This window comes from Dyella sp. BiH032 (genome assembly GCF_031954525.1).
In the GTDB taxonomy this organism is placed as follows: Bacteria; Pseudomonadota; Gammaproteobacteria; order Xanthomonadales; family Rhodanobacteraceae; genus Dyella_D.
Genome location: NZ_CP134867.1, coordinates 400,882 through 516,224 on the forward strand (window position 1 = coordinate 400,882; position 115,343 = coordinate 516,224).

The window sequence follows — 115,343 nt, forward strand, 5'->3', positions numbered from 1 at the left end:
TCTGATCGAGCCATGCATGGCGGCCAACCATGAACCCCACCTCCCTGTCTCCTTTCGTACCCACCCACATGTCGCCCATCATGTTCATCGGCAAGCCTTCGCAGGCCATCCATGTGCCTTTGCTTGCCACGACTCTGCTCATCCTCGTCGCCTGCCTCGCGGCCGCCTTCATGTGGCGGATGCCGTGGTGGCTTTCGACCCTGCCGGGTCTGGTCGCTTCGCTCATGCTCGGCCTCAGGGCGTTGGCCACCGCGTGCACGGTCGTTGCCATCGATGCGGAGCGACTGACGCTGCGCGAAGGCGTGCTGACGAAGACCACGTCCAGCGTCGAGCTATTCCGCATGCTGGACGTGACGCTGGTGCAGCCCTGGTGGCAGCGCCTTCTCGGCATCGGCAGGCTGGTGATCCATACCGGTGACGCCAGCCATCCCCAGCTCGTGCTCGAAGGCATGCAAAGCGCGGAGTGGCTGCGCGACACGCTCAATCGTGCGGTCATCGATATTCGCGAACGCAAGGGCATGCGGGAAATCACCATGGGATACGCCTGAGCGGCGAATCCGCGACCGTCCCTTCATGACATGATCGACGTGCCGCCGGCGCTTTCGATCGGCGGCCTGTGTCGTAAAGCCGCCTCGCTCACCCGATGTGCCAATGCCTGCAGCGCCACGCGCAGACCTTCCGGCGCGCGCACGGTGAAATCGAAGGGTTGCCGGGCGAGTTGGCGGGCGAACCAGTCCAGCTCGTCCACCTGAGCGCGCAACAACACGCCTTCGTCCATCGGCTCGAACAGGCCCATGGTTCCGCCCATGCGTTCCAGCGCGTCCTGCAAGTCGGTGTGGAGAAATACTTCTGCCGCATAGGCGCGCGGTAGCGTGGCGATGCTCGCGGTCAAGTGCGCGACGGCATCGAAATGGGGCGGCCGAACGAACCGCTCGTCCCGGGCGGAGACGTCCACTACGCGGTCGAGCCGGAACGACCTCAGTCCCCGCCTTAGATGGCAATGTCCCGCCACGTACCAATAGCCGCCACTGTGCGCCAGTCCGTAGGGATCCAGGTCGCGTTCGGTTTCGCCGCCGTCCGCGGCGCGGTAGCGCAATCGCACCCGCTGGCACTGCTGCGCGGCGGCACTCAAGGCGAACAGTGTGTGGCTAGCGCTGGCAGCGGCCGAATGCGCCATGTCGAGCATGACGTGGTCTGCCACCGCGCGCGTGCGCGCCATCAACCGCTCCGGCATCACGCGTTCGAGCTTGGCCTGCGCACTGGCCACCGCTGCGGACGCCTCCGTCAGGCCCAGGCTGCGCGCGGCAAGCAGGCCGACCGACAGCGCCAGTGCCTCGTCGTCAGTGAACATCATCGGCGGCAACTTGTAGCCGGCCACCAGCAGGTAGGCCCCGTAGCGGCCGCGCTCGGCCATGATGGGAATGCCCAATTCCTCCAGCGCAGCGATGTAGCGCCGCACCGTACGCCCATCCACACCCAGCCGCTGCGCGATCTCCGCGCCGCTGATGCGGCGGTGTGTCTGGAGCAGCTCCAGCACGGCCAGGGCACGGGTGGCGGGGCGGTACATGGCGCGCAGCGTAGCGGATAAACAGGGCCAAAGCTGTCCTGATTGAACCCTAGGCTGGCGCCATCCCATCCACGAGTCGCCGCCATGATTCCTTCCATCCAGCTGGGCCTGTTCTTCCTCCTGGTGCTGGGCATCGTCGCCCTGCCCGGCCTCGACATGGCTTACGTACTGGGCAGCGCGTTGGGCAGCGGACGCCGCGGCGGCATGGCGGCAGTGGCCGGCATCGTGGCGGGCGGCATGTGCCATGTGGTGATGGCGGTGCTTGGTATAGGCGTTGCCTTGCAGTGGTTTCCCGGCCTGTTCCAGGCCGTGCTCTGGATCGGCGCCGGCTACGTCGCCTGGATCGGCTACGGCATGTGGCGCAGCGAAGGTGCGGCGCTGCCGGTTGCGGAAGCCGAAAGGCGGTCCCGCTGGACCACCTTTCGTCGCGGCGCCCTGACTTGCCTGCTCAATCCGAAGGCCTACCTTTTCATGCTCGCGGTATTCCCGCAGTTCATCCGCCAAGAAAACGGGCCGCTATGGTCCCAGGCGCTGGCGCTCGGTGTGGTCATCGCCGTTACGCAGCTGGCCATTTACGGCGCACTGGCCTGCGCCGCGGGCGGCGCCCAGGCCTGGCTGGCGGAGCGGCCCGCGTATGCGCGCACAGCGTTGCGCATGGTGGGCGCGTTGCTCATCGTCATCGCCTTGCTGACGGTGGCCGAAGGTCTCCGGCGCCTCTGATCTCGCGCAAGCGCCGAAGCGCACGGCTTCAGGACGAAGGCAGGCTGTAATCGAACGTATATGCATGCCCGCCCTTGGCATCGATATGGATGACCAAGGTCCCGCTCAATCCCGTGAGCTCCTCCGTGCCAGAGTCGGGCACCACCGTCACCGACATGGCCGGCGCGCCCCTCGTCATCGTCGCACTGTGCATCAGCACGAAACTCCCTCGCTTCCCGCCGAGTGTGCCGGTCACCCGCTCCAGCGCGACATAGGCGCCGGAACCATGCACCGCGGACATGACGGCCAGCATTTCCCCCAGGCTGCTGCCCTCCAGATCGCCGTGGAAATGCTTGTCGATGGTCTGCCGACCCAGCGCCGCCGCCTCGACGCCGGGTGTCGCGGGCTGCGGGACAAGCTTCACTTCGAACGTACCGTTGGCGTGCATCATGATCTTCTCCGGCGTCTCGGGGGTGGAGTGCGCGGCCAGCGCGACCGCCAGGGCGAAGGCGGCGACGGGCACACGCAAGGCAATCCGGGGGAACATAGCGTCTTCCATGGTCATCGCGGCCTTGCCGCTCCGACGCCATTGCAGCAGGACCGCCATCCTCATGATTGGAAAAACGCGACAGCCGTGAGCACACCCGCGCCAAAGCCCCGGGGCGTCCTGCACCCGCGCCTTCCGCAAGGCGAGTTCCAACATGAACGCCGCCTGCCCGGTGCGGCGCTGGCGGGATTCGTTGAGCACTACTGGTTCGTCGCCTGGGATCTGCGCGGGCTGCCGCCGCAGGTCCAGGAAACCTTGCCGCACCCGAGCGTGCACCTTGTGGTCGAGCCGCCCGCTGCGCGCATCTACGGCGTGCACCAGGGCCGCTTCACACGCACCCTCGAAGAGCAGGGCCGCGTGTTCGGCATCAAGTTCCGCCCCGGCGGATTTCGCCCCTTCTACGGCCATGATGTGGCGACCCTGCTGGACCGCTCCTGCGATCCGCGCGACGTATTCGGACCGGCTGCCGCCGACTTCGAAGCCGAAGTCCTCGCCACGGCGGACATCGATCGCCTCGCCGAATCCGCCGAACGCCTGCTGCTCGGCCGCTTGCCAGCGCCCGATCCGTTGGCGGAGCGCGTCGCGAACATCGTTGCCGACATCGCGGCCGATCGGAGCCTCACCGCCGTCGACCGGCTCTGCGAACGCACGGGCCTCAACCCGCGCACCCTGCAGCGGCTGTTCAAGGGCTACGTGGGCGTCGGCCCCAAATGGGTGATCAACCGGTATCGGCTGCACGAGGCCATCGCGCAGCTGCAGGCCGGGCAGGCGCCGTCCTGGGTGGACCTGGCGCTATCGCTCGGCTACTTCGACCAGGCCCACTTCATTCGCGATTTCCGCGCCCTGGTCGGCTGCGCGCCGGCCGAGTACGCACGGCGCCTCGCCGCTCAATCCACTGGATAAGGCATCTCGCCGAACGCCGTCGCGTGATATCCCTTGGCTCCGATCGCCAGCGCCAGCGGACTGCGGAAGTCCCGGCCTGCGGCCAGGCAGGCCAGCACCTGCGCGAAGTGATGCCGCGGATGCCAGCCGAGATCCCGCCGCGCCAGCGCGTTGACGTAGACGCGGTCCACGCGCGGGAACATCCGCCAATGGCGACTGCCATACAGCGCCTCGAACGCCGGAAACAACCGCCGCAGCACCGCCGGCGCATCGCGGTGCAGGAGCGGAAGGTCTTCCGGCGCGAACGGCGTCGTGGCCGACACGATGTAGCGCCCGAAGCCCAGCGCCGGCGCACGTTCCACCGCCAGCAAATGCGCCTCAGCCACGTCGGCGATATCCGCGCGCCGATACAGCAGCTCGTTCGCCTGTGCGTTGGCCAGTTCGTACGCCGCGCGCTTGGCCGCGTCGTCGTCCGCTTCGGGAAAGAAGCGCGCGGCGCGCAGAATCAGCACCGGCAATCTGTGCCGCCGGTGGAACAGCTCGCACAGCTGCTCCGCCGCGAGCTTGGTGGTGCCGTAGATGTTCTTCGGCACCGGCGCGACCTCCTCGGTGATCCATGCCGCGGGCGCGTCGGGCGCGGGTGTCAGCGCCGCGCCGAACACGCTGGTGGTGCTGGTGAACACGAAGGCTTCCACGCCCGCGGACACGGCCTCTTCCAGCAGCGCCAGCGTGCCGCTGATGTTGGTGTCGACGAAGGCCTGCGCGGGATGCGTGGCCACGTGCGGCTTGTGCAGGGTGGCGGCATGGATGACGGCACGCACGCCGCGCATCGCCGAGCGCACGAAGGCGCGGTCGCTAATATCGCCGACGCGATGGGTGAACGGCGAAGCCTTCAGGTCGATGCCGATGCAGTCGCGCGATGCAGCCTGCAGGCTGCGTATCAGGGCTTCGCCGAGATGGCCGGCGCTACCGGTCACCAGAATGGTCATGGCTCGATCCCTCGTGGTGCGGGAACGCCAGCGTAGCGGCGCGGGCCGTTCGCCGGCCACGCATAAATTATGCGCGGCGCTCAGCTGAGCGCGGTCACCAGCCGTCCCGCACTGCCATCGGCCAGGGGAATGCGTTCCCACAGCGCTGTGCCCGGACGGATCGGCAGCTCGGTGTTGGTGCCGGTATCGATGCGCAGCGAACTCTGCCGGTCGTCGTACCAGCCGCGCGCTTGCAGCGAGGCCTCGGCCGCGAGGATCTCCGGCGTGGCGTAGACCAGCATCGACGTGCCGAGCAAGTCGGCGGCCGGGCGGCGCCAGTCCGCCAGGCGCGCGGGCGATACCGCGAGCAGGCGATGCGTGCGGTCGCACACCAGATGGACCTTCTGCATCGAGGTCTCGACCAGCCGCTTCAGCGCCGCGTCCTGCGCCGGCGCCGGCCGTGCTTCCAGCAACCGCTGCACGGCCAGGCGTTGTGCCGTGGAAAGTTCGAGATCGCCACGCTCCCAACGCGATACGGTGGATTGTGTGACGCCGAGCAAACCCGCCAGATGGCTCTGCTTCATGCCGCGGAGCTGGCGCAGCCGCCGCAGCGTTTGTCCAAAAGCTGTCATGCCCATGGCTCCGCTGGTGCGTCGCCCGCGGGGTTCGCCGGCGACTCATTCCAACCTACGGTTGGCAGGATAACGCCAGCAGCCGCTCCAGCGTGCCCGGTCGCTGCGCCCGCTCGATCCACCAGCGCAGCGCGGCACCTTCTTCGCCGGCGCGCCAGGCCACGTAGAACGTCTCGGCGGGCTTGGGCTCTTCCACCTCTTTCACCACGAGCTCGCCGGCGCGGATCGCGGCACGCGCATAGGGTTCGGGCAGGAAGCCGAAGCCCAGGCCAGCGCGCTGGAAATCGTGCTTGCTGCGGATGTCCGGTACGGTCAGCGCATCCTGGCCGAAGGCCAGGCCCACGGTACGCGAGACCAGCTTGCGCGCACTATCTGCCACCGCCACGGCGCGATGCTGCTGCAGGTCGAGCTTGCCCAGCGGGCGGTCGATCGCCGCCAGCGGATGCCCCGGCGCCACCGCGAATACGAACGGCATCGAGCCCATCGGCTCGGCCACGTAGCCGCCGCCCGACGGCCCTTCGCCCGCGGCGCCGATCAGCAGGTCCGCGCGCCGTTCCAGCAATGCTTCCCAGGTGCCGGACAAGGCTTCCTGGCCGATGCGCAGGCGCGTGCGATCGGCCACGCCGTAGAAGGCCTCGATGTCCTCGCACAGTGCGACCGGCGCGAACAGCGAATCGATGCCGATCGCGAACTCGGTTTCCCAGCCGGATGCCACGCGGCGCACACGCGCTTCCAGGTCCTGCGCGGCGCGCAACAAATGGCGGCCTTCCTTCAGCAGCTCCCGTCCGGCGGGCGTCAGGTCTGCGCGCGGACCGGCGCGCTCGAACAGCTGCACGCCCAGTTCCTCCTCCAGCTTCGCCACCGTATAGGAGATGGTGGACGGCACCTTGTGCAATTCCTTGCCGGCCGCGGCGAAGGAACCGCGCCGGTCGATGGCATCCATGATCTGCAGGGCATCCAGGCTCAGTCGAAGCATTCGATTTTCTCGATGGTAGGCCGGCAATCTTTCCGCTTTTTACGGCCGGCGAGGGCGCTCATACTGTGCCCATCGGAAAGCGGTGGCAAGCAAAACAAGGTGTTTGGGGCCGGTCGGTCCTTCGCCCGCAAGCCATCGAATCCATCGCACATGTTACGGAGGCATCCCATGTTGGAAGTCCGCAAGAGCCAGGAACGCGGCCATGCCGAGCACGGCTGGCTGTCCTCTCGCCACACCTTTTCCTTTGCCGAGTACTACGACCCGCGCCACATGGGCTTCGGCCCGCTGCGCGTGATCAACGAGGACCGCGTCACCGGCGGACAGGGCTTCGGCACGCACGGCCATCGGGACATGGAAATCATCTCCTACGTCCTCGGCGGCGCGCTGGAGCACAAGGACAGCCTGGGCACCGGGTCGGTACTTCGCTACGGCGACGTCCAGCGCATGAGCGCGGGCACCGGCGTGCGCCACAGCGAGTTCAACCACGACGCGAAGGAGCCGGTGCATTTCCTGCAGATCTGGATCATGCCGGAGCGCCAGGGTATCGAGCCCAGCTATGAAGAAAAGCACTTCGACGCAGCCTCCAAGCGCGGCCAGCTGCGCCTGGTCGTCTCCCCCGATGGCCGCGACGGCTCGCTGCGCATGAATCAGGACGCGTACCTGTACGCCTCGATCCTCGCCGCCGGCGACAAGCTCGCCCATCCGCTGGCGCCGGGCCGGCTCGGCTACGTGCACGTGGCGCGCGGCAGCGTCACCGTCAACGGCACCACCTTGCAGGCCGGCGACGCGGTGAAGCTGGCGGATGCCGCCTCGGTGGAACTGGAAGGCACCGGCGACGCGGAAGTCTTGCTGTTCGACCTGCCGCGCTGATCGTGAGCCGCAGATGCGCGCGCTTCCCTCGGGAAGCGCGCGCATCGATATCCTGCAAGCAGCGGTGCCACTTCATGTCCCGGAGCGGCGCCGGGTCTTCCCATGCCGCGTCGACGCGGGATCGAACGCCACGTGCCCAGGCACGCTGAGCACCACTTCGGTACCGCGCGGCTCCATGCGCCGCATGGTCAGCTGCGCGCCCAGGCGCTTGGCGCGCTCGTGCATGCCCACCAGTCCCCAGTGCCCGACGAGACGGCCGCGCCGCAGCACGTCCGGCGGCAGTCCGACGCCATCGTCCGTCACGCTCAGGCGCAACGCTTGCGGCTGGTAGGTGACCCGTACCTCGATACGGTCGGCCTGTGCATGGAGGAAGGCATTGCGGATCGCTTCCCGCGCGATGTCGAGCACTTCATTCGCGGCCGGTGCGCACAGCGGACGCTCTTCGCCTTCGACCGCGACCTGGAACACCGTGTCGCATTCCTGACCCACCTCCTCGCCGACCGCGCGCAGCGACTGCACCAATCGCATGCCTTCGCCCGTTTCGCCGCGCAGCGCCACGATGCGGTCGCGGCCTTCCACCAGCATCTCGCGCGCCCGATCGACGGCGGTATCGAGCGCCTGCCGTCCCGGGGCGTCCCGGCCGAGGCCGGCGGCCAGCGCCTGCAGGCGCAGCAGCAGGCCCTGCACGCCCTGCAGCAGCGTGTCGTGCAGTTCGCGCGCAATGCGTTCGCGCTCGCGCGTGCGCTCCTCCAGCCGCAGATGGATGCGCTCCGCCATCAGGCGCAGGCGCCACAGATAGAGCCCGCCGGCCAGCAGCGCGCCGATCGCCAGGCACAGCGCGCGAAACCAGCCGGTCTGGAAGAACTGCGGCTCGATCGAAAAGGCGAGGCTGGCGCCTTGCTCGTTCCAGACGCCGTCTTCGTTCGCGGCACTCACATGGAAGCGATAAGAACCCGGCCCGAGATTGGCATACGAGGCCTCGCGCCGCGTGCCGGCTTCCTGCCAATCCTCGTCGACGCCGTCCAGGCGATAGCGGAAACGCACGCGGTCGGGCATGGCCAGGCTGGTCGCGGTGTACGCCAGCCGCACCGAGCTGGTCCGGCGCGGCAGCGTCACCGCGCCGGCCGCCGGGTAGCGCCGGTCGCCGGCGATCAGGGCTTGCACGAACGTGGCCGGCGGCGCCGTATTGCGGCGCACCTGCGCCGGATCGATCCACGCCGCGCCCTGGTTGGTGTTGAACCATGCGCGGCCGGTGCCGTCCACCGCCGCGGTCGATACCGGCGTGGCCTGCAGCGCGATCCCGGGCAGGCCGTCGTGGTAGTCGAACAGATCGAACGCGGCGGGCGATCCGCCGAAACCGCGCGCGAGTTCCGCCGCACGAACGCGCAGCACGCCGCGGCTGCCATTGATCCAGGCGTCGCCCTCGCGGGTCAGCACGATGCCGGACACGCCCACCAGCATGGATGGATCGGCGCTGGCGAGGACCTCGAAGCGCTCGCCCCGCAGCCGCGCCACGCCGTGGTCGCCGCCCACCATCAGCTCGTCGCCGCGCAGCGCGAACGTGGCGATGCCGCCGACGCGCAAGCCATCCGCAGTGCGGTAGATGCGCCGATTCGCGCCATCGATGCTCATCACGCGGCCGTCGGGGTAGCCCGCCCACAGCCGGCCGGTGCGATCCACCGCCAGCGCCGTCGGCGCGCTTCCGCTGCGTCCTGTGCTGCCCTCCACGTGTTTCCACGCGCCGTCGCGCAAATGGAACAGGCCGCCATCGAGGAAGCTCGCCCACAGGCCGCCGGCGCCATCGGCGGCCACGGCTTCGAGGCTCCAGCGCGGCCCCGTCACCGGCACGGCGATGCGCGCCAGCCGGCCGTGTTCCAGGCGGCCGAGATAAGACGACCCCATCAGCCATAGCGTGCCGTCCGCATGGAGCATCGCGTTGACGTCGGGCAGGCCGGTGGCCTCCACGCTGGTGTCCGCGCCGCTGTGCCGGCGCAGCACGCCGCCGTTGGCCAGCCAGGTCGCGCCTTCGGCATCGACGGCCAGCGCCGTGTTGATGCCCGGACCCACCCGGGTATCCGGCGGCGTGCGGACGTTGTTCGCGTGGTAGCTCGCCAGGCCCAGATTGGTGCCCACCCACAGCGTGCCTTCGCGGTCTTCCAGCAGCGGCACCGCCACGTTGGACGGCAGGCCGTGGCCGCGATCGTGCAGGGCGTCGAAAGCGCTCGCGCGCAGCGCCGTACCGTCTGCGAGCGGCGACGGCGCATCGATCCGGTAGACGCCGCCATGCATCGCCTCGGTACCCCACAGATGTCCCTGGCGATCGAACAGCAGCCGCTTGGAATGCACTGGCGCGCTGTCCTCGCCGGTGACCGCGCCATCGATCGTGCGCGGGTGCGCCGCCGACAGGCCGGGCAGGGCCCGGGTACCCTGGGGCCCGTCCGACAGCCACAGAGTTCCGTCCGGCGCCTGCGCGACCGCCGTGTCGCGCACGGTGCCCACGCCGGTGCGCGCGAAACGCCGGGCGCCACGGGCCAGATACAGCAGCTCCTCGCCGGTGGCGACCCACAGCGTGCCGTCGCGGTCGGTCATGACCCAATCCGCGCGTTCGGCGGGATAACCCCAGTCGGCACCGACGATCTGCCAGCGCTTGCCGTCGAAGCGTGCCAGACCGCCGCGGCTGGCCGCCCACAGCGTGCCGCCCCCGTCCCGTGCGAAGGCGAGCACCATGCTGGTGGGGAAGCCGTCGCGCGCCGAGTAGTTCGTGAGATGTCCGTCGCGCAGCGCGCTCGCGCCGCCGTGGAACAGGCCGATCCACAACGTGCCGTCCGGCTGCATCGACAGCGCGGTGATGTTGTTGGTGCGGAAGCTCTCGCCCTGCGCCGGCTCGAAGCGCTCGAAGGCGACGCCGTCGAAGCGGTACAGGCCCGAGCCCGTGCCCAGCCACAGGAAGCCGTCGGGATCCTGCGCCAGCGCCCAGATATCCGCTGGCGCACCGCGTTCCACGCTCCACACCGTCTGGCGGAACTGCTCGCGCGCCCACGCACCGGCCCCCGCGTCCGCGGGCTGCCCATGGATTCCCGTGCACAGCAGGCAGACGCTCAGCCGTACCAGCCAGGGCGCGATGCGCGCGCGTCGTTTCATGCCCGTCGTTCCCGCGGCGAAAGCATGCCCCCCTGTTGGCCCACGCCTTCCGCGCGTGGGCTGAGCCTGCAAGCAATGGATAGGCGCCAGTCTAGCGATCGACGCTGAGTCCTGGCTTGCGCCCTGCGGCGCCGATCACCCATTCGGGCATTGCCCGTACCTGGACGATCGCCGATAGTGCCGAGCGGCCGCGCCGCGACAGCGCAGGAAAGGCTCGGAGGCCCGGCAGCGTGAACAGTCATTCCCGAACGCTCAGTGTCTTCATCGCGGACGACCATCCGGTCATGCGCGACGGCTTGCGCGCGGCCATCGAAAGCGCGCCGGACATGACCGTGGTCGGCGAGGCCTCCGATGGCCTCGAGAGCGTCGAAGGCTTCCGCGCGCACCGGCCCGACGTCGCTCTGCTTGACCTGCAGATGCCGCGCATGGACGGCCTGCAGGCCATCGCCGAGATCCGCCGCGAGTTTCCCGACGCGCGCCTGGTCATCCTCACCACCTATCCCGGCGACGCCCGCGTGAAGCAGGCGCTGGCGCTGGGCGCGATGGCCTACCTGCTCAAGACCTCCACGCGCGACGACATCCTGCAGGCCATCCGCGGCGCCGCGCTCGGCCGCCGCGTGGTGGTGGGCGAGATCGCGCGCGAGGTCGCCTCGCACGTCGACGCCGACATGCTTACCGCCAAGGAACTGGCCGTGCTGCGCCTGGTCGCCACCGGCCACGGCAACCGCCGCATCGCGGAGATACTGTGCGTGTCCGAGGACACCGTGAAGGCGCGGCTGAAGAACATCACCGCCAAGCTCGGCGCCTCCGACCGCACGCATGCGGTGACCATCGCAATCCGCCGCGGCTTCCTCGATTCCTGATCCCACGCATACCCCGAACTGCCCAAAACCGTGGCCGGCGCCGGTCCGACGCGACGGAAAAGCCCTGCATTCTCGACCCGCGTACACGCCACGCGCCATGCCCGATCGGGTAGGCGCGACATGCCCAAACCGGGCTGTGCCGCGACGCCGCGACGCGCGACATTGTGTTTCCGGCGCGCTGTCCGCCGGCCAGGTTCTCCATTCCCTCACTTGTCCCCCGCATGACCTGCAGGTCCGCGTTCCGCCGCGTTTCGAGGCGGGACATTTCCATCCATCGCTCCGCACGAGGAATTCCGCCATGTCCCAGCCGAAGACCACTCCCGACGTCAGCCATAGCCGCCGCGCCCTGCTCGGCCAGGCCGCGCTTGCCTCCACCGCCATGATGGCGATGCCCGCGGTCGCCGCGGTCACCCAGGCGTCCAAGGGCGCCGCCGCTTCTAACCATCCGGGCAAGACGCCCGGCTCGCGTTTCGTCACCAAGGACGGCACCGAGATCTTCTACAAGGACGGCGGCACCGGCCAGCCGGTGGTGTTCTCGCACGGCTGGCCGCTGTCGGCCGACGCGTGGGACGGTCAGATGCTGTTCCTGGGCCAGCACGGCTTCCGCGTGATCGCGCACGACCGCCGCAGCCATGGCCGTTCCGCCCAGACCTGGGACGGCAACCACATGGACCAGTACGCCGACGATCTGGCGGAGCTGATCGAGAAGCTGGACCTGCACGACGTCGTGCTCGTGGGCCACTCCACCGGCGGCGGCGAAATCACGCGCTACGTGGGCCGCCACGGCACCAAGCGCGTCGCCAAGATGGTGCTGATCGGCGCCGTGCCGCCGATCATGCTCAAGACTGCGAGCCATCCAAACGGCCTGCCGATGGAAGTGTTCGACGGCATCCGCAAGGGCGTGTTCGACGACCGCTCGCAGTTCTACAAGGACCTGACCATGCCGTTCTTCGGCTACAACCGCCCGGGCGCGAAGGTCTCGCAGGGTGCGCGCGATTCGTTCTGGCTGCAGGGCATGCTGGGCGGCATCAAGGGTCAGTACGACTGCGTCAAGCAGTTCTCGGAAACCGACTTCACCGAAGACCTCAAGAAGATCGACGTGCCCACGCTCGTCGTGCACGGCGACGACGACCAGATCGTGCCGATCGACGGCGCCGCGCGCCTCACCGTCAAGCTGGTGAAGAACGCCACGCTCAAGGTGTATCCGGGCGCGCCGCACGGCCTGGCCGTGACGCACCAGGACCAGCTCAACAGCGACCTGCTCGCCTTCATCAAGAGCTGAGTCGTGGCCTTGGCCGCTGCCGCCCCTCGTCGGGGCGGGGCGGCGGCATCGGCGGAGCGTGTCCTTGCGCTCCGCCGGTACCTGCCGGCACGGCATTCGATTTTCTCGATGCTAGAGCGGCAATCTTTTCGCTTTTTTGCGAGGAAGCATCGCTCCGATACTGCGTCCACTACGGCGCTTCCTGCACCGTACAACCGTTTCGACGATGGGTGGCCACCATTCGATGCAATCGAACCTTACGCGCCGCACATCTGCTTTCTGACGCGCGATCCGCATCGCGCATCCCGACACACCGCGAGGAACTCCCATGGCCATCACCGCTACCCCCACGCCCGGCAAGCTGCTGCTGACGCCCAACGACCACACCCTGGTCATGATCGACTTCCAGTCGCAGATGGCCTTCGCCACCCATTCCATCGATGCGGTCAACCTGCGCAACAACGCAGGCCTCGTGGCCAAGGCCGCCGCCAGCTTCAAGGTGCCGACCATCCTCACCACCGTGGCGGAGAAGAGCTTCTCCGGCCCGATGTTCAGCGAAGTGACCGAGCCCTTCCCCGGCCAGGCACTGCTGGACCGCACCTCCATGAACACCTGGGAAGACGCCGCGGTGATCGCCCGCGTCAACGAGATCGGCAAGGGCCGCATCGTGCTCGCCGGCCTGTGGACCTCGGTGTGCATCGTCGGGCCTGCGTTGTCGGCGCTCGACCAGGGCTTCGAGGTCTACGTGATCGCCGACGCCTGCGGCGACGTCTCGGCCGAAGCGCACAACCGCGCGATGGACCGCATGGTGCAGGCCGGCGCGCGTCCGATGACCTCGTTGCAATACCTGCTGGAACTGCAGCGCGACTGGGCACGCGGCGAGACCTACGAGAGCACCACGGGTATCGCCAAGACCAACGGCGGTTCGTATGGGCTGGGCGTGACCTACGCCAAGACCATGTTCGGCGCGCACGAAGGCTGATTCCGCGTCTTAGGGCGGGAGCCTCTCGAGCGCCGGCGACCGGCGGGAAAAGGGGCTCCGCTATCGCTCACCTGACTCCGTCAGGCCAGTCACCAAGGAGGCTCCGATGAAGCCCTACATCCTCTCCCTCGCCGCCGGCCTGCTGGTGGGCATCGTCTACGCCCTGCTCAAGGTGCGTTCGCCCGCGCCGCCGGTGATCGCGCTGGTCGGCCTGCTGGGCATCCTGGTCGGCGAGCAGATCCCGCCGCTGGTCAAGCAGCTGCTGCATCGCGACGCCACGCCAACCACCTGGCTGCGCGGACAAGTGAGCCCGCATGTGTTCGGCCAGCTGCCGCAGGGCCCGCACACCGCTCGCGACAAGAACACCTCGGAGCCGAACGCATGAGTGCCGCGACGCAGACGCCCGACCTGATCCTGCACCACGGCCTGATCACCACGCTGGATCGTGCACGGCCCACCGCCAGCGCAGTGGCCATCGCGGGCGGCCGCTTCGTGGCCGTCGGCAACGACGCCGAGATCATGGCTCTCGCCGGCCCAGCCACCCGCGTGATCGACCTGCAAGGGCGCCGCGTGCTGCCGGGCCTGATCGACAACCACCTGCATATCATCCGCGGCGGCCTGAACTACAACATGGAGTTGCGCTGGGACGGCGTGCGCTCGCTGGCCGACGCCATGGCGATGCTCAAGGCGCAGGTGGCGATCACGCCGCCGCCGCAGTGGGTGCGCGTGGTCGGCGGCTTCACCGAGCACCAGTTCGCCGAGAAGCGCCTGCCCACCATCGACGAGCTCAACGCCGTCGCACCGGATACGCCGGTATTCCTTCTCCACCTGTACGACCGCGCCCTGCTCAACGCCGCCGCCCTGCGCGCCGTGGGCTACACGCGCGACACGCCGGAACCGCCCGGCGGTCAGATCGTGCGCGATGGCGACGGCAATCCCACCGGGCTGCTGCTGGCCAAGCCGAACGCGTCGATTCTCTACGCCACGCTTGGGAAGGGCCCGAAATTGCCGTTCGACTACCAGCTCAACTCCACGCGCCACTTCATGCGCGAGTTGAACCGCCTCGGCGTCACCGGTGCGATCGACGCTGGCGGCGGTTCGCAGAACTACCCCGACGACTACGCCGTCATCCAGAAGCTCGCCGACGACGGCCAGCTCACCATCCGCCTGGCCTACAACCTGTTCACGCAGAAGCCCAAGGCGGAGAAGGACGATTTCCTCCACTGGACGAAGACGTCCAAGTACAAGCAGGGCGATGACTATTTCCGCCACAACGGCGCCGGCGAAATGCTGGTGTTCTCCGCGGCGGACTTCGAGGACTTCCGCCAGCCCCGCCCCGACATGCCGGCCGAGATGGAAGGCGATCTCGAAGGCGTGGTGCGCATCCTGGCCGAGAACCGCTGGCCGTGGCGCATGCACGCCACCTACGACGAGACGATCAGCCGCGCGCTGGACGTGTTCGAGCGGGTGAATCAGGACATCCCGCTGCAGGGCCTGAACTGGTTCTTCGACCACGCCGAAACCATCTCCGAGCAATCGATCGACCGCATCGCTGCGCTGGGCGGCGGCATCGCCGTGCAGCACCGCATGGCCTACCAGGGCGAGTACTTCGTCGAGCGTTACGGTCTCGGCGCCGCGGAGGCCACGCCACCCGTGGCACGCATGCTGGAGAAAGGCGCACGCGTCTCCGCCGGTACCGACGCCACCCGCGTCGCTTCGTACAACCCGTGGGTCTCGCTGGCGTGGCTGGTCACGGGCCGCACGGTCGGCGGCATGCGGCTCTATCCGCAGCGCAACTGCCTGGACCGCGAGACGGCGCTGCGCATGTGGACCGAGCACGTCACCTGGTTCTCCAACGAAGAAGGCAAGAAGGGGCGTATCCAGGCCGGCCAGCTGGCCGACCTGATCGTGCCGGACCGGGATTTCTTCGCCTGCGCTGAGAGCGAGATCGCCGACATCAGCTCGGAACTCACCATGGTCGGCGGCAAGATCGTCTACGGCGCCGGCCGCTTCGCCAGCCTGGACGAAGGCTCGCTGCCGCCGGCGATGCCGGATTGGTCGCCGGTGAATCGCTACGGCGGCTATGGCGCCTGGGCCGCGAACGGTCAGTCGCAGCCGCGCGTGGCGGCGCCGGCGGCGTGCGGTTGTACGCATGCCTGCGGCATCCACGGGCATGACCACGCGACTGCGTGGTCCAGCAAGCTGCCGATCGCCGACCTGAAATCCTTCTGGGGCGCGCTCGGTTGCGCGTGCTGGGCGCTATGAGCACCGCGCCTTCCACTGGCTGGCGCGTGGCACGCTGGTTCGCGCTGCTGCTGCTCTGCGCGGCCTATCTCCAGGGCGGCATCGACAAGGCGCTGGATTTCCAGGGCGCCATCGGCGAGATGACGCACTTCGGGCTGGCGCCGCCGGCCCTGTTCGCGGCCTTGGTGATCGCGCTGGAGCTGGGCGCGTCGCTGGCCATCCTCAGCGGCGTGCTGCGCTGGGCGGGTGCCGCGGCGCTGGCGCTGTTCACGCTCGGCGCGACCTTTCTCGCCGCGCGCTTCTGGGAGTTGCCGCCTCCGCAACGCCTGCCGGCCGCCAACACCTTTTTTGAGCACCTCGGACTCACCGGCGGCTTCCTGCTGGTGGCCTGGCACGACTGGCGCGAACGCCGCGCGACGCCGTGACGCGATCCCTTTCTCAAACCGGAGCTTTCCCCATGCGCATGGTTTCCTTCCTTTCCACTCTTGCCTTGTCCGTCGGCCTGCTGGCCGCCTCGCCGTCCGGCGCGCGCAATGCGCCCGCTCTGCCGCAGGTGGCCGTCGCGCCGCAGTACGACACAACGCACGTCTACGTCGACCCGGCCGATGTCGACCGCTTCGTGCAGAGCTTCACCGCCACTTTCGGCGGACAGAGCACCAAGCAGGTGGTTGCGCAGGTGACACCCACACCTAGCCAGACCAGCTCGCAGCTGCTGCAGACGTCATCCGGCACCGTCTCGCTGTTCGGCTTCCGCACACCGGTGCCGTATCCCTTCGGCGCCGAGCGCACGGGTTACCTGGTGAAGGACCTGGACGCGGCGATCCGCGCCGCGCGCGCGGCGGGCGCCGACGTGCTGGTGGCGCCGTTCCCGGACCCGATCGGCCGCGACGCCATCATCCAGTGGCCCGGCGGCGTGAACATGCAGCTGTACTGGCACACCACTGCGCCGAACTACAAGGCATTCGACACCGTGCCGGAGAATCGCGTGTACGTATCGCCGGATCGCGCCGATGCCTTCGTGCATGCGTTCCTCGCGTTCTCCCACGGCAAAGTGGTTTCCGATGACAAGCAGGCGCCGGGCGTGGAAATCGGCCGTGCCAACGATCATTTCCGCCGTATCCGCATCGAATCCGACTTCGGCAAGATGTCCGTCCAGGTCACCGACGGCCTGCTGCCCTGGCCCTACGGCCGCGAGCTGACCGGCTACGAAGTGAAGGACCTGGCCGCCACGCTCGCCAAGGCCACGGCCAGTGGCGCGAAGGTGCTGGTCGAGCCTTACGAAGCCGGCGGCCGCCGCATCGCGATGGTGTCGTTCCCCGGCGGCTACGTGGCGGAAATCCACGCCAAGTCGGGCGGCTGAGCATGCGCTGGACGTCCTTCGCGGCGATCGCGCTCGCGCTGGCGCGCGTGGCCGCCGCGCAGGAGCCCGATGCGCCTGCCCGCCCGGCGTTCGCGTCGAACCGTTGGCAGGAGGACTGGTCGCCGCTGGCCGATCCCGCGCGGCGCACCGAGTCCGGGGACGCGCTCAAGTACATCGCGCTGGATGCGGACGACCCTTCCAGCTATCTCTCGCTCGGCGCCAATCTGCGCGAGCGCTTCGAAAGCAACGACGCCGCCGGCTTTGGCACCGGCGGCGCGCGTGGCGACAGCTACGTGATCCAGCGCGCCCAGGTCCATGCCGACCTGCGCTTGGGCGGGCACTGGCAGGCATTCGTGCAACTGGAGGATGCGCGCGCCTACGGCAAGCGCAACCTCGGCCCGGCGGACCGCAATCCGGTGGACCTGCGCCTGGCCTTCCTCGCCTATGTGCGCTCGTTCGACGGGAGCACCTTCAAGGCGCGCGTGGGGCGGCAGGAATTTGCCTTCGACCTGCAGCGCTTCGTCTCGCTGCGCGACGGCCCCAACGTGCGCCAGGCGTTCGATGCGGTATGGGCGGACTGGGAAACCGGCCGCTGGCGCTTCATCGGCCTGCTGACCCAGCCGGTGCAATATCGGGACGACCGTCATTTCGACGATACGTCCGACCGCCACCTGCGCTTCCACATGCTGCGCGCCGAGCGGCTGATCGACGGCAGGCATGAGTTGTCCGCCTATGCGGCTCTCTATCAGCGCGACAACGCACGCTTCGTCGATGCCGCCGGCCGCGAGTCGCGCAGTGTGTTCGACACGCGCTATGCGGGCGCCTCCAACGGCCTGGACTGGGACCTGGAAGCCATGGCGCAGCGCGGTTCGGTCGGCGGCAAGCGGATCCGTGCCTGGGCCGTCGGCAGCCGCGGCGGTTATACCTTCGCCGCCTGGCCTTGGGCGCCGCGTGTGGGCCTGCAAATGGACGCCGCTTCAGGCGACCGGCATCGCGGCGACGGCACGCTAGGCACCTTCAATCCGCTGTTTCCCAATGGCTACTACGTCACCCTGGCCGGCTATACGGGCTACGCCAACTTCGTGCACGTCAAGCCTTCGGTCACGGTGAAGCCCGCCGCCGGCCTTTCGCTGACCGCCGCAATTGGCCTGCAGTGGCGCCAGACCACCGGCGACGCCATCTACGCGCAGCCGAACGTGCCCGTGCCGAACACCGCCGGCCGCGGTGGCCGCCGCACCGGCACCTATGGGCAGCTGCGCGCCGACTACGCAATCGGCCGCCACGTTGCGACGGCACTGGAACTGGTGCGCTTCGAGGTGGCCGACACGGTGCGCCGCGCCGGCGGGCGCGATAGCGACTATCTTGGCGCGGAACTGAAGTTCACGTGGTAGCCCGCGCCCCGTCCCCTATGTACCGATTCCCGGAAAGCCCCGCATGAAACTGTCTGTCCCCACACTGCTGAGCTTTGCCGCCGGCTACATCGACACCGCCGGCTTCATGGCCCTGCATGGGCTGTTCACCGCACACGTGACGGGCAACTTCGTCACCATCGGCGCCGCGCTGGTGCTGGGTACCTCGGGCATTGCCACCAAGCTGCTGGCGCTGCCCACCTTCTGCATCGTGGTGATCCTGGCGCGCCTGCTGCGTTATCGCTTGGTCGCCGCCGGCAAGCCGGTCTTCCGCACGCTGCTGGCGATCCAGTTGGCCCTGTTGGTGCTCGGCGGGGCGGTGGCGATCGCGGCCGGCCCGTTCGGGCGCAACGACCCGCCGCTGGAGATGCTCGCCGGCCTGGCGCTGGTGGCCGGCATGGCGGTGCAGAACGCCTTGCAGCGCGTGCATCTGGGCAGCGCGCCGCCCACCACCATGATGACCGGCACCACCACCCAGCTGATGCTCGACGTAGCCGACGTGCTGCATGGCCTGCCGGGCGATCAGCGCGCCGCGACGCGCAGCCGCATGGCGCGGATGGGCGGCGCCGTGCTTACCTTCGCGCTGGGCTGCGCGGTGGCCGCCGTGCTTTACCGCTTCGCGGGCATGTGGTGTTTCGCGGTGCCGCCGCTATTGGTGCTGGCCGCGCTGTGCCACAGCGACACCGCGGCCGATGCCTGACGGTAACTCTCTCTTCGCACGTCCCGTGCCAGCATTGCTGGACGGCCGTTTCCCACCCGGAGGATGCAGACCATGAAAGACAAGAACAAAGCCAAGAAACTCCGCCAGGCGCCCCTGACCACGCCCACCGCCCTGGGCGAGGACGCACGCCGCGACATCGGCGCCGAATTGAACGTGCTGCTGGCGGATTTCTTTGCGCTGTACCTGAAGACCAAGAACTTCCACTGGCACATGTCCGGTCCGCACTTCCGCGATTACCACCTGCTGCTGGACGAGCAGGCGGACGGCATCTACGAGACGCTCGACCCCATCGCCGAACGCGTGCGCAAGCTCGGCGGCGGCACCCTGCGTTCGATCGGCCACATCGCGCGCCTGCAGCGCATCCCCGACAACGATGCGGACTTCGTAACCCCGCAGGACATGCTCGCCGAGCTGCGCGAGGACAACGCCAAGGTGGCGGCAGTGATGCGCGAAGTGCACGAGGTCTGCGACAAGTACGGCGACGTCGCCACGGCCAGCCTGCTGGAGAACTGGATCGACGAGGCGGAACGGCGCGTGTGGTTCTTGTTCGAGAGCGGGCGTTCGGTCTGACGTATTGCTAAACGTACGAAGCTAGGCCAGCTCCGGCCTTCCTGCTTCTACGCTCCGCACGGTCCTCACCCCAGCCCTCTCCCCGAAGGGGAGAGGGAGCCATGCTCAGGGAGAGGGAGTAGCGCCCGGGGGACGCGTGCAATTACTCCTCCACCGGCACCAGCAATCCACGCTTCAACGTGCCCAGCGCCACGCGCGTGGTGAACTTCCGTACGTTGGCGTTCTCCGCCACCATTCGCTGCATCAGCGCGTCGTAGTCCTCGACGTCGCGCGCGCTCACCACGAGCACGTAGTCGCCGGCACCGGTCACGTACCACGCTTCCTGTACCGCCGGCTCCGCCGCGATCCATTGCTTCAGGCTCGCGAGCAATTCCGGGCGCTCGCGTTCCACTTCCACGTCGACGATCAGGGTAAGCGGCCGGCCGGCGCGCTTGGGGTCGACGATCGCCACCTCCGCCACGATCGCCCCTTCCTCGCGCAGCCGCGCGATGCGCCGCTGCACGGCGGAGGCCGACAGGCCGATTTCGGCGCCGATCGTTTCCGCCGGACGACGCGCGTCCTTCTGCAGGGTGGCGAGGATACGGCGGTCGAATTTGTCCAGGTCGGTCGGCATGTCCGCGGATTCCGGCGCAACAATAGGGAGAAAACCCGCCGCTTCCACGGCGGACGCGGCCCTGCCGCGCGGCGCCACCCTAGCATGGTCCGCCATCGCCATCGCAGCCACGTACGACATGACCACGCCACTGGACCTCGCCGGCATTCTGGCCGCGCCGTCGCTGATCGATCCTGTCTTTCTCGACTCCCCATTGCGGACCCATGCCGCGCTGGACGCCGACCTCGGTTGCCGCCTCCTTGCCAAGGACGAAACCGGCAACCCGATTGGATCCTTCAAGGGCCGCGGCGCGGAACTGTTCGCGGCTACGGCGCTGCGCCCGGGCGAGACCGTGGTGTGCGCATCGGCCGGCAACTTCGGGCAAGGTCTGGCGTGGGCAGCCAGACGGCGCGGTCACGCCTGCATCGTATTCGCCGCCGAGAACGCCAACCCGGTCAAGCTGGATGCCATGCGCGCGCTGGGCGCCGAAGTTCGCCTGGCCGGCGCCGATTTCGATGCCGCCAAAGACGCCGCGCGTCGCCACGCAGACGAACATAGCCTGCGCTTCGTCGAGGACGGTGCCGAACCGGCCATTGCCCAGGGCGCCGGCACCATAGCGTTGGAACTGCTCGCCTCGGCCCGGCCTGACATCGTGCTGGTGCCGCTTGGCAACGGCGCGCTGCTCGAAGGCATCGGCTCGGTCATTCGCGCCCGCGCGCCTTCCACGGAGATCGTGGCGGTCGTCGCCGCCAATGCTCTCGCAATGAAGCTGTCGCTCGACGCCGGGCGAGCGATCCGGACCGCCGCCGCCGATACCCTTGCCGACGGCATCGCCGTGCGCGTGCCGATCGCCTCGCGCCTGCCCCGGCTGCGCCACTGCTGCGACCGTGTCGTGGCCGTGGACGAAACCCGGCTGACGGAAGCCATGCGTCTGCTGCATCGCCATCTCGGCCTGGTGGTCGAGCCGGCGGGCGCCGCCGGCGTCGCTGCGCTGCTCGTCGAGCCTGACCGCTACGCCGGCCGGCTTGTCGCGACCGTGCTGTGCGGCCGCAACGTTCATCCCGCCCTGCGCGAACGCCTGTTCGCCTGACCGCCCTCATGCCATTGCCGACGCCGACGCCATGAAGCTGCTCTACCAGACCCACTCGCCGTATGCCCGCAAGGTGCTCGTGGCCGTTCACGAAATCGGTCTCGCCGATCGATGCGAGGTCGTGCATCACGAAACCAGCCCCACGCTACGCAACGAGGACGTTTATGCCCTCAACCCCTTGGGCAAGGTCCCGGTGCTGGTACTCGACGATGGCACCGCGCTGTTCGACTCCTGCGTGATCTGCGAATACCTCGACAGCCTGCACGACGGACCGAAACTGATTCCCGCGGAGCCCGCCGCGCGCTTCCGCGTGCTGCGCATGCAGGCGCTCGCGCAAGGCATCGCCGATGCAGGCATCGCGGCGCGCTGGGATATCGAGCGCCGCCCCGAGGCCTTGCGCTGGCCGGCGCTGCGCGATGCGTATCTGCAGAAGGTCGCCGCTTCCTGCGATTACGCGGAACGCGAGCTGGATCCCGGCGCGCCAGCCGATCTCGGCAGCATCGCGCTGGCCACCGCGCTGAGCTGGATCGAGTTCCGCGAGGTGTACGACTTCCGCGCCGGACATCCCCGCCTCGCTGCGTGGTACGAAAGCTTCGCCGACCGCCCGTCGATGCGCGCCACGGCACTGAGCGGTGCCACTCACGACTGATCCGTCCTTGCCCGAGCCTGGAGACGCCATGCCTTCGATCTGGAATTCCCTGTTGTTCCTGCACGGCCACGTCGCCGACCCGCAACTGGCGCGGCGGCTGGCGGAGCATCCATCGGACGAAGCGCTCATTTCTTCCGCCCCCGCGCCGCTGACTCATGGCGAAGCCATGCGCCGCCTGATCGACCGTGGCCGGCGCCTTTCGCTGCGCCTGTGCCAGGGCATCGGCGGCGGACTGATCCATATGCAGTAGGGCATGGCCGACACGCGATTCGGCGAGGCAACTATGCGACACTCGGCGCCTTCCATCGTCGGCGTTAAGGGGCGGCGCGATGCAGTTCTTCGCTTTGGAACATTTCGCAGGACACGTGGGCGAGACCTTCACCGTCGCCCTGGACCACGACGGCAACGCGCCATTTGCGCTGGTGGAGGCGCGGCCGCTCCCGGTGCAGGCATTCCACGGCATGGTGCGCGAGCCGTTCTCGCTGCTGTTCCGCCATGAGGCGGCGATCGTGTTCCCGCAGAAGATCTACCAGATGAAGCACGCCGCCATCGGCGAGTTCGGCATCTTCCTGGTGCCGATCGCGCGCGACCAGACCGGCTTCATCTACCAGGCGCTGTTCAACTGAGCGTCGCCGCGGTGGCCATCCAGCGCATGCGTAGGTGGCTGCCGATGTCTTCCTCGACGACAAAGCCCATCCGCTGGTAAAGCCGGCGCGCGCTGGCGTTGCGCTGTTCGACGTGCAGCATCACGCTGGCCAGGCCGTCGCGCTGCGCGGTCTGCTGGACCAGGCGCAGCAGCGCCGAGCCGATGCCAAGCCCGCGCGCGGCCGAGAGCAGCGCGATATCGATCACGTTCGCCGCATGCCCGTCCTGGTGCAGGTACAGGCGGCCGACGGGCTCGCCCCTGTCCTCGATCACGAGGTAATCCGCTGGCTGGAAGTGCGCGGTGTAGTGCTGGTGCTGCAGCACGAACTGGCTGTCGAGAAAGTTCTGGCGCAGGGCCTCGGGCCATGGCACTGCGGCGAGTTCGGCGGCGCGCACGTCGGCATAGAGGTGGCGGAAGAACGGCAGGTCTGCGTTCCGCGCTTCGCGCCAGCTCAGGTCCGGCGGAAGGTCTTTCCCGGTTGCGGGCAGCCAGGCTGCCCGCAACGTGGGAAAGCTCAGTGCATCGATGGCGCTCACGGACGCTGGGGGAAGACGCCCGCCAGCGAGATGCAGAAGTTCAGCGTGAGGTAGGGCTGCTGGTTTTCGTGGGCCTGGCCGCCGCCGGCCACGCCGATCGTCTGCACCGGAAACGCGCTGTTGACCGCATTGGTCGTGGTGAACGGGGCAACCGACTGCGGCAGGATGACGGCATCGCCCGCCGCCGGTATGCCCGTGCGCTTGGCGGCAACGGTCTGGTTATAGACACGCGCCGCATGGCTGTGCGCCGGCATCTCGTTGTACAGCAGCGTGACCGTGTCGGAGCCGAAGGTTTCGCCCATGACGCGCGGTGTCAGCCCCAGCCCCTGACCTTGTCCGCAAGCGGCATTGCCGACGAAGTTCGGCAACTGGTAGTTGCTTGTACCGTTGCCCCCGAACGTCGTGCCGAGCAGAGAGAACAACGCCGTGTTCTGCTGGATGGGCATCAGCTGCCCCTGGCACATGGCCCAGTTGTTGGGCGCGAAATTGAAGCCGTAGATCTGGATCTCGCCGATGAAGGGATCGCTCATGATGAATGTCCTTGTAGTCGATCGACGGCTGTCAGGTTTGCGACGGGAACACGCCCGCCCAGGCGATGCAGAAGCGCGCGGTCAGCGTGGGCATGGTGTTGTCGTGGGGTTGCGTGTTTCCCGCGGAGCCCACCGCCGTCCCCGCCATGATGGCGCTGGACATGCCGCTGACGTCACTCGAATAAAGCACGTCGCCGCTGACGGAACCCAGCTGAAGCGTGCTGGCGGGCGTGGCGGAGCTACCCGCAGAGTCCACGGCATAGAACGCATGGTTATGGGACGGCATCTGATTGGGCAGCAGGGTGACCGATTCGGTACCGGCGGCCTGGCCCAACACGTAGCTCGATAGACCTAGCCCCGTGCCCTGATGGATTGGCACGCGTCCGCACAGATTAGGCAGGCCGAAGGTGTTGACGCCGTCGCCGCCATAAGTGGTGCCGAGCAAGGTATAGAGCACCTCATATTCCGAGATGGACAGCAGACGGCCGTCGCAGTCGAACCAGCCATTTGGCGCAAAGTTGTAGGGGAACAAGCGGATCTCGCCAACGAAAGGTTGAGTCATGGCAGGAGCTCCGGTCAGCCGCGTGAGGGGTAGACGCCATTGAGTGCGATGCAGAAATTCAGCACCGCGTATGGCTGAAGGTTCGGATGCGGCGCGGTCTGGCCTGCGGTATCGAGGACGTTGATGGGAACCTGCGGACCGCCGGTCGAACTCGCATAGATATTCAATGTGCCGGTGGTGCCCAACACGCCGTTGACAGGATTGCGCGCGCTGCCCGCGGTCGAATTGTTCGCATTGAACGTATGGTTGTGCGAAGGCAGCTGAGTCGGAAGCAGCGTGACGTTCTCCACGCCGCCGCTCTGGCCGATATCGCTGCCGTTGGTGGAGCCCACCGGCGTACGGCCGCGCAGGTCAGGCAGCTGGAAATTCGTCGTGCCATTGCCGCCGTAGTACGTGCCCAGCAGCGAGAACAGTGCCTGGTTCTGCGCAATGGGCAGCAGCTGTCCATTGCAGAAAGCGTAGTTCTTGGGCGCGAAGTTGAACGCCACGGGCTTCACCTGCCCGAGAAAAGGGTCTGACATGGATTCCCCCTTGGTTGTGCCGGCAAAAGAGCCCCTGGCCGGATCGCCTAACTTTCGCGCGGGGCCGGCATCTTGACAAGCACTTCGTGCGCAAGGTCACAATAATGCGTTGCTTGCCCAAGGAGGGTAAGCACCTAGGGGGTAGGTGCAGGACCGCCAGGCAAGGCGCTCATTGCCGGTCGGCGGAGGGGTCCGGTACCGCGGCTGCTCGTTCACGAGCCACGGCAGCTTTCACTTATGCGCCGCCAGGCGTGCCGCCCGTTGGGAAGACGGGTCAGCAGGGGACAAGTCATGTGGCATCCGGAGTCGAAGCATCGCGACGCGATGCGCCATGGGCTCGGCCGTAGCGTATTCGGCCGTTGGAAAGTATTCCTGCTGCTGTGCGTCATATTGTTCTTGCCTGGCATGTCGCGCGCGGCCTGTCCCGATTTCGTGGCGCCTGGCGCAACCTCCGGATCGCCCATGCCATCGGGCGGGCAGCTCACCATCAATGCCAGTGGATGCGATTCCGGATTCGGTGGCATCGGAAGCATCACTATCCAAGCCGCGCATGGCACGGCTGTCATCACCGATGCCTCCACCAGCACCATCGTCTATACGAACAATGGTGACGGCGCCACGATGGACACGTTTCAGTTCGACGATGGATCCGGCGGGAGCAATCCTCCGAAGGTCAACGTGACGATGTATATCGCCGCGCCGACCTCTTCCATCTCCATTTCGCCGTCGAGCATGCCTTCGGGCACTGTGGCTGCCGCTTATACCCCGACCACGCTAAGCGCTACCGGCGGCACCGGGCCCTACAGTTTTGCGATCACCAGCGGCAACTTGCCCAACGGCCTGGCGCTCAGCGGAGCCACCATCTCCGGCACGCCGACTGCGTACGGCACCTTCTCCTTCACGGTGACGGCGACTGACAGCGCCGCCACCCCGGCCTCCGGCAACCACAGCTATTCGATCACCATCGCGCCGGCGACCATCAGCGAGGTCGGCACGCCGCCGAACGCGACCCTCAATGCGCCTTACAGCTTTACCTTGGGCGCCACCGGCGGCACCGCGCCGTACACCTATGCATTGCATGCCGGCTCGTTGCCGGCTGGCCTGTCTTTGAGTTCGTCCGGCGTGATCAGCGGCACACCGGCAGCGACGGGAACATCGAACTTCACGGTACGTATCTCCGACAGCACGGCGCCCACTGCACTGCTCACCGACGCCAGCCTATCGATCAATGTCGTGCTGCTGCCACCCCCGGTCGCCAACCCGGTCAGCGCCACCGTCGCCTACAACAGCACCAACAATCCGATCACGCTCAACATCACCGGCGGTGCGCCATCCTCCGTCGCCGTCGGCACCCAGGCGGCGCACGGCACGGCCACCGCCAGCGGCACGTCGATCACCTACACGCCGACTGCGGGCTACGCCGGCCTGGACAGCTTCACCTATACGGCCACCAATGCCGGCGGCACCTCCTCGCCCGCCACCGCGACGATCACCGTCTCCCCGCCGACCATCACCTACACGCCGTCCAGCCCGGCCGCGGGTACCGTCGGCACGGCCTATAGCCAGTCGCTCGCCGGTGCCACCGGTGGCGCCTCGCCATACAGCTACACCATCGCTTCCGGCGCGCTGCCGGCCGGCATCACGCTGGCCGCCAACGGCACACTGTCCGGCACGCCGACCGCGAACGGCACGTTCAACTTCACCGTGCGCGCCACCGACAGCAGCACCGGCACCGGTCCGTTCAGCGCCGTCAGCGGCACGCTGACGCTGACCATCGCCGCGCCGACGATCAGCTACGCGCCGACCGATCCGCTGCCGGCCACCGTCGGCACCGCCTACAGCCGCTCGCTGGCCAGCGCTACCGGCGGCACCGCACCGTATAGCTACACGATTGCTTCCGGCAGCCTGCCGGCGGGCATCACGCTGGCCAGCAACGGCACGCTGGCAGGTACGCCCACCGCGGGCGGCACGTTCAACTTCACGGTCACCGCCACCGACAGCAGCGGCGGCACCGGCCCGTTCAGCGCCACCAGCGGTGCGCTGATGCTGACCGTGAACGCACCGACCATCACGCTTTCGCCCACCACGTTGCCCAATGCCAGCGTGGCCACGGCGTACTCGCAGAACGTCACGGCCTCCGGCGGTACCAGCACATACAGCTACGCGGTCACCGCCGGTTCGCTGCCGCCGGGGCTGAGCGTGAGCAGCAGCGGCGCGATCACCGGCACGCCGACCGGCGCCGGTACCTACAACTTCACCATCACCGCCACCGACAGCAGCACCGGCACCGGTCCGTACACCGGCAGCCGCTCCTACACCCTGCTGGTGAATGCGCCGACGCTGACGCTGTCACCGGCTTCCGGCGGAACCGCCAACGGCACGGCCGGCGTGCCGATAAGCGGTAGCTTCACCGCCGCCAACGGCACCGCGCCGTACACCTACGCCATCACCGCGGGCGCGTTGCCGCCGGGGGTGGCGCTGTCGTCCGCGGGCACGCTGTCGGGGACGCCGACGGCCGTGGGCAATTTCAACTTCACCGTTACCGCGACCGACAGTTCGACCGGTACCAGCGCGCCCTTTACGGTGTCGGGCAGCTACACGCTCGCCATCGCCGCGCCGACCATCACGCTGTCGCCGGGCAGCCTGCCGGCGCCGTCGGTCGGTACCGCCTATAGCCAGACGATCACTGCGTCCGAAGGCCATCCGACCACCTTCACTTACAGCCTCAGTGCCGGCGTGTTGCCGGCGGGCCTGAGCCTGGACGCCAACTCGGGCGTGCTCAGCGGCACGCCGACGGCGGCGGGCGCCTACAGCTTCACTATCACCGCCACCGACAGCGGTGGCTTCACCGGCAGCCAGGCTTACAGTGGGACCGTGGGCGCCGGCACCGTGGTGTTCACCTCCGGCGCGCTGGCCAACGGTGCGGCGGAAACCGCTTACACCCACAGCTTCACCGCCAGCGGCGGCACCGGGCCGTACACCTATTCGCTCACCACCGGCAGCTTGCCCGCGGGCCTGGCGCTGTCGTCCGCCGGCGTGCTGTCCGGCACGCCGACCGTGGCCGGCAGCTTCAACTTCACGGTGCGGGCGACCGACAGCAGCACCGGCACCGGCGCGCCGTTCTCGGCGACCCAGCCGGTGACGCTCACCATCGCCGCGCCGACGATCACGCTTGCGCCGTCCACGCTGCCGGCAGGCTCGGGCGGCGTTGCCTACAGCCAGACGCTCAGCGCCAGCGGCGGCAGCGGCGGCTACACCTACAGCCTCTCGGCCGGCGCACTGCCGCCGGGGATCGCGCTGAGCAGCGCGGGTGTCGTGTCCGGCACGCCGACTACGCCCGGTTCCTACAACTTCACCGTCACCGCGACCGATGGCTTCGGCTTCACCGGCAGCCAGGCCTACACCTTCACGGTGAACGCGCCGACCATCACCATCTCGCCGGCCACGCTGCCGGCGGCTACCGGCAGCACGCCGTATAGCCAGACGCTGACCGCGACCGGCGGCAATGGCGGCTACACCTTCAGCCTGCTGTCGGGCGCGCTGCCGCCCGGTATCGCGCTGAGCAGCGCCGGCGTCGTCAGCGGCACGCCGACCACCACCGGCAGCTACAGCTTCACCGTCAAGGCGACCGACGGCTTCGGCTTCAGCGGCAGCCAGGCCTACACCGTGACGGTGGGCGCTCCGGCCATCGTGTTCACTCGCACCACCCTGCCGGGTGGCCAGGTGGCGGTTGCCTACAGCCAGACGGTCGGTGCCACCGGTGGCAGCGGCAGCTACACCTACAGCCTAACCTCCGGCGCGCTGCCGCCCGGCATTGCGCTGAGCAGCGCCGGCGCGATCAGCGGCACGCCGACGGCGGCGGGCAACTACAGCTTCACCATCACGGCGACCGATACCAACAGCTTCACCGGCAGCCAGGCCTACACGATCGGCGTCAACCAGCCGGTGCCGGTGGTGGTGAACGACACCGCCAGCACGCCGGCGAACTCGCCCGTCACCGTCAACGTCACCGCCAACGACACCGGCCCGATCACCAGCATCGCGGTGGCGCAGGCGCCGGCGCACGGCACGGCGACAGTGAGCGGCCTGAATGCGCTGTACACGCCGTCGAGCAACTTCTTCGGCACCGACACCTTCACCTACACGGCCACCGGCCCCGGCGGCACCTCTGCGCCGGCCACGGTGACGGTCACGGTGACGCCGCTGGCCGTGCCGGTCGCGGCGGCGCAGAACGCCACGGTGCTGGCCGGCCAGTCGGTCACCATCCACGCGATCGCTGGTGCCACCGGCGCGCCGTTTACCGGAGTGGCGATTTCGGCGCCGCCGGCGAAGGGCACCGCGACGGTGAGCGGCACCGACATCGTGTACACGGCGCCGGTCGATGCCTCCGGCACGGTGGGCATCGATTACACGCTGTCCAACCCGTTCGGCACCTCGCAGCCGGCGCACATCACTGTCACCGTGAACCCGGTGCCGCTGCCGGCGGTGCTGACCGCCAACGTAGTCGCCGGCCGTACCGTGCAGGTGGATCTGACCACCGCGGCACGTGGCGGTCCGTTCACCGGCGCCACGCTGATCGCGGTGTCTCCGGCCGCGGCGGGCAACGCCAACATCCACAACAGCGGCACCTCGGGTTACACGCTCGAGTTCACCGCCGCCAACACCTACAGCGGCCAGGCGCAGGTCAGCTATACGCTGAGCAATGCCTACGCCACGTCCGCCACGGCCACGGTGACGATCACCGTGACGGGTCGCAGCGATCCGTCGAAGGACGCCGAGGTGCTGGGCATCCTGCAAGCGCAGGCGGATTCGGCGCGTCGCCTGGCGCAGGGCCAGATCGACAACTTCCAGCGTCGCCTGGAGACGCTGCACACCGGCGCGGCCGGCGGCGGCTTCACCAACGGCATCAGCTTCAGCTCGGCCAGCGCGCGGCAGAACCGCGATCCGATGGCGGGCCTGCGCGGGCGCGACGACGACTGGAGCCGGCGCTTCCTGGTGCAGCCGGACGAACCCTCGCCGGGCCAGGGCCAGCGCAGCGACGGCACCGGCCAGCCGGGCGAGTGGGCGGTGTGGACCGGCGGTGCGGTGAACTTCGGCAAGACGCAGCCGGGCACCAGCGACAACGGCATCGACTTCACCACCTCGGGCGTCAGCGTGGGCGCGGATCGGGCCTTCGGCGAGAAGTTCGCGCTGGGTGCGGGCGTGGGCTACGGCCACGACGCCTCGGACATCGGCAAGCACGGCAGCCGCAGCACGGTGGACAGCTACAGTGCCGCGGTCTATGGCAGTTATCGGCCGGCGCCGCTGGTGTACGTGGATGCACTGGTCGGCTACCAGTGGCTGTCGTTCGATTCGCGCCGCTACGTCACCGACAACGGCAACACGGTGACCGGCAGCCGCGACGGCAAGCAGCTGTTCGCCTCGCTGTCGGTCGGGTACGAGCACCGCACGCAGGACGGCATGCTGGTGTCGCCGTACGGCCGCTTCGACTTCGCCCGCGCCAGCCTGGACAGCTACACCGAGCGCGGCGACGACACCTACGCCCTGCGCTACGAGCGCCAGACGGTGAAGACCAGCACCGGCGTGCTGGGCCTGCGCGCGCAATGGGTGGCCAAGCGCGATTACGGCGTGTGGATGCCGCAGCTGCGCGTGGAATTCCGCCATGACTTCCAGGGCGCGGGCGTGGCCGCGATGCGCTATGCCGACCTGCTGGGCGGCCCGCTGTACGAAGCGCAGCTGAGCAACACCTCGCGCAACCACACCTTGGTGGGTGCAGGCGTGATGCTGCAGACGCTGAGCGGCTGGTCGCTGCGGATGGAGTACCAGAACCTGCTGGACAACAGCACGCGCGACAACCAGTCGATCCAGCTGGGTGTGGAGAAGAAGTTCGATCCATGACGAGCAAGGCCGCGGGCGCCACGTGCCCGCGGCCTCTTCCTGTCATCCGCCCCAAGAGCCGTCATTCGGGCCTGCGCCGGAATGACGGCTTTTGGTTGGGCCGCCGTCATCGGCATCCCATGCCGCACTGCGGCGAATCAATAGCATCCCTATCGTCTGAACAAGCCGGCGCTGTACCGATCGCGCGGGATCGCTGCCTCACACTACGAGGCATGCCGAATCCGTCGATCCCTTTCCATGCGTAGCAAGCTGTTCGTTCCCGGCGCGCGGCCGGAGCTGTTCGCCAAGGCCATGGCGGGCGAGGCCGATGCGCTGTCGTTCGATCTCGAGGATTCGGTCACACCGGAGCTGAAGAGCGCGGCCCGCAGCTCGGTCGCGGCCTTCCTCGCCAGCGAAGCCGTGCGGCAGTCGCCGAAGGCGATGATCGTGCGCACCAACGCGCCATCCACGCCGTACTTCGCCGAAGACGTCGAGGCCGTGGTGGGTGACGGCGTCGCCCTGCTCAATCTGCCCAAGATCGAATCCGCCGAAGAAGTGCGCGCCGCCGTCGACGTCATCGCGCGGGCCGAAGCCTCGCGCGGATTGCAGCGGCGGACCCGGCTGTTGCTCAATATCGAGACGCCGCGGGCGCTGGCCAGAGCGGCCTCCATCGCCGGCGCGCATCCGCGCGTGGCGGGCCTGCAATTGGGGCTGGCGGACCTGTTCGAGCCGTACGGTATCGAGCGCCACGACCTCGCCAACGTCCATTCGGTGTTGTTCACGATGCGCATGGCTGCCGCCCAGGCCGACGTGTTCGCGCTCGATGGCGCCTACGCCGACATCGCCGACAGCGAAGGCTATCGCGAGGAAGCGGCGATGGCGCGGCGCCTCGGCTATCTCGGCAAGAGCTGCGTGCATCCGCGCCAGGTCGCGCTCGCCAACGAGGCGTTCGCCGCTTCCGATGAGGAGCTCGCGCGGGCGCGGCGCATCGTGGAGGCCGCGCGCGCGCCGGACAACCTGGGTCGCGGCGCCTTCATGGTCGATGGCAAGATGGTCGACCTGCCCTTCCTGAAACGCGCGCAGGCGCTGCTCGCCGCGGCGCACAAGCCGTGACGGCGCCGCACGCGGCGAGGGCGGGCCTTCCGCGACAATATCGAGAGGACCGGCTCCGCGTGTTACGCCTGTGGTTATTCTGTTTCGCCTGGCTGGTGCTGGCGCTTCCTCTGCACGCCGAAAGCCTGACTCCCTTGCGCGGCGTCGAGCTGCCGGCACTTCCCGGCGTCACCGCCCTGAACGGATTGGCTGTGATCGACGGCCAGACCGTTGCGGTGGCGCACGGTCAGGCCTGGCGCCTCGACGGCGACCGCAAGGTATGGGCCGCGCTGACCTGGCCGGCCGCCGTACCGGCCGACGTCGGCGTCATCCAGGACGGCACGCGCGCTTATCTGTCGTGGACGGCGCAGGGCGGGGCCGCCGTCGCAGAAATACGCCTGCGCGACGACCGCCTCGATGCGACGGCACTGCCCGCACTGCCGACCGCCATCACCGACGCGCGTGGCGCCGTATCCGGCGATACCCTGTTCCTCGCCGGCATGGCGGCGGACGGCAAGCCGCGCCTCTGGCAGGCCAACCCCGCCGATCCGCGCGCAGGGTGGAAAGACGTACCCGCGTGGCCCGGCGGTGCGCCGGCGTCGTCGCTGGTGGCGCAAGGACCGAACCTGTTCGTCGCCGTGGCGCGCGGCGGCGCGCAGGTAGTGCTGCGCTGGTCGGCCGCGAAAGGCTGGACCGAAGCCGGCACCGTGCCGGGCACGCTGGCGCCGGCCGCCGGCCGCGCGCTGGGGCAGGCGCATCTGCTCTACCTCGTGCGGACGCCGGAAGGCGAGAAGCCGATGACCTTCCACACCATCACCGGCTCGTGGGCCGCCCTGCCGGGCACGACGATCGCCGGCGACGCGGTGGTGGCGTCGTGGCCGGACGGATTGGCGTGGGCGCAGCCCGACGGCAGCGGCATGGCCGTGCACGCCGCCCAGCTCCAGTCCGGCAAGCTGTTGCTGAAATGGCTGGACTGGATCGTGATCCTGGTCTACCTGGTCGCGATGTTCGGCATCGGCCTGTACTTCTACATCCGCGAGAAGCGCAACAACACCGCGAGCTTCTTCGTCGGCGGTCGCAGCATTCCGTTCTGGGCGGCGGGCGTCAGCCTGTATGCGGCCAATACCAGCTCGATCAGCTTCATCGCCATTCCGGCGAAATCGTTCGAGAGCAACTGGACGTACCTCACCAACAACCTCATCGCCGTGCTCGGCCTGGCCTTCGTCGCGGTGTGGATCGTGCCGCTGCTGCGCCGGCTGGACCTGATGTCCGTGTTCTCGTACCTGGAGACGCGTTTCCATCCGGCCATCCGCATGCTGGCCAGCGCGCTGTGCATCGTCACTCAGATCGGCAGCCGCATGAGCGTGATCCTGTTCCTGCCGGCCCTGGCCATCGCCACCATCACGGGCATCAGCGTGACGGCGAGCGTGGTGATGATGGGCGTGTTCACCATCGTCTACACGGCGATGGGCGGCATGAAGGCGGTGATCTGGACCGACTTCGTGCAGGTGCTGGTGAAGATGGGCGGCGCGTTGTTCGTCATCGGCTTCATCATCTGGCACATCCATGGCGGGCTCGGCGAGTTCATGTCCACGGCCACGGCCAATCACAAGATGCACCTGCTGGATTTCAGCTTCGACCTGACCAAGGCGACGGTATGGGGCTTCCTGTTCCTGGTGCTGTTCGACGTGGTGCTGACCTTCCCCAAAGACCAGGTGCTGATGCAGCGCACGCTGTCGACCGAGTCGGACAAGGAAGCCGGCCGCTCGATCTGGATGTTCGCCGCGATCATGATTCCCGGCGGCTTCGTGTTCTATCTGATCGGCACGGCGCTGTTCGTGTTCTACAAGGACAATCCCGAGCGGCTCAACCCCCTGCTGCCGATCGACGCGACCTTCCCGCTGTTCATCGCTGCGGAGCTGCCGATGGGCGTGACCGGCCTGATCATCGCGGGTATCTTCGCGGCGGCGATGGCGACCCTGTCGGGCATCATGAACAGCGTGGCGACGCTGATCTCGGTCGATTTCTACGAAAAGCTGGTCAAGAACCCTTCGCCGAAGAAGAGCGTCTTCATCGCGGAGATCATGACGGTGGCGGTGGGGCTGGTGGGCATCGGCACGGCGCTGCTGCTATCGCGCTTCGATATCCATTCGCTGTTCGACGTGTCGATCGAGCTGGCAGGCCTGCTGGGTGGCGGTTTCGCCGGCGCGTATACGCTGGGGATGTTCACGCGGCGGGCGAATTCGCCGGGGGTGGCGATCGGGATCGGGTCGAGCATCGTGCTGACGTTGATCGCGTGGTCGTTCCATTTGGTGCATCCGTATTTTTATCTGGCGATTTCGATTCTGCTTTGTATCGTGATCGGGTATCTGGCGAGTTTGTTTTTCCCGGCGCCGGAGAGGTCGCTGGAGGGGTTGACGATTTATTCGCGGAGGAAGGGGTGATTGGGGAGCGCCCGTAGGGGTGCGGCGTAGGCCGGAATCAGCGGCGGTATCGCTCGGTTGTCGCGGGTGTGCGCCAGCTTTGTCTCGCCCTCTCGGGCGAGGGTTTCGCTCTCCTGCCGGAGAGCGAGTTACTTCTTCTTTGCTTGCCCAATCCCCTCAAGGGGGACCTCGAGAAGAAGTAACCAAGAAGAAAGGGCCCCCTGCGCGGCGCCCTCCGCAGCCTTCGCTGCTGCGGGTGCGTTGAGGGCTGGCCGGGCTTTTCGACAGGGCATCCCTGCCCTGATCGAAAAGGCGGGGGCGTCCTGCCCCCGCCCGCCTGCGGCGGCCTGATCGTCCAGCCCTCACCGCCGCGAAGGGAACCCGGCAGATCAAAAGCGCGCACGTTGAGCGTCGCGGTTATTTCTTCTTCCCTCAGTACCGCACTTCTCCCTCTCCCCTCCGGGGAGAGGGAGGGGTGAGGGGCCCTACGGAGCGAAACACCCAACCTCGCCAGAACGCCCCTCCCGCAGAAGGAAGAGAGCGGTGCAGCAAGCGATCGGAATTCCAAGAAAACCACCCCTTCCAGCCCTTGACGCCCACTCCCCCCTCTTCCATCGTCCTCACGGGGGCAAGACCGGTGAGGGTAGCAAGTGGAGACGCAATTCTTGAATACGTTTGTCACCGTCGTCGATCAGGGATCGATGGCGGCGGCGGCGCGTGTGTTGAATGTGACGCCGGCGGCGGTGGCGCAGCAGATTCGGACGTTGGAGCGCGAGCTTGGCGCGACGCTGATCGCGCGGGTCGGGCGCACGGTGAGCGTCACCGAGCAGGGGTCGCGCATTCTGGAGCGTTCGCGCGAGTTGCTGCGCAGCGTGTCCGACCTGCGCAGCGTCGCCAACGACAGCGCGGTTTCCGGCGAGCTGCGCCTGGGCGCGTGTCCGACGGCGCTGGCGGGCATGCTGCCGGACGTGCTGGCGCGAATGGTCGACGCGTTTCCGCAGATCAACGTTTTCATCAAGCCGGGCTATTCGGTCGATCTCTACCGCGCCGTGGAAGCCGGCGATCTCGATGCGGCGGTGGTATTGCAAGCGCCGTTCCCGCTGCCGAAGACCTGCGAGTGGCTGCTGCTGCGCGAGGAGCCGCTGATCGTGCTGGCGCCGAAGAGCATGGCAGGGCGCGATCCGCACGAACTGCTGTCGACCGAGCCGCTGATCCGCTACGACCGCAACCAGTGGGGCGGCCGCCAAGCCGATGACTATCTGCGCGCTAACGGCATCGTGCCGCGCGAGCGCTTCGAGTTGAACGCACTCAACGCGATCGCGGTGATGGTCGACCGCGGCCTCGGCGTCTCACTGGTACCGGACTGGGCGCAGCCGTGGCCCGAAGGCCTGCAGCTGGTCCGCATTCCTTTGCCTCATCCCGCCGTGCCGCGACGCATCGGCATCGTGTGGTCGCGCTCCAGCGTGCGCGTGCGGCTGGTCACCGTGTTGCTGCAGGAATGCAAGAAAGCGATCCAGGCCAAGCCGCGTTGAGGCGCGGCGGAAGCGTTTCCATGCACGCTTCGCGTGCTGCATTGCCGCATACATTCGCTTCCTTCGTAAGCAACAAAAACTAGCCTCTGAACATAGGTCGCGGCGGTTCTACGTCGATAGCGAAGCGCATAGGCTCGCTCGCAATCCAAAGTGGTTGCAGTACAGCCGCATCACGCGGTTCGCATAAGAAGACATGGGCCGTCGGGACGCCGGGGGGAGGGCGTCGCCAGCAAGCAGACGAAGCACCGTCCCCGGCGCGCGATGCGCCGACCCGCCGCCTGGCGGTACCGAACAAGAGACAACACATGATCAAGCCACTCACCGTCGCCATCAGCGGCATCCTGCTGGCCTATGCCGTCGGCGCGCAGGCGCAGGACGCGGCGGCCACCACGGGCGCCGGGCAGACCGATGCCAATCCGAAGAAGGACGGCAAGGAAAAAGAGGCCGTCAACCTGCAGCAGGTGATCGTCACCGGCACGCGCAGCCCCAAGGCGATCGACGAGATACCGGGCGCGATCACCGTGGTGTCGAAGGAAGAGATCCAGCACACCCTGCTCGTCACCGAGGACGCGACCGCCGTGCTGGCGCGTTCCGTGCCCGGCTATGCCGAATCCTCGCAGGCGATGAGCAACACCGGCGAGACGCTGCGCGGCCGCATCCCGCTGCGCCTGTTCGACGGCGTGCCGCAAGGTTCGCCGCTGCGCGAAGGCACGCGCAACGGCACCTTCACCGACATGGGCATCATCGGCCGCGTCGAAGTGATCAATGGCCCGTCGGCCTCCGAAGGCATCGGCGCGGCGGGCGGCATCATCAACTACATCTCCAAGACGCCGACCAAGGACGGCGACGAGGTCACGCTGACCACGCGCTACCAGACCCAGGGCCACAGCGACAGCGAAGGCTGGAAGGTGGGCGCCACGTACACGCACAAGCAGAAGGAATTCGACGCGCTGCTGTCTGCCTCGTACATCGACCGCGGCATCTCCTACGACGGCAACGGCCGCCGCATCGGCCTGAACACCAGCGGTTCGCTGGCCGATTCCGAATCGAAGAACCTGTACGCCAAGGTCGGCTTCAACTTCGGCGCGGAAGACGAACAGCGCCTGCAGGCGAGCGTCAGCCGCTTCCGCATCGAGGGCAAGGGCGAATACGTGCAGGTGCTCGGCTGCCGCGGGCCCACCGACACTCCGCCGTGCGATGTGCCGCGCACCAATACCTCGGAGAAGGGCCACATCTTCGGCGCGAAGGACGCCTTCAACGACTTCAAGCAGTACCAGTTGCAGTACACCAACGACAAGTTCTTCGGCGGCTACCTGGACATCAACGCCTACAAGGCGGACCAGTCCATGCGCTACCTGCCGGAGAACACGGAGGACAAGCAGGACCCGCTGATCGCCCCGCTCGGCACGCTGTACGACCAGTCGGAGATCGTGGTGCACAAGAAGGGCCTGCGCACCTCGTGGACGCGCCCGGACATCTTCAACGTCACCGGGCTGGAACTGCACACCGGCATCGACTTCGGCAAGGACCAGGCCCAGCAGCGCCTGGCCCTCACCAACCGCCTGTGGGTGCCGCCGATGGACTACAAGAGCGTGGCCCCGTACGCGCAGCTCTCGTGGGACATCGGTCCGGTCACCCTCAGCGCAGGCTACCGCCGCGAAGACGACAAACTCACCGTCAACAGCTACACCACCACGTACTACCGCAACCGCGTGTTCGTGCAGGGCGGCGGCCTGAAGTACAAGGAAGGGCTGAAGAACTTCGGCGCGATCTGGCGCGTGAACGACCAGTGGTCGACCTTCCTGTCCTACAGCGAAGGCTTCACGCTGCCCAACATCGGCATTCCGCTGCGCAACATCAACAAGCCCGGGCAATCGGTGGACAAGATCCGCGACCTGAACGCCATCGTCTTCAAGAACTATGAGGGCGGCTTCAACTGGCACGGTGACCACGGCGCGTTCGGTGCCACGCATTACGTATCGAAGTCGCCGTTCGGTTCCTCGCTGGCCGTGGACCCGCATACCACCGACTTCATCCTCACCCGTGCGCCGGTGCGCATCGAAGGCACGGAGCTCACCGGCGAATGGCGTTTCGACAAGAGTTTCAAGGTCACCGGCCTGTATTCGCGCATCCGCGGCAAGACCGCGTTCTGGTCGGCGGACCCGGCCGGACGCTACGGCGCAGGCGGGCTGAACAAGCCGATGGGCGTGCTCGACATCAATCCCGACAAGTTCGCTGCCGCAGCCACCTGGAACTTCCTGCCGAACGCCGACGCCACGCTGGGCTTCACCACGCTGTTCAGCCGCCACATCTCGGGCAGCGACACGCGTGCGTATGACGGCGCCCAGTTCAGCTACGAGGAGCAGACCAAGGGCTACACACTGTTCGACCTGGGCGTGAACTACGACCTCGGCAAGCACGGCAAGCTGTCACTGGGCGTGGAGAACCTGTTCAACCGGCAGTACATCCTGAGCTGGTCGCAGCTGGCGGGCTACCAGAACTACTGGGCAGGCCGCGGCCGCATGACCTCGCTGACCTACACCATCACGCTGTGACGGCGTGGCTGGCGCCACTGCGGCGTGCCGTCCTATTGGCGGCCGTCGCGTCGTGCGCGGTTCCGGCCATGGCGACCGAATCGCCGCTGCCGGCGGCGGCGCCGGCCGCGGAAGGCTTTTCGGCCGAACGGCTGGAGCGGCTGCACGCTTACCTGCGCGGAGCCACCGGCGCCGACGGCTACCTCGGCGCCGTGGCGCTGATCGCGCGGCACGGCCGGATCGTCGACTGGCAGGCTTACGGTTACCGGGATCTCGCGCGGCGCGAGCCGCTGCACCGGGATGCCATCTTCCGCATCTACTCCATGACCAAGACGGTCACCACCGTCGCCGTGCTGATGCTCATGGAGGAAGGCAAGCTATCGCTGGACGCTCCGCTGTCGCGGTACCTGCCGGGCTTCGACCATCCGCAGGTCATGACCGCTGGCGATGCCGATGCGCCGGTGCTTCGTCCTGCCGACAAGCCCATCACCCTGCACGCCCTGCTGACGCATACGGCCGGCTATCCGGCCGCGATGAAGGGCGACGAAGCGGCGGTGAAGGCCATGGAGCGCGTCGATCCCCATGGCGCCAGGGATCTGCGCGGCTTCGCCGAGCGCATGAGCCGCGTGCCGCTCGCAGCCGATCCGCAGACGCGTTTCGCCTATGACGGCGCGGCGCTGGAATTGCTGGCGCGCGTAGTGGAAGCGGCCTCGGGCCAGCCGTTCGAACGCTTCCTTCAGCAACGCATCTTCGATCCGCTGGGCATGAGCGACACCGGTTTCTCAGTACCGGCCGCCAAGCGCACCCGCGTGGTGGACATCACGACCATGAGCGAGGACGGCCACCTGCGCCGCGCCGACGGTCCCAGTGCCAAGCATCCCGGCGAACCGCTGAATGCCTATGCCAGCGGTGCGGGCGGCCTGTACTCGACCGCGGGCGACTACGCACGCTTCGCGCAGATGCTGCTCGACGGCGGCACGCTGGACGGACACGTGCTGCTCGGCCGCAAAACGGTGGAGCTGATGCTGCGCAACCACCTGACCATGCTTCCCCCGCCCAGGAACGAGGCCGCCGCGGGCGAAGGCTTCGGACTCGGCGGCTATGTGGTGCTGGACCCCGCGCGGCGCGGGCAGCCCGGTTCCGTCGGCCAGTTCGGCTGGTCGGGCGCAGCCTCTACCTACTACATGATCGATCCGCAGGAGGACCTGCTGGCCATCCTCTTGCTGCAACACCTGCCGCGCGGCGATGGCGGCAAGGACCTGCCGCGCCTCAGCCGCGGCTTCTACGCCCTCGTCTATCAGGCTCTGCAGTGAACCGCGCGAACTCCACCGTGCTCGTGGCCGGCTCGGCCAACCTCGACTTCGTGGTGCGCGCCGCGCACGTGCCGGCTCCCGGCGAGACCGTGCTGGGCCGCGATTTCTCGACCTTCCCCGGCGGCAAGGGCGCCAACCAGGCGGTGGCCTGCGCGCGCGCCGGCGGCGCGCCCACGCGCATGCTGCTGGCCCTGGGCGACGACCCCTATGCCGTGCCGTTGGAAGCTTCGCTGCGCGCAGCCGGCGTGGGCCTCGACGTCGTGCGCGCCCGTGGCGAGCCGACGGGCGTCGCCTTCGTCTGCCTTGCCGACGGCGCGGAGAACGCCATCACCGTCGCGCCCGGCGCCAACGCCACGCTGCGGCCCGAACATCTGCCGCCGCTGAATGGCGTGAGCCACCTGCTGATGCAGCTGGAAACCCCGCTGCCTACCGTCGAAGCCTGGGCGCGTGCGGCCAGGCGCGCCGGGGTCTACGTGGCGCTCAACGCGGCGCCCGCGCAAGCGCTGCCCCGCGGTCTCCAGGGCGACTGCCGCCTGCTGATCGTCAACGAGGGCGAGCTGGCGGCGATCGCCGGAACGCATGGCGTGGCGGCCGGCCTGGACGCGCTGGACGTCGAGGCCGTCGTGGTCACCCTCGGCGCGCGCGGCTGCTGTGCCCGGGTGGGTGGCGAATACCTGCTGCAACCCGGCTTCGTGGTCGAGGCCATCGACACCACCGGTGCCGGCGACACCTTCTGCGGCACGCTGGTGGCCGCCCTCAGCCTGGGCCTGCCGTTCCCGGCGGCGCTTCGCCGCGCCTGCGCGGCATCTGCGCTAGCCTGCACCCGGCTGGGCGCGCAGGCCGGCGTGCCGATGCATGGCGAGGTGCAGCGGCTGCTCGCTTCGCGCAAGGGCGAAGCCGCCGAGGAACTCGCCGCCTACGCCGGTCTCGCCTGACGTTCTTCTTCTTCACGACAGTGCTTCCATGAATCCTTCCGACCATCCGCACGACGTGGACACCGGCGACGCCAACCCGCCGCCCGTGAAAACCGAATACAAGTTCTCCCACGTCACCACCGGCCGCTACCTGCCCACGCCGGGCAAGGCACCCGGCTGGCCGTTCGCCGAGATCGGCCACTGGAAGATGGACGTGGATGGCACGGCCGACGACTGGATCGCCGAGCTGAAGGACTGGCGCCGCGAGCACCTCACGCGCATCGGCTACGACGACGCCAACTATCGCCGCCCGGAACTGCAATGGGCGCAGCGCAACTTCGTGCACGCTCAGATGATGGTGGAGGACCGCTACTTCTTCGATCCGGCAACCGGGCGCTATACGGTCGACCGCTACCTGGACGATCTGGAGCGGCGCTATGGCGGCATCGACAGCGTGCTGCTCTGGTATGTCTATCCCAACATCGGCATCGATGACCGCAACCAGTTCGACCTGGCACGCGACCTGCCCGGGGGGCTCGACGGCTTGCGCGGCGCGGTGGAGGATTTCCACCGCCGCGGCGTGCGCGTGTTCCTGCCCACCATGCCCTGGGATAACGGCACGCGGCCACAGGGCCAGCGCGACTGGGACGCTGCCGCCGAACTGGTGAAAGCCGTCGGCGCCGACGGGCTCAACGGCGATACCTACAACGGCGTGCCGCGCGCGTTCTTCGACGCCTGCGACGCCGCCGGGCGTCCCGTGGTGCTGCAGCCCGAATCCACCATCAGCGCGGAAGAACAGCTCATCTGGAACGTGCAGAGCTGGGGCAAGAAGGCGCCGAACGAGGTCATCCCGCCAGTGGCCAAGTTCAAGTGGCTCGAACCGCGCCACATGATCAACTACGAGAACCGCTGGGGCCGCGAGCGCAACCACGACCTGCAGTACATGTTCTTCAACGGCGTCGGCTACAACGCGTGGGAGAACGTGTGGGGCATCTGGAACCAGCTCACGCCGCGCGATGCGGAGTCGTTGCGCCGCATCGCGGCGATCGAGCGGCAGTTCGCGCCGGCGATGGTGAGCATGGAGTGGCGGCCCTACGAGCGCACCCTGCAGCACGGCGTGTTCGCCAGCCGCTTTCCGCTTGCCGATTACACGGTGTGGACGCTGGTCAACCGGCACGAGTACGACATCGAGGGCGAACAGCTCGCGGTGCCGCACCGCGAAGGCGTGCGCTACGTCGACGCATGGCACGGCACGCCGCTGGAGCCACGCATCGAGCAAGGCCGCGCCGTGCTTTCCTTCGCCATGGAGGCGCGCGGCTTCGGCGCCGTGCTCGCGCTGGCGCCGAAGGCGTCGATCGATGGCCTGGACGCTTTCCTGGCGCGCATGCGTGAACTGACGGCGACGCCGCTGCGTTCCTTCTCCGCCGAGTGGAAGGCCTTGCCGCAGCAGCTGCGTCCCATCGCATCCACCGCGCCGGTCGCCCGCGCTCCCGAAGGCATGGTGGCGATCCCCGGCGGCGACTTCGACTTCGCCGTGGGCGGCATCGAGATCGAAGGGCAGACCTGGGCGGGCAACGACGTGCAGTACCCGTGGGAAAGCGCGCCGCGCCGCGGCCATCGCCATCGCATGCAGCTGAAGCCCTATTACATCGACCGCACGCCGGTGACCAACGGGATGTTCCACGCCTTCCTCCGCGACAGCGGCTGGAAGCCGGCCGACCCGCACAACTTTCTGCGCCATTGGCGCGACGGCGCGCCGCCGCCGGGATGGGAGAACAAGCCGGTGACCTGGGTGTCGATCGAGGATGCCCGCGCCTACGCCGCCTGGGCCGGCAAGCGCCTGCCGCACGAGTGGGAATGGCAGTACGCCGCGCAGGGCGCGGACGGGCGGCTCTATCCGTGGGGCAATGCCTGGGACGAACGCAAGGTGCCCGCGGTGAACCGCGGCCGCACGCTGCGCGCACCGGACGATGTGGACGCTCACCCCGATGCGGCCAGCCCGTTCGGCGTGCTCGACCTGGTCGGCAACGTGTGGCAGTGGACCGACGAATATCTCGACGAGCACACGCGCGCCGCCGTGCTGCGCGGCGGCAGCAGCTACCAGCCGCGCACCTCGCACTGGTATTTCCCGCAGGCCTATCGCCTGGACCAGCACGGCAAGTACCTGCTGATGGCGCCGTGCAAGGACCGCTCCGGCAGCGTGGGCTTCCGCTGCGTGGTGGACGCGGCGTGAGCGCGAACGTGCAGTTCGAGGCACTGGCGCCGGCTTCGGTGCGCCTGGACGGTCCGCTGGGCGAGGCGCTGGCGGCTAACGCGCGGGGACGCCTTTCCCACTTCGTCGAGGACGAACGCAGCCCGGCCATCGCGCTTTTTGCGCCGGAACGGCGTGCAGGCAACACCGAAGGCGACTGGTACGGCGAGCACGCCGGCAAGTGGCTGTATGCCGCCGCCAAGGCCGCGGCACGCACGCGCGGCGAGACGCTGCTTTCGCGCGTGCGCCGCGTGGCCGACTACCTCGCCTCGGTGCAGGAACCGGACGGCTATCTCGGCACTTACGCGCCGGAGCGCCGCTTCATGCGACCGCAGCCGTCCAAGCCGGCGAGCTGGAACGGCGAACCCAGCGTGCGCACCTGGGACATCTGGACGCATGCCTACCTGATCCTCGGCCTGCTGGAAGCGCACCGGCACTTCCCCCAGACGCGCTGGCTGGCGGCGGCGCGCGCCATCGGCGACCTGTGCTGGCGCACGCTCACCGACGGCGGTATCGACATCACGGAGCTGGGCAACCACTTCGGCCTATCCGCCACCGTGTTGCTGGACCCCGCGATGGAGCTGTACTTCGCCACCGGCGAAGCACGCTACCTCGCCCTGGCCAAACTCGTGCTGGATCAGGCGAACGCGCATCGCGACCTGGCGCTGCTGCCGCGCATCGAAGCCGGTGCCGACGCCGCCGAGATCGCCACCGGCAAGGCGTATCAGCTGGCGTGGAACCTGGTCGGCCTGGCGAAGCTGTACAAGGCGACCGGCGAAACGGTGTATCGCGACGCCCTGCACCGCATGTGGGACAGCATCCGCACCCATCACCTCACGCTCGGCGGCGGGCCGTGGGGCGGTGTGATGCATCGTTCGCGCGAAGTCTTCAACGCGCCCCATACCTTCAGCCCGTACGGCTATGTCGAGACCTGTTCCAGCCTCGCGTGGATGCAGCTCAACCGCGAGCTGCTGCTGATCGAGGGCGATCCGAGATATGCCGAGGAGATCGAGCGCACCGCCTACAACGACCTGCTCGGCGCGCAGGCGCCGGACGGCGAGGACTGGTGCTACTACGTCTTCCCCAACGGCCGTCGCGTGCACACCACCTACTGGCGCTGCTGCAAATCCAGCGGCGCGATGGCCTTGGAAGAACTCCCGGGCGTCGCCTACTTGCGCGATGCGCGTGGGCTGGCAGTGAATCTCTACGGTGCCGGCAGCGTCACGTTCACGTGGCCCGACGCCGGCGAAGTCACGCTGGAACAGCGCACGGGCTATCCCTTCGCCGGCGGCGTGCTGTTGCGGTTGCGCGTGCAGCAGCCGGCGCGCTTCGTCCTGAAGCTGCGCATCCCGTCATGGGCGGAAGGAGCCAGCGTGCGCGTTGGCGGCGAGGACGTGCCCGCCGTGCCGCGCCGCTATGTCGCGATCGAGCGCGAATGGCAGGACGGCGACGAGATCGCGCTGCACTTCCCCATGGCCGTGCGGCTGCATCGCGCGGTGAACCGCAATGTGCAGGAATCGCGCGCGCCGGACGGCGAGCCGGTGCGGCAGCAGGTGCTGCGCTTCGACTACGTAGGCCTCACACGTGGCCCGCTGGTCTACGCCACGGAGCTGATCGACGGCTTCAAGATCGAGGAAACGCTTCGCCTGCCGTCCGCCGATCCCACCGACTGGCTCACCGTGCTGCCGCCCGACGAAGGCGACGCCGCGCCGCGCATCGAAGTGCGCCCGGGCTATCGCGCGCCGCTGTATTTCGAGCCGTATTACCGCGTCGGCGGACGCATGGATGGCGCATGGCGGCTCACCTGGCTGCAGCTGGCGCCGGAGCCGCCGTGGTGAAGCAAGCGATCGTGCTGATAGAACATATCCGACGCGCCTGTTTCCGCGTCCGGCAGCGGCGCAAAGTAGCGGCGACCACGACACGACAGCAGGAGCCTCGCGGATACGCGGCCTATGGAAAGCTCTTCACCTGATCCGGCCGCCGCCGCGCGCGGCCCTTTGCACGGCATCCGCGTGCTCGACCTGAGCGCGTACATCGCCGGTCCCTACGGTTGCACCTTGCTGGCCGACCAGGGCGCCGATGTGCTCAAGATCGAGCCGCCCGGCGGCGACAATCTGCGCCAGTACCCCTCCACGTTGCCCACCGAGAGCCGCGCCTTCCTCGGCGTCAACCGCAGCAAGCGCGGCATGGTGCTGGACCTGAAGAACCCCTCCGACCACGCCGTGCTGCTGCGGCTGGTGCGCGACGCCGACGTGCTGGTGCACAACTTCCGCCCCGGCGTGCCGAAGCGCCTGGGTATCGACTTCGACCAGCTGAGCGCGCTGCATCCGCGCCTGATCTACTGCGCCGTCACCGGCTATGGCGAGAGCGGTCCGATGAAGGACAAGGCCGGTTACGATCAGGTATTGCAGACCATGACCGGCATGTGCGCGCTGCAAGGCAAGCGCGGCGGTCCGCCAGAAATCATCTACGGCTCGGTGGTGGACTACTACGCCGCCGCGCTGGTCGCCGCCGGCGTGTCCTCCGCGCTGTATGAGCGCGAGCGCAGCGGCCTGGGCCAGTTCGTCGGCGTGTCGCTGCTGCGCGCCGCGCTCACCATGCAGTCGGCGCGGTTGATCTGGGCCGATGGCGAATCGCTGGACATCGGCCGCGACATGCGTTCCGGCGGCGTCACCGGCATCCATCCCACCGCCGAGGGTTACATCTATATCTCCGCCAACACGCCGCACTTCTGGCGCGCACTGTGCGAGAAGACCGGCTTGCAGGCGCTGGCCGCCGATGCGCGCTATGACACCGTACGCAAGCGCGCTGAACACGCGGCCGAGATCCTGCCGAAACTCCACGAGGCACTCGCCGCGCATTCGGCGATGGAATGGGAACGTCGCTTCGGCGACGAAGTACCCAGTGCCGCAGCTCGCCGCATCGAGGATATGTTCGAGCACCCGCAGGTGCTGGCCGAGGGCATCGTCGGGACGATCGAGCATCCGGTGGTGGGGCGTTATCACGGTGTCGCGCAGTCGATCAAGTTCGGCCGCACGCCGGGGCCGGCGCCGTTTGCGGCGCCGATGTTGGGGCAGCATACGGGGGTGGTGAAGGGGGAGTTGGGGGAGGGGTGAGGGTTGGGTTTGTTTGGTGTTTTGGTGGGGGTATTGGGGTGGTTCTGCTGTGTGGGTGGCGCGGATTTTTGGCGTGATGTGGTTGCGTGTGGTCTGGACGCTTGTGTGATGTGGCGGTTTGGGGGGCTCGTCGTTGCGCGGGGCTGATCTTCGTCGTTCGTACTAAGGTTACGTTTTCGCGATCTGGCCGCTTATGCAGCGGGCATTTCGGACGCCTGCCGGCGTCCGAGTTACTTTCTCTTTGCTGGCCCAAAGAGAAAGTAACCAAAGAGAAATGGCCTGAGGTCAAAGGCTCGCGGCGGGGGTTGGGAGAGCACGTGGTGTTTTCTCAGCTGCTCGATCGCGCGACTCGAAGTGGGACTGAGGTACGTAGAGGGGACGTCGAGGCGCCGGGGCGGAGAGGACGGGGAGCGGTGTGTCGGCTTTAGTGATCCTGCGATAGCACCGCACTTCTCCCTCTCCCCTGCGGGGAGAGGGCGGGGTGAGGGGTCCTACGGAGCGAGACCTTCGATCCATCTTGTCCCGACCTAGGGCGGGAGTACTGTGAGTGCACTCCAATGCCTTTTCCTGTGTCTTGCCCCAGGGTTGCTGGTAGCTCGCCCAACTTGCATGGGAGCTATGGCTCTAGTGGCGTTTCCGCGAGCACCCGCCCCTCATCCCGCCTTCTCCCCGGAGCGGAGAAGGAGAAGTGATGGACCGAGGCGAAAACCAAACAAGAGCGAGCGAAGCGATGCTCCGTACCGCTCTTGATCTCCCGGGTTCCCTTCGCGGCGGTGAGGGCTGGACGATCAGGCCCGCGAAGCGGGGCGGGGGCAGGACGCCCCCGCCTTTTCGATCAGGACATGGATGTCCTGTCGAAAAGCCCGGCCAGCCCTCAACGCACCCGCAGCAGCGAAGGCTGCGGAGGGCGCCGCGCAGGGGCCCTTCTTCTTGGTTACTTCTTCTCGTGGTCCCCCTTGAGGGGATGGGCAAGCAAGAAGAAGTAACTCGCTCTCCGGCAGGAGAGCGAAACCCCTCGCCCGCGAGGGCGAGACAAGGCTTGCAATAAGGCGACAACAGAGCGCTGTCGCCACTGGATGACTCGCCGCGCTCGCCTGTCCGGGGCCGCCTTTCGGGCATTCTCCGCGCTTCGCGCTCCGTCCGGCCCACGCCGGAATGACGAGTAGGTGGGGACGAGGTGCCCTCTGCGCCTCGCGTTGGGTTCCAAGCTCACCCCAACCTACGTGAGTACGCCCTCCGCTCCGCCCGCACCGGAACCACAAGCAGGTAAGGCGAGGCAATCGTCAGCGCCTCGCACAGGGCTTCGCGAGCGAACCCCAACCTACGCCAACCTTGCGAACCCCACCCCAAGCCGCCGCGCGAAAGCACACAACGCCCCCACTTGTCTCGATCCATGTGGCAACCGCAAACGAAGAAACATTAACCCCAGCATTCAATTTCGTAATTGTGCCCCGCACCCCCCTCCCCCAGCATGCGACTGCCACAGGCCGGTGGGGCTGGCACCCAGCCTTCGGTAGGGGAAACCGGGCCGGCCTGCGAAGAGCCGACGGATACGTTCCGCGGACACAAAAATCTGTTGGAGAGTCGTGACCATGATCGAGAGAGTGCATGGCGGGGAGTCGTGTCGCCTGTTCCAGGTTCAGCGCCGTCTTCACGGTACGCGCCTGGCATGGGCCGTAGCGGTGGGGCTGGCTCTGTCGTACGGGCCGGCGCTGCGCGCGCAGCAGGCCGAACCGGTGCAGGACAACGGCGCGCCGGCCAAGACCGGCCAGCAGGCCAAGCCGAAGAAGGACGGCGACAAGAAACCCGTGCAGGACCTGGCCGGCGTCACCGTGACCGGCGTGCGCGCCAGCTTGCAGTCCGCGCAGCAGCTCAAGCAGAACGCCGACCAGATCGTCGACTCCGTCACCGCCGTCGACATCGGCGCGCTGCCTGACCGTAGCGTCACCGAAACCCTGCAGCGCGTCAGCGGCGTCACCATCGACCACTTCATGGCGCGCAACGACCCCGACCACTTCTCCGCCGAAGGCAGCGGCGTGATGATCCGCGGCCTGACTCAGGTGCGCGGCGAGTTGAACGGGCGCGATGTGTTCAGTGCCAACTCCGGCCGTGGCCTCAGCTTCGAGGACGTGCCAGCCGAGCTCATGGCCGGCGTGGACGTATACAAGAATCCCTCTGCCGAGATCATCGAAGGCGGCATCGGCGGCACGGTCAATCTGCGCACGCGGCTCCCGTTCGACTCGCCGGGGCGGGTAATCGGCTTCACCGGCGGCGTCAACGAAGGCGACTTCGCCAAGAAGAGCAAGCCGTCGGCTTCGTTCCTCTACAGCAATGTGTGGAAGACCGAGAACCATGGCGAATTCGGCGCCTTGTTCGATGTGGCCTTCTCCGAACTGGCCACGCGCTCGGACGGCATCCAGATGGAGCCTTATGTCAGGCGCAACGACGACGCCGTACTCAAGGGCACCAATTTCACCAACGTCTATGTGCCTGGCGGCGCCGACTGGCGCACGCTGGATTTCCAGCGCCGCCGCATCGGCCTGGCCGGCGCATTGCAGTGGCGACCCAACAAGAACCTGGAGCTGACCAGCCAGGTACTGCGTTCCGACTACCGCATGCAATGGGACGAGTTCGGCGGCATCTTCAATGACAGCAGCAACAACGTGCATCCGGCCAACGGCGGCACCTTCAACTACGACAGCAATGGCGTGTTCCAGAGCGGCACGCTGGCGTCCGATTCGTGGCGCGGAAATCTGACGACCGATGGCGTGCGCTTCATGGCCGACCGCCGCTACGCGACTCAGCGCACCATCACCACTGACTGGTCCAACAGCCTCAAGTACAACATCAACGACCAGATGGTGCTGTACGCCGATGCGCAGTTCGTCAAGTCGACCAGCCAGTCGCTGGACTTCACCGTGTTCGACGCCACCTACCTGCCCGGCGTCACCCTGAATGTGCCTGGCGGATCCAAGCCGACCATCACCTCCGACCCCGCCGCCTACGCCACCAATCCGGCGAATTATTTCTGGAGCGCGGCGATGGATCATCACGAGCGGAACAAGGGGCTGGAGCGCGCCCTGCGGCTGGACCTCGAATACAACTTCGAGGACAGCAAATGGCTGCGCTACGTGAAATTCGGCGTACGCGCCACCAGCCGCACCGAGCTGAACAAGAACAACGGCTACAACTGGGGCGTGGTTTCCGACAACTGGGCCGCCATCGATAGCCCGAGCGGTCTGGCGGACCTGGCCACCTATCTGCCGAGCATGTCCTCGTTGTACACGTATTCGAACTTCTTCCGCGGCAACGCCAGCATGCCGCCGCAGCTGTACTTCCCCAGCGACAAGCTGGTGCGCGACTATCACTACGCCTACCAGCAGCTGCATGCGTTCGGCTCGCCCACGGGCTGGGCGCCGCGCGACATCTATCGCAAGCAGGACGTCAACGATCAGACCGAAAGGACCAAGTCCGCGTACGGCGTGCTGTACTTCGGCAGCGACGATGCGCTTGGCGTGCCGGTGGACGGCAACGTGGGCATCCGCCTGGTGCGCACCGACGTCACAGCGAACGGCTACGGCCAGTATCCGGACCTCACCACCAGCGGCGTCGACCCCAGCCTGATGGCGATGTACTACGGCCAGTATTTCCCGCTGAACTCCAGCGGGCACTACAAGAACGCACTGCCCAGCTTCAACCTGCGCTTCAAGTTCACCGACAGCCTGCAATGGCGTCTGGCCGCGTCCCGGGCGATGACCCGTCCGGACTTCACCCAGCTGCAGCCGTATCTGCAGATGGGCGCCACGCTCACCTCGGACAACACCGCGGTGACCAAGTGGAACGGCTCGGCCGGCAATCCGAACCTCAAGCCGATGCGCGCCAACCAGTACGACACCGCGCTGGAGTGGTATTTCGCGCCCACCGGCCAGCTGTACGCCACGCTGTTCTACAAGGACGTACGCGACTACATCGCCAACCAGACGCGCACCGAGATCTACAACGGCCAGCCGTTCGAGGTGACCCGTCCGTACAACATGAGCAAGGGCAAGATCCGCGGCGGCGAAATCGGCTATCAGCAATTCTTCGATTTCCTGCCCGGCTGGCTCAAGGGCTTCGGCGTGCAGGCCAACTTCACCTACGTCGACAGCAAGGGTGGCACCAACAGCGCCACCGATCCGTACTCCAACACCACCGTCACCGGCGTGGTGCTGCCGCTGGAAGGGCTGTCCAAGCGCAGCTACAACCTGGTCGGCATGTACGAATATGGCGACTGGTCGATGCGCCTGGCCTGGAACTGGCGTTCGCGCTATCTGCTGACCGCCAGCGACGTGGCCACCAAACTGCCGACGTGGTCGGACGACTACGGGCAGCTCGACGGCTCGATCATGTACCGCCTCAACAAGAGCGTGCAGGTGGGCCTGCAGACCAACAACCTCACCAACTCCACCACCAAGGTCCTGATGGGACCGACCAGCTACGCCGACGGCACGGTCGACCACCGCCTGTACAACCGCGGCTGGTTCGTCAACGACCGCCGCTACGAGCTGGTGGTGCGCGCGACGTTCTGATGGCAGGGCGCGTGGCAGGGATCGATACGGGCCGGCGCGGTCGCGCACGGCCCGGATGGAGGGCGGCGCTGGCGGTTTGCCTGCTGGCGTTCGCCGCGTCAGTGGCGGCCGAAGACGCGGTGCCCTATCGTTACGCCGGCGTGCGCATCGGCGGCGGCGGCTTCGTCAGCGGGCTGGTGTTCCACCCGACGGAGAAGGGCCTGTACTACGCGCGTACCGACGTCGGCGGCGCCTATCGCTGGGACGATGCGGCCAAGCGCTGGGTGCCGCTCACCGACTGGATCGAGGCGAAGGACGAGAACCTGCTGGGCATCGACAGCCTCGCCGTCGATCCCTCCGATCCCGAACGTGTCTACCTCGCCGCAGGCACTTACACCGCGCCTCAGGCCGGCAACGGCGCGGTACTGCGCTCGGCCGATCGCGGCCGGCATTTCGAGCGCGCCGACATGCCGTTCAAGATGGGCGGCAACGAACTGGGCCGCGGCAATGGCGAGCGGCTGGCGGTCGATCCGCACGACGGCCGCGTGCTGTTCCTGGGCTCGCGCGGGGCGGGCTTGTGGCGCAGCGAGGACTACGGCGCGCATTGGTCCAACGTGAAGAGCTTTCCGGCCGTCAGCACATCGCCTTCCGCTATCGCGGAGAACAAGTGGCGCAGACAGGCGATCGGTATCGTGTTCGTGACGTTCGAGCCCGCCAGCGGCAAGCCGGGCAAACCGACGCCCACGCTGTATGCCGGCGTGTCGACGCAGGAAACCAGCCTGTTCCGTTCCGATGACGGCGGCGGCACGTGGAAGCCGGTGCCCGGCCAGCCCATCGGACTTCGCCCCAACCACATGGTGCGCGGCGGCGATGGCGCGTACTACCTGAGCTACGGCGACGAGCCCGGCCCCGACACCATGCACGATGGCGCGGTTTGGAAGTACGAACCGTCGAGCGGACGCTGGACCGAGATCACGCCCTGGCCACGTCCGAAGGATGGCCAAAGCGGGTATGGCTGGGGCGCGGTCGCGGTGGACCCGCGCGATCCGAAGGTGCTGATGACCGCGACCTTTGCGCACTACACGCCGAAGGACGAACTGTTCCGCAGCACCGACGGCGGTGCGCATTGGACGGCGGTGTTCCCGCGCTCCGAATTCGAACACTCCACCGCCACCTGGACGCGCGACCACACACCGCACTGGCTGGCATCGATCCAGATCGACCCCTATGACCCGGACCACGTTCTGTTCGTCACCGGCTACGGCATCTGGGCCTCGCGCGATATGCGCGCGATGGACCGCGGCGGCACGGTGCATTGGGCGTTCCAGGACGAAGGACTGGAAGAGACCGTGGCGCTGGGGTTGATCAGCCCGCCAGAAGGCGCGCACTTGCTGAGCGCCATCGGCGATCTCGACGGTTATCGCCACGACGACCTCGACACGGCGCAACTGCAATTCGCGGCGCCGCCGCGTTACGCCAACGGCGAGAGCATCGATGTCGCGCAGGCGAAGCCGGCGCTGATCGTGCGCAGCGGTTTCCTGCGCAAGCCCTTCGGACCGGCGATCCGCGCGGCCTGGTCCGAGGACGGCGGCCGGCAGTGGAAAGCCTTTGCCAGCGAGCCGCCGGAAGGCGAGGGCGCCGGGAGCATCGCCATCGCCGCGGACGGCAGTACGGTGGTGTGGGCGCCGCGCAACGCGTCGCATGTCTACCTCACCCATGATGTCGGCAAGGCTTGGACGATGGTCGAAGGACTCGGCCCCAACCTGCGCGTGCTGGCGGATCGAATCGACGCCAAGCGCTTCTATGCCTACGACCGCCAGAGCGGCGCGCTATTTGCCAGTCGCGATGGCGGTACACATTTCACGCCGATCGATGGCGAGCTGGGCGAAGCATCCCGCGGGCGCGCGCAGACGCGCGTGCAGGCATCGCCGGATCAGGCCGGCGTGTTGTACGTCGGCAGCCGTGACGGCGAATGGTTGAGGGGTTCCCAGGACGGCCGCGTGCTCAAGCGCTTCGCTGGCGTCACGGGCGTCGATGCGTTCGGCTTCGGCAAGGCGGCGCCGGGGAACCACACACCGACGCTGTTCATGGCCGGAAGGCTGCGCGACGCGCAGGGCATCTTCCGCTCCCTGGACGATGGCGCGAGCTGGCAGCGCATCGACGACGCGGGTCACCGCTACGGCCGGATCAGCCACCTTGTCGGCGACCCGCGCATCTTCGGCCGCCTGTACTTCGCCACCAGCGGACGCGGTATTTTCTATGGCGATCCCGCCAGTGGGGCAACGCCATGAACCCGCAACACCGCCCTCTCCCTTCCGGAGAGAGCGTTGGAGCGACGGGCCGGGCGGAGCGCAACACCGAATCCCACGGCCACCTGCCCCCTCTCCCCTCCGGGGAGAGGGCTGGGGTGAGGGGCCGGGCGGAGCGTGGAGCTGACTCTTGCGACAAGCGTGAAGCCTTTTTTCCTCGCTTTGTCCAAGCGCCTTCTCGAGCACCCGCCCCTCATCCGCCTGTGACCAACGGGAATCCCTGTGGGACCGGCACCTTCCTCGCTCCTCAAAGCCGGGCACATCCATGTGCCCTCCCCGCGTGCTCCCCAAAGGGGAGAAGGACTCTCCTAGGTCACGTCTCCATGCTCCTGAAGCGCCTCCTCCTCCTCACCCTCGCCACACTTACACCCCCCGCCTTCTCTGCCGAACTTCCCCGCATCGCTACCGACCACGGCCGCCACGCGCTCTTCGTCGACGGCAAGCCTTTCCTGATCCTCGGTGCGCAGGTCAACAACTCCAGCAATTGGCCGGCCGCGCTCGACGAAGTCTGGCCGGCCATCGATAAGCTCCACGCGAACACCGTGCAGGTACCCATCGCCTGGGAACAGATCGAAGCGAAGGAAGGGCAGTTCGACTTCAGCTTCCTGGACACCCTCGTCGGCCAGGCGCGCGAGCACCACGTCCGCCTGATCCTGCTGTGGTTCGCTACCTGGAAGAACAACGGTCCCAGCTATGCGCCGTCCTGGGTGAAGCTGGACGACCGCCGCTTCCCGCGTGTCCATGACCGCGAAGGCAAGCGCCTCAACTCGCTGTCGCCGCTGGCCACGGCCACGCTGGAAGCCGACCGCAAGGCCTTCGTGCAACTGATGACGCATCTGCGCCAGATCGACGGCGACCGCCACACCGTGATCATGGTGCAGGTGGAGAACGAAGCCGGCACCTACGGCAGCGACCGCGACCACTCGCCGATGGCCGATAAGATCTTCGGCGGACCGGTGCCGCAGGAACTGCTGCGCGCCACCGGAAAATCCCCGGGCAGCTGGAGCCAGGTCTTCGGCAACGATGCCGCCGAATTCTTCCACGCCTGGCACGTCGCGCACTTCATCGGACAGGTAGCTGCCGCGGGCAAGGCGGTCTATCCGCTGCCGATGTACGCCAACGCGGCGCTGCGCGACCCGTTCGAGCCGGGCATGCCCGGCAGCTACGAGAGCGGCGGACCGACCGACAACGTGCTGCACGTCTGGAAGGCCGCAGCGCCGGCGCTCGACGTGCTGGGGCCGGACATCTACCGGCCCGACTACCGGCACTACAGCACCTATCTGGAGCGCTACGCGCGCAAGGACAATCCGCTGTTCGTCGCGGAAACCGGCAATGCCCCGGTCTATGCGCGCTATGTCTACGCCGCACTGGGCGCGCGGGCAATCGGCTGGTCGCCGTTCGGTATGGATTTCACCCGCTATTCCAACTACCCGCTGGGCGCGCGCAAGCTGGACGACGCCACCCTGGAAACCTTCGCCGCCAACTATCGCGTGCTGGCGCCGATGGTGGGCGAACTCGCGGCGGCGGCCCACGCTGGCAAGCTGTGGGGCGCGGCTGAGCCCGACGATACGCATGAGCAGACGCTCGACCTGGGGAACTGGCAGGTCCGCCTGGGCTACGGGCAACTGCAGTTCGGCACCGAGCCGCCCAAGGGCAACCCCGAGCGCACGAGTGGCGCGCTGTTCGCCCAGCTGGGCGATAACGAATACCTCGTCGTCGGCCGCGATGTGCGGGTGAGCTTCCTGCCCGCGCGCGGACGCAAGGTGGATTTCCTGCTCGATCGCGTCGAGGAGGGGCATTACGAGAACGGCCAGTGGGTCTTCCGCCGCCTGTGGAACGGCGACCAGACCGATTGGGGCCTGAATTTCACCGGCGAGCCGCAGGTACTGCGCGTGCGGCTCGCCACGTATTGAAGGAACGACGACGCATGATTTCGCCAGTTCGAACCAGGGTGCCGATGTGGATCCCGCTCGGCGCGCTCGCGCTTGCGGTCTTGGCCGGCTGCGGCAAGGCGCCGGACGAGCACGCCGCCGCGCCGGCATCCGCGACGGCCACGGGCCACGCACAGAAACTCGCCGATGGGATCATCGTGCGCCTGGATCATTCCCCGCAGCAGGTGCGCCTGCAGGCCGTGGACGAAAGCATCGTGCACGTCACCGCGGTGCCGGACGGCAAGTTCGACCTGCCCGCCAGCCTGATGGCGGTGAAGACCGGCGGCGACGCGAAGTTCACCGTCGAGGAAACGGCCGACGCGGTGACGCTGAAGACCTCGCGCCTGTCCGCGCAGGTATCGCTGCGCGATGGGGCCGTACGCTTCTTCGACGCTTCCGGCAAGCCGCTGCTGGCCGAGCGTGCTGACGGCCGCACGTTCCAGCCGGAAACCATCGAGGGCAAGCCCTACTACGCCGTGCGCCAGCGCTTCGAATCCCCGGCGGACGAAGCCTTCTACGGCCTGGGCCAGCACCAGAACCGTCAGATGAACTACAAGGGCGAGGACGTGGAGCTAGCGCAGCACAACATGGACGTGGGCATTCCGTTCGTGGTGTCCTCGCGTAACTACGGCGTGCTGTGGGACAACAACTCGATCACCCGCTTCGGCGATGCGCGCGAGTACCAGCCGCTCAGCCAGTCGCTGAAGCTCTACGACGCCGACGGCAAGCCCGGCGGACTCACCGCCAGTTACTACGACGCGGGTGGCTCGCTGAAGCTCAAGCGCGTGGAAAAGCAGCCCGACTATCAGTACTTGAAGGACGTGGCGCAGTGGCCGTCCGAATCGCCGGCCAAGACCACCGGCAAGGTGGTGTGGGAAGGCAGCATCGAGCCTGCGGTCTCCGGCGTGCACAAGCTGCGGCTGTATGCGAGCAGCTACGCCAAGGTCTGGCTCGACGGCAAGCTGGTCTACGACGACTGGCGCCAGAACTGGAACCCCTGGTACCACAACCTCAAGTTGCCGATGGACGCCGGCAGCAAGCACAGCCTGCGCATCGAGTGGCTGCCGAACGAGGGCTACCTGACCCTGCTGCACCTCGACCCGCTGCCTGGCGACGAGCAGAACGAGCTGTCGCTGTTCTCTGAAGTTGGCCACGCGGTGGACTACTACTTCATCGCCGGCGATAACCTCGACCAGGTGGTCGCCGGCTACCGCGAGGTGACCGGCAAGGCGACCATGCTGCCGCGCTGGGCCTATGGTTTCTGGCAGAGCCGCGAGCGCTACAAGACGCAGGCGGAGATCCTCGACACCGCCAGGCGCTACCGCGAGCTGGGCCTGCCGCTGGACAACGTGGTGGAGGACTGGAGCTACTGGCCGGAGGACGCGTGGGGTTCGCACGACTTCGACAAGGCGCGCTTCCCCGATGCCAAGGGCATGGTCGACCAGCTGCACGCCATACACGTGCAGCTGATGATCTCCGTGTGGCCGAAGTTCTATCCCGAGACGAAGAACTACCAGGAGCTGGACGCCAAGGGCTACATCTATCGGCGCAACGTAGAGAAGAAGGAAGTCGACTGGATCGGCAAGGGCTATTTCAATGCCTTCTACGATCCCTATGCGGACGAGGCGCGGCGCATCTACTGGCGGCAGATCCAGGAGAAGCTCGGCGCGATCGGCATCGACGCGTGGTGGCTGGACGCCTCCGAGCCGGACACGCATTCCAATCTCGACATCGCCGAACGCAAGCTGCGCATGGGGCCGACCGCACTCGGCCCGGGTGCCGCGTTCTTCAACTCGTATCCGCTGATGCACACTGCCGGCGTGTACGAAGGCTGGCGCCGCGATCACGGCGATCGCCGCGCGTTCATTCTGACGCGCTCCGCGTTCGCCGGGCAGCAACGCAACGCGGCCGCCACCTGGAGCGGCGACGTCGCCTCGCGCTGGAGCAATCTGCACGACCAGATTTCCGCGGGCGTCAACTTCTCGCTGGCCGGCATTCCCAACTGGACCACCGACATCGGCGGCTTCGCGCTGGAGCCGCGCTATGAAAAGCCGAACAAGGCGGATCTGGACGAATGGCGCGAGCTCAACCTGCGCTGGTTCCAGTTCGGCGCGTTCAGCCCGCTGTTCCGCTCGCACGGCCAGTTCCCCTACCGCGAGATATACAACCTCGCCTCGCCCGGCTCGCCGATCTACGACGCGCTGGCTTACTACGACCGCCTGCGCTATCGCCTGATGCCGTATGTGTACACGCTGGCCGGCGATACGTATTGGAAGGACGGCACCATCATGCGCGGCTTGGTGATGGATTTCCCTGCTGACGCGAAGGTGCGCAATATCGACGACGAGTACATGTTCGGCCCCGCCTTCCTGGTCGCCCCCGTCACCGCATACAAGGCGACCTCGCGGCCGGTCTATCTGCCCGCGGGCGCAGGCTGGTACGAATTCCACACCGGCAAGTTCCACCAGGGCGGCACGACCATCCAGGCCGACGCACCGCTCGCCCGCATGCCACTGTTCGTCCGCGCCGGCGCGATCGTGCCCACGGGCGTGGACATCCAGTACACGGGCGAGAAACCGGATGCGCCGGTAACGCTGCTGGTGTACGCCGGCGCGAACGGGCAGTTCTCGCTGTACGAGGACGAAGGCACGACGTACGGCTACGAGAAGGGGCGGTATTCGCGGATCCCGCTGAGCTATGACGATGCGGCGAAGACGCTGAAGCTCGGCAAGCGGGAGGGTGATGGGAGCGGGGCTCCGGCGAAGCGCACGTTCGTAGTGCGGGTGATTCGCGAGGGGAAGGCGAATGCGGATGGCGCGGATGCGGGTGGGGATGTGAATGTGGTTTATGAGGGGGATGAGGTGGCGGTGAAGTTGTGAGGTTGCTCGCTTCGCTTTCGCGTTGTCCGGCGTGGGCCGGGCGTAGGTTGGGGTGAGCTTGCGGACCCCAACGGGTGCTAAGGGTTGCCTCGCACTCACCTACTCGTCATTCCGGCGCAGGCCGGACGGAGCGCGAAGCGCGGAGAACGCCCGGAGGGCGGCCCCGAAGGGGCGAGCGCAGAGAGTCATCCAGTGGCGTCATGGCTCGGTTGTCGCGACGTGGCCGCCAGCCTTGTCTCGCCCGAAGGGCGAGGGGTTTCGCTCTCCTGCCGGAGAGCGAGTTACTTCTTCTTGCTTGCCCAAGAAGAAGTAACCAAGAAGAAGGGCCCCCTGCGCGGCGCCCTCCGCAGCGTTCGCTGCTGCGGGTGCGTTGAGGGCTGGCCGGGCTTTTCGACAGGACATCCCTGCCCTGATCGAAAAGGCGGGGACATCCCTGTCCCCGCCCGCCTTTGGCGGCCTGATCGTCCAGCCCTCACCGCCGCGAAGGGAACCCGGCAGATCAAGAGCACGACGGAGCGTCGCTTCGCTCGCTCTCGGAGAGCAGGTTGTTGTCTGGCTGCTCGTCTCGGTACCGCACTTCTCCTTCTCCCCGCCGGGGAGAAGGCGGGATGAGGGGCGGGTGCTCGCGGGAAGATGGCTAGAGCCAAGGCGGCCATGCAGGTTGCATGAACATAGCCAACGTGAGCGCGGCAAAGCGTAGGGAGAGAAAGAGCGACGAGCTTCGGCATTAGGCTAGGCGGACGCAACCCGAAGTCCTCGCTCCGTAGGTCCCCCTCACCCCGACCCTCTCCCCGGCGGGGAGAGGGAGAAGTGCGGTGCTATCGCCAGAACGCTACACGCCAGCGCAACACATCCCGTTCTCTCCGCTTCGGCGCCTCGAAGTCCCACCCCACGCACCTCAGTGCCTCTTCGAGTCGCCCGCTCCAGCAAGGTGAGAAAACACCCCGTGCTCTCCCAACCCCCGCCGCGAGCCTTTGACCTTAGGCCATTTCTCTTTGGTTACTTTCTCTCGAGGCCCCCCTTGAGGGGGTTGGGCCAGCAAAGAGAAAGTAACTCGGGCGCCGGCAGGCGTCCGACATGCCCGCTGCATAAGCGGCCAGGTTGCCGAGCCACGGCTTAGTGCAAACGACGAAGAACCACCCTCCACGCCGATGCGCGCACCCAACGCCCGCCGCGCAAGCGGCACCCCCTCTTACGCCCGCGCCGCCCCCAAAAACTGCCTCGGCGTGCAATTAAACTCCCGCCGGAACACCGCATACATGTACTGCAGCGAGGTGAAGCCACACCGCACAGCCACCTCCGCCAGCGGCACCGCGTTGTCCTCCAGCATCCCGCGCGCCATCTCCAGCTTGTGCTCCAGGATCGCTTGATGGACGGTCTGCTTCAGCTCGCGCTTGAAGTGCTCTTCCAGCAGCGTGCGCGAGATACCCACGTAATCCGCCACCTGCTCCGTCTTGATCCCAAGACAGGCGTACTGGCGGATGTAATGCTTCGCGCGCATCACGTAGGGGCTGCGCAGGGGTTCGTGCTGGCTGCTGGCCTGCACGCTCAGGCCCACCGGCGGTACCAGGATGCGGGTGCTGGAGCAGTCGCCGCCGTGCAGCATCTGGTGCAGCACCTGGGCGGCGGTGCGGCCCATTTCTTCCGCGCCCTGGATCACCGAGGTCAGCGGGATGCGGCTGAGCAGTTGCGCCATCGGGTCGTTGTCGATGCCGACCACGGCGATCTGCTCGGGAATCGGTACGTCGGCGACCACGCAGGCTTGCAGCAGCTGCCGCGCGCGGGCGTCGGTCACGGCGATCACGCCGATCGGCTTGGGCAGCGAACGCACCCAGGCGACCATGTCCTCCTGCGAGCGGCCCCAACCGCCGGCGCTGGTGGGTGAGCCGCGGTAGACCACGCCTTCCAGGCCGTCTTCCGCGATCATCCGCAGGAAGGCGTCTTCGCGCTCCTGCGCCCAGCGGTTGCCGGGCGACGGCGGCAGGCCGTAGAAGGCGAAGCGTTGCAGGCCCTGCTCGATCAGGTGGTCGTAGGCCACCCGCACCAGCTTGGCGTTGTCGGTGCCTACGTAAGGAATGTTGGCCGGGTAGCGGCTGTCGTCCGCGTAGGAACCGCCCACCGCCACCACCGGGATGGAAAGGTGCGCCAGGGCCTCTTCCACGGTGGGATCGTCGAAGTCGGCGATGATGCCGTCGCCGCGCCAGTGCTGGATGCCCAGCGTGCGGCAGCGGAAATCCTCTTCCAGGAACAGGTCCCACACCACGCGGGTGGACTTCAGGTATTGACCGATGCCGGCGACGACCTGGCGGTCGTACACCTTGTTGGCATTGAACAGCAGGGCGATGCGATGGGGCGACATGGCGTACCAGTGACAGTAACCGACGGCACCTGCCGGGAAAGGCCGACGCTACCAGTTCGACGGGACGCCCGCATGACGCAACGCGACAGGGAAAAATGAATGCGCGGTGGCGGATTTCGCAATTGCGCCGTGACAGGGCACGCTAGCAGCATCCGGGGCAGCAGCAGCCGGCCCGGATCCCCCTCAGGCGGCTCGCACCGGAGGCTTTGGTCAATGAGTTATTTCGAGCACGTGGCGCCGATCCGTTATGCCGGCGCCCAGGCGGACGATCCGCTTGCGTTCCGCCATTACGATCCGTCGCGCGTGATCCTGGGCAAGCGCATGGACGAGCACTTGCGTCTGGCCGTGTGCTATTGGCACAGCTTCGTGTGGCCGGGCATGGACATGTTCGGCGCAGGCACCTTCCAGCGCCCGTGGCAGCAGGCCGGCGACCCGATGGCGCAGGCGCACGCCAAGGCGGATGCGGCATTCGACTTCTTCCAGCGCCTGGGCGCGCCGTTCTACACCTTCCACGACACCGATCTCGCGCCGGAAGGCGCCAACCTCGCCGAGTACGCGCGCAATTTCGCCACCATGGTGGACGTGCTGGAGGCCAAGCAGGCCCAGACCGGCATGAAGCTGCTGTGGGGCACCGCCAACCTGTTCAGTCACCCGCGTTATGCCGCGGGCGCGGCCAGCAGCCCGCAGCCGGAAGTATTCGCTTACGCGGCCAGCCAGGTGTTCCACGCCATGGGCGCCACGCATCGCCTGGGCGGCGCCAACTATGTGCTGTGGGGCGGCCGCGAGGGTTATGACACCTTGCTCAATACCGACCTGCGCCGCGAGCGCGCGCAGTTGGGCCGGTTTTTCCAGATGGTGGTCGAGCACAAGCACAAGCTGGGTTTCAAGGGCACGATCCTGATCGAGCCCAAGCCGCAGGAACCGACCAAGCACCAATACGACTACGACACCGCCACGGTCTACGGCTTCCTCAAGGAGTTCGGCCTGGAGAACGAGGTCAAGGTCAACCTGGAAGCCAACCACGCCACTCTGGCGGGGCATTCCTTCCACCACGAAGTGGCTACGGCGATCTCGCTGGGCGTCTTCGGCAGCATCGACGCCAACCGCGGCGACCCGCAGAACGGCTGGGATACCGACCAGTTCCCCAACAGTGTGGAGGAACTGACCTTGGTGATGTACGAGATCCTGCGTGCCGGCGGCTTCACCACCGGCGGCTTCAACTTCGACACCAAGGTGCGCCGCCAGAGCGTGGACGCGGCCGACCTGTTCCATGGCCACATCGGCGCGATCGACGCATTGGCGCTGGCGCTGGAACGCGCGGCGAAGATGATCGAGGACGACCGCCTGGCCGCCTTCAAGGCGCAGCGCTACGCCGGCTGGGACGGGGAATTCGGCAAGCGCATCCTGGACGGTGGCCTCACCCTGCAGGGCCTGGCGGAAGAAGCGGCCAGGCGCGATCTGCACCCGAGCCACGTTTCCGGCCAGCAGGAGCGGCTGGAGAACCTGGTCAACCGCTACATCTACGGCTGAGCCCGGATGTTCCTCGGGCTCGACCTGGGCACCTCGGCGGTCAAGGCCGTGCTGGTCGACGAGGCCGGCGCCGTGCGCGCCACGGTCACGCAGCCGCTGGCCGTCTCCCATCCGCAACCGCGCTGGTCCGAGCAGGATCCGGCGGACTGGTGGCGCGCTGCGGTCGCCGCGGTGGACGAACTCTTGGCTACGGCGGCGCGCGAAGGCATCGCGCCGGGCCGCGTGGCGGCGATCGGCCTGAGCGGACAGATGCACGGCGCCACCCTGCTGGACGCGCGCGACCGCGTGCTGCGTCCAGCCATCCTGTGGAACGACGGCCGCAGCGATGCCGAATGCCGCTTGATGGAGACCCTGCCGGATTTCCGCGCGATCACCGGCAATCTCGCCATGCCCGGCTTCACCGCGCCGAAGCTGGCGTGGTTGCGCGAACACGAGCCGGCGGTGTTCGACGCCACCGCCAAGGTGCTGTTGCCGAAGGATTACCTGCGCCTGTGCCTCACGGGCGATTACGCCACCGACGTCTCCGATGCAGCCGGCACGTTGTGGCTGGACGTGGCCCGGCGCCAGTGGAGCGACCCCATGCTCGCCGCCTGCGGGCTGACCCGCGAGCACATGCCGACCCTGCACGAAGGCAGCGACGCCACCGGCCGCCTGCGCGCCGAATTGGCCGAGCGCTGGGGCATGGCGCGCGTGCCGGTGGCCGCCGGCGGCGGCGACAACGCGGCCGGCGCGGTGGGCGTGGGCATCGTACGGCACGGGCAGGCCATGCTGTCGCTGGGCACCTCGGGTGTGTATTTCGCCGTCTCCGACGGCTTTCTGTCGCGGCCGGAACAGGCCGTGCACAGTTTCTGCCACGCGCTGCCGGGCACCTGGCACCTGATGTCGGTGATGCTCAACGCCGCCAGTTGCCTCGACTTCACCGCGCGCTTGACCGGGCACGCGGGCGTCGGCGCCATGCTGGCCGAGGCCGAGCAGGCGCCGATGCGCGACGAAGCTCCGCTGTTCCTGCCTTACCTCACCGGCGAGCGCACGCCGCACAACGACGTGCACGCCACCGGTGCCTTCACCGGCTTGCGCGCGGATACCACGCGCGCGGACCTGGCCAACGCGACGCTCGAAGGCGTGGGCCTGGGCCTGCTCGATGGCATCGAAGCGGTGGACGCCGCCGGTCTGCGTGCGGATAGCGTCGCGGTGATCGGCGGCGGCTCGCGCAGCGCCTACTGGATCCAGATGCTGGCGGACATCGCCGGCCGTCCGCTCGAGTTGCGCGCCGGTGGCGACGTCGGCGCCGCGCTCGGCGCCGCCCGGCTCGCTCGCCTGGCGGCGGAGCCGGGCGCGACGATCGAAGAAGTGTGCGCCATGCCACCGCTCGTGGCGGTGCATGAACCCAACGCCGCGCGGCACGCCTACTATCGCCAGACCCGGCAGCCCCTGTTCCGCGCGGCCTATCGCGCGCAGCGGGCGGCGCGCGATGCGACGGCCGGCCACGGCTGAGCCGCCGGAACAACCAGACGAGGTGGAGACCCGATGAAGCGCCTGTTCGTACGAGCCATGCTGCCGCTGCTGTTGCTGGCGACCGTCGTCCTCGCCGCCTGCGGCGGCAAGCAGGCCGACCAGCCGAAGATCGGCTTTTCCATCGACGACCTGCGCCTGGAGCGCTGGACGCGCGACCGCGACTACTTCGTCGCTGCGGCGGAAAAGCTTGGCGCCAAGGTCTACGTGCAATCGGCTGATGGCAACGAGCAGCGCCAGGTGCAGCAGCTGGAGAACCTGATCTCGCGCGGCGTGAACGTGCTGGTGATCGTGCCGATGAATTCCAAGGTACTGGACAACGTGATCGCCGAGGCCAAGCGCAACGGCATCAAGGTGATCTCCTACGACCGCCTGATCCTCGGCGCCGACGTCGACGCCTACATCTCCTTCGACAACGAGAAGGTGGGCGAACTGCAGGCGCAGGGCGTGCTCGACGCGGCGCCCAAGGGCAACTACTTCCTGCTCGGCGGCTCGCCCACCGACAACAACGCGAAGATCCTGCGCGAGGGCCAGATGAAGGTGCTGCAGCCGGCCATCGACAAGGGCGACGTGAAGGTGGTCGGCCAGCAGTGGACGCCGGAATGGGATGCCTCCAAGGCGCTGCGCATCGTCGAGGACGCGCTCACCGCCAACCACAATGACATCCAGGGCGTGGTCGCCTCCAACGACGCCATCGCCGGCGGCGCGATCCAGGCGCTGGCGGCGCAGCAGCTCGCGGGCAAGGTCGCCGTGTCCGGCCAGGACGCGGACCTGGCCGGCGTGCGCCGCGTGGTCGAGGGCACCCAGACCATGACCGTGTACAAGCCGCTGAAGACCATCGCCACCACCGCGGCCGAGCTGGCGGTGAAGCTGGCCAAGGGCGAGGCGCCCGCGTACACCGGCAAAATGAACAACGGCAAGAAAGACGTGGATGCCATCCTGCTCCAGCCGACGCTGCTGACCAAGGCGAACGTCGACACGGTGATCAAGGACGGTTTCTACACCCGCGAGCAAATCGACGGCGCGAAGTAAGCAGCGGCACCATGACGGAGGCGAGCCCCCACCTGTTCGAGATGCGCGGCATCGCCAAGTCCTTCGGCGGGGTCAGGGCGCTGGACGGCATCGACCTGCAGCTGCGTGCGGGGGAATGCCTGGGCCTGTGCGGCGAGAACGGCGCCGGCAAGTCCACGCTGATGAAGGTGCTTTCCGGGGTCTATCCGCACGGCACCTGGGACGGCGAGATCCTGTGGCGCGGGCAGCCGCTGCGCGCCCGTTCGGTACGCGACAGCGAGCGCGCCGGCATCGTCATCATCCATCAGGAACTGATGCTGGTACCGCGGCTGTCGGTGGCGGAGAACATCTTCCTGGGCCACGAGATCACCCGGCCGGGCGGGCGCATGGACTACGACGCCATGTACGCGAAGGCCGATGCGCTGCTGAAGGAATTAGGACTGCACGACGTCAACGTCGCGCTGCCGGCCATGCACTACGGCGGCGGCCACCAGCAGCTGTTCGAGATCGCCAAGGCGCTGGCCAAGGACGCGAAGCTGCTGATCCTGGACGAGCCCACCTCCTCGCTGACCTCCAGCGAGACCGAGGTGCTGCTGCGCATCGTCGAGGACCTCAAGCGCCGCGGCGTGGCCTGCATCTATATCTCGCACAAGCTCGACGAAGTGGAGCGCGTGTGCGACACGGTCAGCGTGATCCGCGACGGCCGGCACATCGCCACACGGCCGATGCGCGAGTTGGACGTGGACGCGATCATCGCCCTGATGGTGGGCCGCAAGCTGGAGAACCTCTATCCGCGCGTCGAGCATGCCATCGGCGAGGTGATCTTCGAGGCGCGCCACGCCACCTGCTTCGACCCGGTCAATCCGCAGCGCAAGCGGGTGGACGGCGTTTCGTTCCAGCTGCGGCGCGGCGAGATCCTCGGCATCGCCGGCCTGGTCGGCGCGGGCCGTACCGAACTGGTGAGCGCGATCTTCGGCGCCTACGCGGGACGCTATGCGGTGGACCTGGTGCTGGAGGGCAAGCCGCTCAAGGTCCGCTCGCCCGGCGAGGCCATCCGCGCCGGGTTGGGCATGGTGCCGGAGGACCGCAAGCGTCACGGCATCGTCCCGCTGCTCGGCGTGGGCGACAACATCACCCTGGCGACGCTGCAGCACTACGCGCGCGGCGGCCGCATCGATCGCCAGCGCGAACTGCACACCATCGAGACGCAGATCGCCGAGCGCCGCGTGAAGACGTCCAGCCCCGCGTTGCCCATCGCCAAGCTCTCCGGCGGCAACCAGCAGAAGGCGGTGCTGGCGCGGATGCTGCTGGCCAAGCCCAAGGTGCTGATCCTGGACGAGCCCACCCGCGGCGTGGACGTGGGCGCCAAAGCCGAGATCTACCGGCTGATCTTCGAGCTGGCCGCGCAAGGCGTGTCGATCATCCTGGTCTCCTCGGAGATGCCCGAAGTGCTGGGCATGGCCGATCGCGTGCTGGTGATGGGCGAAGGCCGGCTGCGCGGCGACTTCCCCAACCAGGGACTGACCCAGGAACAGGTGCTGGCCGCGGCGATCGACGCCAGTCCGCGCGCCGCCTGACCCGAAGCGACATCACGGAAACCGCATGCAAGCCCAGCACATCCAGCAACTGTTCGCGCGCTACAAGATCCTGGCCCTGCTGCTGGCGGTAGCGGTGATCTGGATTTTTTTCCACGCCGCGACCGGCGGGGACTTCCTGACTTCCCGCAACCTCTCCAACCTGTTCCGGCAGATGGCGATCACCGGCATGCTCGCCTGCGGCATGGTGTTCGTGATCATCGCCGGGGAGATCGACCTGTCCGTCGGCTCGCTGCTGGGCCTGCTCGGCGGCGTGGCGGCGGTGCTCACAGTGAACCTCGGCTGGTCCACGGTGCCCGCGATCGCCGCGGTGCTCGTGCTGGGCTTGCTGATTGGCCTGTTCAATGGCTTCTGGGTGACGCGGCTGCGGGTGCCGTCCTTCATCGTGGGCCTGGGCGGCATGCTGGCGTTCCGCGGCGTGCTGCTGGGCGTGACCCACAGCGCCACTATCTCGCCGGTGCCGGCCGACATGGTGTACCTCGGGCAGGGCTACGTGTCCCCGACGCTGTCGTCGGTGCTGGGCGTGGTGATCTTCGCCGTCGTCGTGGCGCTGACCGTGCTGCGCCGGCGGCGCCGCGCGCAGTTGCAGATCCGCCAGCTGCCGGCCTGGGCCGACGCGCTGAAGGTGGTGGCGATCGGTGCGGCGCTGGCGGCGTTCGTGGTCACGCTCAATCGCTACGGCGGGATTCCGCTGCCGGTGATGATCCTGCTCGCTCTGCTGGCCATCTTCAGCTACGTCGCCTCGCAGACCGTGCTGGGCCGGCACATCTACGCCGTGGGCGGCAACCTGGAGGCCACGCGCCTGTCCGGCGTGAACGTGGCGCGGGTGAAGCTGGTGGTGTTCGGCCTGATGGGTGTGATGTGCGCCTTCGCCGGCATCGTCAACACCGCGCGCCTCGCCGCGGGTTCGCCCTCGGCCGGCACCAATGGCGAGCTGGATGCGATCGCCGCCTGCTTCATCGGCGGCGCCTCGATGCGTGGCGGCGCGGGTACGGTGCACGGGGCCCTGATCGGCGCGCTGGTGATGGCCAGCCTGGACAACGGCATGTCCATGATGGACGTGGACACGTACTGGCAGTACATCGTCAAGGGCGCGATTCTCGTGCTGGCCGTCTGGGTGGATGTGTTGACGGGCACGCAGCGGGACTAAGGCCTGGCTAAGTCCGGTTCGTGACGGCCGAGGGCGACGTAAGTTTCACTCCCCATTCGCGCGATCGATCCCTATGCTGAGGCCATGGAGGGGCTGATCCGCCAGGCGTACCGCAAACACGATTTCGTCGCCGCTGTGATCGCCGTCGCCGTGGTGGCCGCGGCGTCGGTCTGGCTGACCCGCTATGGCGGTCCGATCGCCACGGTATGGCTGGCCAATGGCGTCAGCATCGCGGTGCTGATGCAACGCGGCGGCCTCGGCACCGGCCCCTTCCTGCTCATCACCGGCGTGATCATCTTGGCCATCACCTCCGCGGCGGGGTTCACTCCGCTGGATGCGTTGGGCCTGGTACTGGTCAATGCGCTGGAGATCGGCCTGGTGGTGCGCGTGCTATCCGACGCGGACGGGGTGACGTATCTGGAGAACCCGTTCGGCGTGCAGCGCTTCATCCTGTGGGCCGTGCTGGTCGCGCCGATCGCCACCTCGCTGCTCATCCTGCCGGTGCATGTCATGGAAACGGGCGCCGATCCCTGGCTGACGCTGGGGACCCGCGCGATGTCGCACGCGCTGGGCAACGCCACCGCGGTGCCGCTGACCTTCGGGCTGTTGCGCTGGCGCTACATCCCGCCCACCTCGACGCGGCGCGCGCGGCGTTGCGCGCTGGCGCTGCTGATCCTCGCGCTGGTCACGCTCGCCGCGTTCTGGCAACCGCACACGCCGCTGCTGTTCATCGTGTTCCCGCCGCTGGCCTTGCTGGCGATGACCGGCAACCGCCGCTGGAGCGTCGCCGGCGTGCTGGTGGTCGCGGTGATCGGCGGGGCCATGACCATCACCGAGCACGGTCCGATCGCCCACCAGGGCCAGCGGCATCCGGCGCTGGCGACCATGCTGTTCCAGCTGTTCGTGCTGTGCTGCATCGCCGTGGCGCTGCCGCTGGTGACCTCGATGGAACAGCGCCGCCGACTGGGCCGCAACCTGCGCGGCAGCGAGGCGCGCTACCGCATGCTGGCCGAGCATTCGCACGACCTGGTGCTGTTGCTGGACGCGGAGGGCTACTGCAAGTACGTGTCGCCGGCGGCCTATCCCATCCTCGGCTACCGTCCGGACAAGCTGGTCGAAAGCTCGCTGCAGAGCCTGATCGACGAAGCCAGCCGCGCCACCGCGGTGGAGCTGTGGCAGCGGCTGATCGCGGGCGACCATCCCGGCACCACGCTGTTGCGCATGCGTCACGCCGACGGTTCGTACCGCTTCATGGAAGCCGCCGGCGGTGTCATCGACGAAGAGCCGGACCGCGTGATCCTCACCTTGCGCGACGTCACCGCGCGCATTGGCGCGGAAGACGCTTTGCGCGAAGAGCGCCGGCTCACCGACGTCACGCTCAAGGCCATCGGCGACGCCGTGTTCGCCCTCGACCGCGAGGGTCGCCTGGGCTTCGCCAACCCTGCCGGTTCCGCGCTGCTGGCGCGCTCCACGCAGCCCTATGCGGAAAAGCTGGAAGACCGCCTGCCGCTATGGCGCGCTGGCGAACGCGTCAGCGACGACCATCCGGCGCGCGTCGCTCTGCGCACCGGCACCGCGGCCGGGCCTGTGCTATGCGCAGTGGAGCTGGACGGCGAGCCCTCGCGCGCGATGGAGTGCTCGGCCGTGCCGATCCGCAACGAACAGGGCGCCGTGATCGGCGCGGTGTTCGTGCTGCACGACGTCAGCGCGATCCTGGAGCTGTCCGAGCGCATGGCGCACCTGGCGCACTTCGACGCGCTCACCGACCTGCCCAACCGCCCGCTGCTGCTGGAACGGCTGTCCGCCGCGCTGACCCGCGCGCGGCAGGGCGCGCACCACCTGGCGGTGCTGTTCATCGACGTGGACCGCTTCAAGCAGATCAACGACACGCTCGGCCACGTCTCCGGCGACGAGGTGCTTCGCCAGGTGGCCGAGCGCCTGCTTTCCTCCATGGGCGGCGGCGACACCGTCGCGCGCCTGGGCGGCGACGAGTTCGTAGTGCTGATCCCCGAAGTGGGCGACCGTGCCGCCGTCGCCGCCTGCGCGATCAAGACGCTGGAAGCGTTGAGCGCGCCGGTGCGCGTTGGACGGCGCGAGCTGCGCCTCACCGCCAGTATCGGCATCGCACTGTTTCCTGATGACGGCGACGAGGCCGACCTGCTCATCCGCCATGCCGACATGGCGATGTACGCGGCCAAGCGCTCCGGCCGTAACGACTACCACTTCTATGTCTCCAGCATGGACGCCGGCGCGCAGGCCGAGTTCGACCTGGAGAACGCGCTGCGCTCGGCGATGGCGCGCTCGGAACTGTTCCTGGATTTCCAGCCGCGCGTGGACACCAGCGACGGCCGCATCGTGTGCGCCGAAGCGCTGCTGCGCTGGCGCCGCACCGACGGCACGATCTGCCGCCCGGACGCCTTCATCCCTATCGCCGAAGCCAGCGGCCTGATCCTGATGATCGGCGCCTGGGTCCTGAAGGAGGCCTGCCATGCCTGCAAGACCTGGCAGGAAGGCCCGCTGGCCGGCGTAGGCGTGAGCGTGAACATCTCGCAGCTGCAGTTCGGCCGCGAGAACTTCCTGCAGCTGGTGATGGAAGCCCTGCGCGAAGCAGGCCTGCCGCCGCACCTGCTGGAACTGGAACTGACCGAAAGCATGCTGATGGAGCCGACCGACGCGGTGCGCCAGCGCATCGCCGGGCTGAAGTCGCTGGGCGTGAGCCTGTCGATCGACGATTTCGGCACCGGCTATTCCAGCCTCGCTTACCTGCGCCGCTTCGCGATCGATACGCTGAAGATCGACCGCAGTTTCGTCACCGACATGACGGACGACCCCGAGGATGCGGCGGTGATCCACGCGATCGTGGCGCTGGCCATCAGCCTGGGCAAACGCGTGGTGGCGGAGGGTGTGGAGACCGCACGTCAGGCGGAGCTGCTCGGCGCGCTGGGGTGCCACGAGATGCAGGGACATCTGTTCAGTGCGCCGACGGATGCGCGGCGATTGGCGGAGTTCGCGGAGAAGAGGGGGGTTGGGCGCCGGGGGCGCCCGGCAACGGGGTGATTTGTGTGTGGATGTTGTTTGTTGTTTGTTGTTTGGCGCGGGTCGGAGGTTGTGCGTGCTGAGCCGACTCGAAGGTGTCTCTGGTGTCATCTTTTCACTTTCGTCATTCCGGCATGGCAGCGTAGGTTTGGGTGAGCTTGCGAACCCCACCGGGAGCTAAGGGTCGCCGCTCACTTACCTACTCGTCATTCCGGCGTAGGCCGGATGCAACGCGTAGCGCGGAGAACGCCCGGAGGGCGGCCCCGCAGGGGCGAGCGCAGCGAGTCATCCAGTGGCGACAGCGCTCTGTTGTCGCCTTATCGCAAGCCTTGTCTCGCCCTCGCGGGCGAGGGGTTTCGCTCTCCTGCCGGAGAGCGAGTTACTTCTTCTTGCTTGCCCAAGAAGAAGTAACCAAGAAGAAGGGCCCCCTGCGCGGCGCCCTCCGCAGCCTACGCTGCTGCGGGTGCGTTGAGGGCTGGCCGGGCTTTTCGATCGGGCATCCCTGCCCGAATCGAAAAGGCGGGGGCGTCCTGCCCCCGCCCCGCTTCGCGGGCCTGATCGTCCAGCCCTCACCGCCGCGAAGGGAACCCGGGAGATCAAGAGCAACGCGGAGCGTCGCTTCGCTCGCTCTTGTGCCGCGGTACCGCACTTCTCCTTCTCCCCGCCGGGGAGAAGGCGGGATGAGGGGCGGGTGCTCGCGGGAGTGTGGCTAGAGCGGAAGTGGCTTTAAAAGTCGAAGCAAAAACTATGTGCGCACGGCTTGCTGCGAGAGGAAGTGCGAAGGCGTGGCAGAAGCTGGGTTCTCTGAGCAGCGGACAATAGGCATGAGGAACGAACAAAACCCCCGCTCCGTAGGACCCCTCACCCCGCCCTCTCCCCCGAGGGGAGAGGGAGAAGTGCGGTGCTATCGCAGAAACACGAAAGCCGACGCACCGCTCCTCGTTCTCTTCGCTTCGGCGCCTCGAAGTCCCCTCCACGTACCTCAGTCCCACTTCGAGTCGCGCGATCCAGCAGCTGAGAAAACACCACGTGCTCTGCCAACCCCCGCCGCGAGCCTTTGACCTCAGGCCATTTCTTTTTGGTTACTTTTTCTCGAGGCCCCCCTTGAGGGGGTTGGGCCAGCAAAGAGAAAGTAACTCGGGCGCCGGCAGGCGTCCGACATGCCCGCTGCATAAGCGGCCAGGTCGCGAAAACGCAACCTTAGTGCGAACGACGAAGAGCAGCCCCGCACACCGACGAGCTCCCGACATGCCCGCTGCATAAGCGGCCAGGTCGCGCAAACGTAACCTTAGTGCAACACCAGCACACGCACACAGCGAGCCCCCGAAACACCCGCCACATAAGCGACAAGATCACCGAACCACGACCTAGTGCGAACCACCAAGAACAAACGCCACACACACGGCAGACATCCAAAAACACCCACCGCATAAGCCCCCTTTCGCCAAACACCCCCAACACCAAAACAACCCCACCTACGCATCCCCCAACAACCTCCCACCCACAAAATCCACAAACGCTCTCAACTTCGGCAACATATGCCGCCCCGACGGCCACAACAAATAAAACGTCCCACACACCGTCGCGTACTCGTCCAACACCGGCACCAGTTCGCCAGACGCCAGCGGCCCCCGCACCGCATGCTCGGGCACATAGGCGATGCCACGCCCGCGCATCGCGAAACACACCCGCGTATCCACGTCATTGCACACCATCGCGATGGGAATCTCCGTCTCAGGCGGCATCGGCCACACCTCCAGCTTGCCGCTGGTGGGAAAGCGGTAGTGCAGGCAATCGTGATGGGCGAGGTCCGCGGGCACACGCGGCGTGCCCTTGCGCGCGAGGTACTCCGGCGACGCGACCAGGCGGCGGCGAAACGTGCCGACGCGGCGCGCGCTTAGCCGTGAATCCGTGGGATCGCCCACCCGCAGCACGGCGTCGAACCCTTCCTCGATTACATCCACCAGGCGGTCGTCGAAATCCAGGTCCAGGCGTACGTGCGGATACTTCTGCACGAAGTCGGACAGCACCGGCAGCACCAGGCCGCTCACCAGTGGCAGGCTCACCCGTAGCGTGCCGCGCGGTTCGGCGGAGCGGCTGGAGAGTTCGGCTTCGGCCAGTTCCAGTTCTTCCAGCGCGCGGCGGCAGCGTGCGAGGAACAGCTGGCCTTCGGCGGTGAGCGCGACGCTACGCGTGCTGCGGTGGAACAGGCGCACGCCCAGCTGCTGTTCCAGCCTTGCGATGGCTTTGCCCACGGCGGAGGCGGAGATGCCTTGCAGGCGGGCCGTCTCCACGAAACTCAGGGTGTCGGCGACCTGGATGAATGTCTGCAGGCCGCCCAGGCTGTCCAGGGCTTTCATGGATTGCGGAATTCCAAGTCCGGAAAGCCACGAACTCTACCCGCCTTTTTCCGCCCGTGCGCGCTATCTACCTTGAGGCTCCCTTTCTGGAAATGGAGCGCCCCTCATGTCATCCCTCCCGATCGCCGCGCGCCCCTCGACCCTCGCGCCGCTCGATGCGGCCATCGACGCGGCCTTGGATCAGCGCCGCCTCGTCGGTGCCGTGGTGCTGGTCCGGCATCGCGGGGACGAGCTGTTCCGCCGTGCCGCCGGCTGGGCCGATCGCGAACGCGGCATCGCCATGCGCGACGACGCGCTGTTCCGCCTGGCCTCGGTGACCAAGCCCATCGTCGCGGCCGCCACCCTGGCGCTGGCGCAACGCGGCGTGGTCGATCTCGATACGCCGGTCACGCGCTGGTTGCCGGAATTCCGGCCGCGCCTGCCGGATGGCGACGCGCCGGACCTCACGCTGCGGCAACTGCTGTCGCATCAGTCCGGCCTGGGCTACCGCTTCCTCGACGCGCCGGACGACGGCCCGCATGCGCAGGCGGGCGTGTCGGATGGCATGGACGACAGCGACATCACGCTGGCCGAAAACCTTCGCCGCATCGCGCGGGTACCTTTGCAGTTCGCGCCCGGCACCGGCTGGTTCTATTCGCTGGGCGTCGATGTGGCCGGGGGCGTGCTCGAGGCGGCGACAGGGCGTTCGCTGCAGGACATCGTGCGGGAAACGGTCACGGGTCCGCTCGGCATGGACGACACGGCCTTTCATGCGCGCGAGACGGCGCGGCTTGCCGTGCCGTATGTGAGCGACACGCCCGCGCCGCATCCGCTGGCCGAAGGCGAAGTGGTGCCGGTATATCCGGACACCGCCGGCATCCGCTTCAGCCCTGCGCGTGCGCTGGATGCGCATGCCTTCCCTTCCGGCGGCGCCGGCATGGTGGGCAGCGCGGACGACCTGATGCGTTTTCTCGAAACGCTGCGCGGCGGCGGCACGCCGATCCTCGATCCGGCCGGGGTCGCGCAGATGGCGCGCAACCATACCGGCCCGCTCGGTCCGCCGGATGCACCCGGCTGGGGCTACGGCCTGGGCTTCTCCGTGCTGCACGATCCGGCGCCCACCGGCACGCCGGAAAGCGTCGGCACTTGGCGCTGGGGCGGTGCGTACGGGCATAGCTGGTTCGTGGATCCCGCGCGCGAGCTGAGCGTGGTCGCGCTCACCAACACCTTGTACGAGGGCATGCACGGGGCTTTCGTCAACGAACTGCGCGATGCCGTGTACGCCACGCTGGAGGCGCGGACGTGAGCGCCATCGACAAAGCCCTGCCGTACGACGCCTGCGAACCCACGCCCGGGCGCCTGCCCATGCTCGGCCTGCTGGCGCTGGCCTGCGGCGCCTTCATCACGGTGCTGACCGAATGCATCGTCGCCGGGCTGCTGCCGGCGATGAGCCGCGACCTGGGCCTCAGCGAGGCGCTGGTCGGCCAGCTCACCACCGTCTATGCGCTCGGCTCGCTGCTGACTGCGATCCCGATGGTGAAGCTCACCAGCCACCTGCCGCGCCGGCCGCTGTTGCTGGCGGCGATCCTCGGCTTCGCGCTGGTCAACAGCGTGATGGCCTGGACGGATGCCTATGTGCTGATGCTGGTGTCGCGCTTCCTCGGCGGCGTCGCCGCCGGCCTGCTGTGGGCGCTGCTGGCCGGCTACGCCAGCCGCATGGTCGCGCCGCAGCTGCAAGGCCGCGCCATCGCCGTGGCGATGCTGGGTACGCCGCTGGCGATGTCGATCGGCATTCCGGCGGGCACATGGCTGTCGCAGCTGATCGGCTGGCGCTGGGTGTTCGGCTTGATGTCGCTGCTGAGCGTGGCGCTGGCGGGCTGGTCGCGCGCCGCGCTGCCGCCGGTGCCCGGCGTGCCGCCGCAGCAGAGCGGCACGCTGCGCGACGTACTCGCGCGGCCCGGCCTGGTTGCGGTGTACGCGGTGATGCTGCTGGCGGTGCTCGCGCACAACGTGCTGTACACCTACATCGCGCCGTTCGTGGTCCTGTCTGGTTCCCAGGCCATGCTCGACCGGTTGCTGCTGCTGTTCGGCGTGTCGTCCGTGGTGAGCATCGCGATCACCGGCGCGCTGATCGATCGCTGGATGCGCGCGCTGATCGTGCTTGGCATGGCGCTGTTCCTGCTGGCCGCGGTGGTGATGGCGCTGTGGCCGTCTTCACAGGCCGTGCTGGTGACGGCAGTGGCGGTGTGGGGCCTCGGCTTCGGCGGCGCGGCCACGCTGATCCAGACTGCGGTGGCGCGGCGCTCGGGCGAGCAGCAGGACCTGGGCCAGTCGCTGGTGGTGGTCGGCTGGAACCTCGCCATCGCCGGCGGCGGCGTGGTGGGCGGCGTGATGCTCAAGCTGGCGAACGCCGCGATGCTGCCGTGGGCGCTGGTGGCCTTGCTGGCGGTGACGCTGTGGGTGGCGGTGCCGGCGAAAAAGGCCTGGGCGTGAATGGGGTCGGTGGGCGAGCTGCGGCGGCCCACTGAGTCGCACGCCGCAGACATCGCCGCGCTTGCCAACTCGTGCGTGCGCTCCCGAGGAAAAGCGACCTCCAGCAGCGAACCAACCGTTTGGTTTTTCGCGCGCGCTACGGATATCCCCACTTCCACATCAAGTCATTCGCGCGGTTGATCAATATCTTGCGGTAGGCCTCGATGATCAGCCGCGCGTCGCTGCTCAATTCCGCATCCCAGCCGTGATCCATCGCTTCGAGCAGGGCGTGCGCCACCGCGGCGTCGTATTCGAGCTTGGCGAAATCCTCGGCCGATGGCCGGTAATTTCCCTGCACACAACGCATGGGCGCTTTCAGTCGCATCGCACTGTCCTCCCGCCGGATGGAGGTCGGCGATTACAGCAAGCGCGCGCGCTGGCGTGTAGTAGCCAAACGGCCGAGCGACGTCACGATGCGTCCGGATCGTCCGCGACGTGATCGGCCCACAACTTGCGTGCGAAGTCGCGGAAGGCGTTCGGCGCGCCCATGAAGGCCGGGTCGAAGGTGTAGCCGCCGCCCTTGCCGTCCACCGCTTCGGTTTCGCCGCGCATCGCATATTTCTGCGCGGCTTGGTAGGCGATCACCTTCATCGTGTCGGACGAGATGTCGCCGCGGCACATCAGGCGATAGGCCAGCCACACTTCCGCGGTGCCGTCGCCGTCGAGGTCGGTGACCTGCACCGCTGCGCCCTTCAGGAACGCGGCCTGATGGTCCACCGGGCAGTCGTGAATGAAATCGTGCAGGTTCCAGCGCGCCTTCGCCTCGCCACCGGCGACGGTATAGCGCACGGCGTAGAGATCGTCGTTGGCGCCATCTTCGCCGTCCTCGTCGTGGTGCGTGCTGAGCACCACGATGTTGTCGCCCTCGGCGTCGGTCCAGCGCACGGCCTGCTTGAAATCGCCCTGGAAGGTGGCGCCTGCCGGCAGCTTGCCGGCGGCGAGCGGCACGGGCTTGATGGGCGCGGCGGCGTGGATGGCGAACGCGGCGAGCAGCAGCGGGGCGGCGAAGGCTTTCATGGTCGTCCTTGAGCATGAGCAACCGGGACGGGCCCGGCGGGGGCGCCATTGTCCACCAGCATCCGCCCGCCGGGTAGACGCCGCGCCTCAGGCCTGGGCGACGGGCATCTCCGTCTGGCGCAGCTCGACTTCCAGCTCCCATGCATCGCCATGCTTTTCCAGGAAGCGGCGCATCCAGTCGGTGGCCTCCTCCTGCGTGGCGGTATCGAGCATGAAGTAGCCGCCGATTACTTCCTTGGTCTCGGTGAACGGACCGTCCGTCGCAGTGACGCGTCCCTTGGACAGGCGCAGGCGCCGGCCTTCGCGGGTGGGGCGCAGGCCGGCCGTGTCGACCAGCACCTTGGCGTCGTTCATTTCGTCGATCAGTGCGCCGACCTCGCGCATCAGGCGCTCGTCGATGTCGGGGCCGCCGTGCTCGCTGATACGGATCAAGGCCAGAAAACGCATGGGGAAACTCCTGGATGGTGGGGATGGCAGGCCGCGGCGCGGCCGGGGAAGCGCGCTTCCATCCATCCGACGAACGGCGCTGGCCGGATTCGACAAGCGCATCGCTTCATGTGCGTCACTGCGCCGGATTGACCACTTCGGCACCCCTGTCGCCGAAAAACGCCAGCCCGCTGCCGAGCATGGCCTGGCCGCGGATCACGCTCAGGTCGTGCGGCATGGCCTGTGCCGCCAGCTGCAGCCAGGCCGGGCTGAAGATCCGCTCCCATTGCGCGGCCAACTGTGCGCCGTCCTTCACCATCAGCGGCTTGCCGGGCGCCACGTTCACCCGCAGCGGAAAGCTCACGTAGCGCGCGGCGCCGGCACGGTCGCCGGCCAGTACCGCCTTGTAAAAGCCCTGCACCTGCGCTTCGAACGCGGCATCGCTCTTGTCCGTCACATCGCGATACCAGCGCGTGCCGGGCAGCGCGCCTTCGCCCGGGTCGCTGACGTTGGACAGCATGACGGGGAAGGATTTGCCATCTTTCCCCGTCCACCGCCCTTCCAGGCCCACGCTGTTGTCGAAGTTGAGCGGCGCGCTCCCGTTGCTGCCGTTGCCCCGGAAGCGCAACGCGAACGTGCCGCTGCCCGGCTCCTGCAAGCTGATCTCCCGGTCCGCGCGGCCGCTGAGCGGAATGTCCTTCAGGTACTTCGCGTAGAAGTAATGGCTCTTCGGTATCACCTTGCCTTGGCGCACCGCCAGCGTCAGGCCGATGCGCTGCGCGCCGAGCGTGCCTTCGTAGGTCATGGTGGAAAGATCGTCATTCGCGGCGACGGCGCGGTTGGCGATGGTGACGAAGAACACGCCGAGTGCGAAGCGGTACAGAGCAGACCTCATATTCCATTCCTTTGCTGAGTTGGAATGCAGCGTGCCTCGACGGCGTGGCGCGCGGTGACGCCTCTCTGCTGACATCGACGACAGCGGACACCGCCCTCAGGCGATTTATTTCACCGACGCCGATGCAGGCAAAGCCTTACAGACCGTCCAAGCCGTGCGCCGTAATGTGGTTGCTTCGCCGATGCGTTCATGTGAAAGACCGGCGAATCGCGGCGGCGCGAGAAAAGCGCGGATCGCATGGAGGTAGGAGCCCAGGCGATCCGCTGACCACAACCAACTTCCAAGGAGTTAGTCATGGCTGCAGCCGATGATACGGCAGCTTTTTGCCCGAATGATCCGAACGACCCCCCCGTACCAACCCACTCGGGCGTCCCTTCTACGCCTCCGGCGAGGCGGACGAACCGCCCTCATCCCGCAAGGCCGTGCGGCCGGCATCAGCATGGCCATCCCTGTGCTCACCAGCCTGCTGGCCAACAACGAATGCCTGTGCGATGCGCACGACAGCAGCGCGAGCACGGCGCCCGACGCGCCGCCGTTGCCACCGACCTGCGTGGAAGGCTTGCTGGCGGCACTGCACTTTCTCAGCCTGTACGGAGAATCGCTGAGCTACCGCCTGACGCCGGAGACCGCGCCGATCGGCTGAAGCCGCGAAACATGTGCCGAATGAAAAAAGGGAGCCGGAACAGGCTCCCCTTCGATGTTTCCCGAGGCGTGTCGAAGCGTCTGAACCACACGCTTCCTCCAGCGGGGCATCAGCGCGCGCCGTCGGTCCACGCGCGCGTGTTGCGCTCGATGCGGCCGAAGGTCAGCAGCTGCAGCACCAGGATCAGCAGCAGGATCGGTCCGCCGGCCCGCACCAGCGAACGCCAGGCGGCGTCCTGCTTTTCCTTCTGTGCCAGATAGCCGTCCGCCGGGCTGTCGCCGGACGCGGTGTTCTGTTCGGAAAACACGGTGTCGTACTGGTCGACCACGTCGCCGACCACGGTCATCGGCGCGATGGGCAGATCGCCCTCCGGGCGCTTGGCCAGCAGCGCGTCGATCTTCGGATCGGCCAGCGACTGCTCGAAAGCATCGGCCAGGCCGTTGGCGTAGGCCGCCTTCAGCGCGTCCGTGTCCTGTGCGCTTACTTTGTAGTGGATAGCGTTGAGCTGTGCGGTGAACTCTTCCTCCTCCAGCGTCGCACCCTGCTTCTGCACGAAGGCGCGGATGGCCTTGCCGATGCGGTCGTAGGCGGCGCGATGCGGGTCGGTCGCGCTGATGGCGTCGGCTTCGGTCCCGCTCTGGTTGGCGACGACGCGCTTGACCACGTCGGCGGCGGCCACCTTCGGCGTCTTCGCCGGCGCGGCGCTGGCCGCCTTGAGTTCGGGTTCCGGCGCGGTGGCGCGGCGCCAGTCGAGGGCCGCCTTGAACGCGACGCCCAGCAGGGCGAGCGTCAGCAGCACGGTGAGGAGGCGGATCAGCCCGTTGTAGAGCTGTTCCAGTTTCTGCAGGAGCGACATAGTTCTTCCTTGTGAGTCCGAGTCGTGTGCCGGTCATCCCTGGCGCGCGCCCGTTCCTGGACGCGGCGAAAGCTGACCCGCCGTCGTGGCGGGTCGATGAAAGGCCGGCGCATCTTACGTCATCGCCCTGGCCGGGGCCGGCAAGGCGAGGAGCGCCGGGGGATGGCGGATGGCCGCAGCGGCAGGCCGAAGAGGTAGGCCAGACGCTCAGCCCGCGCGCCACAGTCGCTTCGCCTCTTCCGCGATCACCTCCGGGTATTCTTCCTGGAAGAACAGCTTCCCGTCGGGCACCGGCCGGATGCCGCGGGATTGTGGGAAAGTCCGGTCGAGATAGGCGGCATCGGCCATCGCGAAGATGTCGTCGCTCGCGCCCCACACGATCCGCACCGGTACCTGGCTGCGCTTGAGTTTCGCCTCGATACCCTTCAGCGGATTGGGCTCCAGCGCCAGATGGAACGCGTGGTACTGCTGGCGGCGCAGCGGCGTTCCGACCAGTGGCGTGACGTAGTAGTCGATGGTCTCGTCGGCAAGGCGGTCGGGCGCGTGGAACGCGGCGGCGCCGAAGGTGGCGCGGGCCAGCGCGCGGTCGGTGAGCCACTTCGCGGTGGCGTCGGCAAGCGTGCCCTGGCGCGCCATATCGATGACCGGTTTCACTTTGGCGGGCGGGCTGTCGATTTCCACGTCGCCATTGGTCAGCAGCAGGCTGCGTACGCGCTCGGGGTGGCGAACCAGCAGCAGCTGGGCTACGGCGACGCCGCAGTCGCTGGCGACGATGTCGACCTCGCGCAGGCCGAGCTTGTCCAGCAGCGCCACGAGCATCGCGGCCTGGTCGGCGGCGGCAAGCGACTGGCCTTCCGGCACCTCGGAATAGCCCAGGCCCATGAAATCCGGCGCGATGCAGCGGCGATACGCGGTCAGCCGGTCGATCGCCCCGCGCCACTGGAAACCGTTGAGCGGCGCGCCGTGCAGGAACAGCGCGGCCTTGCCGCGGCCGTGGTCCACGTAGGCGATGCGGCCGAACGGCAGCTCGGCAAAACGGCGCATGGCGCGGAATGCGGCCGCGTCCGTGGGGCTGCTCGGGTCGGGGCTGAACAGGCCGTGGGCCTGCGCCGGCGCGATCAGGCTCGCCGCCGCGCCAGCGGACAGGGTGGCGAGGCTGTACTGGAGGAACTGGCGGCGTTGCATGCTCAAGGACTCCGGAGGGGAAACGGCGGCCATGCTGGCGCCCGCGCCGCGCCGGCGCGTGCACGAACGGCCGGCGCACGGCACGGATGGATGATTTCCGGCACATGCCGGTGAGTCGCGATGGGCGAAGGATGGCGGGCATGACCGGCAGACCCGACTACTACCCCGCCCCGCCGCCCGCGCTGCTCGCCGGCGCCGAGCGCCTGCCACTGCTGGATGTGCTCACCTCGCCCGTGCCCCTGGGCTTGTTCGATTCGCCGGTGGATCACCGCCACGTGCTCTGCCTGCACCTGGGCGAGCCGGTGCCGGTGTCGTACCGCGCCGGCCGCGTCGAGCGGCAGGGCACGCGCTTGCACGGGCAGTTCTGCGTGGTGCCGGCCGGCTCCAGCACGCGCTGGACGCTGACGGCGCCCGCGACCTCCCTGCTGCTGCGCCTGGCGCCCGCGCTGATCGACGAGACCGCCGGAGCCATGGGCGTGGGTGCGTACGACGCCGCGCTGGCGCCGTCCATCCACGTACGCGACCCGCAGGTGGAGCGCATCGGCTGGATGATGCAGGCCGAGGAGCGCGACGGGCACCCCGGCGGCCGCCTGTTCGCCGACAGCCTCGCGTCGGCGCTCGCCGCGCGGTTGCTGGTGCTGCAGACGCGCAAGGCCATGCCGGCTTCGGCGCGCAGTCTGCCGGCGTGGCGGTTGCGCCGCGTGCTCGAATACGTAGAGGCGCATCTGGACGAAGACCTCACGCTGCCGCAACTGGCCGCCGTCGCCGGTTACAGCCTTTCCCACTTCAAGCCGCTGTTCCGCCAGGCCACCGGCCTGCCGGCGCACCGCTTCGTGATGGAGCGGCGCGTCGAACGCGCACGCCTTCGCCTGCAAGAAGGCCGCCTCAGCCTGACCGCCATCGCCGCGGAAGCCGGCTTCGCGCACGCCGGCCACATGGCGCGCTGCATGAGGCGCGTGCTAGGCGCAAGCCCGTCGCAGATCGCGGGAACGGCGCGCTGACGCACCGCGACGGGTGCGCCTGCGGCCGCTGAGCGCGAGATAACGCGCGGCCGGCCCATGCTCCCGGTGTGCGCCCCGTCAAGCTTTGGTCGCCATGGCCGACCTATGTTGGCTACAGTGTCGGGCTGATCCGCAGCGAAAACGCGTCAATGGAAACCCATCGAGCCACTCCGCCTCCCCGCCGTTCCGCCGGCCCGCAGGGCACGCGGCTGTTTTCGGCCGAGGAGCTGAGCCGCCTCGCGGCGGAGACCGCGCCGGCCGCCGCCGGCCGCGCCAGCGCCGAGGAGCCGGTGCTGGAAGGTGCCTCGCCGGGCCTGGAAGGGCACCGCTTCGTGCTGCGGCCGGGACGCCAGACGGTGGGCCGGGGCGGGCACAACGACGTGGTGATCGACGACCTGAGCGTGTCGTCCACGCACGCCTGGATCATGAACCAGCAGGGCCACTACGTGGTCATGAACACGCTGTCGACCAACGGCACCTTCGTGAACGGCGAGCGCGTGCACGAGGCGCCGCTCCGCCACGGCGACCGCGTGCGCTTCGGCCAGGCGGAACTGGTCTTCCTGACCCGCGAGCCCGGCCGCCGGATGGGCAGCGTCACCGGTTGGCTGGTGGCCGCCGTGCTGGTCGCCCTGGCCGGCGCCGCGGCGCTGGTCTGGTGGATGACGACGCGCGCATGAGCGCCGTTCCGCGGACGATCGGCCGCTACCGCATCGATGGCGTACTCGGCGAAGGCGCCATGGCGGTGGTCTATGCCGGTTTCGATCCGGGCATCGACCGCCCGGTCGCGATCAAGTGCCTGCACCGCCATGCCGCGGCCGAACAGGGTTCGCACGATCGCCTGCTGGCCGAGGCGCGTGCCGCGGGCCAGCTCGTGCATCCGAACATCGTCACCATCTTCGATACGGGGCGGACTGCTGACGGCCGCGCCTACATCGCGATGGAGCGGCTGCCGGGCGAGACCCTGGCCAGCCGCGTCGCGCGCGAAGGCCTGCCGCCGCTGGAAGTGGTGATCGAACTGGCCTCGCAGATGGCCGCCGCGCTGGACTACGCGCACGGCCAGGGCGTGCTTCACCACGACGTGAAGCCCGAGAACATCATGCTGGCCGACGACTGGCATTACGCGAAGCTGAGCGACTTCGGCATCGCCGAGCGCCGCGCCGCCGGCGAGGGCGACAGCGGCATCGTGGGCGGCACGCCCGCGTACATGGCGCCGGAGCGCCTGCGCGGCGAAGCGGCCGATCCGCGCAGCGACCTGTTCTCGCTCGGCGTGGTGCTGTACTGGCTGGTCACCGGCAAGCTGCCGTGGCCGGACATCCCGGACATCAAGCGTCTGCTGCGCGAACGCCAGCGGCTGCCGCGGCCGTCCATCGCGCCGGTCGACCCGGCCACGCCGGCGATGCTAGTGGGCATCGTGCGCACCTTGCTGGCGCCGGAACCCGGCGCGCGTTACCAGCGCGGCGCGGAAATCATCGACGACCTGCGCCTGGCGCGGCGCGAGTACGAACGCACGCACGAATCCACCCTGGCTGCCGGCATCATCTCGCTGCGCACGCGCTGGATCGGCGCGCTGGGCGCGACACTGTGCGTGGTGCTGCTGGCGGGACTGGCGGCGATCTACGCCAAACAGAACGCCGCCGTCAGCGGCCTGGCGACGGACTTCGGCGGTTCGCTGGGCCGCATGGTCGCCAGCCAGTCGGCGGAGAACCTGCTGCTGGGCGACGACGCGGCGACGCGCGCGCTGGTGCAGGACGTCTCGCGCAACCAGCAGATCCACTACCTGGCCATCGCCAACCGCACCGGCAAGGTGGTGGCGAGCACGGCGCCGGCGGAAGTCGGCGCCGTGCTGCCCACCGCGCCGGCCGCGACACGCGCGCTGGAAGGTGGCGTGACCAGCTACCAGGGCCGCGTGGACGGCGCGCGCGACGAGGCGATGCTGCTGTTCGACGTGCCGATCCGTTACCAGGACAAGGACGTCGGCGCGCTGCGCCTGGGCGTGAGCCGCGCGCCACTGGTCGCCGCACAGCACACCACGTTCTGGGTGATCGTCGCGGTACTGGTGCTGACGCTGGCGGCGATGGTCGGCGCGGCGTACGTGCTGTTCCGCCGGCCGCTGGCGCTGCTGGGCATGCTGGGCGAGGCGATGATGCGCGTCGCGCGCGGCGAGTTCGGCTACCGCATCCGCCTGGCGCGGCGCGACGAACTGGGCCGGCTGTTCGCCACGTTCAACCTGATGAACGGCGCGCTGCAGGCGCGGCAGACGGGCGATGTTCCCACCGCCTCGCGCGCTGCCGCCGATGCCGCGTCGCAGCCCACGCTGGTGCTGCAGGGCGACGAAGAAACCCTGCGCTGAGCGGGGTCAGAGCTGCTTGAGGCGCTGCTTCAGTTCGACCGCGCGGGCGCGATAGATCACCGCGCGCTCGTAGCCCGGATCGATGTCCAGCACGTGGTCCCACAACGCGATGGCCTGGTCCAGCTTCTGGTCGCGATACAGCAGCACGGCGCGCTCGTGGTACGAGGACAGCAGCTGTTCGCGCAAGGGCTGGTCGCCCGCAGGCTTGAGGTGCGGATCGAGCTTCAGCGCCTGGTCCAGGCGCGCCAGGGCGTCGCTCTTGCGGCCCTGCTTCAGCAGCGCAGCGCTTTCGGATTGCAGCCGCAGCGCGCGGCTGTAGGCGTCGCCATCGCCTGGCGCCGTTGCCGCCGGCGGGTCGGCGTCCGCCGGCGCGGCATGCACCACCAGCGTGTCCGCGGCGGGCGCGCGCGCCGGCGCGGTGGGCAGGCGCACCGTGTCGCCCGTGTGCAGCGCGGACGGATTGGTGGAACCGTTGTAACGGGCCAGCACCAGGAAGCGGTTGGCATCGCCGAGGTAGCGCGCGGCCAGCGTGCTGTACGAATCGCCGGGCTGCACCACGTACATGCGCGACGCCGTGCCCAGCGCGTCGCGCGGGTCGACGGTGAGCTGGCGCAGCAGGCCCTGCGCCGCACGGTCGTTCGGATACCGGGCCAGGTATTCCCGCAGGCGCCGCTCGCCTTCGGCATAGCGGCCGCGTTGCAGGTAGGTGTTGGTGATGATCGTCGGCGACAGCAGGCTGCCGTCGCGGTTGTCCTCGGGCGCGGCGGCCGGCGCCGTCGGGCCGCCGCCCAGCGCTTCGCTGACCTCGGAACGGATGACGCTCACTCGCGCGCAGCCGGCCAGCGCGAGCACGAACCCAAGCAGCGCGACTTGCCGAAAACCCCGTCCCGCGCGCCGCACTTGCCACGAACCGACGACCGGCCACTCCACGAACCACGAACCCAGCACGTTCTTCCCCTGTTTCATCCGGCGGCACCGGCTCGCACCCTGCGCCGCCCCAAAGCCGCGGCCTTCCGGACCGCCTGCCCCACCGCGTGCGTCCATCGCGCCGGCCAGCCCTGCGGGCCCGGCCGGGCGAAGATCAGCGCGACATTATCGCCCTCCTGGCCACCGCGTGTGAGGGCAAGCCGCAGGGCCTCGCGCAGTGCGGCCTCCTGGTCGGATCGTGCGGACAGCAGGCCCAGCTCCGCCGCGCTCAGCTGCGCCCAGACGCCGTCGCTGCACAGCACGAAGCGCTCGCCTGCGCCCAGTACGGCGCAGCCGTGTTCGACCACCGGCGCGTCCGGCCCGCCGAGGCCGCGCAGCAGCTTGTGCTGGTCGGGATCGGCGGCGAGCCTGGCGTCGTCCTGTTCCGCGCCGCGCCGGCGCCGCGCCGCCACGCTGTGGTCTTCCGTGCGGCCGAGCAAACGCGCGCCACGAAAACGGTAGAGCCGGCTGTCGCCGACATGGGCCCAGGCGACCTGCCGGCCGCGTACCAGCAGCGCGACCACCGTGGAATGCGGCGCGCCCCGGGCGACGCGTTCGCCGCGGCGGCGCAGCTCGGCGTGCGCTTCCTGGCAGAGCGCCTCGAGGAACAGCGGGCCGGGCTGGCTCCGCCAGCTACGCGCTTCCCACAGGCGCCGCGCGACGTTCACCACGCCTTCGGAAGCCAATTCGCCCGCGCCTTCGCCGCCCATGCCGTCGGCCAGTACCAGCAGGTAGGCCTGTTCGGCCGCATCGTGCAGGCAGGCCAGATCGTCCTGCTGCGTGGCCCGTCCGCCGCGCGCGCGTCCGGCGGCCACCTGCGGCACGGCCTGAAAGTTGATCGCATCGTCCACCGCTTCCCCCTGTCCAGGCATGGCTGCGGGGCGCCACCTTACGGAAGTCGCGGGCTCGATACCTTGTGCCGGCTCGCGCTCTGGCGATCGGACAGGGGGCGGAAACGCGGCGTTATTCCGGCGAGGGTTCCAGTTCCACCGGCGCGGCGTGGCTCTCGCGCAGCGCAGCAAGCAGCTTCGCGCCGCCGTAGGTGACCCGCAGGTACACCGTGCGCCCGTCCGTTTCGGTCTTGGCCGGCGCCAGCGAGGCAAGGTCCAGTTCCAGCGGGGCCAGGTAGCCCATCAGGATCAGCCGCCCCGCCTCCTTCGCCTCGACATCGTGCAGCTCGCCGCTGTCGATCAGAACGAGCGTCTCGATGTCCTTCGGGTTGAGTTCGATGGGCATAGGCCCCCCTGCATGGCCACGCCGGCTCTTCGACGACGCCTGCATCCTGCGCCGCCGCGACCGCGGGGTGGTGACCTGGATCAAGCGCGGGCGCGATGGCTTCCCGTTCCGCAGCAGCCCCGACCATGGCGAATCGCCAGCGCAGAAAACGGCGCAGGGCCTTCGGAAGACCGATGCGAACGGCTACGGCGACTAGGCCGTCGCGATCCGCTTGAATGCTTCGCCCAGCGCCTGCAGGGCCTGGCGTGAGCGGCGGTCGTTGAGCGCCGTGTACAGCACCACGTCCTGGCTGGGCAGCGGCGGCAGGCCCAGCGTCGCGCCGAGATCGACGGTACCGCCCGGCGCCGCGCGCCGGGCGAGTAACGCGATCGCGAACCCGGCCGCCGCGGCGGCGCCGAGCACCGCGGCACCTTTGCCGATGAAGACCTCGGTCCAGGGGATGCCGGCCTGGTCCAGCGCGCGCACGGCGGCGGCGCGGATGCTGCAGGATTCGCCCTGCGTCGACAGCGGCAGGGGTTCGCCGGGCCGCGGGCGCCAGCCAGCGGCGCCGATCCAGGCGAACTGCTCGCGGTAGAGCAGTTCGCCTTGCTGGTTGCGGTTTTCCGGCTGCACCACCAGCGCAGCGTCCAGGGCGCCTTCCTCGTAGGCCTGCATCACTTCGCGCGAGCCGGCCACGCGCAGTTCCAGCAGCAGCTGCGGATCGTGTTCGTTCATGTGGCGCAGCAGCGCCGGCAGTTCGCTGCCGACGATCAGCTGGCTGATGCCCACCGTGAGCCGCCGCCGTTCCGCCTGGAACGAGGCCACCGCCCGCTCGTGCGCACCGACCAGCGAGCGTGCCGCATCGAGGAACAGCGCGCCCTCCGCCGACAGCCGCACGCGCCGCGGCGTGCGCTCCAGCAGGCGCCGGCCCAGCTGCTCCTCCAGCCGGCGCAGCTTGAGGCTGATGGCCGATTGCGTGGTGGCGAGCGCCTCCGCCGCGCGCGTGAAGCTCTGCAGGTCGGCGGTGAGGACGAAGGCTTTGACGGCGTCGAGATCGAGTGCTTTGGAGGAGTTCATCGCGGCATGTCCGTGGACCGGCGGGGGAGCGGGCGTTCGCGCAGATACTTTCGACCGCGGGCGCCGGTAGGCCGCCGACGCGGCATCGACGTGGCCGCGTCCTTGTAAACGATCCGCCGCGGCAGGCATAGTCCCGCGGACGGGGATGTGGGGAGCATGCATGCGGGTCCGCCTTGAAGACGTAGCGCGCGCGACGGGCGTGTCGCCCAAGACGGTGTCCCGCGTCCTGAACGACGAGCCGTCGGTGAAGGAGTCCACGCGCAAGAAAGTGCTGGCTGCGATGGAGGCGATGAACTACCGCCCCAGTCCCGCCGCGCGCGGGCTCGCCGGCAGCCGTTCGTTCCTCGTCGCGATGCTCTACGACAACAACGACAACCCGGCGTCGACCTACCTGGCGGAGATCCAGGATGGCGTGCTCGACGCCTGCGACGCCAACCGCTACAGCATGATGGTGTGCCCCTTGCGCACGCGCGGGCAGGACCTGATCCGCCGCATTGACGCACTGGTGAGCGACCACCACGTGGACGGCATCGTGATGACCCCGCCGCTCACCGACAACGCCACGCTCCTGCGCCGGCTGAAGGAGCATGGCGTTCCGTACACCAGCATTTCGCCGCTGCACCGCGAGCACACCATCGGCGTATGCATGGACGAGCAGCAGGCGGCCCGCGCGCTGGTAGAACACCTGATCGGACTGGGCCACCGGCGCATCGCGCACATCCTCGGCATCGCCAACCACGGCGCCAGCCGCTGGCGCCTGCAGGGCTACAAGGACGCGCTGGCCGGTGCCGGCCTGCCGTACGACGAGGACTACGTCGTGCAAGGCGAATTCAGCTTCGGCTCCGGCGTGCTCGCCGCGCGCGAGCTGTTCGAATTGCCGCATCCGCCGACAGCCATCTTCGCCGCGAACGACGACATGGCCGCCGGTGTGATGTGGGCGGCGAACGAGCGCGGCTTGAAGGTGCCGCGCGATCTTTCCGTCTGCGGTTTCGACGACACGCCGCTGGCGACGCAGCTGTGGCCGCCGCTGACCACGGTGCGGCAGCCGAGCCGGGAGATGGGGAAGCTCGCGACCTTGCAGTTGATGGACAAGTTGCGCGGGCGCGGCACGGGCTTGCTGTTGCAGGTGCCGTATGCGTTGCAGTTGAGGGAGTCGACGGGGAAGGTGCCGCGGGGGAAGGGGTGAGTTGGCTGGCGCCAACGGGGCGCTGTTTGTGGCGCTTCTTTTCTGCGCGTTTCGCGTTTGCCGTTTCGCGTTTTATCGCTTCGACATAGCCGTAGGTTGGGGTGAGCTTGCGAACCCCAACGTCGGGCGCTGACGATCGCCTCGCCCTCTCATCCTCGTCATTCCGGCGGAGGCCGGAAGCTAGTGGCGATGTGGCTCGGTTGTCGCCTCGTGGCCAGCGTTGTCTCGCCCCTTGCGGGGCGAGGGTTTCGCTCTCCTGCCGGAGAGCGAGTTACTTCTTCTTTGCTTGCCCAATCCCCTCAAGGGGGACCTCGAGAAGAAGTAACCAAGAAGAAAAGGCACCCTGCGCGGCGCCCTCCGCAGCCTACGCTGCTGCGGGTGCGTTGAGGGCTGGCCGGGCTTTTCGACAGGGCATCCTGCCCTGATCGAAAAGGCGGGGACATCCCTGTCCCCGCCCCGCTTCGCGGGCCTGATCGTCCAGCCCTCACCGCCGCGAAGGGAACCCGGGAGATCAAGAGCATTCGGAGCGTCGCTTCGCTCGCTCTTGTTTGGTCGTTGGCTGCTTGCCGCGGTACTGCACTTCTCCTTCTCCCCTCCGGGGAGAAGGCGGGATGAGGGGCGGGTGCTCGCGGCAACGTTTCTACGAAAGCCAAAAAAAGCCCCGTAGATCACCGCAAGATTCAACGCCACGCTCCGCCGGGCCCCTCACCCCAACCATCTCCCCCGGCGGGGAGAGGGAGCCGGTTCTTTGTGCTGCGCCGCCAATTGACAGCGCTGTCATTTCTGCCAATCTCCCGGCTCTGAACGGCTCCGGGGGAGGGAGCTGGTCGTTTCCATGGCGAAGGGAGAGGCACGTGCTGGCGTCTGGTCGTCGTTTGCGTTCGATACCCACCTTGCTGGCTGCGGCGCTTGCCTGCGTGCCGGCGGCATCCTTCGCGGCCGATACCGCGGTGCATCCGGAACGATGGCCTGTGGCGACATGGCCGCTGCCGCAAGACCCGGCACTGGAACAGCGCGTGGCGGCGTTGATGGCGAAGATGTCGGTGGAGGACAAGGTCGGCCAGGTGATACAGGCCGATATCCTCAGCGTGACGCCGGACGACGTGCGCAAGTACCGGCTCGGTTCCATCCTTGCCGGCGGCAACTCCAAGCCGGGTGCGAAGCTCACCGCGACGGCCGAACAATGGAAAGTGCTGGCTGACGCATTCGATCGCGCGGCGATGGACACCAGCGGCGGTCATCCGGCCATCCCGCTGCTGTTCGGCATCGACGCGGTGCACGGACACAACAACACCGTCGGCGCGACGCTGTTTCCGCAGAACTCGGCGCTGGGCAACGCGCGCGATCCGGAACTGATCCGCGAGATCGGCGCGGCGACCGCGGCCGAAGTGCGCGCCACCGGCATCAACTGGACCTTCGCGCCCACGCTCGCCGTGCCGCAGGATTTGCGCTGGGGGCGCGCCTACGAAGGCTATTCGCAGGACCCGCGCATCGTCGCGCAGTACGCCACCGCGATGATCGAAGGCTTGCAGGGCAAGGTCGGTACGCCGGGCTTCCTCGACGCCTCGCACGCCATCGCCTCAGCCAAGCATTTCCTCGCCGATGGCGGCACCCAGAACGGCACGGACCAAGGCGATGCGCAGATCAGCGAAACGCAACTGCGCGAGATCCATGCGGCCGGTTATCCGCCCGCGATCGACGCCGGCGTGCAGACGGTGATGGCCTCGTTCTCCAGCTGGAACGGCCAGAAGATGCACGGCAACAAGGCGCTGCTTACTGACGTGCTCAAGGGCCGCATGGATTTCCAGGGCTTCGTGGTCGGCGACTGGAACGGTCACGGCCAGGTGCCCGGCTGCAGCAACGTCGATTGCCCGGCGTCGATCGAAGCCGGCGTCGACATGCTGATGGCGCCGGACAGCTGGCGCGGCCTGTACGAGCACACGCTGGCGGAGGCGAAGTCCGGCGCGCTGCCGATGAAGCGCCTGGACGACGCGGTCGCGCGCATCTTGCGCGTCAAATTCCGCATGGGGCTATTCGAGGCCGGCTTGCCTTCCGCGCAGCCGCTTGCGAAGCGCTCGGCCGAGATCGTCGGCAGTCCAGCACATCGTGCGCTGGCGCGGCGCGCCGTGCGCGAATCGATGGTGCTGCTGAAGAACAACGGCGGCCTGCTGCCGCTCGATCCGCACAAGCACATCCTGGTAGCCGGCGATGCGGCGGACAACATCTCGCGCCAGAGCGGCGGCTGGACGCTGACCTGGCAGGGCACGGGCCTGAAGAACGCCGATTTTCCGGGCGCGACGTCGATCGGCGCAGGCATGGCCGCACAGGTGAAAGCCGCGGGTGGCGAGGTGGAGATCGCCGCCGACGGCCGCTATGCGCGCAAGCCGGACGTGGCGGTGGTGGTGTTCGGCGAAGACCCGTATGCCGAGTTCCAGGGCGACCTGCCGAACCTGCTCTATCGCCCGGGCGACGAGCATGACCTGGAGCTGTTGCGTCGTTTGAAAGGCGAAGGCATCCCCGTCGTCGCCGTGTTTCTCAGTGGTCGTCCGTTGTGGGTGAACCGCGAGATCAATGCGGCCGATGCCTTCGTCGCCGCAGGGCTGCCCGGCAGTGAAGGCGGCGGCGTCGCGGACGTGCTGCTGCGCGCGAAGGATGGCAGCGTTGCGCACGACTTCCACGGCAAGCTTGCCTACGCCTGGCCGCGCACCGCGGTGCAGAGCGCGGGCGCACAGTTCGCGTTCGGATACGGCCTGACCTACGCGGACCACACCGCGGTGCCGGAGCTGCCCGAGGTGTCCGGCATCACCGGCGAGCAGATTCCGGTGGGCAATTACCTGGAGCGCGGCAAGGCCGTGCACGGCTATCGCATGAGCCTGGCCGGCGCGGACGGTGCCGCCGTGCCGGCCGACGTCTCGGCCGCCGCGACCGCCGACGGCAGCCTGCGCATGACGGCGCTCGACTACAAGGCGCAGGAAGACGCACGTCGTTTCGGTTGGAGCAAGGGCGGCGCGTCGGTGTCGATCCAGGCGGGCGCGCCGATGGATCTCGATCGCCAGACCAATGGCGACGTGCTGCTGGTGACCACGTTGCGCGTGGACTCGCTGCCGGTGGGCGACGCATGGGTCGGCATGGGCTGCGGGCAGGGCTGCATGGGCCGCGTGTCGCTGCTCAAGCCGCTGTCCTCGCTCGCCATCACCCGCTGGGCGAGCGTCGGCGTACCGCTGAAATGCTTCCGCGCCGCCGGTGCCGATATGCATCGCATCGATCGTCCGTTCGTCATGACGGCGGACGGAAAAGCCACGCTCGTGGTGTCCCGCGTGGCGCTGGGCACGGACGCGGACGTGATCGTGGACTGCGCCAAGTGATTTTGTCCGGGCGAGGCCCGTCGCGGTAAGCCGCCGGCCCTCGCCCGCTTTGCAACATAGCCATCGCCGGCGTTCGAGGCGGGCGCCCGCAAAGCCAGTTGTACCAACGGTTTGACGAGGTCTTCACGCGTGCTGCCGCGCGTCAAGCTTCTGCGGAAAGACCGGTCTATCATCCGCCAATGACAGCGCTGTCATTTTCACCTTGAACACCTGCGCAGCCGTCGGGGGATGGCGGCGCTCCAACTACGGACGATATGAGGGGAGACTTCATGAAGTTGCGCTACTCGGCTTTGTACGTCGCCATGGCATTCGCGCTCGCTCCGGGTGCGGTGTTCGCGGCCGATCAGCAGGACACCTCGCAGAACACCCAGGCGCCGGGTACGGCGCCGGAGAAGAAGGTCAAGCAGTTGGATGCCATCGAGGTGAGCGCGACCAAGCGCGAGACCCCGCTGCAGAAAACCCCCGTCGCCGTCAGCGCGATCACGCCCGATCTCCTGGACAAGGAGCGCGTGATGACCGTGCAGGACCTGACCAAGCTGGTGCCGGGCCTGCAGGGCACCGCGCAGGGCGACCACGGCGTGGTGACGCTGACCATGCGCGGCATCGGCAATGACAGCGCCAAGACCGAATATGCCGATCCGGAAGTGGCCACCTTCGTCGACGGCGTGTACTCGCCGCGCGCCGAAGCTGCTTCGGGCCTGCTGCTGGACATGGAAGGCGTCGAAGTGCTGCGTGGCCCGCAAGGCACGCTGTGGGGCCGCAACTCCACCGCGGGCGCGATCAGCTTCCAGACCGCCAAGCCCGACATCGCCGCAGGCTTCTACGGCAACGCGCAGATCGAAGCCGGCAACTACAACCTGACGAGCGCGCGCGCGGCGGTGAACCTGCCGGTGAGCAGCACGTTCGCGTTGCGCGTGGCCGTGGCGAAGGTGCAGCACGACGGCTACGTGGACTACCAGAATCCTGCCGGGCAGCTGCCGAGCATCGCACAGCAGCAGGCGGCGTACCTGGCCGGCGGCGGCAACCCGGCGAAGTTCCGCCCGATCGACCCCAGCCTGTTCGTGCAGGGCGGCGACAAGTACAGCGCGCAGGACCAGACCGCCGCCCGCGTCAGCGCGCTGTGGCAGCCGAACGATGCGTTCAAGTGGAACCTCGCGTACGAGTACTTCATCGACCGCGGCACGCTCAACATGAGCCTGATGCAGACCCCGCGCCAGGGGCAGGATTTCTGGTCGGCGCTGATCGACACCGCGCCGTACCTGCACCGCAACTCCGGCACGGTGCGCAGCCGGATGGACTGGACCATCAACGACGGCATGCAGCTGAGCTACATCGCCGGCTACAACAAGTTCTCCGGCAAGAGCCAGTTCGACCAGGACTCGGGCGTGCAGGTGCCGACCAGCTTCGCCACCGGCGCGCAGTCGCAGAACGACCGCACCAATTCCTCCAACTACAAGAGCTACAGCCACGAGTTCAACCTGCGCTCCACCGGCGAGCAGACCGTGGACTGGATCGTCGGTGCCTACTACGGCTACGAAGACAACAACATCCGCTTCGACATCCCGATCATGAACGGCACGATGGTGTCGGAGTCCGTCGCATGGCAGGGCTCCTTCATCCAGCCGAAGGAGACGGTGAAGTCGACCGCGGCGTTCGGCCAGGCGACTTGGCATGTGTCCGACCACTGGCGCCTCACCGGTGGCGTGCGCTGGTCCGACGACGTGAAGAAGAACATCGACGGCCGCGGCTGGGGCTGGGCCTACGACCCGACCGTGCCGCAGGTGCCGATCGCGCCGAGCACGTATCCGAGCCCGGCGACTGGCTTCAACATCTCCACGCGCAACGACGCCAAGTACAGCGACGACCGCGTGACCTGGCTGGTGCGCGCGGATACCGACATCAGCAGCAACGGCCTGCTGTACGCCAGCGTGTCCACCGGCTACAAGTCCGGCGGCACGCAGGACGCCGGCACGCTGTACAAGCCGGAGAAGCTGACCAACTACGAGATCGGCACTAAGTTCGTCTTCCTCGACGGCAAGCTGACCTGGAACACGGCGGCGTACTACGAGGACTTCAAGGACTTCCAGCTGTCCGCGCCGATCACCTATCCGGACGGCAACCGCGGCTTGGGCTTCAACAACGTCAAGGGCAGCACCAAGGTAGCGGGCCTGGAGTCCGAGCTGGCCTTCCAGCAGAAGGACGACCGCGCCAACCTGGTGTTCTCGTACATTCCGAAGAAGACGCTCGGCACCCTGCTCTACGCCGGCAGCAACGACTACCAGGGCCTGCCGCCGTGCGCGCCGCAGTCGGGCATCTCCGCGTGCATGGACATCTCGGGCAACGACCTGCCGCATGCGCCCACCGTGTCGCTCACCGCGATCTACGAGCACGATTTCCACCTGGGCAACGGCGGCCGCCTGACGCCGCGCTTCAGCGGCCAGTACCAGGGCGACCAGTGGCTGAGCACGTTCAACCTGGGCGACGGCGACAAGCAGAAGGCCTACTTCCGCGGCGACCTGGCCCTGCGCTACACCGAGCCGCAGGACCGCTGGTGGGCCTCCGCCTACGTGCAGAACTTCACCGACGGACGCGTGCGTACCAGCGCCGGCCGCTTTGCGATGCCGGACGGCAGCTTCCAGTACGTCTCGCAGTATCTGCCGCCGCGGACGTTCGGCGTGCAGGTGGGTGTGTGGTTCTGATGTGATCGTGCGGCGCGGCACAGGCCGCGCCGCCGGAGCTTTGCCGTTCGATCCCTAGCCGGAGTCTCGATGCGGCGCCGGCGCCCTCCCCTTGAACGGTATGTTGGCCGGGCCTTTCCCAGGGCCCGGCCGTTTCTTTTTTGGGTTGTGGTGTCCGCTCGATTGTCGCCTCGTGGCTTGCTTGTCTCGCCCAAAGGGCGAGGGTTTCGCTCTCCTGCCGGAGAGCGAGTTACTTCTTCTTGCTTGCCCAAGAAGAAGTAACCAAGAAGAAGGGCCCCCTGCGCGGCGCCCTCCGCAGCCTTCGCTGCTGCGGGTGCGTTGAGGGCTGGCCGGGCTTTTCGACAGGGCATCCCTGCCCTGATCGAAAAGGCGGGGACATCCCTGTCCCCGCCCGCCTTCGGCGGCCTGATCGTCCAGCCCTCACCGCCGCGAAGGGAACCCGGGAGACCAAGAGCCATACGGAGCGTCGCTTCGCTCGCTCTTGTTTGGGTTGTTCTCGCCTCGGTACCGCACTTCTCCTTCTCCCCTCCGGGGAGAAGGCGGGATGAGGGGCGGGTGCTCGCGGAAACGTGGCTAAAGCGAAGCGACGACGGCCAGGTGGATCACGGGCGGGCGTCAAGGCGCATGAGTCGGTGGGTCCCCGAGGAGCCGGCCGGCGTGCTGAGCATCACCCCAGCGGCGCTCCGTAAACGAGGTTGACGAACCTGAGCCTCCACCATTGCTGCCACACCCTGTCAGCAACATGCGCCCACCATCGCCCCACCATCGCGCATCCTGGCATCATGCCCACATTGTCCCCGCCACGACCGCTCCCATGCCTCCCCGTTCCAACGCTCAGATCGCCATCGCGATCGGCGCCCTGCTGATCGCCATGGTCTCGTACCAGTGCGGCGCCTCGCTGGCCAAGCACCTGTTCCCGCAGGTGGGCGCGCAGGGTGCGACGGCGTACCGGCTGGGGCTCAGCGCGCTCATCCTGTTGTTGTGGCGTCGGCCCTGGCGCCGGTCGAACCGCAAGGGCGACTGGCGTGTGCTGTGGGGTTACGGCCTGGCCATGGGTGCAATGAACCTGGTGTTCTATCTCTCGCTGCGGACGATCCCGCTCGGCATCGCGGTGGCGCTGGAATTCACCGGCCCGCTGGCGCTGGCGATGTTCAGTTCGCGGCGCCTGGTCGATTTCGTGTGGATCGCGCTGGTGATCGCCGGGCTGGTCTTGCTGCTGCCGCTGCGCGGGCAGGCGCAGTCGCTCGACCCAGTGGGCGTCATGTATGCGCTCGCCGCGGGCGTGGGCTGGGTGCTGTACATCGTGCTGGGCCAGCGCACGGGCGCGGCCTACGGCAAGGACGCGGTGACCCTGGGTACCACGATCGGCGCGCTGGTGGCGATTCCCTTCGGCGTCGCGCACGCGGGTAGCGCGCTGCTCTCGCCGGCGCTGCTGCCCTATGCGTTCGGCGTGGCCCTGCTCAGTTCGGCATTGCCGTACTCGCTGGAAATGGTCTCGATGACGCGCCTGCCCGCGCGCACTTTCAGCACCTTGCTGAGCCTGGAGCCGGCCGTGGCCGCGATGGCCGGTGTCACGCTGCTCGGCGAACGGCTCAGCCTGCTGCAGTGGCTGGCGATCGGGGCGATCATCGTGGCCTCGGCGGGCACGGCACTGAGTGTGCGGCGGCCCGCCGTGGCGGAGCCGCCGTTGGCGAACTGACCGGACTCGCGTCCGGTCGCCGTGGCTCTGGGGGCGGTCCGATAAGCCCTGCGCACCGTGTCAGGCGAGGTCGACGTGGTGGACGTCGATGGAGACCGCCGTGCGTTCGGGCAGCGGCCGGTTGTCCGGGCCGATGGGGTGGACGCGCCGCCGCGTCGGAAAGACGATGCCACCGATCGTCCGGTGTTCGGACACGCAGTGCGCGCTGGCGGCGCCGCTGCCGATGATGTCCACGCGGTAATCGTGGCGGCGCAGCAGCCCGTCTTCGCTGAAGTAGAACACCTGCTCGCGTGTATGGCCGTGGACGTCCTCAGGGAAAGTCACCTTGAGGCGGCGCCAGGTTTCGCCGTTCTCGTCCCAAGGCTCGATCTCTTCCGTCTGGAAGCCGGGAAGCTTGAACAGGAACGGCGCCGTCAGGTAGTTCCACATCGCATAGCCGGAAAAATAGACCAGGTGCAGAGCGTCCCATGGCGTGGTGAGGACGTGGCCGGCGAAAGCCTGGCGCGGCGCGTGACGTTCTTCGATGACCTTGCCGTCGTCCGCGACGATCGCGACGCGATCCGGCTCGAACAGCGCGTGCTGCCCGTCGTGGAGAAAAGGTGTGTATTCGGTGTGCTGCCGATGCGGGTCGATGCTGACGTGGACATCGGCGAACACTTCCGGCCAGCCCTTCAGGTGCCACATGGCGCCGCCGATGGACACCTGTGCGCTCAGCCTGCGCAGCTGCTGCCAGCGGTCCCAGCCGCCATGCGCTTCGATGGCGGTATCCAAAAGATTTTTCATGCTCGTTCCGGGTAGTGGAGGTATCAGGGCGCGGCGACGCGTCCGTTGCGGTCGCCCAAGCGCATTTGTATGATGGGCATCATATAACTCCGAGGCAAGGCCCGTGAGATACCGCGCTGAACACAAGCAGGAAACCTATGACCGGGTGCTCAAGGTGGCGGCAGATGCCATCCGCGAGGCCGGTCCGCAGCAGGTGAGCGTGGCTGGCGTCATGGCCAAGGCCGGTCTGACGCACGGCGGTTTCTATGCGCATTTCGCCTCGAAGGACGCGCTCATCGCCGAAGCCATCGACGCCATGTTCAGCGAGAGCTGCGAGTGGTTCCTGCGCAAGACCGCCGCGCTGCCGCCGGCCGAAGCCCTGTGGAGCTACATCCGTTTCTACCTCTCGCGCCAGCATCGCGACGCGGCCGGCCGCGGCTGCCCGGTGGCCGCCTTGCTGTCGGACATCCCGCGGGCTTCGGCGCCGGCGAAACAAGCGTTCGCGCGCGGTGCGGACCGTCTCAAGCACGAGTTCGCGCGCCTGCTGGAACAACTGGGCCACGCCGACGCCGATGCGCAGGCCGACACGCTGATGGCCGAGCTGGCCGGCGCGCTGATGCTGGCCCGCGCGGAGCCGCGCCAAAAGCGTTCGGACGCCATCCTCATGCGCGGCCGCATGGCGCTCAAGCACCGCTACCGTCTCGAGGACCTGCCATGAATCTCGTCGCCCAACTGCCGCCTGGACTCACGGGTCTGCAACAGCTGCGCAAGATGATCGAGATGGGCGGCCGCCCGCCGATCGGGGAGACGCTGGATTTCGTGCTGGTCGATGCCGGCGAAGGCTTTGCCGCCTTCGAAGCGACGCCGTCGCTGCGCGCCTACAACCCGCTCGGCACCGTGCACGGCGGCTATGCCGCCACGCTGCTCGACTCTGCCTGCGGTTGCGCGGCGCATTCGCGCCTGACGCCGACCCAGGGCTACACGACACTGGAACTGAAGGTCGCGTACCACAAGGCGATCACACAGGAGACCGGCCGGCTGCGTGCGGAAGGCCGCGTGCTCAGCATCGGCCGCCGCGCCGCCTTCGCCGAAGCCACGCTCAAGGACGCGGACGGAAAGCTGTACGCGTCGGCGACGTCGACGCTGCTGGTGTTCGAGCGATAACGCTCCCCATGGCCGCTCGCACTGCCGCGCCGGCCGCATCCCGCGAGAGATGATATGACTACGCGTGACATCGTAATTTGCCACCCCGTCAGAACGCCCATCGGCGCCTTCAACGGTTCCCTCAAGAGCGTGCCCGCGACCGAGCTCGGCGCGATCGCCGTGCGCGAGACGCTGCGCCGCGGCGGCCTGGACCCGGCACGCCTCGCGTCGGTGACGATGGGCAACGTGATCCAGGCCGGCAACCGGATGAACCCGGCGCGCCAGGCGGCCATCGGCGGTGGCGTGCCGGTCGACGTGCCGGCCATGACCGTCAACCGCGTGTGCGGCTCCGGTGCGCAGGCGATCGTGACGGCCGCGCAGGAGATTCAGCTGGGTCTTGCCGACGTCGCGGTCGCTGGCGGTATGGAGAGCATGGAGCGCGCGCCCTATCTGCTCGACCAGGGGCGCTGGGGCTATCGCATGGGCAGCGCGGAGATCCACGACAGCATGCTGCGCGACGGCCTGGTCGATGCGTTCTCGGGCGAGCATTCCGGCTGGCACACCGAAGACCTCGTCACACGCTTCGCCCTTTCGCGCGAAGCGCAGGATCGCTGGGCCGCGCGCTCGCAACAGCGCTTCGCCGCCGCCCAGGCGGCCGGGCACTTCGACGCGGAACTCGTTGCCGTGGAAGTCGAAGGGCGCAAGAAGGAGAAGCTGCTGTTCTCGCGCGACGAGCAACCGCGGCCCGATACGACCGTCGAGGTACTGGCCAAGCTGCGCCCGGCGTTCCGCCCCGACGGCACCATCACCGCGGGCAATGCGCCGGGCGTGAACAGCGGCGCTTCGGCCATGCTGGTCGCCGAGCGTGGCTTCGCCGAAGCTGCCGGCCTCACGCCGTCCGCGCGCCTCGTCGCCTACGGCATCGCCGCGGTCGAACCCGGCATGTTCGGCATCGGGCCGGTGCCGGCCGTGCGCATCGCGCTCGCGCGCGCGGGCTGGTCGCTGGGCGAGGTCGAGCGCGTCGAGATCAATGAAGCCTTCGCGGCGGTGCCATTGGCTGTGATGGGCGAACTCGGCCTGGCCGAGGACCTGGTCAACGTCGATGGCGGCGCGATCGCGCATGGCCATCCCATCGGCGCGACGGGCGCCATCCTCACCACGCGGCTGATCCATTCGATGCGGCGGGACGGGTTGCGCCGCGGGCTCGTGGCGCTCTGCATCGGCGGCGGGCAGGGCATCGCGCTGGCGATCGAGGTGCTGTAAGCGCGCATGGCGCGGCCGGACTGCCGGCACGCCGCGGGGCTGGCCATATCCGTTCCTGGCCATGGAATCGGCCGGCCCCTTCAGCTTTTCGTCCATCGCTTCGCCACCCGGGCCTGCCAAGGTGAGCGCTCGTCGTCCCGGCGTACGGATGTCTTCTCACGTGACCGCCTCGTGCCTGGGATCAGCCGAAACCGGATGAGCCCGTCTGCCCATCTCCCTCTTGGGCATCCACTGGAGCGTGCCCATGAAGCTCTACGCGCCGATGTTGTTGTGCCTGCTTTTCCTCTGCAGCTGGGCGCGCGCGGATGCGCCCGTCTGGCAACCCTCCGCCGGACACGAGCAGGTACCGCTGTGGCCCGGCACGCCGCCCGGCAGCAGTTCGGTGCCAGGTGCGGAGTACATGAAGACCGGCGAAAAACTCATTGGCGGACGGCCGATCGTCGGCGTGTCCAACGTGTCGCGCCCGACGCTGACGGTCTACGCACCTGCCGGGCAGAACACCGGGACCGCGGTCGTCGTGTTCCCCGGCGGCGGCTTTCAGGGGCTGGCCATCGACCTGGAAGGCACGGAGGTCTGCGATTGGCTGACCGCCAAGGGCGTCACCTGCGTCCTGCTCAAGTACCGCGTTCCGAGCATGCCTTACGTCTGGTCATGCGATTGCCGCCCGCACAACCACGCGTTGTCGATGCCGTCGCTGCAGGACGCCCAGCGCGCCTTGCGGCTGATACGCGCGCATGCGGCGGCATGGCACGTCGATCCGCATAAGGTGGGTGTGCTCGGCTTCTCGGCGGGCGGCTTCCTGGTGGCGGAAACGAGCACCACGTTCAAGCGCCGCCTGTACGCGCCCGTCGATGCGGTCGACCAGGAAAGCAGCCGCCCCGACTTCGCCATCGCCATCTATCCCGGCCACCTCGCGACGGACGACGATCGGTTCAACGTCAATCTGCCGGTCACCCATGACACACCGCCCACGTTCCTGCTTCAGGCGGAGGATGACTACGTGGACGGCGTGAATCAGGCGCTCGTCTATTACAACGCGTTGAGAAAGGCGGACGTTCCCGCCGAGATGCACCTCTACGCACACGGCGGCCATGCCTTCGGCCTGCGTCCGACGGCGGAACCGATCACACACTGGCCGGCCCTGGTCGAAACCTGGCTGGGCACGATCGGCATGACGACCGGCGGCACTCCGTAGTCGAGCCGCGCAACGCGCGATCCCGCGCTACAACAAGCGGTTGAGCAACCGATCCATGCGTACCCGGCTCAGCCGTCGCAACAGACGGCGTACATCGTCGGGGTACTGCCGCGAGGGTTCCAGATCGTGATAGTCGGCCAGTCGCGTGGCGTGCCGGCGCAGCGCGTCCCACTCGGCCCGCAGGCGCGCGGTCAGGAGATGCTTCGGGTCGCGCAGCAGCAAACCGTTCTCCAGGTCCAGCGCCCAGGCGCGCGGATTGAGGTTGTTGCCGGTGAGCACGGTGATGTCGTCGTCGACGAACAGGCCTTTGAGGTGATAGCTGTTCTCGCCGTGGCGCCACAGCCACAGGTTGAGCTGGCCGCGCGCCATGTGTTCCTGGTGCGCCCGCGCGAAGCGGCGCAGGTTGGCTTCGTAGAGGTAGGGCAACAGGCCGATCTTGCGGAACGGCTGGTCCGGCGGGATATAGAAATCGTTCGCCTGCTTGTCGCCGACCATGATGTCCACGCGCACACCGCGGCGCAGCAGCTGCCCGAGCGCCGAGCGCACCGGCCTGGGCAGATTGAAATAAGGCGTCAGCAGGACGACCCGCTCGCGCGCGCCGTGCAGCAGGTCCAGCAGGCTGCCGTTGAGGCGGTTGTCGTTCCGGCCGAAGCCCGCCAGCGGCGTCACCGCCACGCGACCGGCCTCTGCCATGACCGCCGGGACCGCATAGCGCGCGGTCTGCAGCTGCTGGCGCAGCTGACGGATGTCCGCCAGCAGTTCGCGCGTCGCCGGGGCCGGCTGGTCGAGTCGCCGCACGGCGGCGCTGCCGCGCAGGTACTCGTGCACGAAGCCGGCCATGCTGTCGGCCAGCGCCGCATCGTGGATCAGGTGGTAGCGATCGAGCCGGTAGCGGCCATGCCTGGCCAGGTACACGTCGTTAAGGCTGGCGCCGCTGTACAGCACGGTGTCGTCGATCACGAAGCCCTTCAGGTGCAGCACGCCGAACAGCTCGCGGCTCTGCACCGGCACGCCCCAGATCGACACGCCCGGCCCGAGGCGCGCGGCGTAATCGCGGTACATCGCCGCGTTGCCCTCGCTCTTGCCCTTGCCGATCAGCCCACGGCGCGCGCGATGCCAGTCGACGTAGACCTCGATCTGCAGCCCGGGCATACGGTCGCGCGCCGCGTACAGCGCCTCCAGCACTTCGCGGCCGGCATCGTCGTCCTGCAAATAAAGCGCGCAGATGATGATGCGCCGCCGGGCCGTCGCGATGAGTTCGAGCAAGGTGCACCGGAACGCTTCCGGGCCGTCGAGCACTTCGATGGCATCGGCCGGTACGGCGAAGGCCGGCAGCGCTTCCACGGCCTTCGAGGCGCGGCGGCGGGAAAGCAGGCGACGGGCGAGGTGGCGGGTGCGGGCGAGGGGACTCATGGGCGCGGATGGTACGACGTCCGCTGCGAGGGTCGCATTCACGCGGGCACGGCCGGTCCCCGGCCCGCGCTTTCCGGCCGTGCGTCCGATCCGTCGCCTGGCGGCCAGCGGCCGCCGAGCAGGCCGGCGGCACGCAGCAGATCGGGCGTGCCGCGCTCCGTCTCGCAGCGGGCGAATGCGCACTGAAGCGCGGCGTGCGCGTCGCGGCTGCCGGACAGCAGGAAGAGGTCGGCTGCGATGCGCAGTTCCAGCATGAGCGCGCCTTGCGTATGGGCCAGCGCGAGCGCGCGCAGCAGCAATGCCTGTGCCTCCTCACCATGCGAGGGATCCAGCGCCACCGTGCAGGCCGCCTGCTGGCGCAGGAATTCCGGGAGCATGTAGCGGTCCTCGTACGCCTCGGCGCGCGCGATGGTGTCCTCCAGGCAGGCCAACGCTTCGGCGTGGCGGCCCAGGCGGATCAGCGCATCGGTGAGGAACGAGCGGAAGGTGACCACGGCCAGCGGCATGGCCACCAGCGCTGCATCGATGCTGGCGCGGATGCCCGCCAGCGCCGTGTCGTCGCCGCGAACGGCGCGCGCCCAGCCCAGCGTGCCGGTGGCGACGGCGGACCACAGCGACATCGCATGTTCGTCGGCGAGCCGGGCGAGCTCGAGCGTGAGGCGCTCGGTTTTCTCTGCATCGCCGAGGTGGCGCTGCAACTGTGCGGCGAAGGTCAGTGCGAAGGCGAGCGAGTGCGAATGGCCGAGATGCCGCGCTTCCTCCAGGGCCGCGGCCATGTGCCGGAGCGCCGCGTCCGCGCGTCCCTGGAACCAGAGCGTCCAGGCCAGGAAGCAGCGGCTGAGATTGCGCGCATCCTCGCCATAGCGCGCCACGACTTGCCCGCCTTGCACCTCGGCCGGCGCGGCCAGCGCCGAGGCGAGATGGCGCGCGGCGTCCGCGTGGCGCCCGAGCCAGAACAGGTTGTTGCCGTAGGCGTAATCGACGACCAGCCGATGGAAGGGATCGCCGGTGGTGCCGGCAATGCGATCCAGCCGCTCGACCAGTTCCAGCGGCGCGGCGGTGACGCGTTCGGAGAACCCGCCCTGCCACAGGCCGAAGATCACCGGGAAAGCAGCGGCGTCGTCTTCGATGTCGTGGCTCAGCGCCACCGCGCGCAGGAACGCCTGCCTGGCTTCCGGCGAGCCGTAGCCCTGCACGGCGACGTGCGCGCTGCCGAGCCCGAGTTGCAGCGCCAGTTCCCATCGGGTGCGCTCGCGCTCATCGGACAACTGCGGCAACAGCGCGAGGCCGGCCTCGAAGTGGCGCGCCGCCTCGCGGTCGGCCGAACGCCGCGCCGCCCATCGGCCCGCTTCGAGCCATTGCGCGATCGCCGCGGCCGCTTCGCCCGCCAGCGCCAGGTGGCGGGCGAGGACTTCGGGTTGGCTTTCCACGAGCGCGGAGAACTCCGACTGGAGCGCCCGCGCGATGCGCCGGTGATGGGCCGCCCGGCCGCCGCGGGTCAGCGACGTATACGCCGCATCCTGGATCAGCGCGTGCTTGAACTGGTAGGTGTGCGAGCCCGTGGCGAGGATCAGGCCGCTCTCCTCCAGCGCATCCAGGGCCCGCTTCAGCGGCGCGCGGTCGAGCGGCGACAGGCACTGCAACAGCGGCAGGCTGAAATCCCGGCCCAGCGCGGCGGCCAGCTGTGCGGTGGCCTTGGCGTCGTGGCCCCGGCTGTCCAGGCGCGCCGCCAGCAGTTCCTGCAGGCTGAGCGAGGTCTCGGGCGTGCGCGAGGTGGTCGCGGCCTGCGCGTGCATGCGCGCCATTTCCTCGACGTAGAGCGGGATGCCGTCGCAACGCATCACGATGCGCCCGAGCGCCTCCGCCGACAGTGCGGTGGCGAGCTGTTGCGCCAGCGCCATGGCCTGCGCGTCGGAAAGCGGCGGCAGGTCGAGCACCGCGTCCGCGTGCGGCCAGGCGATGCCCGGACGGCTGGTAAGCAGCGTGAGCATCGGCACGATGGACGAAGACTTGGCATGCGCAGCCAGCACGTCCAGCGTGGACGGATCGCACCAGTGCAGGTCCTCCACGATCAGCAGGGCCGGACGATCGCGGGCCAGTCCGTCGAGCAGGTCGAGCAGCAGCCGCATGGTCTTTTCGCGGCGCTTGAGCGGGGCGAGCTGGAGTTCGCCGTCCGCATCGGCGTCGCCCGCATGCAGCAGATCGGCCAGCAGCAGCGTCGCTTCCTGGGAAGCGACCTGCCGCCCGGCGAGCTGCGTGCGGACAAAGCCGGCCACTTTGTCCAGCCGCTGCGGCGCCGCATCGCCGTCGTCCAGGCCGACGCATGTGGCGAACAGGACACGCAGCGGATGCAGCGGCGTGTCGCTGAATTCCGGCAGGCAGCGCAGCTCGAAGGCGGGCACGGATTCGCCGGCCAGGCGCTCGCGCAGTCCGCGCGCAAGGCGAGACTTGCCGATGCCGGCATCGCCGCGGATCAGCAGGCTGGAACGGCCACCCCGTGCCACCGCGTGCCACCGTTCGTAGAGCGCCGCCAGCTCCTCTTCGCGGCCCACCAGCCGGCTGAGGCTGGATGCCGAATCCAGGCGATTGTCCGCGCCGGTCTCGCCCTCCACGCGGAACGCCGGCATGGCGTCCACGCCGGCGTCATGCGCGCCGGCGCACGGCCGCAGATGGACATAGCCGCGCACCAGGTGCTGCGTCGCCTCGCTGACCACGACTTCGCCCCGCGCCGCGCGTCCGGCCAGCCGTATGGCCTGGCCGGACGCGACACCCGCGGCATCCGCTTCGTCGGACTGGGCATGCGTGATGACGATGCCGGTGTGGATGCCGATCCGCGCGGTGATGCCGCCATCCAGCTGGCCCATCAATGACAGCGCCGTGCGCACCGCCTGCTGAGCCGCGTTCTCCCGTGCCAGCGGTACGCCGAAGCAAGCCAGCAGCCGGTTGCCGTGCAGCGCCACGCGATGTCCCGATGCCGCCGCCAGCAGCGACTGGATGCGCAGGCGCGGTTGCGCCAGCGCTTCGGCGATGGCGTCCACGTCGTCTTCGCCGGGTACTTCCAGCTCGCAGCAGAGCAGGGTCGCCAAGCGCCGCTCGGCCATCGCCTTCACCGGCGGCTCGCACACGGGCGCGGCGACCGTGGCCAGCTCGCCGCCACGGATCAATGCGTGCAGGCGCTGCGTCTCGGCTTCAGGCGCCAGGCCCAGTTCGCGCTCCAGCGTCCAGCGGCAAGTTTCGTAGTGCGCCAGCGCCGCCGGCGTGCGGCCGCTCAGCGCGAGCAGCCGCATCACGTGCCGGTGCGCGGCTTCGTTCCAAGGGTCCAGTTCCAGGATGCGCCGGGCGTGGTCCAGCGCCCGGTCGAGCAAGCCGGCCTCTTCGCGGTGCACACGCAGGCGATCGAGCAGCACGAGCGCCTGTTGCAGCATGTGCTGGCGGCGGACCTCCATCCAGGCCTCGAACTCCGGGCCATCGGGCAGGGACAGGCCGTGCAGGAACTCGCCGCGATACAGCGCGGCGCAGCGTTCCACCCGCGCCACCGTCGCTGTGTCGGCGCTGGGCGTCAGCCGTTCGTCCGCCGCCGCGAGGAAAGCGCGCGCGTCGACCCACAGGCCTGCGGCCGGATCCAGGCGCAGCAGGTTGCGTTCGGCTACCAGGCCATCGGCGAGGCCGGCCTCGTCGAGGCTGGCGCGCAGGTTGGACACGAGCTGGCGCAGGTAGCCGGCCGAGCCGACCGCGAACAATTCGCCGAGCTTCTCCCGCGCATGCCAACCCTCTTCGAGCGCCAGGTAGGCCAACAGTCCGCGGCCCTTGCGGTACGACGGGCCGGCCGTCGCCACGCCGTCGGTCTCCAGGCGCCATCCGCCCAATACCCACAGGCGGGTCCCTGGCTCTGTGTGTGGCATGTCCGCGGGGCCCCCTGTCGCCCCTTGTGCGCTGTGACGCTTGTGTGACGCCCCACTCCGACAATCCGCGCCGGCTGAAATGGGGAATCCGTCACAAATGAACCGCGTCTATCGAGTTGTTTTCAACGGTCATCTTGGCATACCGCAGGTGGCCTCGGAACTTGCCTGCGGCGGTACGTCCGGCCGCGTCGCCGCGCCGGCGCCAGCGCGCCGCGCAGGGCATGCAGCGCGGGCGATCGCGCTCGCGATCGGCGCCGCGCTCGCCGTGTCGGGCGCGGTGCCGGCCTGGGCCGCCACGGTCACCGGCGCGGCCGGCGGCGATGGCGCGACGGGCACCGCGCGCGGTGTGCCGGCCGGCAACTGGGGCAATGGCGGTGACGGCGGCAGCGCGGCCCTCCAGCCCGGCGCACCGGCACCGGCGCCGGGCGGCGCCGGCGGCGTGGGCGGCAATCCGGCCGACAGCGGCTGGGGCGCTTCCGGTAGCGCAGGCAGCAACGGCAGCGGCGGTGGTGGCGGGGGCGCGTCCTACGCCGTGAGCCATCCGGGCGGTGCGGGCGGCGGTGCCTTTCAGGGTTGGGCGGCCGGCGGTGCCGGTGGCGCCGGCGGCAACGGGGGTGGTGGCGGCGGCGGTGGCGGCGGCGGTGGCTACGCGGGCTGGTACCTCGGGACGCCGCCCATGCCGCCGCTGGTGGCGGCCGATCTCTACGTCGGTGGCGTGGGTGGCAACGGCGGTAGCGCCGACAGCGGCAACTCGGTCGGCTCGGGTGGCAACGGCGGCACGGGCGGTGCCGGCATCGTCGGCGACGGATACAACCTCACCGTACAAGCCGGTGCCGGCGCGACCGGCGGCCGCGGCGGCGATGGCGGAAGCCACGGCGGATTCGGCGGCAATGGCGGCGCGGGCGGCGATGGCGGCACCGGCATCGGCGGCTCAGGATTCACCTTGCTCAACCAGGGCACGCTGGCGGGCGGCGTCGGCGGGACCGGCGGTTCCGGCAACAACGCGGGCGGCAAAGGCGGCGCGGGCCTGGCGGGCGCGTCGTTCATCGCGACCAATGCGGGCAGCATCGTCGGCGGCAACGGTGGTGCGGGCGGCGCGGGCGGCGTCGGCGTCCTCGCGACCGGCGGCGCGACGATCGTCAACGCGGGCAGCATTGCCGGCGGCTTCGGCGACAACGGAGCCGGCGCGCAAGCCGACGCCGTGCACTTCAGCGGAGGCGGCAACACGCTGGTGCTGGCAGCCGGATCGAGCCTGGCCGGCAACGCGGTCAGCGCAGGCGGCGACACGCTGGCGCTGGGCGGCAGCACCGACGGCAGCTTCGACCTTTCCAGCGCCGTGGCAAGCGCATCGGGCGGCGGCACGCAATACGTCGGCTTCGGCTCGCTGCGCAAGACCGGCTCGTCGACCTGGACGGTGACCGGCACCAATACCACCGCCGGCGGCTGGCTGCTGGACGGCGGCGTGCTGTCGGTGGCCTCCACCACGGGCGCGGAACTTGGTCCGTCGGTCACGTTCGACGGCGGCGCGCTCAGCTTCACCAATACGAGCGCGGCAACCTACGGCGGCAACATCGTGGTGCGCCCCAACGGCGGCACCATCAACGCCAACGGCAATCAGCTCAATTACCTCAACAACCGGGTCACGTTCACCGGTCAGCTCTCTGGCAGTGGCCTGGTGTTGAACGCGGATCCCGCCAGCTCGCGTGGGCTGATCGTACTCAACGGCGCGCCGGGCACGCAGAGCGTCGATTCGCTCACGGTGATGCATGGACTGGTGCGCATCGGCGACGGAAGCACGGCGACGGACCTGACCGTGCGCGATCTGATCGTGCAGGGCACGGCCTCATTGAACGTGGGTTCCGATGTCGTCGTGAAAGTCGGCGGCGGCATCGCCATCGCACCCACCAGCAACTTCTCGCTCGATGGCGAACTCGACGTGGCCACGAGCGCGTCGATCGGCGCCGCCGTCGCCATGAACCGCTGGGCGACGCTGTCGGTCGGCGCAGGCCAGACGCTCGCACTGCAGCGCGGCTTCTACGGCGAAGGCTTCCTCAATGTCGCCGGCGGCGGCACCGTGCTCGACAGCGGTACGTCGAGCGGCCTGGCGGGCATTGCCATCGACGCGGGTTCCACCTTCCAGGTCGGCAGCGGCGGCACGTCCGACGCCATCCGCCTGTTCGGCGGCGGCATGCGCAACGACGGCATGCTGGTGTGGAACCATTCGGATCAGACGAGCGCCGACTGGGACATCCAGGGCGCCGGTACCCTGGTGCATCAAGGTACGGGCACGCTGACGCTGGGCGGCTTCAACACGTACACCGGCGGCACGCTCGTGAACAGCGGCGTGCTCGCGGTGAGCGATACGGGCAACCTCGGCAGCGGCCCGCTCACGATCGCCGGCGGTGCGGCAGTGAACCTCGGCAACGCCACCCAGGAGCTGGCATCGATCAGTGGCGCGGGCACGTTGACGTTGGACGGCACGGCGCTGGGCATCACGGGAGCCGGCGCGGACCTCTTCGCCGGTTCGCTCGCCGGTAACGGCGCGTTGACGTACAGCGGCGGCACGCTGACTCTCGATGGCAGCAGCCGCGGCTTCAGCGGCAGCACCACGGTGGCCGGTGGCGAGCTGGTCGTCGGCAGCGTGGCCGGCAACGGCGCAGTGCTGGGCGGCAACGTGACGGTGGATGCCGGCGCCACGCTGCGGGGGCACGGCGAGATCGGCGGCAATGTCGACATCCTCGGCGGCGCGCACCTCGCGCCGGGCCATTCGGTCGGCACGCTCGCCATCGATGGCGATCTCCATCTCGCCCAAGGCAGCGTGCTGGACTATGAGCTCGGCGCACCCGGCACGGATATGCATACTGCGGGCGTCGGCGACAGCGTGCGCGTGGGCGGCAACCTTTCGCTCGACGGCGCCACGCTCAACGTCACCGACCTCGGCATGGGGCCCGGCCTGTACAACGTGTTCACCTACGGCGGCACGCTGAGCGAAACCAACGGCGGCATCGCGCTCGGCGCCACGCCGGCCGGCCACACGCTGGTGTGGCAGAAGCTCGACGCACAGAAGCAGATCAACCTGGTCGACGCCACGGGCTTCACGCTCAACTTCTGGAATGCGAACGGACAGGCCTCGTCCGCGCGCATGGGCGGCGGCAGCGGCGCGTGGTCGGCGACCTCGCCGCAGTGGACCGACGCGATCGGCAGCGTGCCGAACGCGCCGATGCAGCCGCAGCCCGGCTTTGCCGTCTTCGGCGGCACGGCCGGCACGGTGACGGTGGACGGCGGCGCGGGCGCGGTGCAGGCCACCGGCATGCAGTTCGTCGCCGATGGTTATGCCGTCAACGGCGGCCGCATCGAATTGGTCGGCGGCAACGGCGGCGCACCCGTGATCCGTGTGGGCGATGGCTCCAGCGCGGGCGCGGGCATGACCGCGACCGTGGGCGCCGTACTGGCCGGCAGCGCGGGCCTGAGCAAGACCGACGCGGGCACGCTGGTGCTGGCGGGCAACAACACTTACACGGGCGGCACCGCGATCAACGGCGGCACGGTGACGGTAAGCAGTGATGCCAACCTTGGCGATGCAGCGGGCGGCCTTGCGTTCAACGGCGGCACACTGAAAACCACCGCCGCGTTCGCGACGGCGCGCTCGATAAGCCTGGCCGGCAACGGCACCTTGCAGACCGAGGCCGATCTCACTGCGTCGGGAACCCTCGCGGGTGCCGGCATGCTGACCAAGACCGGTGCCGGCACGCTGGTGCTGACGGGCAACAACACTTACAACGGCGGTACCGTCATCGGCGGCGGCACGGTCTCCACGGGCAGCGATGCCAACCTGGGCGCCTCGTCCGGCGGCCTCACGCTCAGCGGCGGCATCTTGCAAACCACGGCGTCCTTCAGCACCGCGCGCGCGATCACCCTGGCCGGCAGCGGCACGCTGCAGACCGACGCCGACCTCACGGTCTCCGGCGCGATCGGCGGCGCGGGCGCGCTGAGCAAGAGCGGTGCTGGCAGGCTGGTCCTGGCCGGCGCCAACACCTACACGGGCGGCACGGTGCTCCATGCCGGCACGCTGCAAGGCGACACGCGCAGCCTGCAGGGCGACATCGTCGACAATGCCACGCTCGTGTTTGCGCAAGGCGATCATGGAGTCTTCAACGGCACGCTACGCGGGAACGGGCATCTGCAATTGCAGGGTGGCGGCACGCTGGTCTTCAACGGCGCCAACCCGTTCACCGGCGACACCGCGGTCAGCGAAGGCACGCTGGTGGTCGGCGACGACAATCACGCCAGCGCGACGCTGGGCGGTGCGGTGACGGTGAACGCCGGCGCGACGCTGCACGGCATCGGCACCGTCGGCGGCCTGACGCTCGCCGGCACCGTCGCTCCCGGCAATTCGATCGGCACCCTGCACGTGGCGGGTGACGCGGTATTCCAGAAGGGCTCTGCTTATCAGCTGGAAGTGCAGCCGGACGGCGCCGGCGAACGGATCGCCGCGGGCGGCAAAGCCGTCATTCAAGGCGGCAACGTGGTCGTGCTGGCATCGCCGGGCAGCTACGCGCCGCGTACGGACTACACCGTGCTCAGCGCGAGCCAGGGTGTCAGCGGCCGGTTCGACAGCGTGAGCAGCAATCTGGCGTTCCTGACGCCGATGCTCGGCTACGCAACGAATGCGGTGACCTTAACCATGCAGCGCAACGACATCGCGCTGGCCAGCGTCGCGGCGACGCCGAACCAGCGCGCAGTCGCCGGCGGCATCGACAGCCTGGGCCGCGGCTATGCGGTGTACGACGCGATCCTGGGCATGGACGCCATGCATGCGCGCGCCAGCTACGACCCGCTGTCGGGCGAGCTGCACGCGAGCACGCGCACCGCGCTGCTGGACGACAGCTACTACGTGCGCGATGCGATCAACCGCCGCCTGCTCGGCCAGGACGGCGCAAGCGAACGGTCTGCCAGCCGCGGCGATGCCACGGCGTGGACCTCCGTCTGGGGGCGCGCCGGCCAGATCGATGGCGACGGCAACGCATCGCGCCTGACGGCGGACAGCAGCGGCCTGCTGGTCGGCGCGGACCTTGCCGTGGGCGACGTGGCGAAGCTCGGCGCGTTCGCCGGCACGGGCAAGCAATCGCTGCGCATCGCGGCCCGTGGCGACGATGCGGATGTCCATGCCACCCACCTGGGCATCTATGGCGGCGCGCAATGGGGCGCGTGGCAGGCCCGCGCCGGCGCGGCTTACGCATGGGAGCGCGTGGACGGCAGGCGGCGGCTCGGCCCGGCGGGCGGTTCCAGCGACGCCGACGCCCGTTACGACGCCGGCCTGGCCCATGGCTTCGTCGAGGGCGGCTACCGCTTCGAGTTCGGCCAGGTCGCGTTGGAGCCGTACCTCAACGCGGCCCGCCTGCGCCTGCGTTCCGATGCGATCCGGGAGACGGGTTCCGCCGCCGCACTGGATATCGCAGGCAAGACCACCGACACGACCACCGCCACGCTCGGCGCGCGCGTCTATGTCGGCCTGGATCCGCAGGGTGCGGTGCGTGCGCACGCGGGCCTCGGCTGGCGCCAGGCCTGGGGCGCGACGGCGTCGTCCATGCAGGAGCGTTTCGCTGCCGGCGGCACCACGTTCACCGTGGAGGGCCTGCCGATCGCCAGGCACGCCGCCACCGTCGATGGCGGCCTGAGCTGGCGCTGGAGCCCGCGCGTGTGGATGGATGCGAGCTACCAGGGGCAGTTCGCCAGCCATGAGAAGGACCAGGCGGTGCGACTGAGCTTGAACGTGAGGTTCTGAGTTCCGGCGAGAACGTGGCGCGGACCCGAGGGCACGCGCCACGGCGGTCATGTATCGGTCATCGAAGATCTCCGCGGCGCCTGCGAGCGCCGCGGCATTGCTGCTTGACCTAGAAGCTCTTCGAGAAGCCGGCGCTCACCGCCTGGTTGCGCAGGTGGCTGGCGAACTGGCCCTGGTAATCCAGGTACAGGCTCCACGACGCACCCGCCTGCGCGGTGATGCGCGCGCCGACAGTGGCCATGCCGCGTCCCGGTGCACTGCCGGCAAGCGCGAACTGCGTGCCGTCCTGGCCGGTGGCGCGTACCAGCGGCGTGTTGGCGCTGCGCGTGTCGTAGCGATAGCCCAGGTCGAACTGCGGCACGTAGCGGACGCCGCCAGCGACGAAGCTGCGCGAGAACGCGACGCGCGCATACGGTTGCAAGGTGTTGTACGTGCTGTCCTGGCCACGCACGGCGAAGGCATCGGCCAGCGGTTGCGCGCTGCTGACCGTTTCGCCGAAGCCGTCCAGGCGCTGATGCTGGTACAGCGCGCCCAGGGCCGGCGTCACCTGCCACTGGGCCGCGGCGAACGGCCAGGCCGCCTGCAGGGCGATGCCCGTCGCGCTGCCGTCGGGGCTGGCCGCGGCGCGGCCGACGCCCGTCTGGCGATAGATGTCGTAACTCCCGCGCGACACATCGACCGTACCGGACAGCACCAGCGGGCCGGCATTCGCATAGGCGTACAAGCCGCCATGGAGGTTGTCCGCCCGGCCATGGCCGCCGAGGCGGTCCGTCGCGTTGATACGTTCGACGCCGGCTTCCACGCCCAGGTGGACATCGGCGCCGAGCGCGTGGTCGAAGCCGCCTTGCAGCGCGAACGCCGTGCTGTCGAGTCCATTCGCGCCGCGGAGCGAATCGCTGCTGCCGCTGTATTGCATCCAGAGATCGCTGTCGCACGACGAGCCCAGCTCGTCCTTGCGCTTTGCTGCCGTGTCGCCGCAGCTGTCCTCGTGTGGGCGCAGCGTCGCATCAAGCACGGTGGCGAGCGACCGCATGCCGGCCAGGCTCGCGCTGCGCATGAGGTTGGCGTACAGCGCGCCATCGACGGGTGCCACCACGGTCGGCGTGACCGGAGGCAGCGTGGCGGCGGCCAGCACCAGGTTGGCCCGCGTGGCGGTATAGGCCACGGTGGGGTTGAGCGCGGTTGGCGTGGAACCGCTGGAGGTCACATTGGCGAACGTGCCCGTCAGTGCCTGGGCCTGCACCAGCGTGTACGTCGTGGCGGTGTACGTGCCCGGTGCATAGATCAGGCTCAAGCCGCCAGCCAGCGAGGCATGGCCGTTCACGCGCAAGGCCGAGGCCTGTGTCGGCGTCACGTCGATCTGCAAGGTGGCGCCGGCGTGCTGCGTGTAGTTGCCGTTGATGGTCAGCGTGCCCACCGAGCCGCCCGGCCACACGATACCGTCGCTGACGACGTCGCCGGCGATGGTGCCGTGGCCGCGCAGCGTGCCGGCGTTGCTCACCGTGACGTTGCCGGCAAGCGATGCGCTGCCGTGATCGATGTCGCCCACCTCCAGCGTGCCGCCACTCACCGTGGTGCCGCCGATATAAGTGTTGGCGCCGTTGAGGGTGAGCATGCCGGTGCCGGTCTTGGTCAGGCCGCCGCTGCCGGTGATGGCCGATGCCAGGCTGAGATCGGCATCGGTCCGCAGCGTGCCGCCGGCCCCTTGCAGGGAGATGGCGCGCGCGGTGGCGAACCCGGCGGTGTTGCGCAGCGTGCCGCCGTCGAGCGCGAGCGCGCCGGCGGCAGCGCCCAGGTTGGCATCGCTGCCGACCGACAACGTGGCGCCATGGACGGTGGTGCCGCCGCTGTACGTATTGTTGCCGGCCAGCGTTTCCGTGCCACCGCTCAGCACGACGGCACCGGTACCGCCAATCACGCCGTCGTACTGGCCCCGCGCACCGGTAAGGCTCAGCGTCTGCGCGCCGAGGTCGACGGCGCCGTGTCCGTCGAGGCTGGCGATCGACGCACCGCTGGTGGCGCCGGCGATGTCGAACGTGCCTGCGTTGATGGTGAGGCCTTTCGACGCGGCAATGCTTCCCGCGCCCGTCAGGCGCAGCATGCCGCCGTCGAGGGTGGTGCCGCCGGTGTAGGTGTTCGCGCCGCTCAGTTCGAGCGTGCCGCTGCCTTGCTTGATCAGCGCGCCGCCGCTGCCACCGGCGATGCCGCTGTCCGCGATGGCACCGCCGAACGTCGTGTCGTTCGCCGTGCCGAGCGTCAGCGCATGGCTGCCCAGTGCGACGCTGCCGTTGCCGGCGAGGTCGCCGATGGTGGTGCCGGTGCCGCTAAGCGCAGAGATGTCGAAGCTGCCGCCGGCCATGGTCACGCCGCTGGAGGCGGCGATGCTGCCCGTGCCGAGCAATTGCAGCGTGCCGCCGTTGATCACCGTGGCGCCGGTATAGCTGTGAGCGCCGGACAGCGCGGTGACGCCGGTGCCCTGCTGCGTCACGCTGCCGGTGCCGCTGATCGCGCCGGCGAAAGCGACGTTGTCGGAACGGTCGAAGACCAGCGCGCCGTCATTGGCCACGTCGCCTTGGAGGGTTCCGCTGGTGCCGCCCTGTCCCAGCTGCAGGACGCCGCCGGCGCCGATGACGGTGCCGCCGGTATAAGTGTGGTTCGCCGTAAAGATCGTGGTGCCCGCCAGCGCCTCGACCTTGCCCGCGCCGCTGATCGCCGGCGCGAACACATAGCCGGTGCCGGTGTGGTTGAACACCAGCGTGCCCGTGCCGTTGCCGAAGACAATGCTCGATGCGCCGAGAAAGCCGGCATCCGCGGCGGCACTGCCGGCGGCGGCGCCGATGTTCACCGTGCCGACCGAGCCCGCGTTCGCGGCGATCACGAAGCCGCCGGTATCGTCGATGCGGCTGCCGTTCGATACCGTCAGCACGCCCGTGCCGCGGTTGCCCACGACGAAACCGCCCGCGCTGATGTGCGTGGCTTGGCCGGTCAGCGTGACCACGCCGTTGGCGCCGGCCTGATCGCCGACGGTCAAGGCGCCGGCCGAAAGCAGCGAGCCGCCGGTATCGAGCGCCAAGCTGCCGTTGCCGCTCCCACCGATGACGGTGTTGCCCATCACGCGGAAGAACGAAGGGCCCGTCACGTTCGCCGTGCCCTGGTCGCCGGCCTGATCGCCGACGACCAGGTTGCCGCCCGAATAAGCCGTGGCACCGTTTTGCAGCGTCAGCACGCCGTTGCCGTCGGTGCCGACCAGGAAGGCATTGCCGCTGCCGTTGGCGTTGATATTGGAGCCCGCGTCGACGACCAGGTGGCCGTTGTCGGCGACGGTGTTGTTGTCGGCGTAGCCGCCGTTGTTCACCAGCATCGTGGCGCCGGTGATGTTCAGCGCACCGGACTGGGTCGCCGCGCCGTTCAAGGTCAGCGTGCTGCTGCCGACCACGTTGAGGTCGCCGGCGCCGGAGAGCGTGCCGGTGTACTGCAGCCCCTTTGTGTTGGTGTCGATGGTGACGGCCGCGCCGTTGCCCAGGTCGATATGGTTGCCCAGCACCTGGCCCGCCACCGCCGCATCGATGGTGGCCTGCGCGCCCGCGGCCAGGCCGATGTCGCCGACGATGGTGCTGCCGGTGAGCAGAGTGAGCGCATTGCCCGTGCCGTTGAATTCGATCGCGGTCGCGCGCGAGCCGTCCGCGTTGAGGCCGCCGCTGATCGTGCCCTGGTTGCTGATGATGCCGCCGCCCCAGGTGACGACGCCATAGCCGCCGTTGCCGTTGGGCGCGCCCGCGCCGCCGGTGATCGTGCCGGCGTTGAACAGGACATCGCGCTGGCCTGCCAGGTTGACGCCGGCGCCCCCGGTGCCGCCGCGCGCCGAGCCATCGTTCGTCGCCGCGCCCGCCGCGCCGCCCGCGCCGCCGGTGATCGCGCCGGTGTTGATCACCATCGTGTTGGTGCCGAGGACCAGCAGGCCATCGCCGCCTGCGCCGCCGCCGCCGTTAAAGCCGCCGTTGCCGCCGTTGCCGCCCGCGCCGCCGATGAGCTGGCCCTGGTTGTCGATGCTGGCGCTGGACCCGACGGTGATCATGGCCGCACCGCCGCCGCCGCCACCGGCACCATTGGCCGCGAAGCCGCTCAAGCCGTTGCCGCCATTGCCGCCTGCGCCGCCGGTCACCGTGGCGGCGATCGTCGCCTGCGTACCGGTGAAGAAGAGCGGGCTGCCGCCACCGCCGCCGCCGCTGGAAAAATTGTTGCCGTCAGCGCCCGTCGTGCCCGCATTGCCGGCTAGCGACGCACCGACGCCAATATTGCCCCCGATCGACACCCCCACGGTGCCGCCCGCGCCGCCCTGGCCCGCATCGCCCGCCGCGCCGCTGCCGCCATTGCCGTTGGCCGCGGGCGAGCCGGTCGTGGTGATGGTCGCCCCGGAGCCGAAGTCGAAATAGCTCGACCCGCCACCCGAGCCGTTGCCTGCGCCGCCGCTGCCGGTGCGGTTGACCACACCCGCGCCGCCGGGCGCGCTGCAGGCGACGGTATCGGTGGAGGTGCAGGCGCTCCAGGCTGGCGAAGACACCAGCGCCAGGCTCAACGCCAAGGTCAGCGGATGGAGCGCCGTCGAACGGCGCGGCGCCTTCGCGCCAACCGACGCGTGCGCGCCGTTCGCGAGTTCGGACGCGACCTGCGGCTGGCGCAGCGCATGGTTCCAGACGAGC

Annotated in this window: 82 protein-coding genes (2 of these 82 only partly in view); 55 read left to right on the forward strand and 27 right to left on the reverse strand. The window is 68.5% G+C overall.

The features are described from left to right. Positions 1 to 5 carry the final stretch of an autotransporter outer membrane beta-barrel domain-containing protein gene (locus RKE25_RS01635; protein WP_311840527.1) on the forward strand. Its footprint begins 1,258 nt before the window's first position, so the window shows 5 of its 1,263 coding nt (coding positions 1,259–1,263); its start codon lies off the left edge, out of view; it ends in the stop codon at positions 3 to 5. 24 nt (positions 6 to 29) lie between these two features. Then, entirely contained in the window at positions 30 to 548 is a 519-nt protein-coding gene (locus RKE25_RS01640) for a PH domain-containing protein (protein ID WP_311840528.1), read from the forward strand. Between the two features lie 23 nt (positions 549 to 571). Here RKE25_RS01640 and RKE25_RS01645 read toward each other — a convergent pair whose 3' ends face one another. Further along, a complete protein-coding gene (locus RKE25_RS01645; RefSeq protein ID WP_311840529.1) occupies positions 572 to 1,567 on the reverse strand; it encodes a YafY family protein in 996 nt (331 codons plus the stop codon). 84 nt (positions 1,568 to 1,651) lie between these two features. On the opposite strand from RKE25_RS01645, the gene RKE25_RS01650 reads away from it, so the two are divergent. Further along, positions 1,652 to 2,287: a LysE family translocator gene (locus tag RKE25_RS01650; RefSeq protein WP_311840530.1), complete on the forward strand. Its 636-nt coding sequence runs from the start codon at positions 1,652 to 1,654 to the stop codon at positions 2,285 to 2,287. Between the two features lie 28 nt (positions 2,288 to 2,315). On the opposite strand, the gene RKE25_RS01655 is transcribed toward RKE25_RS01650, so the two are convergent. Then, positions 2,316 to 2,879, reverse strand: a complete 564-nt coding sequence (locus RKE25_RS01655) for a DUF3224 domain-containing protein (protein ID WP_311840531.1) — start codon at positions 2,877 to 2,879, stop codon at positions 2,316 to 2,318. A gap of 21 nt (positions 2,880 to 2,900) precedes the next feature. On the opposite strand from RKE25_RS01655, the gene RKE25_RS01660 reads away from it, so the two are divergent. Further along, positions 2,901 to 3,716 carry a helix-turn-helix domain-containing protein gene (locus RKE25_RS01660; RefSeq protein ID WP_311840532.1) on the forward strand — a complete coding sequence of 272 codons (816 nt, stop codon included), beginning with the start codon at positions 2,901 to 2,903 and terminating at the stop codon, positions 3,714 to 3,716. Here RKE25_RS01660 and RKE25_RS01665 read toward each other — a convergent pair. The 3 genes from RKE25_RS01665 to RKE25_RS01675 all read right to left on the reverse strand — a co-directional run bounded on the left by RKE25_RS01665 (position 3,701) and on the right by RKE25_RS01675 (position 6,271). Continuing rightward, positions 3,701 to 4,684 carry an NAD(P)-dependent oxidoreductase gene (locus tag RKE25_RS01665; RefSeq protein WP_311840533.1) on the reverse strand — a complete coding sequence of 328 codons (984 nt, stop codon included), beginning with the start codon at positions 4,682 to 4,684 and terminating at the stop codon, positions 3,701 to 3,703. The two genes, RKE25_RS01660 and RKE25_RS01665, sit on opposite strands and share 16 nt — an antisense overlap. 80 nt (positions 4,685 to 4,764) lie before the next feature. Further along, positions 4,765 to 5,295, reverse strand: coding sequence for a helix-turn-helix transcriptional regulator (locus tag RKE25_RS01670; RefSeq protein WP_311840534.1), 531 nt, complete (start codon positions 5,293 to 5,295; stop codon positions 4,765 to 4,767). 55 nt (positions 5,296 to 5,350) lie between these two features. Beyond that, positions 5,351 to 6,271: a LysR substrate-binding domain-containing protein gene (locus RKE25_RS01675; protein WP_311840535.1), complete on the reverse strand. Its 921-nt coding sequence runs from the start codon at positions 6,269 to 6,271 to the stop codon at positions 5,351 to 5,353. Between the two features lie 168 nt (positions 6,272 to 6,439). On the opposite strand from RKE25_RS01675, the gene RKE25_RS01680 reads away from it, so the two are divergent. Continuing rightward, positions 6,440 to 7,141, forward strand: coding sequence for a pirin family protein (locus tag RKE25_RS01680; protein ID WP_311840536.1), 702 nt, complete (start codon positions 6,440 to 6,442; stop codon positions 7,139 to 7,141). Positions 7,142 to 7,213: 72 nt separating this feature from the next. On the opposite strand, the gene RKE25_RS01685 is transcribed toward RKE25_RS01680, so the two are convergent. After that, positions 7,214 to 10,282, reverse strand: coding sequence for a two-component regulator propeller domain-containing protein (locus RKE25_RS01685; protein WP_311840537.1), 3,069 nt, complete (start codon positions 10,280 to 10,282; stop codon positions 7,214 to 7,216). A gap of 284 nt (positions 10,283 to 10,566) precedes the next feature. Between RKE25_RS01685 and RKE25_RS01690 the strand changes: the two genes are divergently transcribed. From RKE25_RS01690 to RKE25_RS01735, 10 genes are all read left to right on the forward strand, one after another. After that, complete coding sequence (locus tag RKE25_RS01690; RefSeq protein WP_311842304.1) at positions 10,567 to 11,145, forward strand: response regulator transcription factor; 579 nt, start codon at positions 10,567 to 10,569, stop codon at positions 11,143 to 11,145. A 298-nt stretch (positions 11,146 to 11,443) separates the two neighbouring features. Further along, positions 11,444 to 12,427: an alpha/beta hydrolase gene (locus RKE25_RS01695; protein WP_311840538.1), complete on the forward strand. Its 984-nt coding sequence runs from the start codon at positions 11,444 to 11,446 to the stop codon at positions 12,425 to 12,427. A gap of 307 nt (positions 12,428 to 12,734) precedes the next feature. Continuing rightward, positions 12,735 to 13,388: a hydrolase gene (locus RKE25_RS01700; RefSeq protein ID WP_311840539.1), complete on the forward strand. Its 654-nt coding sequence runs from the start codon at positions 12,735 to 12,737 to the stop codon at positions 13,386 to 13,388. Positions 13,389 to 13,494: 106 nt separating this feature from the next. Then, a complete protein-coding gene (locus RKE25_RS01705; RefSeq protein WP_311840540.1) occupies positions 13,495 to 13,773 on the forward strand; it encodes a XapX domain-containing protein in 279 nt (92 codons plus the stop codon). After that, complete coding sequence (locus tag RKE25_RS01710) at positions 13,770 to 15,653, forward strand: amidohydrolase (protein ID WP_311840541.1); 1,884 nt, start codon at positions 13,770 to 13,772, stop codon at positions 15,651 to 15,653. The genes RKE25_RS01705 and RKE25_RS01710 overlap by 4 nt, the downstream gene beginning before the upstream one ends. Beyond that, positions 15,650 to 16,057 (forward strand): DoxX family protein, encoded by a 408-nt coding sequence (locus RKE25_RS01715; protein ID WP_311840542.1) that lies wholly within the window; start codon positions 15,650 to 15,652, stop codon positions 16,055 to 16,057. The genes RKE25_RS01710 and RKE25_RS01715 overlap by 4 nt, the downstream gene beginning before the upstream one ends. 32 nt (positions 16,058 to 16,089) lie before the next feature. Next, on the forward strand, positions 16,090 to 16,992 hold the full coding sequence (locus RKE25_RS01720) for a glyoxalase (protein WP_311840543.1): 903 nt from the start codon (positions 16,090 to 16,092) through the stop codon (positions 16,990 to 16,992). Positions 16,993 to 16,994: 2 nt separating this feature from the next. Then, the gene (locus RKE25_RS01725; protein ID WP_311840544.1) at positions 16,995 to 18,383 is read left to right on the forward strand and encodes an alginate export family protein; all 1,389 of its coding nucleotides are present in this window, start codon (positions 16,995 to 16,997) and stop codon (positions 18,381 to 18,383) included. 43 nt (positions 18,384 to 18,426) lie between these two features. Further along, positions 18,427 to 19,101, forward strand: coding sequence for a YoaK family protein (locus RKE25_RS01730; RefSeq protein ID WP_311840545.1), 675 nt, complete (start codon positions 18,427 to 18,429; stop codon positions 19,099 to 19,101). 72 nt (positions 19,102 to 19,173) lie between these two features. Then, positions 19,174 to 19,692 carry a DNA starvation/stationary phase protection protein gene (locus RKE25_RS01735; RefSeq protein WP_311840546.1) on the forward strand — a complete coding sequence of 173 codons (519 nt, stop codon included), beginning with the start codon at positions 19,174 to 19,176 and terminating at the stop codon, positions 19,690 to 19,692. Between the two features lie 142 nt (positions 19,693 to 19,834). Here the strand turns inward: RKE25_RS01735 and RKE25_RS01740 are convergent, their stop codons facing one another. Continuing rightward, positions 19,835 to 20,305 (reverse strand): Lrp/AsnC family transcriptional regulator, encoded by a 471-nt coding sequence (locus tag RKE25_RS01740; RefSeq protein ID WP_311840547.1) that lies wholly within the window; start codon positions 20,303 to 20,305, stop codon positions 19,835 to 19,837. On the opposite strand from RKE25_RS01740, the gene RKE25_RS01745 reads away from it, so the two are divergent. From RKE25_RS01745 to RKE25_RS01760, 4 genes are all read left to right on the forward strand, one after another. After that, positions 20,304 to 21,374: a pyridoxal-phosphate dependent enzyme gene (locus RKE25_RS01745; protein WP_311840548.1), complete on the forward strand. Its 1,071-nt coding sequence runs from the start codon at positions 20,304 to 20,306 to the stop codon at positions 21,372 to 21,374. The two genes, RKE25_RS01740 and RKE25_RS01745, sit on opposite strands and share 2 nt — an antisense overlap. Positions 21,375 to 21,405: 31 nt before the next feature. After that, entirely contained in the window at positions 21,406 to 22,023 is a 618-nt protein-coding gene (locus tag RKE25_RS01750; protein WP_311840549.1) for a glutathione S-transferase family protein, read from the forward strand. A gap of 28 nt (positions 22,024 to 22,051) precedes the next feature. Next, on the forward strand, positions 22,052 to 22,273 hold the full coding sequence (locus RKE25_RS01755; RefSeq protein ID WP_311840550.1) for a hypothetical protein: 222 nt from the start codon (positions 22,052 to 22,054) through the stop codon (positions 22,271 to 22,273). Between the two features lie 79 nt (positions 22,274 to 22,352). After that, positions 22,353 to 22,649 (forward strand): hypothetical protein, encoded by a 297-nt coding sequence (locus RKE25_RS01760; RefSeq protein WP_311840551.1) that lies wholly within the window; start codon positions 22,353 to 22,355, stop codon positions 22,647 to 22,649. Here the strand turns inward: RKE25_RS01760 and RKE25_RS01765 are convergent. Genes RKE25_RS01765 through RKE25_RS01780 form a run of 4 tightly spaced genes read right to left on the reverse strand, consistent with a single transcriptional unit; the run spans position 22,642 to position 24,818 of the window. After that, complete coding sequence (locus RKE25_RS01765) at positions 22,642 to 23,205, reverse strand: GNAT family N-acetyltransferase (protein WP_311840552.1); 564 nt, start codon at positions 23,203 to 23,205, stop codon at positions 22,642 to 22,644. The genes RKE25_RS01760 and RKE25_RS01765 overlap by 8 nt on opposite strands. Continuing rightward, positions 23,202 to 23,735, reverse strand: coding sequence for a tail fiber protein (locus RKE25_RS01770; RefSeq protein ID WP_311840553.1), 534 nt, complete (start codon positions 23,733 to 23,735; stop codon positions 23,202 to 23,204). The genes RKE25_RS01765 and RKE25_RS01770 overlap by 4 nt, the downstream gene beginning before the upstream one ends. A 31-nt stretch (positions 23,736 to 23,766) precedes the next feature. After that, positions 23,767 to 24,297 carry a tail fiber protein gene (locus RKE25_RS01775; protein WP_311840554.1) on the reverse strand — a complete coding sequence of 177 codons (531 nt, stop codon included), beginning with the start codon at positions 24,295 to 24,297 and terminating at the stop codon, positions 23,767 to 23,769. A 14-nt stretch (positions 24,298 to 24,311) separates the two neighbouring features. After that, the gene (locus tag RKE25_RS01780; RefSeq protein ID WP_311840555.1) at positions 24,312 to 24,818 is read right to left on the reverse strand and encodes a tail fiber protein; all 507 of its coding nucleotides are present in this window, start codon (positions 24,816 to 24,818) and stop codon (positions 24,312 to 24,314) included. A 462-nt stretch (positions 24,819 to 25,280) separates the two neighbouring features. Here RKE25_RS01780 and RKE25_RS01785 point away from each other — a divergent pair, with 462 nt between their 5' ends. The 14 genes from RKE25_RS01785 (at position 25,281) to RKE25_RS01850 (ending at position 57,536) form a co-directional block, all read left to right on the forward strand. Beyond that, positions 25,281 to 30,716 (forward strand): putative Ig domain-containing protein, encoded by a 5,436-nt coding sequence (locus tag RKE25_RS01785; protein WP_311840556.1) that lies wholly within the window; start codon positions 25,281 to 25,283, stop codon positions 30,714 to 30,716. Positions 30,717 to 30,953: 237 nt separating this feature from the next. Beyond that, entirely contained in the window at positions 30,954 to 31,808 is an 855-nt protein-coding gene (locus RKE25_RS01790) for a CoA ester lyase (RefSeq protein ID WP_311840557.1), read from the forward strand. Positions 31,809 to 31,867: 59 nt separating this feature from the next. Then, positions 31,868 to 34,231 carry a sodium/solute symporter gene (locus tag RKE25_RS01795; RefSeq protein WP_311840558.1) on the forward strand — a complete coding sequence of 788 codons (2,364 nt, stop codon included), beginning with the start codon at positions 31,868 to 31,870 and terminating at the stop codon, positions 34,229 to 34,231. A 644-nt stretch (positions 34,232 to 34,875) separates the two neighbouring features. Beyond that, on the forward strand, positions 34,876 to 35,742 hold the full coding sequence (locus RKE25_RS01800; protein ID WP_311840559.1) for a LysR substrate-binding domain-containing protein: 867 nt from the start codon (positions 34,876 to 34,878) through the stop codon (positions 35,740 to 35,742). 305 nt (positions 35,743 to 36,047) lie between these two features. Beyond that, entirely contained in the window at positions 36,048 to 38,297 is a 2,250-nt protein-coding gene (locus RKE25_RS01805) for a TonB-dependent receptor (RefSeq protein ID WP_311840560.1), read from the forward strand. 68 nt (positions 38,298 to 38,365) lie between these two features. Further along, the gene (locus tag RKE25_RS01810; protein WP_311840561.1) at positions 38,366 to 39,589 is read left to right on the forward strand and encodes a serine hydrolase domain-containing protein; all 1,224 of its coding nucleotides are present in this window, start codon (positions 38,366 to 38,368) and stop codon (positions 39,587 to 39,589) included. Then, positions 39,586 to 40,524 (forward strand): ribokinase, encoded by a 939-nt coding sequence (locus RKE25_RS01815; RefSeq protein WP_311840562.1) that lies wholly within the window; start codon positions 39,586 to 39,588, stop codon positions 40,522 to 40,524. Before RKE25_RS01810 ends, RKE25_RS01815 begins: the two co-directional genes overlap by 4 nt. A 28-nt stretch (positions 40,525 to 40,552) precedes the next feature. Beyond that, positions 40,553 to 42,736 carry an SUMF1/EgtB/PvdO family nonheme iron enzyme gene (locus RKE25_RS01820; protein WP_311840563.1) on the forward strand — a complete coding sequence of 728 codons (2,184 nt, stop codon included), beginning with the start codon at positions 40,553 to 40,555 and terminating at the stop codon, positions 42,734 to 42,736. After that, positions 42,733 to 44,592 (forward strand): beta-L-arabinofuranosidase domain-containing protein, encoded by a 1,860-nt coding sequence (locus RKE25_RS01825; protein ID WP_311840564.1) that lies wholly within the window; start codon positions 42,733 to 42,735, stop codon positions 44,590 to 44,592. The genes RKE25_RS01820 and RKE25_RS01825 overlap by 4 nt, the downstream gene beginning before the upstream one ends. Before the next feature lie 114 nt (positions 44,593 to 44,706). After that, positions 44,707 to 45,870: a CoA transferase gene (locus tag RKE25_RS01830; protein ID WP_311840565.1), complete on the forward strand. Its 1,164-nt coding sequence runs from the start codon at positions 44,707 to 44,709 to the stop codon at positions 45,868 to 45,870. A 1,592-nt stretch (positions 45,871 to 47,462) separates the two neighbouring features. After that, positions 47,463 to 50,438: a TonB-dependent receptor gene (locus RKE25_RS01835; RefSeq protein ID WP_311840566.1), complete on the forward strand. Its 2,976-nt coding sequence runs from the start codon at positions 47,463 to 47,465 to the stop codon at positions 50,436 to 50,438. Positions 50,439 to 50,449: 11 nt separating this feature from the next. After that, complete coding sequence (locus RKE25_RS01840; protein WP_311840567.1) at positions 50,450 to 52,708, forward strand: cellulase; 2,259 nt, start codon at positions 50,450 to 50,452, stop codon at positions 52,706 to 52,708. A gap of 341 nt (positions 52,709 to 53,049) precedes the next feature. Next, positions 53,050 to 54,639: a DUF5597 domain-containing protein gene (locus RKE25_RS01845; RefSeq protein ID WP_311840568.1), complete on the forward strand. Its 1,590-nt coding sequence runs from the start codon at positions 53,050 to 53,052 to the stop codon at positions 54,637 to 54,639. A 44-nt stretch (positions 54,640 to 54,683) separates the two neighbouring features. Then, positions 54,684 to 57,536, forward strand: a complete 2,853-nt coding sequence (locus RKE25_RS01850) for a TIM-barrel domain-containing protein (RefSeq protein WP_311840569.1) — start codon at positions 54,684 to 54,686, stop codon at positions 57,534 to 57,536. A 1,192-nt stretch (positions 57,537 to 58,728) separates the two neighbouring features. On the opposite strand, the gene RKE25_RS01855 is transcribed toward RKE25_RS01850, so the two are convergent. After that, positions 58,729 to 59,895: a DNA-binding transcriptional regulator gene (locus RKE25_RS01855; protein ID WP_311840570.1), complete on the reverse strand. Its 1,167-nt coding sequence runs from the start codon at positions 59,893 to 59,895 to the stop codon at positions 58,729 to 58,731. A gap of 213 nt (positions 59,896 to 60,108) precedes the next feature. Here RKE25_RS01855 and xylA point away from each other — a divergent pair, with 213 nt between their 5' ends. The 6 genes from xylA (at position 60,109) to RKE25_RS01885 (ending at position 69,750) form a co-directional block, all read left to right on the forward strand. Next, entirely contained in the window at positions 60,109 to 61,425 is a 1,317-nt protein-coding gene (xylA, locus tag RKE25_RS01860) for a xylose isomerase (protein ID WP_311840571.1), read from the forward strand. Between the two features lie 6 nt (positions 61,426 to 61,431). Further along, positions 61,432 to 62,919, forward strand: a complete 1,488-nt coding sequence (gene xylB / locus RKE25_RS01865) for a xylulokinase (RefSeq protein ID WP_311840572.1) — start codon at positions 61,432 to 61,434, stop codon at positions 62,917 to 62,919. A 33-nt stretch (positions 62,920 to 62,952) separates the two neighbouring features. Continuing rightward, positions 62,953 to 63,969: a D-xylose ABC transporter substrate-binding protein gene (gene xylF, locus RKE25_RS01870; RefSeq protein WP_311840573.1), complete on the forward strand. Its 1,017-nt coding sequence runs from the start codon at positions 62,953 to 62,955 to the stop codon at positions 63,967 to 63,969. Positions 63,970 to 63,980: 11 nt separating this feature from the next. After that, positions 63,981 to 65,525 (forward strand): xylose ABC transporter ATP-binding protein, encoded by a 1,545-nt coding sequence (locus tag RKE25_RS01875; protein WP_311840574.1) that lies wholly within the window; start codon positions 63,981 to 63,983, stop codon positions 65,523 to 65,525. Between the two features lie 25 nt (positions 65,526 to 65,550). Next, on the forward strand, positions 65,551 to 66,693 hold the full coding sequence (locus RKE25_RS01880; RefSeq protein ID WP_311840575.1) for a sugar ABC transporter permease: 1,143 nt from the start codon (positions 65,551 to 65,553) through the stop codon (positions 66,691 to 66,693). 84 nt (positions 66,694 to 66,777) lie between these two features. After that, the gene (locus RKE25_RS01885; protein WP_311840576.1) at positions 66,778 to 69,750 is read left to right on the forward strand and encodes an EAL domain-containing protein; all 2,973 of its coding nucleotides are present in this window, start codon (positions 66,778 to 66,780) and stop codon (positions 69,748 to 69,750) included. 1,454 nt (positions 69,751 to 71,204) lie between these two features. Here the strand turns inward: RKE25_RS01885 and RKE25_RS01890 are convergent. After that, positions 71,205 to 72,089 (reverse strand): LysR family transcriptional regulator, encoded by an 885-nt coding sequence (locus RKE25_RS01890; RefSeq protein ID WP_311840577.1) that lies wholly within the window; start codon positions 72,087 to 72,089, stop codon positions 71,205 to 71,207. 106 nt (positions 72,090 to 72,195) lie between these two features. Between RKE25_RS01890 and RKE25_RS01895 the strand changes: the two genes are divergently transcribed. Then, a complete protein-coding gene (locus RKE25_RS01895) occupies positions 72,196 to 73,374 on the forward strand; it encodes a serine hydrolase domain-containing protein (protein ID WP_311840578.1) in 1,179 nt (392 codons plus the stop codon). After that, positions 73,371 to 74,561 (forward strand): MFS transporter, encoded by a 1,191-nt coding sequence (locus RKE25_RS01900; RefSeq protein WP_311840579.1) that lies wholly within the window; start codon positions 73,371 to 73,373, stop codon positions 74,559 to 74,561. The genes RKE25_RS01895 and RKE25_RS01900 overlap by 4 nt, the downstream gene beginning before the upstream one ends. A 136-nt stretch (positions 74,562 to 74,697) precedes the next feature. Here the strand turns inward: RKE25_RS01900 and RKE25_RS01905 are convergent, their stop codons facing one another. From RKE25_RS01905 to RKE25_RS01920, 4 genes are all read right to left on the reverse strand, one after another. After that, a complete protein-coding gene (locus RKE25_RS01905; protein WP_311840580.1) occupies positions 74,698 to 74,925 on the reverse strand; it encodes a hypothetical protein in 228 nt (75 codons plus the stop codon). Positions 74,926 to 75,008: 83 nt separating this feature from the next. Further along, positions 75,009 to 75,617 carry a hypothetical protein gene (locus RKE25_RS01910; RefSeq protein ID WP_311840581.1) on the reverse strand — a complete coding sequence of 203 codons (609 nt, stop codon included), beginning with the start codon at positions 75,615 to 75,617 and terminating at the stop codon, positions 75,009 to 75,011. A gap of 87 nt (positions 75,618 to 75,704) precedes the next feature. After that, positions 75,705 to 76,064 (reverse strand): YciI family protein, encoded by a 360-nt coding sequence (locus tag RKE25_RS01915; protein ID WP_311840582.1) that lies wholly within the window; start codon positions 76,062 to 76,064, stop codon positions 75,705 to 75,707. Between the two features lie 115 nt (positions 76,065 to 76,179). Further along, positions 76,180 to 76,938, reverse strand: coding sequence for a hypothetical protein (locus RKE25_RS01920; protein WP_311840583.1), 759 nt, complete (start codon positions 76,936 to 76,938; stop codon positions 76,180 to 76,182). Between the two features lie 439 nt (positions 76,939 to 77,377). Here RKE25_RS01920 and RKE25_RS01925 point away from each other — a divergent pair, with 439 nt between their 5' ends. After that, on the forward strand, positions 77,378 to 77,581 hold the full coding sequence (locus tag RKE25_RS01925) for a hypothetical protein (RefSeq protein ID WP_311840584.1): 204 nt from the start codon (positions 77,378 to 77,380) through the stop codon (positions 77,579 to 77,581). Positions 77,582 to 77,690: 109 nt separating this feature from the next. Here the strand turns inward: RKE25_RS01925 and RKE25_RS01930 are convergent, their stop codons facing one another. Together RKE25_RS01930 and RKE25_RS01935 are read right to left on the reverse strand one after the other, a co-directional pair. After that, complete coding sequence (locus tag RKE25_RS01930) at positions 77,691 to 78,437, reverse strand: hypothetical protein (RefSeq protein WP_311840585.1); 747 nt, start codon at positions 78,435 to 78,437, stop codon at positions 77,691 to 77,693. Positions 78,438 to 78,644: 207 nt separating this feature from the next. After that, positions 78,645 to 79,622 carry an alpha/beta fold hydrolase gene (locus RKE25_RS01935; protein WP_311840586.1) on the reverse strand — a complete coding sequence of 326 codons (978 nt, stop codon included), beginning with the start codon at positions 79,620 to 79,622 and terminating at the stop codon, positions 78,645 to 78,647. 140 nt (positions 79,623 to 79,762) lie between these two features. Here RKE25_RS01935 and RKE25_RS01940 point away from each other — a divergent pair, with 140 nt between their 5' ends. The 3 genes from RKE25_RS01940 (at position 79,763) to RKE25_RS01950 (ending at position 82,973) form a co-directional block, all read left to right on the forward strand. Continuing rightward, positions 79,763 to 80,623, forward strand: coding sequence for an AraC family transcriptional regulator (locus tag RKE25_RS01940; RefSeq protein ID WP_311840587.1), 861 nt, complete (start codon positions 79,763 to 79,765; stop codon positions 80,621 to 80,623). A 149-nt stretch (positions 80,624 to 80,772) separates the two neighbouring features. Next, positions 80,773 to 81,300, forward strand: coding sequence for an FHA domain-containing protein (locus tag RKE25_RS01945; RefSeq protein WP_311840588.1), 528 nt, complete (start codon positions 80,773 to 80,775; stop codon positions 81,298 to 81,300). Beyond that, a complete protein-coding gene (locus tag RKE25_RS01950) occupies positions 81,297 to 82,973 on the forward strand; it encodes a protein kinase (RefSeq protein WP_311840589.1) in 1,677 nt (558 codons plus the stop codon). Before RKE25_RS01945 ends, RKE25_RS01950 begins: the two co-directional genes overlap by 4 nt. 6 nt (positions 82,974 to 82,979) lie before the next feature. On the opposite strand, the gene RKE25_RS01955 is transcribed toward RKE25_RS01950, so the two are convergent. The 3 genes from RKE25_RS01955 to RKE25_RS01965 all read right to left on the reverse strand — a co-directional run bounded on the left by RKE25_RS01955 (position 82,980) and on the right by RKE25_RS01965 (position 85,175). Then, positions 82,980 to 83,939, reverse strand: coding sequence for a LysM peptidoglycan-binding domain-containing protein (locus RKE25_RS01955; RefSeq protein ID WP_311840590.1), 960 nt, complete (start codon positions 83,937 to 83,939; stop codon positions 82,980 to 82,982). Further along, positions 83,936 to 84,811 (reverse strand): serine/threonine-protein phosphatase, encoded by an 876-nt coding sequence (locus RKE25_RS01960; protein WP_311840591.1) that lies wholly within the window; start codon positions 84,809 to 84,811, stop codon positions 83,936 to 83,938. The genes RKE25_RS01955 and RKE25_RS01960 overlap by 4 nt, the downstream gene beginning before the upstream one ends. Positions 84,812 to 84,902: 91 nt before the next feature. Further along, positions 84,903 to 85,175 (reverse strand): hypothetical protein, encoded by a 273-nt coding sequence (locus RKE25_RS01965; RefSeq protein ID WP_311840592.1) that lies wholly within the window; start codon positions 85,173 to 85,175, stop codon positions 84,903 to 84,905. On the opposite strand from RKE25_RS01965, the gene RKE25_RS01970 reads away from it, so the two are divergent. Beyond that, complete coding sequence (locus RKE25_RS01970; RefSeq protein WP_311840593.1) at positions 85,168 to 85,371, forward strand: hypothetical protein; 204 nt, start codon at positions 85,168 to 85,170, stop codon at positions 85,369 to 85,371. The two genes, RKE25_RS01965 and RKE25_RS01970, sit on opposite strands and share 8 nt — an antisense overlap. Here RKE25_RS01970 and RKE25_RS01975 read toward each other — a convergent pair. Beyond that, on the reverse strand, positions 85,368 to 86,231 hold the full coding sequence (locus RKE25_RS01975; RefSeq protein WP_311840594.1) for a LysR family transcriptional regulator: 864 nt from the start codon (positions 86,229 to 86,231) through the stop codon (positions 85,368 to 85,370). The genes RKE25_RS01970 and RKE25_RS01975 overlap by 4 nt on opposite strands. Positions 86,232 to 86,391: 160 nt before the next feature. On the opposite strand from RKE25_RS01975, the gene RKE25_RS01980 reads away from it, so the two are divergent. From RKE25_RS01980 to RKE25_RS01995, 4 genes are all read left to right on the forward strand, one after another. Then, positions 86,392 to 87,417 (forward strand): LacI family DNA-binding transcriptional regulator, encoded by a 1,026-nt coding sequence (locus tag RKE25_RS01980; protein ID WP_311840595.1) that lies wholly within the window; start codon positions 86,392 to 86,394, stop codon positions 87,415 to 87,417. A gap of 950 nt (positions 87,418 to 88,367) precedes the next feature. Beyond that, positions 88,368 to 90,782 carry a glycoside hydrolase family 3 N-terminal domain-containing protein gene (locus tag RKE25_RS01985; RefSeq protein ID WP_311842305.1) on the forward strand — a complete coding sequence of 805 codons (2,415 nt, stop codon included), beginning with the start codon at positions 88,368 to 88,370 and terminating at the stop codon, positions 90,780 to 90,782. Positions 90,783 to 91,051: 269 nt separating this feature from the next. Next, positions 91,052 to 93,481 (forward strand): TonB-dependent receptor, encoded by a 2,430-nt coding sequence (locus RKE25_RS01990; protein WP_311840596.1) that lies wholly within the window; start codon positions 91,052 to 91,054, stop codon positions 93,479 to 93,481. Positions 93,482 to 94,295: 814 nt separating this feature from the next. Further along, on the forward strand, positions 94,296 to 95,180 hold the full coding sequence (locus RKE25_RS01995; RefSeq protein ID WP_311840597.1) for an EamA family transporter: 885 nt from the start codon (positions 94,296 to 94,298) through the stop codon (positions 95,178 to 95,180). A gap of 60 nt (positions 95,181 to 95,240) precedes the next feature. Here the strand turns inward: RKE25_RS01995 and RKE25_RS02000 are convergent, their stop codons facing one another. Then, positions 95,241 to 95,963 carry a hypothetical protein gene (locus RKE25_RS02000; protein WP_311840598.1) on the reverse strand — a complete coding sequence of 241 codons (723 nt, stop codon included), beginning with the start codon at positions 95,961 to 95,963 and terminating at the stop codon, positions 95,241 to 95,243. Between the two features lie 103 nt (positions 95,964 to 96,066). Here RKE25_RS02000 and RKE25_RS02005 point away from each other — a divergent pair, with 103 nt between their 5' ends. From RKE25_RS02005 to RKE25_RS02020, 4 genes are all read left to right on the forward strand, one after another. Next, positions 96,067 to 96,660, forward strand: coding sequence for a TetR/AcrR family transcriptional regulator (locus RKE25_RS02005; protein ID WP_311840599.1), 594 nt, complete (start codon positions 96,067 to 96,069; stop codon positions 96,658 to 96,660). Next, complete coding sequence (locus tag RKE25_RS02010; RefSeq protein ID WP_311840600.1) at positions 96,657 to 97,106, forward strand: PaaI family thioesterase; 450 nt, start codon at positions 96,657 to 96,659, stop codon at positions 97,104 to 97,106. Before RKE25_RS02005 ends, RKE25_RS02010 begins: the two co-directional genes overlap by 4 nt. A 54-nt stretch (positions 97,107 to 97,160) precedes the next feature. Beyond that, entirely contained in the window at positions 97,161 to 98,348 is a 1,188-nt protein-coding gene (locus RKE25_RS02015) for an acetyl-CoA C-acyltransferase (RefSeq protein ID WP_311840601.1), read from the forward strand. 262 nt (positions 98,349 to 98,610) lie between these two features. Continuing rightward, positions 98,611 to 99,543 (forward strand): alpha/beta hydrolase, encoded by a 933-nt coding sequence (locus RKE25_RS02020; protein WP_311842306.1) that lies wholly within the window; start codon positions 98,611 to 98,613, stop codon positions 99,541 to 99,543. 27 nt (positions 99,544 to 99,570) lie between these two features. Here the strand turns inward: RKE25_RS02020 and pssA are convergent, their stop codons facing one another. Beyond that, the gene (pssA, locus tag RKE25_RS02025) at positions 99,571 to 100,956 is read right to left on the reverse strand and encodes a CDP-diacylglycerol--serine O-phosphatidyltransferase (RefSeq protein ID WP_311840602.1); all 1,386 of its coding nucleotides are present in this window, start codon (positions 100,954 to 100,956) and stop codon (positions 99,571 to 99,573) included. 38 nt (positions 100,957 to 100,994) lie between these two features. Continuing rightward, positions 100,995 to 104,858 carry an AAA family ATPase gene (locus tag RKE25_RS02030; RefSeq protein ID WP_311840603.1) on the reverse strand — a complete coding sequence of 1,288 codons (3,864 nt, stop codon included), beginning with the start codon at positions 104,856 to 104,858 and terminating at the stop codon, positions 100,995 to 100,997. Positions 104,859 to 104,955: 97 nt separating this feature from the next. Here RKE25_RS02030 and RKE25_RS02035 point away from each other — a divergent pair, with 97 nt between their 5' ends. Continuing rightward, on the forward strand, positions 104,956 to 110,643 hold the full coding sequence (locus tag RKE25_RS02035; protein WP_311840604.1) for an autotransporter domain-containing protein: 5,688 nt from the start codon (positions 104,956 to 104,958) through the stop codon (positions 110,641 to 110,643). A 109-nt stretch (positions 110,644 to 110,752) separates the two neighbouring features. Here the strand turns inward: RKE25_RS02035 and RKE25_RS02040 are convergent, their stop codons facing one another. Beyond that, positions 110,753 to 115,343, reverse strand: the 3' portion of a protein-coding gene (locus tag RKE25_RS02040; RefSeq protein WP_311840605.1) for an autotransporter-associated beta strand repeat-containing protein. It continues 17 nt past the right edge of the window; 4,591 of the gene's 4,608 nt are visible here — the last part of the coding sequence; the start codon falls outside the window, past its right edge; the stop codon is at positions 110,753 to 110,755.

Bases quoted from the DNA above. Each gene is read 5' to 3' on its own strand.
- RKE25_RS01640 (WP_311840528.1), top strand. From the start codon at position 30: ATGAACCCCACCTCCCTGTCTCCTTTCGTACCCACCCACATGTCGCCC.
- RKE25_RS01645 (WP_311840529.1), bottom strand. From the start codon at position 1,567: ATGTACCGCCCCGCCACCCGTGCCCTGGCCGTGCTGGAGCTGCTCCAG.
- RKE25_RS01650 (WP_311840530.1), top strand. From the start codon at position 1,652: ATGATTCCTTCCATCCAGCTGGGCCTGTTCTTCCTCCTGGTGCTGGGC.
- RKE25_RS01655 (WP_311840531.1), bottom strand. From the start codon at position 2,879: ATGAGGATGGCGGTCCTGCTGCAATGGCGTCGGAGCGGCAAGGCCGCG.
- RKE25_RS01665 (WP_311840533.1), bottom strand. From the start codon at position 4,684: ATGACCATTCTGGTGACCGGTAGCGCCGGCCATCTCGGCGAAGCCCTG.
- RKE25_RS01670 (WP_311840534.1), bottom strand. From the start codon at position 5,295: ATGACAGCTTTTGGACAAACGCTGCGGCGGCTGCGCCAGCTCCGCGGC.
- RKE25_RS01675 (WP_311840535.1), bottom strand. From the start codon at position 6,271: ATGCTTCGACTGAGCCTGGATGCCCTGCAGATCATGGATGCCATCGAC.
- RKE25_RS01680 (WP_311840536.1), top strand. From the start codon at position 6,440: ATGTTGGAAGTCCGCAAGAGCCAGGAACGCGGCCATGCCGAGCACGGC.
- RKE25_RS01685 (WP_311840537.1), bottom strand. From the start codon at position 10,282: ATGAAACGACGCGCGCGCATCGCGCCCTGGCTGGTACGGCTGAGCGTC.
- RKE25_RS01690 (WP_311842304.1), top strand. From the start codon at position 10,567: ATGCGCGACGGCTTGCGCGCGGCCATCGAAAGCGCGCCGGACATGACC.
- RKE25_RS01695 (WP_311840538.1), top strand. From the start codon at position 11,444: ATGTCCCAGCCGAAGACCACTCCCGACGTCAGCCATAGCCGCCGCGCC.
- RKE25_RS01700 (WP_311840539.1), top strand. From the start codon at position 12,735: ATGGCCATCACCGCTACCCCCACGCCCGGCAAGCTGCTGCTGACGCCC.
- RKE25_RS01705 (WP_311840540.1), top strand. From the start codon at position 13,495: ATGAAGCCCTACATCCTCTCCCTCGCCGCCGGCCTGCTGGTGGGCATC.
- RKE25_RS01710 (WP_311840541.1), top strand. From the start codon at position 13,770: ATGAGTGCCGCGACGCAGACGCCCGACCTGATCCTGCACCACGGCCTG.
- RKE25_RS01715 (WP_311840542.1), top strand. From the start codon at position 15,650: ATGAGCACCGCGCCTTCCACTGGCTGGCGCGTGGCACGCTGGTTCGCG.
- RKE25_RS01720 (WP_311840543.1), top strand. From the start codon at position 16,090: ATGCGCATGGTTTCCTTCCTTTCCACTCTTGCCTTGTCCGTCGGCCTG.
- RKE25_RS01725 (WP_311840544.1), top strand. From the start codon at position 16,995: ATGCGCTGGACGTCCTTCGCGGCGATCGCGCTCGCGCTGGCGCGCGTG.
- RKE25_RS01730 (WP_311840545.1), top strand. From the start codon at position 18,427: ATGAAACTGTCTGTCCCCACACTGCTGAGCTTTGCCGCCGGCTACATC.
- RKE25_RS01735 (WP_311840546.1), top strand. From the start codon at position 19,174: ATGAAAGACAAGAACAAAGCCAAGAAACTCCGCCAGGCGCCCCTGACC.
- RKE25_RS01745 (WP_311840548.1), top strand. From the start codon at position 20,304: ATGTCCGCGGATTCCGGCGCAACAATAGGGAGAAAACCCGCCGCTTCC.
- RKE25_RS01740 (WP_311840547.1), bottom strand. From the start codon at position 20,305: ATGCCGACCGACCTGGACAAATTCGACCGCCGTATCCTCGCCACCCTG.
- RKE25_RS01750 (WP_311840549.1), top strand. From the start codon at position 21,406: ATGAAGCTGCTCTACCAGACCCACTCGCCGTATGCCCGCAAGGTGCTC.
- RKE25_RS01755 (WP_311840550.1), top strand. From the start codon at position 22,052: ATGCCTTCGATCTGGAATTCCCTGTTGTTCCTGCACGGCCACGTCGCC.
- RKE25_RS01760 (WP_311840551.1), top strand. From the start codon at position 22,353: ATGCAGTTCTTCGCTTTGGAACATTTCGCAGGACACGTGGGCGAGACC.
- RKE25_RS01770 (WP_311840553.1), bottom strand. From the start codon at position 23,735: ATGAGCGATCCCTTCATCGGCGAGATCCAGATCTACGGCTTCAATTTC.
- RKE25_RS01775 (WP_311840554.1), bottom strand. From the start codon at position 24,297: ATGACTCAACCTTTCGTTGGCGAGATCCGCTTGTTCCCCTACAACTTT.
- RKE25_RS01780 (WP_311840555.1), bottom strand. From the start codon at position 24,818: ATGTCAGACCCTTTTCTCGGGCAGGTGAAGCCCGTGGCGTTCAACTTC.
- RKE25_RS01785 (WP_311840556.1), top strand. From the start codon at position 25,281: ATGCCATCGGGCGGGCAGCTCACCATCAATGCCAGTGGATGCGATTCC.
- RKE25_RS01790 (WP_311840557.1), top strand. From the start codon at position 30,954: ATGCGTAGCAAGCTGTTCGTTCCCGGCGCGCGGCCGGAGCTGTTCGCC.
- RKE25_RS01805 (WP_311840560.1), top strand. From the start codon at position 36,048: ATGATCAAGCCACTCACCGTCGCCATCAGCGGCATCCTGCTGGCCTAT.
- RKE25_RS01810 (WP_311840561.1), top strand. From the start codon at position 38,366: ATGGCGACCGAATCGCCGCTGCCGGCGGCGGCGCCGGCCGCGGAAGGC.
- RKE25_RS01820 (WP_311840563.1), top strand. From the start codon at position 40,553: ATGAATCCTTCCGACCATCCGCACGACGTGGACACCGGCGACGCCAAC.
- RKE25_RS01830 (WP_311840565.1), top strand. From the start codon at position 44,707: ATGGAAAGCTCTTCACCTGATCCGGCCGCCGCCGCGCGCGGCCCTTTG.
- RKE25_RS01835 (WP_311840566.1), top strand. From the start codon at position 47,463: ATGATCGAGAGAGTGCATGGCGGGGAGTCGTGTCGCCTGTTCCAGGTT.
- RKE25_RS01845 (WP_311840568.1), top strand. From the start codon at position 53,050: ATGCTCCTGAAGCGCCTCCTCCTCCTCACCCTCGCCACACTTACACCC.
- RKE25_RS01850 (WP_311840569.1), top strand. From the start codon at position 54,684: ATGTGGATCCCGCTCGGCGCGCTCGCGCTTGCGGTCTTGGCCGGCTGC.
- RKE25_RS01855 (WP_311840570.1), bottom strand. From the start codon at position 59,895: ATGTCGCCCCATCGCATCGCCCTGCTGTTCAATGCCAACAAGGTGTAC.
- xylA (WP_311840571.1), top strand. From the start codon at position 60,109: ATGAGTTATTTCGAGCACGTGGCGCCGATCCGTTATGCCGGCGCCCAG.
- xylB (WP_311840572.1), top strand. From the start codon at position 61,432: ATGTTCCTCGGGCTCGACCTGGGCACCTCGGCGGTCAAGGCCGTGCTG.
- xylF (WP_311840573.1), top strand. From the start codon at position 62,953: ATGAAGCGCCTGTTCGTACGAGCCATGCTGCCGCTGCTGTTGCTGGCG.
- RKE25_RS01875 (WP_311840574.1), top strand. From the start codon at position 63,981: ATGACGGAGGCGAGCCCCCACCTGTTCGAGATGCGCGGCATCGCCAAG.
- RKE25_RS01880 (WP_311840575.1), top strand. From the start codon at position 65,551: ATGCAAGCCCAGCACATCCAGCAACTGTTCGCGCGCTACAAGATCCTG.
- RKE25_RS01885 (WP_311840576.1), top strand. From the start codon at position 66,778: ATGGAGGGGCTGATCCGCCAGGCGTACCGCAAACACGATTTCGTCGCC.
- RKE25_RS01890 (WP_311840577.1), bottom strand. From the start codon at position 72,089: ATGAAAGCCCTGGACAGCCTGGGCGGCCTGCAGACATTCATCCAGGTC.
- RKE25_RS01895 (WP_311840578.1), top strand. From the start codon at position 72,196: ATGTCATCCCTCCCGATCGCCGCGCGCCCCTCGACCCTCGCGCCGCTC.
- RKE25_RS01905 (WP_311840580.1), bottom strand. From the start codon at position 74,925: ATGCGACTGAAAGCGCCCATGCGTTGTGTGCAGGGAAATTACCGGCCA.
- RKE25_RS01910 (WP_311840581.1), bottom strand. From the start codon at position 75,617: ATGAAAGCCTTCGCCGCCCCGCTGCTGCTCGCCGCGTTCGCCATCCAC.
- RKE25_RS01915 (WP_311840582.1), bottom strand. From the start codon at position 76,064: ATGCGTTTTCTGGCCTTGATCCGTATCAGCGAGCACGGCGGCCCCGAC.
- RKE25_RS01920 (WP_311840583.1), bottom strand. From the start codon at position 76,938: ATGAGGTCTGCTCTGTACCGCTTCGCACTCGGCGTGTTCTTCGTCACC.
- RKE25_RS01925 (WP_311840584.1), top strand. From the start codon at position 77,378: ATGGCCATCCCTGTGCTCACCAGCCTGCTGGCCAACAACGAATGCCTG.
- RKE25_RS01930 (WP_311840585.1), bottom strand. From the start codon at position 78,437: ATGTCGCTCCTGCAGAAACTGGAACAGCTCTACAACGGGCTGATCCGC.
- RKE25_RS01935 (WP_311840586.1), bottom strand. From the start codon at position 79,622: ATGCAACGCCGCCAGTTCCTCCAGTACAGCCTCGCCACCCTGTCCGCT.
- RKE25_RS01940 (WP_311840587.1), top strand. From the start codon at position 79,763: ATGACCGGCAGACCCGACTACTACCCCGCCCCGCCGCCCGCGCTGCTC.
- RKE25_RS01945 (WP_311840588.1), top strand. From the start codon at position 80,773: ATGGAAACCCATCGAGCCACTCCGCCTCCCCGCCGTTCCGCCGGCCCG.
- RKE25_RS01950 (WP_311840589.1), top strand. From the start codon at position 81,297: ATGAGCGCCGTTCCGCGGACGATCGGCCGCTACCGCATCGATGGCGTA.
- RKE25_RS01955 (WP_311840590.1), bottom strand. From the start codon at position 83,939: ATGAAACAGGGGAAGAACGTGCTGGGTTCGTGGTTCGTGGAGTGGCCG.
- RKE25_RS01960 (WP_311840591.1), bottom strand. From the start codon at position 84,811: ATGCCTGGACAGGGGGAAGCGGTGGACGATGCGATCAACTTTCAGGCC.
- RKE25_RS01970 (WP_311840593.1), top strand. From the start codon at position 85,168: ATGGGCATAGGCCCCCCTGCATGGCCACGCCGGCTCTTCGACGACGCC.
- RKE25_RS01965 (WP_311840592.1), bottom strand. From the start codon at position 85,175: ATGCCCATCGAACTCAACCCGAAGGACATCGAGACGCTCGTTCTGATC.
- RKE25_RS01975 (WP_311840594.1), bottom strand. From the start codon at position 86,231: ATGAACTCCTCCAAAGCACTCGATCTCGACGCCGTCAAAGCCTTCGTC.
- RKE25_RS01980 (WP_311840595.1), top strand. From the start codon at position 86,392: ATGCGGGTCCGCCTTGAAGACGTAGCGCGCGCGACGGGCGTGTCGCCC.
- RKE25_RS01990 (WP_311840596.1), top strand. From the start codon at position 91,052: ATGAAGTTGCGCTACTCGGCTTTGTACGTCGCCATGGCATTCGCGCTC.
- RKE25_RS01995 (WP_311840597.1), top strand. From the start codon at position 94,296: ATGCCTCCCCGTTCCAACGCTCAGATCGCCATCGCGATCGGCGCCCTG.
- RKE25_RS02000 (WP_311840598.1), bottom strand. From the start codon at position 95,963: ATGAAAAATCTTTTGGATACCGCCATCGAAGCGCATGGCGGCTGGGAC.
- RKE25_RS02010 (WP_311840600.1), top strand. From the start codon at position 96,657: ATGAATCTCGTCGCCCAACTGCCGCCTGGACTCACGGGTCTGCAACAG.
- RKE25_RS02015 (WP_311840601.1), top strand. From the start codon at position 97,161: ATGACTACGCGTGACATCGTAATTTGCCACCCCGTCAGAACGCCCATC.
- RKE25_RS02020 (WP_311842306.1), top strand. From the start codon at position 98,611: ATGTTGTTGTGCCTGCTTTTCCTCTGCAGCTGGGCGCGCGCGGATGCG.
- pssA (WP_311840602.1), bottom strand. From the start codon at position 100,956: ATGAGTCCCCTCGCCCGCACCCGCCACCTCGCCCGTCGCCTGCTTTCC.
- RKE25_RS02030 (WP_311840603.1), bottom strand. From the start codon at position 104,858: ATGCCACACACAGAGCCAGGGACCCGCCTGTGGGTATTGGGCGGATGG.
- RKE25_RS02035 (WP_311840604.1), top strand. From the start codon at position 104,956: ATGAACCGCGTCTATCGAGTTGTTTTCAACGGTCATCTTGGCATACCG.